Source organism: Micromonospora sp. WMMD980, from assembly GCF_029626035.1.
In the GTDB taxonomy this organism is placed as follows: domain Bacteria; phylum Actinomycetota; class Actinomycetes; order Mycobacteriales; family Micromonosporaceae; genus Micromonospora.
Genome location: NZ_JARUBE010000003.1, coordinates 5,194,077 through 5,309,419 on the forward strand (window position 1 = coordinate 5,194,077; position 115,343 = coordinate 5,309,419).

The 115,343-nt window shown below is 69.7% G+C and carries 100 protein-coding genes, 1 tRNA gene and 2 pseudogenes (1 of these 103 only partly in view); 60 read left to right on the top strand and 43 right to left on the bottom strand.

Translation table 11 applies throughout. From position 1 onward, the window contains the following. Positions 1–205: 205 nt before the first annotated feature. From O7618_RS24430 to O7618_RS24495, 14 genes are all read right to left on the bottom strand, one after another. Positions 206–589, bottom strand: a complete 384-nt coding sequence (locus O7618_RS24430) for a hypothetical protein (protein ID WP_278108461.1) — start codon at positions 587–589, stop codon at positions 206–208. A 147-nt stretch (positions 590–736) separates the two neighbouring features. Next, positions 737–1,309 (bottom strand): hypothetical protein, encoded by a 573-nt coding sequence (locus O7618_RS24435; protein WP_278108462.1) that lies wholly within the window; start codon positions 1,307–1,309, stop codon positions 737–739. 132 nt (positions 1,310–1,441) lie between these two features. Then, positions 1,442–1,855 (bottom strand): hypothetical protein, encoded by a 414-nt coding sequence (locus O7618_RS24440; protein ID WP_278108463.1) that lies wholly within the window; start codon positions 1,853–1,855, stop codon positions 1,442–1,444. A 162-nt stretch (positions 1,856–2,017) separates the two neighbouring features. Next, positions 2,018–2,815, bottom strand: coding sequence for a hypothetical protein (locus O7618_RS24445; RefSeq protein ID WP_278108464.1), 798 nt, complete (start codon positions 2,813–2,815; stop codon positions 2,018–2,020). A gap of 543 nt (positions 2,816–3,358) precedes the next feature. Then, a complete protein-coding gene (locus O7618_RS24450) occupies positions 3,359–4,282 on the bottom strand; it encodes a replication-relaxation family protein (RefSeq protein ID WP_278108465.1) in 924 nt (307 codons plus the stop codon). Positions 4,283–4,539: 257 nt separating this feature from the next. Beyond that, the gene (locus tag O7618_RS24455) at positions 4,540–7,008 is read right to left on the bottom strand and encodes a DUF87 domain-containing protein (RefSeq protein WP_278110135.1); all 2,469 of its coding nucleotides are present in this window, start codon (positions 7,006–7,008) and stop codon (positions 4,540–4,542) included. 50 nt (positions 7,009–7,058) lie between these two features. Beyond that, positions 7,059–8,846 carry a DUF87 domain-containing protein gene (locus tag O7618_RS24460; protein WP_278108466.1) on the bottom strand — a complete coding sequence of 596 codons (1,788 nt, stop codon included), beginning with the start codon at positions 8,844–8,846 and terminating at the stop codon, positions 7,059–7,061. Beyond that, positions 8,843–9,802 (bottom strand): PrgI family protein, encoded by a 960-nt coding sequence (locus tag O7618_RS24465; RefSeq protein ID WP_278108467.1) that lies wholly within the window; start codon positions 9,800–9,802, stop codon positions 8,843–8,845. Before O7618_RS24465 ends, O7618_RS24460 begins: the two co-directional genes overlap by 4 nt. Further along, the gene (locus O7618_RS24470; RefSeq protein ID WP_278108468.1) at positions 9,799–10,719 is read right to left on the bottom strand and encodes a conjugal transfer protein TrbL family protein; all 921 of its coding nucleotides are present in this window, start codon (positions 10,717–10,719) and stop codon (positions 9,799–9,801) included. Before O7618_RS24470 ends, O7618_RS24465 begins: the two co-directional genes overlap by 4 nt. Positions 10,720–10,721: 2 nt before the next feature. Then, positions 10,722–11,105, bottom strand: coding sequence for a pilin (locus O7618_RS24475; protein WP_278108470.1), 384 nt, complete (start codon positions 11,103–11,105; stop codon positions 10,722–10,724). Positions 11,106–13,275: 2,170 nt separating this feature from the next. Next, complete coding sequence (locus O7618_RS24480) at positions 13,276–14,310, bottom strand: hypothetical protein (protein WP_278105932.1); 1,035 nt, start codon at positions 14,308–14,310, stop codon at positions 13,276–13,278. Beyond that, entirely contained in the window at positions 14,307–15,362 is a 1,056-nt protein-coding gene (locus O7618_RS24485) for an ATP-binding protein (protein ID WP_278105930.1), read from the bottom strand. Before O7618_RS24485 ends, O7618_RS24480 begins: the two co-directional genes overlap by 4 nt. Beyond that, positions 15,359–17,341, bottom strand: coding sequence for a Mu transposase C-terminal domain-containing protein (locus tag O7618_RS24490; protein WP_278105929.1), 1,983 nt, complete (start codon positions 17,339–17,341; stop codon positions 15,359–15,361). Before O7618_RS24490 ends, O7618_RS24485 begins: the two co-directional genes overlap by 4 nt. A gap of 59 nt (positions 17,342–17,400) precedes the next feature. Next, complete coding sequence (locus O7618_RS24495; RefSeq protein WP_278105928.1) at positions 17,401–18,144, bottom strand: TnsA-like heteromeric transposase endonuclease subunit; 744 nt, start codon at positions 18,142–18,144, stop codon at positions 17,401–17,403. 247 nt (positions 18,145–18,391) lie between these two features. On the opposite strand from O7618_RS24495, the gene O7618_RS24500 reads away from it, so the two are divergent. From O7618_RS24500 to O7618_RS24565, 14 genes are all read left to right on the top strand, one after another. Continuing rightward, positions 18,392–19,282 (top strand): hypothetical protein, encoded by an 891-nt coding sequence (locus O7618_RS24500; protein ID WP_278108471.1) that lies wholly within the window; start codon positions 18,392–18,394, stop codon positions 19,280–19,282. Between the two features lie 355 nt (positions 19,283–19,637). After that, on the top strand, positions 19,638–20,498 hold the full coding sequence (locus O7618_RS24505; RefSeq protein ID WP_278108472.1) for a hypothetical protein: 861 nt from the start codon (positions 19,638–19,640) through the stop codon (positions 20,496–20,498). 40 nt (positions 20,499–20,538) lie between these two features. Further along, positions 20,539–21,456, top strand: coding sequence for a DNA methyltransferase (locus O7618_RS24510; protein WP_278110136.1), 918 nt, complete (start codon positions 20,539–20,541; stop codon positions 21,454–21,456). Then, positions 21,453–22,343 carry a hypothetical protein gene (locus O7618_RS24515; protein WP_278108473.1) on the top strand — a complete coding sequence of 297 codons (891 nt, stop codon included), beginning with the start codon at positions 21,453–21,455 and terminating at the stop codon, positions 22,341–22,343. The genes O7618_RS24510 and O7618_RS24515 overlap by 4 nt, the downstream gene beginning before the upstream one ends. A 28-nt stretch (positions 22,344–22,371) precedes the next feature. Next, positions 22,372–22,884, top strand: coding sequence for a DNA cytosine methyltransferase (locus tag O7618_RS24520; protein WP_278110137.1), 513 nt, complete (start codon positions 22,372–22,374; stop codon positions 22,882–22,884). A gap of 481 nt (positions 22,885–23,365) precedes the next feature. Continuing rightward, a complete protein-coding gene (locus O7618_RS24525) occupies positions 23,366–23,764 on the top strand; it encodes a hypothetical protein (RefSeq protein WP_278108474.1) in 399 nt (132 codons plus the stop codon). Then, positions 23,761–24,924 carry a site-specific DNA-methyltransferase gene (locus O7618_RS24530; RefSeq protein ID WP_278108475.1) on the top strand — a complete coding sequence of 388 codons (1,164 nt, stop codon included), beginning with the start codon at positions 23,761–23,763 and terminating at the stop codon, positions 24,922–24,924. Before O7618_RS24525 ends, O7618_RS24530 begins: the two co-directional genes overlap by 4 nt. Then, positions 24,921–25,373, top strand: a complete 453-nt coding sequence (locus O7618_RS24535) for an XF1762 family protein (protein ID WP_278108477.1) — start codon at positions 24,921–24,923, stop codon at positions 25,371–25,373. The genes O7618_RS24530 and O7618_RS24535 overlap by 4 nt, the downstream gene beginning before the upstream one ends. A 126-nt stretch (positions 25,374–25,499) precedes the next feature. Continuing rightward, on the top strand, positions 25,500–25,670 hold the full coding sequence (locus O7618_RS24540; RefSeq protein WP_278108478.1) for a hypothetical protein: 171 nt from the start codon (positions 25,500–25,502) through the stop codon (positions 25,668–25,670). A gap of 139 nt (positions 25,671–25,809) precedes the next feature. Beyond that, on the top strand, positions 25,810–26,052 hold the full coding sequence (locus tag O7618_RS24545) for a hypothetical protein (RefSeq protein WP_278108479.1): 243 nt from the start codon (positions 25,810–25,812) through the stop codon (positions 26,050–26,052). Positions 26,053–26,077: 25 nt separating this feature from the next. Next, positions 26,078–26,317: a hypothetical protein gene (locus tag O7618_RS24550; RefSeq protein WP_278108480.1), complete on the top strand. Its 240-nt coding sequence runs from the start codon at positions 26,078–26,080 to the stop codon at positions 26,315–26,317. Between the two features lie 42 nt (positions 26,318–26,359). After that, on the top strand, positions 26,360–27,109 hold the full coding sequence (locus O7618_RS24555) for a hypothetical protein (protein WP_278108481.1): 750 nt from the start codon (positions 26,360–26,362) through the stop codon (positions 27,107–27,109). A 380-nt stretch (positions 27,110–27,489) separates the two neighbouring features. Beyond that, a complete protein-coding gene (locus tag O7618_RS24560; RefSeq protein ID WP_278108482.1) occupies positions 27,490–27,786 on the top strand; it encodes a helix-turn-helix domain-containing protein in 297 nt (98 codons plus the stop codon). Positions 27,787–27,871: 85 nt separating this feature from the next. Continuing rightward, the gene (locus tag O7618_RS24565; protein ID WP_278108483.1) at positions 27,872–29,344 is read left to right on the top strand and encodes a tyrosine-type recombinase/integrase; all 1,473 of its coding nucleotides are present in this window, start codon (positions 27,872–27,874) and stop codon (positions 29,342–29,344) included. A 498-nt stretch (positions 29,345–29,842) separates the two neighbouring features. On the opposite strand, the gene O7618_RS24570 is transcribed toward O7618_RS24565, so the two are convergent. Then, positions 29,843–29,915, bottom strand: a tRNA-Lys gene (locus O7618_RS24570). 232 nt (positions 29,916–30,147) lie between these two features. After that, positions 30,148–31,311 carry an undecaprenyldiphospho-muramoylpentapeptide beta-N-acetylglucosaminyltransferase gene (gene murG, locus O7618_RS24575; protein ID WP_278108484.1) on the bottom strand — a complete coding sequence of 388 codons (1,164 nt, stop codon included), beginning with the start codon at positions 31,309–31,311 and terminating at the stop codon, positions 30,148–30,150. Positions 31,312–31,733: 422 nt separating this feature from the next. Here murG and O7618_RS24580 point away from each other — a divergent pair, with 422 nt between their 5' ends. Continuing rightward, on the top strand, positions 31,734–32,657 hold the full coding sequence (locus O7618_RS24580; RefSeq protein WP_278108485.1) for a DUF2797 domain-containing protein: 924 nt from the start codon (positions 31,734–31,736) through the stop codon (positions 32,655–32,657). 458 nt (positions 32,658–33,115) lie between these two features. On the opposite strand, the gene O7618_RS24585 is transcribed toward O7618_RS24580, so the two are convergent. From O7618_RS24585 to O7618_RS24595, 3 genes are read right to left on the bottom strand one after another with little or no spacing between them, the layout of a single operon-like run. Then, positions 33,116–33,904 carry a phosphotransferase gene (locus tag O7618_RS24585; protein ID WP_278108486.1) on the bottom strand — a complete coding sequence of 263 codons (789 nt, stop codon included), beginning with the start codon at positions 33,902–33,904 and terminating at the stop codon, positions 33,116–33,118. A gap of 15 nt (positions 33,905–33,919) precedes the next feature. Beyond that, entirely contained in the window at positions 33,920–34,396 is a 477-nt protein-coding gene (locus O7618_RS24590) for a hypothetical protein (RefSeq protein WP_278108487.1), read from the bottom strand. 56 nt (positions 34,397–34,452) lie between these two features. Continuing rightward, positions 34,453–35,409, bottom strand: a complete 957-nt coding sequence (locus tag O7618_RS24595) for a cupin domain-containing protein (RefSeq protein ID WP_278108488.1) — start codon at positions 35,407–35,409, stop codon at positions 34,453–34,455. 123 nt (positions 35,410–35,532) lie between these two features. Between O7618_RS24595 and O7618_RS24600 the strand changes: the two genes are divergently transcribed. Further along, positions 35,533–36,936, top strand: coding sequence for a helix-turn-helix transcriptional regulator (locus tag O7618_RS24600; protein WP_278108489.1), 1,404 nt, complete (start codon positions 35,533–35,535; stop codon positions 36,934–36,936). On the opposite strand, the gene O7618_RS24605 is transcribed toward O7618_RS24600, so the two are convergent. From O7618_RS24605 to O7618_RS24615, 3 genes are all read right to left on the bottom strand, one after another. Continuing rightward, positions 36,886–38,280, bottom strand: a complete 1,395-nt coding sequence (locus O7618_RS24605) for an MFS transporter (RefSeq protein ID WP_278108490.1) — start codon at positions 38,278–38,280, stop codon at positions 36,886–36,888. The two genes, O7618_RS24600 and O7618_RS24605, sit on opposite strands and share 51 nt — an antisense overlap. Before the next feature lie 380 nt (positions 38,281–38,660). After that, on the bottom strand, positions 38,661–39,215 hold the full coding sequence (locus O7618_RS24610) for a GCN5 family acetyltransferase (protein ID WP_278108491.1): 555 nt from the start codon (positions 39,213–39,215) through the stop codon (positions 38,661–38,663). Then, positions 39,212–40,003 (bottom strand): GntR family transcriptional regulator, encoded by a 792-nt coding sequence (locus O7618_RS24615; RefSeq protein WP_278108492.1) that lies wholly within the window; start codon positions 40,001–40,003, stop codon positions 39,212–39,214. The genes O7618_RS24610 and O7618_RS24615 overlap by 4 nt, the downstream gene beginning before the upstream one ends. 129 nt (positions 40,004–40,132) lie before the next feature. Here O7618_RS24615 and O7618_RS24620 point away from each other — a divergent pair, with 129 nt between their 5' ends. The 15 genes from O7618_RS24620 to fxlM (O7618_RS24690) all read left to right on the top strand — a co-directional run bounded on the left by O7618_RS24620 (position 40,133) and on the right by fxlM (O7618_RS24690) (position 59,101). Then, the gene (locus O7618_RS24620; protein ID WP_278108493.1) at positions 40,133–40,348 is read left to right on the top strand and encodes a hypothetical protein; all 216 of its coding nucleotides are present in this window, start codon (positions 40,133–40,135) and stop codon (positions 40,346–40,348) included. Positions 40,349–40,678: 330 nt separating this feature from the next. Continuing rightward, entirely contained in the window at positions 40,679–40,939 is a 261-nt protein-coding gene (locus O7618_RS24625) for a hypothetical protein (RefSeq protein WP_278108494.1), read from the top strand. Positions 40,940–40,986: 47 nt separating this feature from the next. Continuing rightward, a complete protein-coding gene (locus O7618_RS24630; RefSeq protein WP_278110138.1) occupies positions 40,987–42,399 on the top strand; it encodes an APC family permease in 1,413 nt (470 codons plus the stop codon). Positions 42,400–42,757: 358 nt separating this feature from the next. Continuing rightward, the gene (locus O7618_RS24635; RefSeq protein ID WP_278108496.1) at positions 42,758–43,525 is read left to right on the top strand and encodes a hypothetical protein; all 768 of its coding nucleotides are present in this window, start codon (positions 42,758–42,760) and stop codon (positions 43,523–43,525) included. 14 nt (positions 43,526–43,539) lie between these two features. Then, positions 43,540–44,736: a histidine decarboxylase gene (locus O7618_RS24640; protein WP_278110139.1), complete on the top strand. Its 1,197-nt coding sequence runs from the start codon at positions 43,540–43,542 to the stop codon at positions 44,734–44,736. A 16-nt stretch (positions 44,737–44,752) separates the two neighbouring features. After that, positions 44,753–45,883, top strand: coding sequence for a class II histone deacetylase (locus O7618_RS24645; protein ID WP_278108497.1), 1,131 nt, complete (start codon positions 44,753–44,755; stop codon positions 45,881–45,883). A gap of 36 nt (positions 45,884–45,919) precedes the next feature. Then, entirely contained in the window at positions 45,920–46,843 is a 924-nt protein-coding gene (locus tag O7618_RS24650) for a hypothetical protein (RefSeq protein WP_278108498.1), read from the top strand. Positions 46,844–46,884: 41 nt separating this feature from the next. Then, positions 46,885–47,634 (top strand): methyltransferase domain-containing protein, encoded by a 750-nt coding sequence (locus O7618_RS24655; RefSeq protein ID WP_278108500.1) that lies wholly within the window; start codon positions 46,885–46,887, stop codon positions 47,632–47,634. 318 nt (positions 47,635–47,952) lie between these two features. Beyond that, the gene (locus tag O7618_RS24660; RefSeq protein ID WP_278108501.1) at positions 47,953–49,200 is read left to right on the top strand and encodes a hypothetical protein; all 1,248 of its coding nucleotides are present in this window, start codon (positions 47,953–47,955) and stop codon (positions 49,198–49,200) included. A 506-nt stretch (positions 49,201–49,706) separates the two neighbouring features. Beyond that, positions 49,707–49,886 (top strand): FxLD family lanthipeptide, encoded by a 180-nt coding sequence (gene fxlA, locus O7618_RS24665; protein WP_278108503.1) that lies wholly within the window; start codon positions 49,707–49,709, stop codon positions 49,884–49,886. A 198-nt stretch (positions 49,887–50,084) separates the two neighbouring features. Next, complete coding sequence (locus O7618_RS24670; protein ID WP_278108505.1) at positions 50,085–53,108, top strand: lantibiotic dehydratase; 3,024 nt, start codon at positions 50,085–50,087, stop codon at positions 53,106–53,108. Then, positions 53,105–54,385 carry a lanthionine synthetase C family protein gene (locus O7618_RS24675; RefSeq protein ID WP_278108506.1) on the top strand — a complete coding sequence of 427 codons (1,281 nt, stop codon included), beginning with the start codon at positions 53,105–53,107 and terminating at the stop codon, positions 54,383–54,385. The genes O7618_RS24670 and O7618_RS24675 overlap by 4 nt, the downstream gene beginning before the upstream one ends. Before the next feature lie 39 nt (positions 54,386–54,424). Next, positions 54,425–56,518: a methyltransferase, FxLD system gene (gene fxlM / locus O7618_RS24680; protein WP_278108507.1), complete on the top strand. Its 2,094-nt coding sequence runs from the start codon at positions 54,425–54,427 to the stop codon at positions 56,516–56,518. A 3-nt stretch (positions 56,519–56,521) separates the two neighbouring features. After that, entirely contained in the window at positions 56,522–57,787 is a 1,266-nt protein-coding gene (locus O7618_RS24685; protein WP_278108508.1) for a hypothetical protein, read from the top strand. 90 nt (positions 57,788–57,877) lie between these two features. After that, positions 57,878–59,101: a methyltransferase, FxLD system gene (gene fxlM, locus O7618_RS24690; RefSeq protein WP_278108509.1), complete on the top strand. Its 1,224-nt coding sequence runs from the start codon at positions 57,878–57,880 to the stop codon at positions 59,099–59,101. A gap of 453 nt (positions 59,102–59,554) precedes the next feature. On the opposite strand, the gene O7618_RS24695 is transcribed toward fxlM (O7618_RS24690), so the two are convergent. Further along, positions 59,555–59,755, bottom strand: a complete 201-nt coding sequence (locus O7618_RS24695) for a hypothetical protein (protein ID WP_278108510.1) — start codon at positions 59,753–59,755, stop codon at positions 59,555–59,557. A gap of 299 nt (positions 59,756–60,054) precedes the next feature. Between O7618_RS24695 and O7618_RS24700 the strand changes: the two genes are divergently transcribed. Beyond that, positions 60,055–60,408, top strand: coding sequence for a TIGR02391 family protein (locus O7618_RS24700; protein ID WP_278108511.1), 354 nt, complete (start codon positions 60,055–60,057; stop codon positions 60,406–60,408). 317 nt (positions 60,409–60,725) lie between these two features. Here the strand turns inward: O7618_RS24700 and O7618_RS24705 are convergent, their stop codons facing one another. After that, positions 60,726–61,400 carry a hypothetical protein gene (locus O7618_RS24705; protein ID WP_278108512.1) on the bottom strand — a complete coding sequence of 225 codons (675 nt, stop codon included), beginning with the start codon at positions 61,398–61,400 and terminating at the stop codon, positions 60,726–60,728. Between the two features lie 430 nt (positions 61,401–61,830). Between O7618_RS24705 and O7618_RS24710 the strand changes: the two genes are divergently transcribed. After that, complete coding sequence (locus O7618_RS24710) at positions 61,831–62,361, top strand: hypothetical protein (RefSeq protein WP_278108513.1); 531 nt, start codon at positions 61,831–61,833, stop codon at positions 62,359–62,361. An 11-nt stretch (positions 62,362–62,372) separates the two neighbouring features. Here O7618_RS24710 and O7618_RS24715 read toward each other — a convergent pair whose 3' ends face one another. Beyond that, positions 62,373–62,930, bottom strand: coding sequence for an LD-carboxypeptidase (locus O7618_RS24715; protein ID WP_278108514.1), 558 nt, complete (start codon positions 62,928–62,930; stop codon positions 62,373–62,375). 99 nt (positions 62,931–63,029) lie between these two features. Here O7618_RS24715 and O7618_RS24720 point away from each other — a divergent pair, with 99 nt between their 5' ends. The 5 genes from O7618_RS24720 (at position 63,030) to O7618_RS24740 (ending at position 68,738) form a co-directional block, all read left to right on the top strand. After that, positions 63,030–63,704: a hypothetical protein gene (locus tag O7618_RS24720; protein WP_278108515.1), complete on the top strand. Its 675-nt coding sequence runs from the start codon at positions 63,030–63,032 to the stop codon at positions 63,702–63,704. After that, a complete protein-coding gene (locus O7618_RS24725) occupies positions 63,701–65,734 on the top strand; it encodes a hypothetical protein (RefSeq protein ID WP_278108516.1) in 2,034 nt (677 codons plus the stop codon). Before O7618_RS24720 ends, O7618_RS24725 begins: the two co-directional genes overlap by 4 nt. Positions 65,735–65,771: 37 nt before the next feature. Further along, the gene (locus O7618_RS24730) at positions 65,772–66,863 is read left to right on the top strand and encodes a hypothetical protein (protein ID WP_278108517.1); all 1,092 of its coding nucleotides are present in this window, start codon (positions 65,772–65,774) and stop codon (positions 66,861–66,863) included. A gap of 1 nt (position 66,864) precedes the next feature. Continuing rightward, on the top strand, positions 66,865–67,830 hold the full coding sequence (locus O7618_RS24735) for a hypothetical protein (RefSeq protein ID WP_278108518.1): 966 nt from the start codon (positions 66,865–66,867) through the stop codon (positions 67,828–67,830). Between the two features lie 140 nt (positions 67,831–67,970). Beyond that, complete coding sequence (locus tag O7618_RS24740) at positions 67,971–68,738, top strand: NYN domain-containing protein (RefSeq protein WP_278108519.1); 768 nt, start codon at positions 67,971–67,973, stop codon at positions 68,736–68,738. 692 nt (positions 68,739–69,430) lie between these two features. On the opposite strand, the gene O7618_RS24745 is transcribed toward O7618_RS24740, so the two are convergent. From O7618_RS24745 to O7618_RS24770, 6 genes are all read right to left on the bottom strand, one after another. Beyond that, complete coding sequence (locus tag O7618_RS24745) at positions 69,431–70,531, bottom strand: hypothetical protein (protein WP_278108521.1); 1,101 nt, start codon at positions 70,529–70,531, stop codon at positions 69,431–69,433. Between the two features lie 37 nt (positions 70,532–70,568). After that, on the bottom strand, positions 70,569–71,219 hold the full coding sequence (locus O7618_RS24750; protein WP_278108522.1) for a GNAT family N-acetyltransferase: 651 nt from the start codon (positions 71,217–71,219) through the stop codon (positions 70,569–70,571). Positions 71,220–71,271: 52 nt separating this feature from the next. Then, positions 71,272–72,168 (bottom strand): hypothetical protein, encoded by an 897-nt coding sequence (locus O7618_RS24755; protein WP_278108523.1) that lies wholly within the window; start codon positions 72,166–72,168, stop codon positions 71,272–71,274. 100 nt (positions 72,169–72,268) lie between these two features. Then, complete coding sequence (locus O7618_RS24760; RefSeq protein ID WP_278108525.1) at positions 72,269–72,952, bottom strand: GPP34 family phosphoprotein; 684 nt, start codon at positions 72,950–72,952, stop codon at positions 72,269–72,271. Continuing rightward, a complete protein-coding gene (locus O7618_RS24765) occupies positions 72,949–73,977 on the bottom strand; it encodes an acetamidase/formamidase family protein (protein ID WP_278108526.1) in 1,029 nt (342 codons plus the stop codon). Before O7618_RS24765 ends, O7618_RS24760 begins: the two co-directional genes overlap by 4 nt. Continuing rightward, positions 73,974–75,380, bottom strand: coding sequence for an APC family permease (locus O7618_RS24770; RefSeq protein ID WP_278108527.1), 1,407 nt, complete (start codon positions 75,378–75,380; stop codon positions 73,974–73,976). The genes O7618_RS24765 and O7618_RS24770 overlap by 4 nt, the downstream gene beginning before the upstream one ends. A 286-nt stretch (positions 75,381–75,666) precedes the next feature. Here O7618_RS24770 and O7618_RS24775 point away from each other — a divergent pair, with 286 nt between their 5' ends. The 6 genes from O7618_RS24775 to O7618_RS24800 are packed head-to-tail and all read left to right on the top strand — an operon-like array spanning position 75,667 to position 81,279. Further along, positions 75,667–76,584 carry a radical SAM protein gene (locus tag O7618_RS24775; RefSeq protein ID WP_278108528.1) on the top strand — a complete coding sequence of 306 codons (918 nt, stop codon included), beginning with the start codon at positions 75,667–75,669 and terminating at the stop codon, positions 76,582–76,584. Positions 76,585–76,601: 17 nt separating this feature from the next. Continuing rightward, positions 76,602–77,828 (top strand): methionine adenosyltransferase, encoded by a 1,227-nt coding sequence (locus tag O7618_RS24780; protein ID WP_278108529.1) that lies wholly within the window; start codon positions 76,602–76,604, stop codon positions 77,826–77,828. Further along, entirely contained in the window at positions 77,828–78,481 is a 654-nt protein-coding gene (locus O7618_RS24785) for a methyltransferase domain-containing protein (RefSeq protein WP_278108530.1), read from the top strand. Before O7618_RS24780 ends, O7618_RS24785 begins: the two co-directional genes overlap by 1 nt. Further along, positions 78,478–79,206: a phytanoyl-CoA dioxygenase family protein gene (locus O7618_RS24790; protein WP_278108531.1), complete on the top strand. Its 729-nt coding sequence runs from the start codon at positions 78,478–78,480 to the stop codon at positions 79,204–79,206. The genes O7618_RS24785 and O7618_RS24790 overlap by 4 nt, the downstream gene beginning before the upstream one ends. After that, a complete protein-coding gene (locus O7618_RS24795; RefSeq protein ID WP_278108532.1) occupies positions 79,203–79,907 on the top strand; it encodes an FkbM family methyltransferase in 705 nt (234 codons plus the stop codon). The genes O7618_RS24790 and O7618_RS24795 overlap by 4 nt, the downstream gene beginning before the upstream one ends. Further along, entirely contained in the window at positions 79,897–81,279 is a 1,383-nt protein-coding gene (locus tag O7618_RS24800; protein WP_278108533.1) for a hypothetical protein, read from the top strand. Before O7618_RS24795 ends, O7618_RS24800 begins: the two co-directional genes overlap by 11 nt. A 2-nt stretch (positions 81,280–81,281) precedes the next feature. Here O7618_RS24800 and gltX read toward each other — a convergent pair whose 3' ends face one another. From gltX to O7618_RS24820, 4 genes are all read right to left on the bottom strand, one after another. Beyond that, positions 81,282–82,691, bottom strand: a complete 1,410-nt coding sequence (gene gltX / locus O7618_RS24805) for a glutamate--tRNA ligase (protein WP_278108535.1) — start codon at positions 82,689–82,691, stop codon at positions 81,282–81,284. A 97-nt stretch (positions 82,692–82,788) separates the two neighbouring features. Continuing rightward, complete coding sequence (locus O7618_RS24810; protein ID WP_278108536.1) at positions 82,789–83,676, bottom strand: phosphotransferase; 888 nt, start codon at positions 83,674–83,676, stop codon at positions 82,789–82,791. A 465-nt stretch (positions 83,677–84,141) separates the two neighbouring features. After that, positions 84,142–85,842, bottom strand: coding sequence for an IS1634 family transposase (locus tag O7618_RS24815; RefSeq protein WP_278106846.1), 1,701 nt, complete (start codon positions 85,840–85,842; stop codon positions 84,142–84,144). 78 nt (positions 85,843–85,920) lie between these two features. After that, positions 85,921–87,063 carry a hypothetical protein gene (locus O7618_RS24820; protein ID WP_278108537.1) on the bottom strand — a complete coding sequence of 381 codons (1,143 nt, stop codon included), beginning with the start codon at positions 87,061–87,063 and terminating at the stop codon, positions 85,921–85,923. Between the two features lie 241 nt (positions 87,064–87,304). Here O7618_RS24820 and O7618_RS24825 point away from each other — a divergent pair, with 241 nt between their 5' ends. From O7618_RS24825 to O7618_RS24845, 5 genes are all read left to right on the top strand, one after another. Next, positions 87,305–88,327, top strand: a complete 1,023-nt coding sequence (locus O7618_RS24825) for a hypothetical protein (protein ID WP_278108538.1) — start codon at positions 87,305–87,307, stop codon at positions 88,325–88,327. 70 nt (positions 88,328–88,397) lie between these two features. Further along, on the top strand, positions 88,398–89,522 hold the full coding sequence (locus O7618_RS24830; protein ID WP_278108539.1) for a hypothetical protein: 1,125 nt from the start codon (positions 88,398–88,400) through the stop codon (positions 89,520–89,522). 78 nt (positions 89,523–89,600) lie between these two features. Next, positions 89,601–91,301, top strand: coding sequence for an IS1634 family transposase (locus O7618_RS24835; protein ID WP_278106846.1), 1,701 nt, complete (start codon positions 89,601–89,603; stop codon positions 91,299–91,301). 1,392 nt (positions 91,302–92,693) lie between these two features. Next, the gene (locus O7618_RS24840) at positions 92,694–93,347 is read left to right on the top strand and encodes a type II toxin-antitoxin system antitoxin SocA domain-containing protein (protein ID WP_278108540.1); all 654 of its coding nucleotides are present in this window, start codon (positions 92,694–92,696) and stop codon (positions 93,345–93,347) included. Next, positions 93,337–93,729, top strand: coding sequence for a type II toxin-antitoxin system PemK/MazF family toxin (locus O7618_RS24845; RefSeq protein WP_175441341.1), 393 nt, complete (start codon positions 93,337–93,339; stop codon positions 93,727–93,729). The genes O7618_RS24840 and O7618_RS24845 overlap by 11 nt, the downstream gene beginning before the upstream one ends. A 1,320-nt stretch (positions 93,730–95,049) precedes the next feature. Here O7618_RS24845 and O7618_RS24850 read toward each other — a convergent pair. Both O7618_RS24850 and O7618_RS24855 read right to left on the bottom strand, forming a co-directional pair. Next, the gene (locus tag O7618_RS24850) at positions 95,050–95,433 is read right to left on the bottom strand and encodes a hypothetical protein (RefSeq protein WP_278110254.1); all 384 of its coding nucleotides are present in this window, start codon (positions 95,431–95,433) and stop codon (positions 95,050–95,052) included. Between the two features lie 27 nt (positions 95,434–95,460). Beyond that, positions 95,461–96,164, bottom strand: a pseudogene (locus tag O7618_RS24855) (cation transporter); the annotation flags it as partial. Positions 96,165–96,252: 88 nt separating this feature from the next. On the opposite strand from O7618_RS24855, the gene O7618_RS24860 reads away from it, so the two are divergent. Further along, the gene (locus tag O7618_RS24860) at positions 96,253–97,464 is read left to right on the top strand and encodes an amidohydrolase family protein (protein ID WP_278108542.1); all 1,212 of its coding nucleotides are present in this window, start codon (positions 96,253–96,255) and stop codon (positions 97,462–97,464) included. On the opposite strand, the gene O7618_RS24865 is transcribed toward O7618_RS24860, so the two are convergent. Together O7618_RS24865 and O7618_RS24870 are read right to left on the bottom strand one after the other, a co-directional pair. Next, a complete protein-coding gene (locus O7618_RS24865; RefSeq protein WP_278108543.1) occupies positions 97,433–98,287 on the bottom strand; it encodes a nicotianamine synthase family protein in 855 nt (284 codons plus the stop codon). The genes O7618_RS24860 and O7618_RS24865 overlap by 32 nt on opposite strands. Continuing rightward, positions 98,281–98,856, bottom strand: coding sequence for a GNAT family N-acetyltransferase (locus tag O7618_RS24870; protein ID WP_278108544.1), 576 nt, complete (start codon positions 98,854–98,856; stop codon positions 98,281–98,283). The genes O7618_RS24865 and O7618_RS24870 overlap by 7 nt, the downstream gene beginning before the upstream one ends. A gap of 86 nt (positions 98,857–98,942) precedes the next feature. On the opposite strand from O7618_RS24870, the gene O7618_RS24875 reads away from it, so the two are divergent. After that, positions 98,943–99,146, top strand: coding sequence for a hypothetical protein (locus tag O7618_RS24875; protein WP_278108546.1), 204 nt, complete (start codon positions 98,943–98,945; stop codon positions 99,144–99,146). Positions 99,147–99,522: 376 nt separating this feature from the next. On the opposite strand, the gene O7618_RS24880 is transcribed toward O7618_RS24875, so the two are convergent. Continuing rightward, positions 99,523–99,720, bottom strand: coding sequence for a transposase family protein (locus O7618_RS24880; protein ID WP_278108547.1), 198 nt, complete (start codon positions 99,718–99,720; stop codon positions 99,523–99,525). Between the two features lie 561 nt (positions 99,721–100,281). On the opposite strand from O7618_RS24880, the pseudogene O7618_RS24885 reads away from it, so the two are divergent. Next, positions 100,282–100,547, top strand: a pseudogene (locus O7618_RS24885) (SCO5389 family protein); the annotation flags it as partial. Between the two features lie 218 nt (positions 100,548–100,765). Here the strand turns inward: O7618_RS24885 and O7618_RS24890 are convergent. After that, positions 100,766–101,149, bottom strand: a complete 384-nt coding sequence (locus O7618_RS24890) for a transcriptional repressor (RefSeq protein ID WP_278110140.1) — start codon at positions 101,147–101,149, stop codon at positions 100,766–100,768. Positions 101,150–101,515: 366 nt separating this feature from the next. On the opposite strand from O7618_RS24890, the gene O7618_RS24895 reads away from it, so the two are divergent. The 5 genes from O7618_RS24895 to O7618_RS24915 all read left to right on the top strand — a co-directional run bounded on the left by O7618_RS24895 (position 101,516) and on the right by O7618_RS24915 (position 108,095). Beyond that, entirely contained in the window at positions 101,516–104,788 is a 3,273-nt protein-coding gene (locus O7618_RS24895; RefSeq protein ID WP_278108548.1) for a S8 family serine peptidase, read from the top strand. A 145-nt stretch (positions 104,789–104,933) separates the two neighbouring features. Beyond that, entirely contained in the window at positions 104,934–105,944 is a 1,011-nt protein-coding gene (locus O7618_RS24900; protein ID WP_278108549.1) for a permease, read from the top strand. Beyond that, positions 105,941–106,663: a TIGR03943 family protein gene (locus O7618_RS24905; RefSeq protein WP_278104874.1), complete on the top strand. Its 723-nt coding sequence runs from the start codon at positions 105,941–105,943 to the stop codon at positions 106,661–106,663. The genes O7618_RS24900 and O7618_RS24905 overlap by 4 nt, the downstream gene beginning before the upstream one ends. 92 nt (positions 106,664–106,755) lie before the next feature. Continuing rightward, complete coding sequence (locus O7618_RS24910) at positions 106,756–107,577, top strand: YibE/F family protein (RefSeq protein WP_278108550.1); 822 nt, start codon at positions 106,756–106,758, stop codon at positions 107,575–107,577. A 272-nt stretch (positions 107,578–107,849) separates the two neighbouring features. Next, on the top strand, positions 107,850–108,095 hold the full coding sequence (locus tag O7618_RS24915; RefSeq protein ID WP_278108551.1) for a DUF6289 family protein: 246 nt from the start codon (positions 107,850–107,852) through the stop codon (positions 108,093–108,095). A gap of 213 nt (positions 108,096–108,308) precedes the next feature. On the opposite strand, the gene O7618_RS24920 is transcribed toward O7618_RS24915, so the two are convergent. Beyond that, positions 108,309–111,206: a CBM35 domain-containing protein gene (locus tag O7618_RS24920; protein ID WP_278108552.1), complete on the bottom strand. Its 2,898-nt coding sequence runs from the start codon at positions 111,204–111,206 to the stop codon at positions 108,309–108,311. 231 nt (positions 111,207–111,437) lie between these two features. Then, positions 111,438–112,439, bottom strand: coding sequence for a LacI family DNA-binding transcriptional regulator (locus O7618_RS24925; protein ID WP_278108553.1), 1,002 nt, complete (start codon positions 112,437–112,439; stop codon positions 111,438–111,440). 342 nt (positions 112,440–112,781) lie between these two features. Between O7618_RS24925 and O7618_RS24930 the strand changes: the two genes are divergently transcribed. From O7618_RS24930 to O7618_RS24940, 3 genes are all read left to right on the top strand, one after another. Next, entirely contained in the window at positions 112,782–114,029 is a 1,248-nt protein-coding gene (locus O7618_RS24930) for an extracellular solute-binding protein (protein ID WP_278108554.1), read from the top strand. 61 nt (positions 114,030–114,090) lie between these two features. Then, positions 114,091–115,035 (top strand): sugar ABC transporter permease, encoded by a 945-nt coding sequence (locus O7618_RS24935; protein WP_278108555.1) that lies wholly within the window; start codon positions 114,091–114,093, stop codon positions 115,033–115,035. Continuing rightward, positions 115,035–115,343: the 5' end (the start) of a carbohydrate ABC transporter permease gene (locus O7618_RS24940; protein ID WP_278108556.1), read on the top strand. 570 nt of this gene lie beyond the right edge of the window; the window shows 309 of its 879 coding nt (coding positions 1–309); the start codon lies at positions 115,035–115,037; its stop codon lies beyond the right edge, outside the window. The genes O7618_RS24935 and O7618_RS24940 overlap by 1 nt, the downstream gene beginning before the upstream one ends.

The window sequence follows — 115,343 nt, forward strand, 5'->3', positions numbered from 1 at the left end:
GAGGGCCAGGTCGAGCGCTGGAGGCTGCGCTTGATGCCGGGACGGCACGACAGCTGCGTCCGACGCGCCGTCCGGGTTGGTGACGACGTCACAGTGCTTGCGTGCAGGCGGTGTCGCCGGCCCGGGCGGCAGCACCTGGTCTCGCGGTTGCTCGGGGGTAGGTGACGTGGCCTCGACCAGGTGAGGTCGTTGCCGGCTTGGGTGGTCAGCCCCGGTGCGGACGGGCGAGCTTGCGGACGCCGATGATGCAGCCGTTCAGGTCGCGGACGGTGTCGTGGCAGACCAGCAGGTCCTCGCGGCTGGTCGCGGCAAGTCCGACGACCAGGGACACCAGGTAGTAGGTGCCCGGGAGCGGCGGTGGCAGTGGCGGAAAGTCGTGGTGGGCCGCGCCGTAGGCGACGCGCTCGACGGGGACGTCGAGGTCGAGGTGCTCGGGTCCGAGGACGTGTTGTCCCAACCGGGCCGGCTGGTGTGCCGTGCTGGTGGGGACCACGCGTAGTGGGGTGACGCTGCCCGGCTCGATGCGATCCGGGGTGTCCTCGGGGAAGACGCGCACCGGGTGCGGCGTCAGGTTGACGATCTCCGTCATGGGCAGGTGCCTCCTGTCGTGGTTGCGGTTGGCTGACGAGGTCCCATGGTGGGCAGGATCGCGTCAGTGCAGCGGGGTCGGCGGCAGGTCGCGAGAAACCCTTCGCGGCCTCGGCTTGTGCGCTCGTGGCGGGCGGCGACCCTGCGCTCAGGTGCGGGCCGCGGTGAGCAGGCGTCGTAGGTTCACCGCGATGGAGCCGGCCGATGCCCGGACGTGGGGATCATCGGCCGTGGTGTGGACGGTCTGCGCTCCGCGTAGGCGCAGCAGTTGGTAGAAGCGGCCGTCGATGTCGTAGGCGCTGATCGCCCGTACCGGGACGCCGTCGGGGTCGACGGGCAGGCCGCGGGCGGTGGCGGTGCGGTGGGCGGCGTCGCTGGTGTCGAATCCTTCGGCGAGGAACGCCATCGCGATCACGGGGCCGATCTGCGCGCGGGTCCAGTCCCGCAGTTGTGGGGCTCTGACGGTGGTCAGGGTGTCGGTGACGGCTTCCAACCCGATCCAGTACGGCAGGGTGATGCGGCTGCCGGGGACGGCGAGCAGCCGCCACACGTCCTCGTCGATCGGAAGTTCCTCGACGTCGACGCTGCCGACGTTGGTGTGGGCGGTGGCGTCGATGAGGGCGAGCACCTCGGGGAAGTTGCCCCAGCCGCGTGTTTCGGCGAGGGCTTCGACGGCGGTGAGCGCCTTGACGACGAGGGTGCCGCGGTGCTCGGGCTGCATGGGCTTCCTCCAGGTCTGTTCAGGGATGGGTGGGAGACTGCTTGCGCTGGCATGCGTTGGCGCCGCAGCGGCACGCCCGTTGTCCCTCGGGATGGAGAGGGGTGGGCGTGCCGTGCGATCGCGGGGGTGGTGTCAGGTGCGGGAGCGCAGGTGACGCTGGCGGCCGACGCCGGCGGTGAGCGTGTGCGGGTCGACCACGAACACGGTGGCGCCGTCGGTGTGGCCGGCTCTGATGAGGTCGATCAGCTGCGCCTCGCTGTCGTGCAGCAGCGGCAGGCCCCACGCATCCGCTCTGTCGGGCAGGCGGACGCCGGGCGCGGTCAGTGACCTGCGCGCCAGGGCCATCGAGGGCATCGGGTCGTGCAGGGCGTCGCCGCCGTTGCTGGCCAGCCACGCCATGCCGCGGAGGCGGAACAGTCGCAGCGCCGGTTCGGCGCTGCCGTTGTCGCTGGCCCCGTGGCGGGTGTGAATGTTCCAGTCGCAGAGGACGGCGTGTTGGGCGTGGGCGGCGACGGCGGGCAGGTCGAAGTACAGGAAGCGGGACATGCTGCTCCTTCCACTAGGTGCGGGGTGGGCCGGCGGGCAGCACACCTGCCTCAGGTATCGAGGTGAGGTGTGCTGACCCGTCCGGTTGATCTGCCGCGGGGTGCGGGCAGATCGTGTGGTCCCCCGGGGTTGCCGGGGGTTGGTGGCCGTGCGAGGTTGCGGCTACGGCGTTTGCAGGTCGATGGCGAAGATCTGCTGGGTGTGGTGCAGGTTCTGCAGGTGCCGGTACGCCTGGTGCAGGTAGGTGATCCGGTCGGCGAGGTACGCGCTGGCCGGGGTCAGCTGGGTGCCGTCCTCGGTGAGGAGGGCGTCGGTGCACAGCGCCCAGAGGGCGCGGTAGTTGGCGTAGGCGGCGGCGCCGGCCTGGAACATCTCCAGGTCGTCGGTGGTGAGCTGCCCGGCGGTGGTGGCCGCGGCGTTGTGCAGGCGCATGGCGTGCACGCGCGGCTGGCGGTGGAACTCGGCGCTGGCGACGTCGAGTGGGTAGTCCGACGGGTCGCTGAGGTGTCGTTGCAGGAACACCGGCCACGGCGTGGCGGGGCGGGTGCCGGCGACGACGTGGTTCCACTGTTGGTGGCGCAGCATGGCGCTGACGTGCGCGCCTTCGCGCATGCCGGTGAGGTCGAGCAGGCGGATGGGGCCGCCGGCGCAGCACTGCGGGCCGGTCTTGGCCTTCTGCGCGTCGATGAGCTGGCGGCGTTGCCACGCCCAGATAGCCGGGGACGCCCAGAGGCGGCGGCAGCTGGTGCCGGAGACGCCGAAGTGGCGCTCCAGGTTGCGCACGCCGGTGTGCAGGGTCGCGGCGAGGTCGTCGCTGACGCAGACGATCATCTGGCGGATGAGAGCCTGCGGCACGACCTGGGGCCGCGGGGTGCTCTGCTGGGGCGTGTTGGCCCGGGCGGTGAGTCGTTGCACGCGGCTGCCGTGGCGGGTCAGCGCGGTGCCGTTGTTGTTGGACATGGAGCCTCCTTCAGGGTTGGCGTCGTGGGGGCACGACGGTGGCCCGGCCCACCGGGTACGTGGGTCGGGTGATCGACGGAGCAGGGATGTGCGGGATTGACCGTGTCCACCGGGTGCGTGGAGCGGGTCGGGAGGTGGTGCGGTGGCGCGGGGTGGTTGGTGCGACCTCGGGGGTCGCCGCGCGGTGTGCTGCCGACCGGCGTGAGCGGGTGGGCGGGGCGCACCGGGTGGGTGCGGCGATGATCCTGGGAGGTGGGACCGAACCGGGTGAAGCGATATATGGGGTTGTGTTAGTGCCGAAACGGTAGCCCTTCGCACTCACAACGCCAGCAGGCGCCGTTCACGCCGGATTTGCGGGTTGACCTGCGGTGTGAGAGATCAACTGTCGGTGAGGGCGGCGCGGTGTGGGTCGGTGTGAGTCGTTGTGAGTGGCGGGCCCGCCCACACCCGCCCGGCCTGCGGCCGTCCCCGCCCTGGCCGTGGTGGTGGCGGGCGGGCGGGGTGACCTGCGGTGTGAGCGGTTGTGAGCGAGCCGGCGGGCGGTCAGCCGTCGTCGGGGTCGGTGAAGTGGTGGGGGTTGGTGGCGGTGTCGGGGCCGTGGTCGCTGGGCAGCTCGTGCAGCCAGCGGCGTGAGCCGGGGTCGGAGGCGAGGGTCCAGGCGGGCCCGGCGGGGTGTTCGTGGTGCAGGCCGGTGGCTACCGGCATGACGGTGGGCACGCCGGCGAGGGCGTCGAGGAGGTTGGCTTCGCGTCGGCGGTTGGGCACGCGCAGCAGGACCGGGTAGCGGGGTCCGAACTGGGCGAGGCGTTCGTAGGCGCGCAGCTTGCCCAGCACGGTGCGCAGCGGCTCGGTGTTGTTGTCGTGTTCGAGGAAGAAGCCGACGGTGCGGCCGGCGGCGCGCCAGATGCCGTGGCCGTCGGGTCGCACGCCGGCGATGGCGTAGGCGGCGGAGGCGTGCTGCTCGGACCACCAGCGCAGGAGTGTGGCGTCGGGGTCGGCGCGGGTGTAGGCGTGCAGGTCGATGAAGAGTTGGTTGGTACCGAGCAGGTGGTTCATTCGGCCGCTGCCGATGATGCGGTGGGCGCGTTCCACGCTGGTGCGGGGGGCGGGGGCATCAGGCCGCAGCGGGTCACTGTAGGCGCGGGGGTGCACGTCGACGCCGAGCGGGCCGAGGGTGTAGAGGTACTGGTCGGTGCCGGTTCGGAGGTCCCCGAAGCGGTGCACGGCCTCGTAGCGGTGTAGGGCGGCCAGGCGCAGCAGCGCGGAGCGTTTCGAGGGGAACAGGGCGGCGGCGATCTGGTCGGCGGAGAGCAGGTAGTGCTCGGCGAGCCAGTCCAGCAGGTCGTGGTCGCGCAGGGTCAGCAGCCGCAGGCGGGCCAGCCGCTCGTCCTTGCTGAGCCGGCGAGGAGGTGGGGTGGGTCGAGGGTCGGACGGGTCGGGTTCGGGAGTGGGTGAGTGGCGGGACATGGGAGTTCTCCTCAGGGAGAGTAGAGAGGAATCCCCCTCCTTTCAGGAGGGAGTCTGGAACTGTCACCGCCGCTGAGCGGCGGTGGTCACCGGCGGCGTGCTGCGGTGACGGGCCGACCGGCTGGCGCGATCAGCGGCGACGGCGGTTAGGGGTGGTGAAGGCGCGGCGAAGACCGCAGCGAAGGTGCTACCGAAGCCCTCACCTGGGCGAGGGTGTCGCCGGAGCGAGGGTGTGACTCGGTCGAGTGGTAGCAGGGTCAGCGGCGTTGCCGGCGAGCCCGCTCCGCGTCGGACGCACCGCCCCCACGGGCGTCGGCGGCGTCTTTCTTCGGACGGGAGTACTGCTCGACGAGGGCGTCGATGGCACTCTTGTCCTGGGGCAGGACCTTCTCCGCGGCCACCTCCCGAATAGCGGTGGCCTCGCCGACGACGGGCTTCGGGGCGCGGGTACGCATGGTGAATGCGGGTGTCTGGCGGCCGTCGGCGACCAGGCGGGTCGCGGTGGTGTAGGCGTCGAGGTGGGTGAGGTCGTGCTCGTCGAGTTCGGGAAGGGTGTGCCGGGACAGGACGCGGGCGTCCTCGGGAGCGCAGGAGAAGTACACCTTGTTGCGGGCGTTGGCCGACGCGGCGGCGAGGAGGTCTTTCGGGAACTGGGCGAGGTCCTGGTGCGACAGGACCAGTGATAGCCGGTACTTGCGGGCCTCGGCGAGCATCGTGTCGAGGCTGTTGGCGAGGGTGAGGAAGTTCTGCGCCTCGTCGATGATCAGGGTGGCGTCGCGGCGCTGATCGGGGTTGAGGCGGGCGCGGGCGGTGGCAGCCTGCCACACCTGCGCCAGGATCAGCGACCCGAGCAGTTTGCTGGTGTCCTCCCCGAGTTGACCTTTGGGGATGCGCACGAGCAGGGCGCCGCCGTCGAGGACATTGCCCATGTCGAAGCTCGACTTGGGGTATTGCATGGTGCGTTTGACGAAGTCGCGCAGCAGGAAGGAGCGCAGCCGGGCGAGGACCGGGCCGATGACCTGGGAGCGCAGGGCGGGGTTGAGCTCGTCATACCACTGCCAGAAGCCGTGCAGGCCGGCCGGGTCGTCGAGGTTGACGGTCATCGCGGAGCGGAACTGCGCCGAGTTGAGCAGCGGCGGGATGTGTTGCAGGGTGACGTTGGCGTGGCGCAGCAGGGTCAGGCAGGCCACCCGCATGACGTCGTCCATGCGGGGCCCCCACGCCTTGGCGAAGATGTTGCCGAAGATCGACACGAGGTTGTCGACGACGAGGTCGTGGTCGTCGCCCTCGAGGGGGTTGATGGTGGGCGGGTTGGGCTGGTCGGGGTCGAACAGCACGACCCGGTCGGCGACGTCGGCGGGTAGCCGGTCGAGGATGTCCAGGACGAGGTCGCCGTGCGGGTCGATGACGACGGTGCCGCGGCGGGCTTTGATGTCGTCGACGGCCATGTTCACCAACAGGGTCGTCTTGCCGGAGCCGGTGGAGCCGATCACATGCAGGTGATACCTCGAATCCGGCACGGACAGGCCGACGGTGTGCCCGCCCATCTGCGCGTCGCCGAGGACCTTCGCTGCGCGTCCGCCGGTGGTGACGGCGACCGGGGCGGGCATGGACTTGGCGCGTGCCCGGTCCAGGCCCGGCACCGCGAGGTCTTGGGGTAGCGCGGCGAGCGCGGCCAGCTCGGGGGCGCTGGTGAGGAACCCGGCGCCGAGGTGCCGCTGTGCCAGCACCGCGACCGGGTGGGGCATGCGGGCGCGGTGGGTGAGTCGGTTGCGGGCGGAGTACACGGCGAACGCGGAGGCAATCGTGTCGGCGAGGCCGCGCAGCCGGGGCCGCTGGTCGGTGTTGGCGCGGCCGGTGTCCTTGGCGACGGCGTAGCGCACGGCGGTCTCCCACAGCGGGTGGGCGCTCTTGTCGAGGATGGCGCGCACATCGCGTTCCACGCTCGGGTCCCGCCGTGCCGCCGGCGTTGCGCGACTGGTGCCGGAGGGGCGCCCGGGTAGGAACGCCTCGATGAGCCACAGCAGCGGCGCGGCCGGATTGATGGTGGGCAGGGGGGTCTTGCCGTCGCGTAGCCGTCTGGCGGCGCGGCGGGCCCGTGCGGCGCGGCGTGCGGCGGCGGGGCGGGCGAGGATCTGCACGCAGGCGTGCTCGTCGGCGCGTAGGCTCGACCCGGCCGACATCAGCGCGCGCAGCGGGTCGGTGTCGTGGTCGTCGCGCAGCGGCAGCCACTCGGCGGCGACGGGCAGCAGGTGCCCGCCCACGGCGGCCGTGTCGGCGGAGATCGGCGGGCCGGGGTCGTCATCGGTGGTGCAGGCCGCGCCGGGCCACGCGGCGCGCACGGCGGCCTCCACGGCGCCGGGTGGCACGGTGCCGGGCACCCACACGCTGATCAGCAGCCGCCGCCCGGTCCACGTGTACTGCCACACCACGTGCGGGCAGCCGTACAGGATTCGGCGGCGCCGCGAGGGTGTGAGGGTGCCGGCGAGGTTGGCCCATAGGGCGGCGCTGCTGCGCGGGTCGACCTCTGGGGGCGGTGCGATGGTGATCAGGCGGGCGCCGTCGGCGTGACGGCGGTGCCGCCATGACGCGTGCAGGTTGCGGGCGGCGATGGAGCCGATGAGCGCGCCGGCGGCGACGGCGAGCAGCCACGGCCGCGCCGCCGCCCATCCGGCGGCGTCGAGGACCCATCGGGTGAGCCCGGCGGGCGGCGCGATGCCGGGCACGCTCGGCGTCGGGCCGGAGCTGGGGGTGGGCAGGTGCGTGAGGGACGGGGTCACAGCTCCTCCTCGTCGGTGAGCGCGGCGAGGTCCTGCGGACGGGTGGTCGCCAGGCGGTGTTCGGTGTCGGAGGCGATCGCCTCGAAACGTGTCCGGTTCGCGCCGGCGATGAGCAGGCCGGTGCCGACGCGGGCGGCGAGGAGCAGCCGCCGTTCCCCGGCGGTGAGTCCGAACGCGTCGCCGACGGCGTCGATGGCCTGGGGGGCTTGTTTGAGCAGCACCTGGGTGGCGGCATTGGCGACGACGGCCTGCCCGAGGTCGGTGCCCAGGACGTCGGCGACGTCCTGGGTGACCACCGCGAGCCCGGCGTGGCGTTTACGGGCGGCCTTCGACATGCGGAACAGGAACTTCGCGCCTTCGCCGTCGCGCATGAGCAGCCACGCCTCGTCGACCACGACCAGCCGGCGCGTCGCCGCCTGGCCGGGGGCGTCGACGCGCCGCCAGATCGCGTCGAGGGCCAGCAGGGTGCCGACGGTGCGCAGCTCGTCGGGAAGCTGCCGCAGTGACCACACGACCAGGTGCCCGTCGAGGCGGATGGTGGAGGGTGCGTCGAACAGCTGAGAGAACGAGCCGTGCACCCACGGGGCGAGGCGGGCGGCGAGCTGCCCCGACGCCGGGTCGGTGTCGGCGTCGAGGCAGGCGGTGAGGTCGCGTAGCAGCGGGGCGGGCCGGTGGTGGGTGGCGGGGTCCGCGGTGATTCCGGCGTTGCGGTAGACGGCCAGGATCGCCCGGTCCAGGGCGGCGCGTTCGGCCGGCGGTGGCTGCTGGCCGAGCAGCACACCGATGAGGGTGTGTAGGAACAGCCCGCGGCGGGTCAGCACGTCGGGACGGCGGTCCCCGGCCGGCAGGTCGAGGGGGTTGATCTTCACGCCGGGTGCGCCGAGGCGTACGACGGAGCCGCCGACGGCGTCGGCCAACCGGAGGTATTCGTCTTCGGGGTCGATGACGGCGACCTGCACCTGCTGGTAGAGGTTGCGCAGGATCTCCAGCTTCACGAAGTAGGACTTCCCGGCGCCGGAGCGGGCGAGCACGATGCTGTTGTGGTTCTCCTGCGCCCAGCGGTCCCACCACACGATGCCCTGGGAGTCGGGGTTGACGCCGTAGAGCACGCCGCCTTCGGCAGCTGGGTCGCCGGGCAGGGGCGCGGGTAGGTCGGCAGAGGCGAGGGGAAACGCGGCGGCCAGTGCCTGGGTGTCCATTGTGCGGCGCATCTGCAGGCTATCGGTCGCCAGCGGCAGGGTGGTGGTCCAGCCGGCGAGGTGCCGCCAGGTCGCGGGTTGCACCTCGATCAGCGTGGACGCGGCGGCTGCTTTCACCTGGGCGCAGGCGGTGAGGAGTTCGTCTTCGGTGCGGGCGTGCACGGTCAGGTACAGGCCGACGCGGAACAGTTTGGCCTGCCCGCGGGCGAGGCGCCCGGCGAGGTCGGCGGCGTCTTCGGCTGCGGCGTCGGTGCTCGGGTCGGTGAGTTTGCCGGCGGCGTGGTCAGAGCGGCGGCTGGACTCGAAGCGGGCACGCTGATTGCGTAGCCGGGTCGCTGCGATCGGGGCGGGTAGCGGGTCGATGTGCAGCGCCAGGTCGAGGCGGCCCGGCCACGACAGCAGCGGCTCCAGCCAGGCGTGGCCCACCTCGGCGGGGTAGCCGGTGACCACGAGGGTCGCGGCGTAGCCGTCGCCGACGCGCAGCATCCGCGGCGTCACCTCCACGGCGGCGGGAGCGACGGTGCCCGCCAGCGACGAACGCTGGCGGGCACCGGTGTCGGCGCGGGATCGGCTGCGGAGTCTCATCGGGAGCCCTTCCCTGGTCGTGGCGTGGTGGGGCCGGTGATAACGGCGTCCGGGGCGGCGAGGCCGCCGGGGCGCGAGGGCCGGTAGGGGTCGGCCGCGGCGGCGATCGCCGCGGTGACCGCCGCCGCATCCAGCGCGCGGGTGGTGACCCCGAGACCGGACAGGGTGCGGGCGGTGTCGTCCGCGCTCCGCCGGGCCGCGTGCTCGCCCCGCTCGCCGGCGGTGGCGCGCGAGACGATGAGGACCTGGCGGCGCAGCGGGTCGCGGCGGGTGGCCAGGTCGTCGAGGAAGCGGGCGTGGTCGGCCGCGGCGTCTGCCAGAGCTGGATGCGCCATCTGCTCCACGGCCTGCGTGACAGCGTGGGCGGCGGAGCGTAGATCGACCGGCTGCGCCGACACGACGATCTGCGTCGGGGTGGACAGGCTGTTGAGCCAGCGGCCGAACACCTCGACCAGCGCTGCCTGCTCACCGGCGGTGCGCAGCGCCAGGTTGACGCTAGTCGCGGCGACCACCGCCGCTCGCGTGCCGCCCAGGTGGATCTCCCCGCCGTCGTCGATGGCGTCCGCGGGCAGCCTCAGCGGCGCCGGCACCATCACCCGGCTCGCCGGCGTCTGCACCCAGTCCGGCGTCATCGACGCCGTGTCCGTCGTTGACAGGGCGCGAGGGGCGCGGGCGTGCCGGACGGCTGCGAGCAGCCACACGTCCAGCGGCAGGCCGTCACGGCGGCCGACGGCGACGCCGAACACGAGACCGCCGACGATCACCGCGGCACCGAGGAGCACCGGCGCCGGCACGATGGTGTGCAGGCCCCGCCACGCGCCGTAGAGGCCGAGGGCGGCGACGGCGAGGATCGCGAGCTGACGGAAGGTCAACCCGTAAGCGACCTTGTCGGGCGCGTCGACGTCGGCGGGCATCCGCGCCCGCCCCGCCTCGTTCGCTTGGGTGTCGGCGTTCATCGGGTCACCGCCCGCACACCGCGTCGGAGGCCGGGCACCGCCCGGGTGGCCTGCTGCACGACGATCACCCGCACCGCGGCGCCGATCATGCTGGCCCCGCCGCCGCTGTTGCCGGCGCTGACGTAGCGGCGCATCATGTGCGGCACCCGCAGGGTGGTCCAGAGCATGACCATGACGACGAACAGGTTCAGCACTCCGCCGGGCTCGACGGGCAGGCCGAGAACGGGCAGCAGGTGCGCCGGGTCGGTGAGCATCCACTGCCCGGCGTAGAGGGTGAAGCCCTGCACCACCGGCACCGCCAGGACACCGGCGTAGGAGCGCCACCACATTCGCGCCAGCGGGTCGGTCTGCGGCAATGCGTGGCAGGCGAGCGCCAGGGGCGCGGCGGCGGTCAGGACCAGCACGACGGCGAAGCGGACGATCATGCTGAACGCGGTGCCGGCGAGCAGCACGGCGATGATCGCCACGCAGATCACGAACAGCAGCGCCGCGGTCTTGTCCTGCCCCGCGGCGATGTGGGTTTTGACCGCCCGCAGCGCGCCGTCGTGGTCGCCGCTGCCGGTGGTCAGCGCCGCGGTGAGAGCGTTGGCCAGCTCGATGAGCATGCCGCACCACAGTTGGGAGAAGTGGGCGGCGACGAACGCCACGATCAGGCGGGGCAGCAGGTCTTTGATCGTGTAGCGGGAGCGTTCGTCGCCGCCGGAGGTCATGGTGAGCACGCCGGCGGCGACGAAGGCCAGGACGAACACGGTGTCCACGACCCACACGGAACGTCCGGTGAGGGCCTGCACCTGCGGCAGGCCGGTGACGTTCGGGGTGATCAGCAGCGCGCTGCTGATCACCCCGAGCAGGGCGTCGAAGGTCGCGAGGATCGCGGTGGTGAGCCAGTCGAGGATCTGGCCGAGGACGAAGCTCACGGTCAGCCTCCGACGATGCCCTGGACGACTTCCAGCAGGACCGGGGCGAGCACGGCGAGGCCGTACCCGATCAGCGCGTTGCGCAGGGCGCCTCGGGCGCGGTCGACCTGCGCCGGGTCCCCGCCGGCGGTGGCCCAGTAGACGCCGGCGAGAACGAGAAACAGGGTGGCGAGCGCGGCGAGGATGCCGACCAGCCACAGCCGCAGGTTGGCGATCACCACCGGTAGGGAGTTCACTGCCAACGCGGGCACGCCCGTGTCGGCGTTCGCGGCGGTGGGCACGGACAGGAATAGCAGCGCCGAACCGGTCACCGCGGCGACGCGGCCGACCCGACGCAGGCTCAGACAGTGGATGAGGGCACGCGCGTGTGCCAGGACGCGGAACATGAAACGGTCACCTCCGGCCCCGCGGAGTGCGGGGCGGTCATCGGGTGGACGGGGTGGACCGCCGCCGCAGAACGGGTGTGGACGACGTCACGACGCACCGGTCGTCCCCAGGAGGAGCACGTCCTCCCTTGTCGGGTAGCGGTGTAGTCGATGAGGTGTCAGCGCACCGATCTGCGCGGCACCCGGGAACGTCCGTAGCGTCAGGCGCGACCGACCCATCGAAGGGCCCCCGTCCTGCGGCGGCGGGCGGAACCCTCCGCCGACGCCGGTCGGCGTGCGCAAAGGTCTCGCACTTATAAAGCCGCATTTGTGTGCTCCAGCGAACACCTGCCCCACTCACGGCAACTCACGTCCGCTCACGGCTCGCGCCGGCCGTCCAATTCTTTACCGCCGATGACCTGCGGATACGCGCTCACACGGGCACGGGCGGTGGCCTTACTAACGGCGGCAGGCCCGCGCGAGCCGACGCCACCCGCCGCGGCGGGGCCAGCGCCGTCGGCGGGGTACTCCCACGACCGTCCGCTGCACTCCTGGCAACTCACCACGCCGCCCCGCCCCGGCTTTCACACACCCGCTGAGCTGAGCATCTGCGCTCACAAGCACGCAGGCGGCGGCCGTTGCTGGTGGCATCGCGGCGCCTGAAGAGGGCGCTGACCTCGCCTGATCGCTGGGACGACGGATCCACCCTCATCGGTGAGAGGCCACCCTCGCCGTCGCGGTCGTGTCAGGCCAGACAATCGAACTCGGCCGGCCTGCGCGGGCGAAGGCGTCGAGACCCGCCCAGGTGTCCCCGGCCGGACCGCCGGGGTGCGAGGATCCGCGCGACTGCCCGGCGCCGTGACGATCAAGGGCCGATGCGAGCGGCGCCACGACCGCCAGCGGCGGGCTCCCGCACGAGTGTCACTGGCACGCCGTGCCCGGCATCATCGGCACCTGCCGCGACGGCCATCCCCGTGCACCCGGCATCCACATCCCGGACCCGCCGCACCCTGTCACAGGCATCCGTCATTTTCGATGTCATGGGATGGTGGCGCCGTGTCCAGGTCGCGTCGGCGACGGCAGTCCGGACACCGTCCACTGGCGCGTCCGGGCGGACGTGGTGCGCCCGTCCGGACGGCGTGACCGGCGCGCCGCCGTCGGGCTCCGTGGACACGTCGTGACGCCACCGCCTCGGCGGGGAGGGCACGCGGCCAAGAATGTCAAAGCCCAACTCAGGTGCCCTGCCGCGAAGAAACGTCATCAATGTGCGCGGATGCGGCGCTGTCGCTGCGTGACGTGCCGGCCTGACCGGCGAAGGTCAGCACGCGGGCAGCGCGGCGCCGCCGCCGCGCGACCGGTGAAAGTGGGCAGCGGCATGCACGCCCGTCATCGCCTGTGACACGGTGAGCAGGCCCTGGTGTCAGTCGACCGATGGCCACCTTCGCCGGCCGACCGCACACCACCGGCATCGACGTGTCTCGCTGACATGGACATCGGGTCACGGACGTGGCTTGCCGACTGGCGGCGGGATCTACGGCGGGTGCGACCGCGGCGAGCTGAGCGCCATCGGCGGGAGGCAGCCCGCTCAGGCGGCTGTCTGGTCGTGATGTCGCTCGGCGCGGCGAGGCGGGCGGTGCGCTGGTCGATCGGCTGCCGGTGACGCGAACCATTCCCGGCTGCCCCGCGTGCCCCTCATGGTCCTTATCAGGGCGCAGCCGTCGACATACGTCGGCAGCGGGCGAGGCGGCTGGGCGCACGCGGATCGTGGGTGGCCGCCGACGCGCTCGACGCCGGCCGCTGTGCGCGACGTGCGGTCGCGCGTGAGTCATTGTGAGTCGGTGTGAGTGTCGGTGAGTGGCGCGGCAACGGACGGCGGCCCAGGGGTGGCGGCTTGCGCGCAGCGGACACAACCAGCGACGGCGTGGCGCTCACATCCCTGCTCAGATGCTCTGTCGAGGTCGTCGAGGGCCGTGTCGTGACCGTCGGTCGGCGGTAGCGAGCCGCGCCTTTCGGTCGAAGCCTGCTGTCCGTTGACAGCGAAGTTGAACCGTGTTGGTCGTCGTGACCAGGGACGGTTCATCTTCGATGGCAAAGAAGTTGGTTCGCGTGCTCAGATGTGGCCGTCGGGCTTGAGATCTGTGCCACCGAATCTGAACCTGATCGTGGTGTTGGCCGTCGCGCTGCGACCGGGTTAGGGAGCGTTCGGGTTCGGTCGTTGACGGGTTCGGCTGCCGATGGAGTGCTGGCGGTGTTCGCGGGAGACGTAGTCACGGACGGTGTGATACGAGGTCTCGGCGTGGTGGTCGTCGACGAGGCGCTGCCAGATGGACACGATCGTGATGTCTGGTTCGGTGGTGATCATCTGGTCGATGTGGGGGCGGAGCCGATCCAGGATGGGGTTGCTGTAGGTGCTCTGCGCTTTTGGTGTGGCTGGTTCCGGTGCCCGGCCGGTGAGGGCTTGCTCGACGACTGCGGGGTCGGTGAGGAACTGGCTGGCCAGTGCGGTGATGAGGTCGTGGCCGGCTGCGTGTGCGCGAATCGCGGTGAACAGTTCGGCTCTGCTGAGTAGGAATTGGGCGGATGCGGTGTCGGCGGGGTCAGCGCGGGCGCGGTTGACGTAGTTGCGGACGGTCCAGTAGGAGACCGTCAGGGCCTGCTCGGCTTGCAGCTGCTGCCAGATCGACCAGATCGTCGCCGTCGGGTTCTGGGCGATGAGGTGGTCGAGGTGGCCGGCGACGTGGTTCAGCACGGGGTTGTTCCATGGGCTGCGGTTGTGGTGGCGGGGCCCGGTCTGGTTCGTTAGCGCTCGGATGATCGTGCGTCGCGGGACCGCGAATTGCCTGCTCAGTCGGTTGACGGTTTCGTCTGCGCCGGCTGCGCGGCGCAGGGCCGAGGGCAGGCCCGCCGGATCGTGGGGTTCCCGCGTGACGGGCGTCGCGTCGGTTGGCCGCGGTGTGCGCAGTGGGGGGCCGGGCGCTGCCGGTCGGAGGGCGGGCATCACCCGGGTGAGCTCGTCGGTCGTGCGGCCTGTCACGGCCGCCAGGCGTGAGACCTGGAGACCACCAACGGTTCCCGGCGTGGAACTGAGATAGGTGCGCAGGTAGCTGGGGCGCAGGTGGTTGGCGGTGGCTAGACGCCGCAGGAACGACTCTGGGCTTTCCCCTGGGCTCAGCGCAACGTGCCGGGGTAGCCGCTGCGGACGGTCGGGCGTGGTGTCGCGGCTCATGGGATCGGGGCGGTTTGCCTGCTCGCGGGCTGGCGGGGTCTGCGGGTGGCCCTGCTGGCGGCGGTCTGCGCGGCGATGTCGATCTGGATGGAGTCCAGGCTGCGGCGGGTGATGCGTTCGGTGCCGTCGAGGACGGCTTGGACCGCGGCGCCGCGGATGAGCCTCAGCAGGCTGCCGATCATGCCGCTTGTGCGTTGGTGCAGGTAGTCGCCCAGGCCGGTGAGGGTGTCGGGGTGGTGGCGGTGCAGGCGGAGGCTGTCTTCCAGGACGGCGATGAGCCCGGTCCAGTGCTCGCCGGGTGCGAACGCCTCGGTGCGGATCATGCTGAAGCGTCCGGCGATCTGCTCGCCGCGGGTGCCGGCCAGCAGACCGGCGCGTTCGACGTCGATGCCGGCGTAGACGAATGTGGCGGGGATGCGTTCGGAGAAGTACTTGAGCATGTCGGAGGCCTCGGCGCCGGTGCGGGTGGCCAGGGCGAGGTTGTGTATCTCGTCGACGGCCATCAGAGCGGTGCGCGCGTCGATGCAGACCCCGCAGACGGCCTCGATGATGTCGGTGATGTTCGCTCGTGGGGCCGTGGGCAGGCCGAGGAACCGGGCGAACTCGATCGCGATCATCTTCGCCGTCGCGGCCGGTGGGACGGTGATGTAGACGGTCGGAATGTCACCGGCGGATTCAGGGCGGCGTCCCCGGTGGATGACGTCGAGGGTTTTGCCCAGTTGCGTCAGGGCGGTGGTCTTGCCGGTGCGGGCGGCCCCGGACAGGATCAGTCCGCTGCGGCCGGAGTGGGCGTTGCGGTTGAGGTAGGTAAGGCGGCGTCCCTCGGTGATGACCTGCCGGATCGTGGGTGTGGCCACCACCAGCAGGTAGGCGTGATAGTTCAGGCGCCGCTCGTCGTAAGTCAGGCGATCGTGGTCGGACAGCTGGTTCCAGTCCCGCTCAGGGAGCAACTTCGACGCGACCGGGGCCTCCTGCACGAACGCCCGCCAGCCGGCCAGGGTGGTCAGCTGCCGGTGCGTGCCGTCGTCGGAGTTTTGGGGCCGGGCGGTCACCAGCGTTTCTTCGCTTCCTCGTGAGCGTCGAACACTCCCAGCGGGATCACCGGGGCGATCGGGCCGGTGTCCTCGCCGTCCGCCTCGTCCTGAGCGCCGTCGAAGGGCGGCGACGGCAGAGGGACGGCAGGGGTCGCGGCGCGGGTGCGGGCGACGACCCGCCTGTCTCGCCGCGAGGGCGCGGCAGCAGCGGAAGACTCAGGCGGTCCGCGATGCGCGCGTTGCAGCAGGGCGTTGACCGCGTCGGCGAGCTCGGCCTCGGTGGCCTCCGGCAGGCCCTTGCGGACGTGGTCCCAGGCGAGTTCCCCGAACGGACTGATGACCCTGTCCAGGTGTTTCCAGCCCGCCCGGATCCAGCCGCCGGCCGGGTCACGCACCCAGACCCGGGACACGTCGTAAGGGTCGTAGTGAATCTCCCACCGGTCGTTCTTGGCCGTCACCCCGGAGGGCTGCCCGCGCAGCGGGTTGAGCGCCTCGGCGTCGTAGGTGCGGTAGTTGATTCGGATGCCGTAGGCGTTGATCGCCTGCCAGCGGGCCGGTAGCAGCTCGATGTAGTCGGCGCCGGACAGCGCCACCGGGACGTAGCCGGCCGCTTCGATCAGCGCCGCGTACTTCTCGTTCGGGGTGAACGCCCGCCCCGGGCTGACCGGATCCCGCAGGCCGTCATGCGGCCGGTTCTGCCATGCCGCGACGATCCACTCGTCGAGTAGTTCCTGCAGCTCAAGCAGCGACCACAACGGTCCGTCCTCGACCTTGCGTCCGCGACGTTCGGCGTTCGCGCCCGTGTAACCGGCGACGAACTGCGTGAACCCGGTCGCGACCGACGCCAGCATCCGCTCGATGTGGGGTTTGTCGGTCGGCGTTGCCTTATGCGCCGGCTGGAAGTTGATCCCCAGGAACCGGCAGGACGCCCGGAAGTTGTGCGACACGAACACCTTGCCGTGATCACACACGATCGTCTCCGGAACGATCACCGGACGGGCAGCGGCGTGTTCCAGCCGCTCATCGATGCTCAGCAGCCGCTGGTGCGGCAGCACCGAACGGGACATCCGCAGCGCGTCGACCCACCCCGGACGCATCGGCTCGGGCGTCACCGTGCGCGCCAGCAGCACCGACGCGTCCACCGCCTTCGTCGTCGGACGCAACACCGCGGCGGTGACCGTGCGGGTCGCGACATCGATCATGCCGGTCAGCTCCACCCGGCCGACCACCCCGTCATCGAGCAGGACCAGCACGTCCAGTGGGGTCGAGTCGATCTGCATCAGCTCACCCGGTGCGGAAACCGTCACCTGCCCGAACGGCCCGTCCGGGCGGTTGGCCAACGACCGGCGGGTGCGCGCAGCCCCGGTCACGTGCTTGCCCGCGGCGAGCTTGTCGAACAGCCGGTAGAGCGTGCGCTGCGACGGCACCACCACCGCATCACCGCGGGCGGCGAGCAGCTGCTCGGTGCGCCAGAGCACGAAACCGGCCGTGCGTGAGGACGCGTCCGTGGTCTCGGCGATCGCCGCGCGCATCGCTTCCACCACCGCCTCGTCCACCCGCCCGAACACCGGCGTGCGCCGCGCCGCCCGCTGATCAACCAGCCCGAACAACCCCTGCGCCTGATAACGCAGCCGATACCGACGCACCGTACTAATCGCCGCCGGGCAACCAGCGGCGTTCAGCTCGGCCACCTTCGCCCGCTCCCTGCGGGCCAGCGACTGCACCACCGGGTCATACTCCGGACGCGGCCCCTCGCCGACGTCACCGTCACGACGGCGGCCATGCAGCACTTCCAGAATGTGCTGCTCCCACCAGAGCGCCTGCTCGAGCACGGCAGCCGGGACATCCTCCAACTGGCCAGCCGCCGGCACCACCGCCGGCGCTCCCGCGCCGACCACGGCGAAACCCGGTGACGCCTGCAACACCGCCAACGGCACCGTGCTGACCACGCCCATCGCATCGGCCAGCCGGACCGCCGGCCCCGCGACACCGACCACCGTCAACACCGCCCCGTCGACCCGGACCCGATCACCAGGCCCCAACCTTCCCCGCCCGGTCACCGCAGGGCCCCGCCCTGGGCGGCGACGCTCACCAGGCTGCCCGGATGCAACAACTCGATCTCCAGATCAACCCGAAGCACCCGCCACCACAGCAGGTGGAACAGCACCGGCAGCACCGCGAGCCGGTCACCGACCTCCGCGGCGGCCTCGAACAACGGCCTCGGCCGCTGACACACCTCACCCAACCGGTCCGCCAGATCGATGTCCTGGCCGCACCGGGGATGCCGATACCGCGACAACCACCGCACGTTACTCAGCAACACACCAGGTAGCACCCCAACCCGGCGGAACTCCCACCCCACCTGCGCGCAAGCCCACGCCGTCACGGCGAACGCCTCTTCGTCAGCAGGTGCGACTCGCTCGTCCGGCCGCACATCGATCACCACGCCGGTCCCGTCCACGCTCCGCGCGAAGTAGTCGGGCGCGTGCCGACGCGACCGCGTCCCGTCCGACCAGTGCAACCAGAACGGCTGCGACGCGACACCCACCACCTCCTGGTCGAAGTCCAGCAACATCACATGGTCACGTTCGAGCCAGGACTCGTAGCCCACGTGCCGGCCCGTCGTGGCCGACCACCACCACCCGGCGAAATCCCGCCGACCCCTCGACCAGCGGAAACGCCGCACCGGCTCAACGTCCTCGAACGCCATCGCCCGGCACGCCAGCAACGGCTCACGCTGCCGCCCGGCGGCACCGACGAACTCCAGCACCACCTCCTGCTGGCCGGGCTCCACCGCCACAGACCGAGCCAATCCCACCATCCACTCCAGACTCGATCACCGGGGTGGGCCAACTGTAGTGGCAGAAAATCCATCCGAACCAGATTCGATGGCAAGGAGTTCAACTTCGCTGGCAACGGACACCTGCGCAGGGGGTATTCGGGGGCTGAGCTGCGGTGTGAGCCGGTGTGAGCGGTCGGGGGGCTAATGGGTGCCTCGCCGTCGCCGAAAGCGGCGGCGGTCACCGACTCGTGAGGAGTACCTCGTCATGACCGCGACCCCTACCGATTGGCCGGACTCGCCGTTGAACGCCGCTCAGGTGGCGTTCGAGGCGCTGACCGGCGACCCCGACCCGCTGACCATCGACTGCGACCTGGTCAATCCCGACGGCGACCTCAACGTGCCGGCGGGTGTGCTACCGCTGACGCAGGTGCGGGATTGGCTGCTGGAGCACCCGCGCGACGTGCAGGCACGCGACGCCGTGTGGGCGGAGCTCATCCGCCAGGCCCGCCTGGACGGTCCCGAGTGGGTCATCGCCGCGGTCGGCATGGCGATGCCCGTGCTGCGCCGCTACACCCGCCAGCTCGCCGCCAGCTACGGCGGTGACCTCGACGACCTCGAGGCGGAGATCCTCGCGGGATTCCTGGCCGCGCTACGCGACCGGGTGGACCTCGCCCAACCTGCTCCCTACGCGGCGTTGTGCCGGTTCGGGTGGCGGGCCGGGTTCACGCTGCGCCAGCAGGCCTCGGAGTACACCACGGTCGACGACGTCGAGCACGTCACCGGCCCGCGCACACCGCGGATGCCCTACGGGCATCCGGACGTGCTGGTCAACCGGGCGGTGCGGCTTGGGGTGATCGACGCCGAGGACGAATTCCCGTGGATTGAGGTGCGCCTGGGCCGCAAATCGGTCGAGAAGGTTGCCGCTGGTCTGGGTATTACCGCTGCGGCGATGCGGATGCGGCACGGTCGCATCGACACCCGCATCGCCGAGGCCCTCGCCAGCGGCGTGCTCACCGGCGTGGCATCCCCGCAAGCAGCCCAGAACCTCGCCGCGCAGGCCAGCCGGCGCGCGAACCTGCGCGCGGCCCGGCAGCACCGCCGCAACCCGGGCCGCCCGACGAGCGGGGCTGCCGGGCAGGGGGCAGCCGCCGCCTGAGCGCGCCATGGTAGCGCCCGATGGCGCCCGCACCGGCCAGTCCGGTGCGGGCGCCGCTGCCGCTCCGCCACCCCGCCAAAGCCCGACCGGCGGGCGGCGCGAGGGGGCGGCCCGCAGCCGCGATCCTTGCCGGGCATCAGCGAGCCGCGACACCTCGCACGCGACTGGAGCCTCCCGCCGTCGGGCGGACGCTGTGAGCGCGTACCCGCAGGTCGGATGCGGTGGCGGGTGAACTGTCGGCGGTGGCGGTGAGTGCGTGTGAGTCGCGGTGAGCGGGTCAGGCGTTCGCTGGAGCACACAAACGCGGCTTTATAAGAGTCAGCGCACTGCATGCGCGGCGCGGAGCCGACACCTGATGAGCGAGCACACGCCGCAGCACCACACCGTCCCCGTCCACCCGCTCGGCCCGCCCGTGGCCGACCCGACCCTGATCGACGTAGTCGCCGGCGAACCGCCGGTACCGGTCACCGTGTGGCGCACCGCCGAGGACCCGACCGACACCGGCCGCAGCGTCGGCGCACGACTGGCCTACCGGCTCGTGGCCGCCTACACCCGTCCCGGTGAGGCCGTCGTCGACCTCACCACCGACCACGCACTCACCGACGTCAGCGCGGCCGGAGGGCGCCGCCACCACCCGGCCTGGTTCACCGAGGTGTCGAGCGTGATCATCGGACCGGTCACCCCAACCGCCCCCCGCGACCCCGCCGCGGTCGACGACGACGGCGACGCGGTGCCCGACATCGCCGCGTGGTTCGGTGACGACCTCACCGACGCCCCGCCCACCGACCTCGTCGAGGCGGGACGCACGTCCGTGGCGGGGAGGACGAGCCTGGTCGTGGCGACCTGGCCGCTGGACCACGACGACGCGGTCAACCGGGTCCGCCTGGCATGGCTCCTGACCGTCTGCGCGCGGCTGCTGCGCCCCGGCGGCTGCCTCGTCCTCGTCGTCACCGGCCCCACCACGACGCCCGCTCCGGAAGACTTCAGCCCCGTCGCCACCGCCGCCGCCCAGGCCGGGCTGGGCTACCTGCAGCACATCGTCGCCGTCACCGCCGACACCGACAGCGACCAGTTCGCCTACTACGCCACCGACGAGGAACTGCTCACCCTCACCCACCCGCGGTGGTTGGCGCACCTGCGGGTCCACGCGGACCTGCTCGTGTTCTCCCCCGTACCGGGCGCACGTCGCCGCGACGGAGGTGAACAGCGTGACTGACCACCCCACCCGCGACCCGGACCAGCCGGACCCCGACGGCGTGCCGCAGGACCGGCAGAGCCACCCCACACCGCCGGAAGGGCTGTCGGTGTGGGCGACCGCGCAGCGCACCGGACCGGTGCAGCGACGAGGCCGCTACGTGCCCGAGTCGGTCAAGCACCCCGCGCGGATGCTCCCGGCAATCGCCGCGCACGCGGTGCACGCCTACACCCAGCCCGGGGACCTCGTCCTGGACCCGATGTGCGGGATCGGCACCACCCTCGTCGAGGCCATCCACGCCGGCCGCGACGCCATCGGCGTCGAGTACGAGCCGCGCTGGTCCAACATCGCCGACGCCAACATCACCCACGCCCACCACCACGGCGCCACCGGCCGCGCATCGGTCATCCGCGGCGACGCCACCCGCCTGTCCGCGCTCCTGCCCGCCGCCCTCACCGGCCAGGTCACGCTGGTGGTCACCTCCCCGCCGTACGGGCCGACCGTGCACGGCCTGGTCCGACCCGGCGAGCACGGGGTGGGCAAGTTCGACAACGCCTACAACGACGGCGCCGACCGCGGCAACCTCGCCTACCGCGACCTCACCGGACTCACCGACGGCTTCGAGCAGATCCTGCGCGGCTGCGCCACGCTGCTGCGACCCGGCGGCACCGTCGTGGTCACCGCCCGACCGTGGCGCAAACAGGGACAGTTGATCGACCTACCCTCGGCCGTCATCGCCGCCGGCATCCGCGCCGGCCTGACCCCCACCGAGCGGTGCGTCGCGCTGCTCGCGGCGGTCCGCGACGGACAACTCATCGCCCGCCCGTCCTTCTTCCAACTGCAGCAAATCCGCAAGGCCCGCTCGCGAGGCACCCCGCTGCACCTGATCACGCACGAGGACGTGCTGATCTTCCGCCAGCCGCCGGACCACTCGGGTTCAGAAATCCTGAACCCCGGCGATGGCGGGGTGATCGCGTGAGCGCACCCATCCACCGCTACCTGAGCCTCGGAGCCGGCGTGCAGAGCTCCACCCTGCTGCTGCTCGCAGCCCGCGGACAGGTCCCGACCTTCGACGCGGCGATCTTCGCCGACACCGGATGGGAACCCGCTCCCGTCTACGCCCACCTGCGTCGCCTGGAGCAACTCGCTGCCGGGGCAGGCATCCCGGTCGTGCGGGTGGCGGCAGGCGACATCCGCCGCGACGCCCTCGACCCGGCCCACCGGTTCGCCAGCATGCCGCTGTTCACCCTCGGTCCCAACGGTGAAAGAGGGGTGGCCCGGCGCCAATGCACGGGCGAGTACAAGATCAAACCGATCAAGGCGGAGGTGCGGCGCCGCCTCGGCTACCCACACCCCGCCCGAGTTCCCGCCGGTGTGATCGCCGAGATGGCGATCGGGATCAGCCTCGACGAGATCGGGCGTGCCCGTGACTCCGACGTCGCCTACATGCGCAACACCTTCCCCCTCCTCGACCTCAGATGGCGGCGCAAGGACTGCCTCGCCTACCTCACCGATCACGGGTTGGCGGACACCCCGCGCAGCGCCTGCGTCGGATGCCCGTTTCGCACCGACGCCGAATGGGCACGGCTGCGCCGCGACGACCCAGCCGGGTGGGACGACGCCATCGCGTTCGACGCCGCGATCCGACACGGCTCGGCGCGTGCCAACGCCGCCGGGCAGACGCTGCGCGGCCAGTTCTTCCTGCACCGCCAGCGCGTCCCCCTCGACCAGGTCACCCTCCGCCCGCGCACCGAGACCGCAACGGACGTGCCGGGCTGCGGGCCGTGGACCTGCCCGCAGCTCGACCCGCCGACGCAGGCGGGCAACGACGCGGTGGCCACGCCGGGACCGGAGGTGCGCCATTGAGCAGCACCTCCCACCCCGGATCGGATCACTGTGCACCGGCTACGGCGGCCTCGACATGGCCGTCGAGCTGGTGCTCGGCGGCCAGCTCACCTGGTACGCCGAAACCGACCGACACGCCGCCGCCGTCTGCGCCCACCACCGGCCCGGCGTGCCCAACCTCGGCGACATCCGCGCCGTCGACTGGAGCGGCGTCGAGCCCATCGACATCCTCACCGCCGGATTCCCCTGCCAGGACATCTCCAACGCCGGCAAACGCGCCGGGATCTCCGGAGAGCACTCCAGCCTGTGGAGCGCCGTCGCCGACGCCATTCGCGCGCTTCGACCGCCGCTCGTGTTCGTGGAAAACGTCGCCGCGCTCCTGCGGCGGGGATTCGACGTCGTCGAAGCCGACCTGGCCGCGATCGGGTACGACACGAGCTGGACGTGCCTACGCGCATCCGACATCGGCGCCGCCCACCGCCGCGACCGGCTGTTCCTGCTCGCCGTACCCGCCGACCAGCTTCGAGGGGGTGCGGACGCTGCCAACACCATGCGCCCGTGACGGCAAAGGACCCGGCCACCAACACGGCCTACCCGACCTGATCGAACCGTCCGGCTCCACCCACGGACTCCTGCCCACACCCACCGCAGCGGGAAGCGGGTCCAACAGATCGCTGTCCGCCGGCGCGACCCGCCGACCGGGCCTGGCCGGCATCGCTCGGCAGCTACTGCCCACGCCAACCGCGGGAGGCGGCACCGGCTACATGAGCGGAACCAACCGCGACACCTGGCGACCGACGCTCGAATCAGCCGTCCGCGGCTACCAACCACACCCCGGAGGCAAGCCATCTGAGCCGCGCCTTCTGCTCCCCACCCCGCGAGCCAGCGACACCGGCACCCCCGGACGCAAAGCGGGAGCCGGGTTCCGGCCGCCGCTGTCACAGGTTCTGCTACCCACGCCCCGCGCCACCGACGGAACGAAAGGCTGCCCCGGGCAGCGCGGCTCGCACGGCGACCTCACGCTGCCCTCGGCGGCGGTGCGGGTGCCCGCGCGTACCCTGCCGACCCCGCGCGCGTCCGACGCCCGAGGGCCTGGCCGGCATGGCGACGGCGGCGCGGACCTGCGCACCACCGTCGCAGGCCTCGGCGATCTCGACACCAACCGGTGGGGCGACTACGCCGCCGCCGTCGCCCGCTGGGAACTGCTCGTCGGCCGCCCAGCCCCCGACGCGACCCAGGCCGGACAACACGGCAAACCCGTGCTCGCCCCACCGTTCGTGGAGTGGCTCATGGGCCTCAACCAGCACTGGGTGACCGCACCGGAACTGGCGTTGCCGCGTACCGGCGCGCTGCGGGTCCTGGGCAACGGCGTCGTCCCGCAACAGGCCGCAGCCGCGCTGCGGCTGCTGCTGTGCCCGCACCGCTGGCAGGTGCCCTCATGACCGAAGAGCGATTCCGTACGGCCGAGGGCCTGCGCCGCTACGAGTACCACCAGGAAGGGCCGGTCACCCTCTACCTCGGCGACACCCAGAGGGTGCTGGCCACGATGCCCGATGCGTCCGTGGACTGCGTCGTCACGTCACCGCCGTTCTGGGGCCTACGCGACTACGGCACCGGCCGCTGGAGCGGCGGCAACCCCGATTGCCCGCACAACGCCCGCCGTCGGGTAGATGGCGCAACCTGCCGGCGATGCCCCGCCCGATGGTCCGACCCGCAGTACGGACTCGAACCCACCCTCGACGAATACGTCGACCGACTGGTCGACGTATTCCGCCAGGTGCGGCGCGTGCTCATACCTACCAGCACGTGCTGGCTCAACCTCGGCGACAGCTACAGCAGCGCCTCCGGCGGAGCACCCCAAGCAGGCAGGCCACAACCCGGAGGCCGGCGCCCACCACGCCCCCGCGCGCAGGACAGCATCGCGTCCAAGAACCTCCTCGGCGTGCCCTGGCGGGTCGCGTTCGCATTACAAGCCGACGGCTGGTGGCTGCGCAACGCGATCATCTGGTCCAAGACCAACCCGATGCCCGAGTCCGTCCGTGACCGCCTGTCCACCACCTACGAACTGCTGTTCCTGCTCACCCCGTCACCCACCTACTTCTTCGACCTCGACCCCATCCGGATACCCCTGATCCACCCGACGGCAGCCGACGGATCCCGAGTCATCGGCGGTGCCCGCAAGGGCTCCACCGGTGGGATCGGCGCGACCGCCCGCCGCCGAGGCGCCACCGCCTACGGCAGCAAGTACACCGCCACCGACACCACCGAGCCGCGCGCCGCGGCGGGCAACCTCAAACCGCTCGGACACGCCCACACCGCCACGCACGTCCGGGGCCGCAACCCCGGGGACGTGTGGCGCATCGCCACCCGCCCCTACCGCGGCTCCCACATCGCCCCATTCCCCATCGACCTACCACTACGGGCGATCGCCGCCGGCTGCCCCGCCGGCGGCGTGGTCCTCGACCCGTTCTCCGGCGCCGCCAGCACCGGCCTGGCCGCGATGCACCTCGGCCGGCGCTACCTCGGCATCGACATCGCCGAGCAGTTCCACCGCGAGGCCATCACCCGCCTCCGCCCGTATCTGGCCCAGGACACGAGGTGAGTCTGCGCCTCGTGCCGGTCACCTTCGCCCAGGCCGGCCAGTTCATCACCGACTGGCACCGCCACCACCGCCCGCCCCGAGGACACAAATTCTCGATCGGCATCGCCCAGGACGACGTTCTCGTCGGGGTGGCGGTGGTCGGCCGGCCCGTCGCGCGGATGCTCGACGACGGCCACACCCTCGAAGTCACCCGCGTCGCCGTCGCCGACAGCTTTCCCAACGGGTGCAGCATGCTCTACGGCGCCGCTTGGAGAGCCGCGAAAGCCCTCGGCTACCGACGCCTGGTCACCTACACCCAGCAGGGCGAGTCCGGGGCCAGCCTGCGGGCGGCTGGGTGGCGTGTCATCGCCGCCCGGCCGCCCACGCCCGGCTGGTCCCGCGCTGCCCGACCCCGCAGCGACCACGGCGTCGACCACATCGCCCGACTCCGCTGGCAGCCGCCGCCCTGACCTCGCCACCAGCCGCCCCAACGCCTCGACGGGCGCCCACCCGGGGTGGGCGCCCGTCGAGTTTGCGACGAGGCGCCCACCCGCTGCTGCCACGCAACCCCACCTCCACCATCGAAGGAACGTCCGTTGTCATCCTTGATCTCTGCCATTTCCACTCATCACCTGCTGACGCGGCGTGGTCCCGCCGTGGGAGCGGCGATCGCCACGATCGTCACCGCGAACCTGCTGACCGCCCGCTACGGTCTGGTGCCCGTAGGTTTCGGTTTCACCGCGACCGCCGGCACCGCCAGCGCCTGACTGACCCTGCTGCTGCGCGACGCGGTCCACCAGATCGCCGGCCGCGCGGTCACGCTGCTGTGCATCGCCGCCGGAGCGGCTCTGTGCGCGCAGCTCGCCTCCCCTTGTCTCGCGCTGGCCTCAGCCTGCGTGTTCCTCGATGACGGACCTGTTGGTCTACCAGCGGCTGCGCGCCTACGGCTGGATGTGGGCCGCCCTCGCCTCCACCTGCGTCGGCGCGCCCGTCGACTCCGTGCCGTTCCTCGCCCTCGCCGGACTGCCGATATGGGTCGCGATGCCCGGGCAGGTCTGGGTCAAGACCGTCGCCTGCGCCACCAGCCTCGCCGCCGTCGCCGCCACTCGTCCGCTACTACGCCACCGCCCCCGGCCCTCGTGTCGGTGAGGCCATCCACGCCTGCCACCCCGCGATGATCGCCGCCCCCTCCTCGGGAAACGTCCTGCATGCAGAGCTGGGTTGGTGCACCGACAACGGATGCTTCAACCCCGACCGCTACCCCGGAGACGCCGCGTACCTGCGGTGGCTGTCCCGACGGGCCGACCGCGCCAACCGCTGCGCGTTCGTGTCCGCGCCCGATGTCGTCGCAGACGCCGCCTCCACGCTCCGCTGCAGCGAACCGATGCTCGGCAAGATTCGCGCGGCCGGCTAACCGGCAGCGCTCGTCGCCGAAGACGGCCTAAAGGCACACGCGGTGCCCTGGCACGCCATCGACGCCTTGTTCATCGGCGGTACCACCGCCTGGAAGCTCGGCCCCGACGCCGCGCATCTAGCCGGGCAGGCCCGCCGACGCGGCTTGTGGGTGCACATGGGCCGAGTCAACAGCCTGTGGCGCCTACGCCACGCCACCGCCATCGATGCTCACCGAGGAGAACAAGTGTCTGACTCCTATCGACCCGACAGCCTGCCGCCGACGACCGGTGCGTCGGCGCGTCGCGCCTCGCACAACCCGCGCCAGCAGGACAACCTCACCTGGCCAGTCGTCACCGTACGACCGGCGACGACCCACCTTGCCACCACGACGGTCGCCCAACGACAACGACGGCGGGCAGCGAGTCAACTCGCCGCCGGGCTGACCAACGCCGCCCGGGCCGACCGCCCAGGTTTCTTCCCAGTGCTGGTCCTGACCGCACCGGTAGACGAGATTCCCCAGGCAGCCACGATCATCGACGAGGCCGTACAACTTGTCGCCGCGCCACCGCCCGCTGCTCTACAGGTAGGCCGGAACCTGCGCGGCGACCCCGTTGCTGTCGCACTTCACAGCGACCGGTGGAGCCTCGTCATAGAGACCCACCCAGCGGCGGCGCGCCAACCGGCGGTCAGCTACGCCTTCATCGACGGCTCCGGCGGGCAGGTTCTCGCACTCTGCTTCGACGACCAATGCACCGCACTCGGTGTCGCCTGGGACGAGATGACCCACCACGTCCTGGCGATGACAACCTAACCACCCCGGCCGGCCACACCGAAACCTGTCCGTCCTGCCCGCCACCGGCTACAGCGCAGACCCACGGACAGACCCCCGCGAAGCCGGGCGCGCGGAGCGGGCGCCACGGACACCCGCGCTCTAGGGCGCACCGAGCATCCTGGCCGTGAAGGGGACGCATTCCCGGCATTCTCGGCGTCACCCGAAGCTCCACCCTGCCATTAACTGCCGCGACCCCTGTGCCGGCCCGAGCAGCCCAACCATCTCGGCGCCACCCGCCTCAATGGGTAGGCCCATCACCCACGCGGGCCTACCGCACATCCGCGCACCATGCCACACCGCAGCCGCCCAATTCAGGTCGGCGGCGAGCTTCACCCCTCGTCCTTGAAAGGAAGCATGCCATGACCACGCCCGATCACATCGGCGCCGACCACTCCAGCACGGAAAGCAGGCGACCCGACGGCGCCCTCTGGACCGTCGAACGGATCCACGACCTAGGGCTGATCACCGACATCGCCACTGCGGCGCAAATCTTTGGTCTGTCCCGCGCCACCGCCTATGAACTCGCCAAGCACGACCGGTTCCCGGTCGCGGTGCTGCGGTTCGGCAGCCGGTACCGCGTACCGGTCGCGGCGATCTTGCACGCTCTGCAGCTACCCGCGAGCGATGACCAACCGCCCGATCCGCCTGCGACTTGACCGACCGCCGAAGTCACGCGTCGATCACCCGTACGGAAGTCCGCAGCCACCGGCTGCCCCACAACCCCCAAGGAGCCACAGCACCATGGCGGAAGGATCCATCCACAAGATCTGCACCTGCCGCGACCTCAACGGCAAGAAACTCGGCACACGATGCCCGCAGCTCCGCCGTGCCGGCGGCAATTGGAACTCGCACCACGGCAAGTGGGGATACCAACTCGAACTGCCGAAAAGGACCGACGGGACCCGTCGGTCCCCGCTCCGCCGCCACACCTTCGACGGCCGCGACGACGCCGCGCGAGACCGCAGTCAGGCCATCGCTCTGCTGGCTCTCGCCGGCGACGATACCGCTCTCGCGACCGAGATCGCCGACCTCCTCCAGCAGGTCAAAGCCGGAGCCCCGATGCCTGACCGCGACACCATCACCAAGCGGGTCAACGCCGGCCTTCCCGCCAGCGTCGACATGACCGTCGGCGAATACCTGCGACAGTGGCTGGAATCGCGGCGCAGAATCGAGCCGAGCACGAAGCGCGCCTACGACTGCCAGATCCGAGTGCACCTGATCCCGCACCTCGGCGCGGTCCCCCTGGTGAAGCTACGGGTCGAACACATCTCAGCGATGTTCACCGCGATCACCGACCGCAACACAGCCATAGAGATCGCCCGGCACAGCGAAGACCCGCAGATCCGCGCAACCGTCCGAGGGGTACGGACCACCGGACCGGCGACCATGCAACGCATCCGCGCCGTCCTGCGCAAGGCACTCAACGACGCGATGGCGCGGTCCAACAACCGGCTCATCGGCTTCAACCCAGCCAAGCACGTCGAACTGCCCTCGGGAAAGCAACCCAAACCCCGCGTCTGGACCGCCAAAGCCGTCGCACGGTGGCGCGAGACCGGGGAAAAACCCAGCCCCGTCATGGTGTGGACCCCCGAGCAAGCCGGCATCTTCCTCGACTACGCCCAAGATCACGACATCGCCCTCTATCCGGTGTTCGTGGGCATCATGCACCGAGGGATGCGCCGCGGCGAGGCACTCGGCCTGCGTGACACCACCGTCGACCTGGACGACGCGTTGGTAACCGTCGACCTGCAGCGCACGACCGTCGGCTACGAAGCGGTCGACAAGAAAGTCAAGTCCGAGTCCGGCAACCGCACGTTCGCGCTCGATAGCTTCACCGCCGCCGCGTGGCGCGCCTACCTCGCCCGCCGAGCCCGCTGGCGGCTCGTCTCGGGCAGCAAGTGGCCGGACACCGGATTCTTCTTTGTGCAGCCAAACGGCGAGAAGTGGCACCCGGACACCGTCAGCAAGCGCTTCGACAGCCTGGTACGCGATGCCGGCCTGCCACCGGTCCGACTGCACGACCTGCGGCACTGCGCCGCGACCTACCTGAAAGCCTCCGGCGCCGACCTCACCGACGTCAAAGAACTACTCGGGCACTCCACCATCACGATCACCAGCGACACCTACACCTCCGTCATCGTCGAACTCGAAGTCGAACGCGATAAAGCCGAAGCCGCCGCCGCGCTGGTTCCCCGCCGCCCACGGGCCGCCTGACCGATACGACCAACCCAGACAGGACATCCCGCTCCGCGACACGGTCACCGCACATCTAACGGCGGGGCCCGCCCGCACCACACCACGCGGCCAGACTGGGTTGACCAAGGACAGCGTCGGATGCGGCCGGCCACCCTAGGGCCGGCCGCATCCGGATCGCCACCTTCGCGGAAGCTGGGCCATACCTACCGCCAACCCACGATCACCCGCCTCATCCCGTGCAGCCCACAAGATTGGCTCAGGGCCGTCCTTGGGTTACGGCTGGTGACAAGACCGACACTGCTCATCCGGCCACGCTCCTGCGCCTGCGCGGCGAGCACCAGCAGCCCGCAAGTGATCACTCATATTCGTCAGGCTAGGCGATACCCACGGAGGGATCGAAGTTCTCACGGCTGACAGACGGTGACTTAGCGCGATCCGCCGCGACGCAAAGCGACTACATCTACACTCATCAAGAAGATGTCTGGCTATATGCGCAGGTAAAAGGCGCTTTTTGGGTGGGCCGCCGGGGGCTCGAACCCCGAACCTACTGATTAAAAGTCAGCAGCTCTACCGATTGAGCTAGCGGCCCCTCACGCCACAAGGCTACCTGAGGCTCTGCCAGGAAGGCGCACGGCTTATCCGGGGGACGTCGAGCAGGTCGGGGTGGCTGTACCACTGGCGCATCTGCTCGGCGGTGATCGGGATGTTCAAGGCCGGGCGAGGTGGCGGCGGACGGTTTCGTCGTCGGACACCTCGAGGTAGAGCACGGCGGTCGCCCGGGGTGGTTGTCGATGAGGTGGTGCAGGGCGTCGGCCCCTGGGTTATGCGGCGGCGCGCAGGATTTCGGTGACGACTTGGCCGGCGGCGTCTGGGCGGCCTTGCGCGGCTGCGGCGTGGGCCATGGCGGTGCGGTGTTCGGGGTTGGTTAGGAGGTGGGTGAGGGTGTGGGTGAGGTGTTCGGGGGTGGCTTGGTCGCCGTCGAGCATGACTGCGGCACCGGTGTTGGTGAGGTGTCGGGCGGTGATGCGTTGCTCGTCGCCTGCGGAGTGGGGGTAGGGGATGAGGATGCTGGGTTTGCCGAGGGCGGTGAGTTCGGCGACGGTGCCGGCGCCGCTGCGGGCGACGACGACGGTGGCGGCGGCGAGGAGGTCGGGCATGTCGTCGTGGATGAAGTCGATGACGCGGTAGCGGGATGCGAGTGGTGGAGGTAGGTCGCGGGCGGCCTGCTGCATCTCGGCGTGGTTGAGGCTGCCGCATTGGTGCACGATCTGGCAGTGGGCGAGGAGGTGCGGTAGCGCCTGGGCGACCAGTCTGTTGATCTGTTGGGCGCCGGAAGCGCCGCCGGTGACCAGGACGAGGGGTACGTCGGGGTTCAGGTCGTAGGCGGTGAGGGCCTTCGCGGGATTGCCGCGGAGGACGGCGGGCCGGATGGGGTTACCGGTGACGACGGCGCGTTGGCGGGCGCGGGGGGCCAGGTGGTCTAGGGATGCTTCGTGGCTGAGCAGGATGCGGGTGGCGACGCGGGCGAGGATGCGGTTGGCCAGGCCGAGGATGAGTGTTTGTTCGTGTAGTAGGTAGGGGACGCCGAAGAGCCTCGCGGCGAGGCCGATGGGGACGGAGACGTAGCCGCCGGTGCTGAGGATGACGGCGGGGCGGGTGCGGGCGACGGTGAGGGCGGCTTGCGCGATGCCGATGGGGATGCGGAAGGCGTCGACGATGTTGCGGCCGAGTTCGCGGGGGTTGGGTGAGCGTCGCAGTTTCCCGGTGGTGATCGCCTTGAACGGGATGTGGTGGCGTTGGGCGATGGTGGCTTCGAGACCGTCGGCGACGCCGACCCAGAGGAGTTCGGGGGTCGCGTGGGCTTCGGCGAGCCGTTCTTGGAGTGTGACGATGGCGGTCAGCGCCGGGTAGGTGTGTCCGCCGGTGCCGCCGCCGGTGACGAGCAGGCGTAGGCGGCGTAGGCGTTGGGCGCTGTAGAGGGCCATGCGGGTTACCACTCCGGGGGTTCGGTGCCGGACGCGATCGAGGCAGTTTAGCGGGTGGTATGCGCGTGTTGCGGGTGTCTCGTGGCTATCGGAGGTGGTAGTCGGCCGCCTGCTCGATCATGGCGGCGCAGGCGGTGAACTCGGCGGAGGATGCTCCCCAGGGGTCGGGTACTTCGGCGCCGGGTACGTCGCCGGCAGGACGCGTACCTCACTAGCACGCCGGTGACGGTGTACGCGCTGCTGCTCGGCAGCGACGCAGCCCGGAATCCAAAGGACTTGAAGATGGGCGTCCGGGGGCGACTCGCCGGCGGCGACATGTTGCGCAACCACCTGCACGTGCCGGACTCTCCGGGTGACGCGCTCTGTGACGTCGTGCACCTGATCAGGAAGAACTTGCGACTACCTGTACGGGAGGTAGGACCGTGCCGCAGCCGAACAATGCATTGCTCAATACCGGGATCGTCTGGACATCGGGTAGCGCCAACCTGGCGCTCGCGGCCGCGGACGGCACGACCCGCCACCAGCCGCTCGCGGTCGGGCAGCTCGTCGGCTGGCACCTGCACGGACCTCGCCGATGCATCGGCATCTGGAACCGCGAGACCCGCCGACAGCAGCTGTGCCCGCATCGTCACCACATCGAGTTGGATGCCGCCGGTAGCCAGTGCCCGCCGTGCCAGGCCGCGGACCCGGGCCGCCGGTTCGCCCGCGGAGATGAGCTCACCGACCCTCGCACGTTCGGGCTGTACCTCGCCTGGTTCGCACCCGGGCTGATCAAGGTGGGGCTCACTGCCCTGGAGCGCGGCAACGACCGGCTCACCGAACAGGCTGCCATCACCTTCGCCTGGCTCGCCGAGGGACCGCTACCAGCGGTGCGGCGCGCGGAACGGCTGATCAGTGGGCTCGGCGAGTGCAGAGAGTCGATCCGCCGAGACCGCAAGGTCAGCGCGTGGTGGCACCTCGGCGACCCAGAGCAGCGCGTGGAGCAGCTCCGCGACGCGTGGCACCGCGCCGTTTCGCACATCGGCGGAGATGCCCGGCTCACCATTCGGCAGCCGCGCATCCACGACCTCGCCGCGACCTACGGCCTGACCACGCCGCCACTTGCGTCCGCTCGGGAGATCGCGGCGCTGCGCGACGGCGTCACGCTTGTCGGTCGGATCAGCGTCGTGGCCGGCAGCGACCTGATCCTCGACACGATCACCGGGCCGGGCCTGCTGAACACGCGCACCCTCGCCGGCTGGATCCTCACCCGCGCGGACGTCCGCGGCGCCGCTGCGCCTCCGATGCGCCCCCTCAACCCGGCAGCAGCCCATGACCAGCAGCACGTCCCCGAAGCGCTCTTCTAGCCCTCACCTCCGGGCGGGCAGACTCGTCGTCCTGGAAGGCATGCCCGGCTCCGGGAAGACCACCACGGCGGACACTCTCGCCTACGGCCGCTGGTGTACGGCTGGGACGGCCACTGGAAGCAGGCGCCGGAGCGGCGGGCAGCGCCCGCACCGTGACCCGGGCCCGACGCCCAACCAGCCCAGCACACCCCGCCACGACGACCAGGAACACTCCGGCTGCAGCGAACGCACCCGCAGGGGCCGCGTCGATCGCGAAAGGCAGCACGAGCATCCCCGCGGTGCCCGCCGTACGGATCACGGTCTGGTCCACCGTCAGCAACCGCAGCCGCACTGCTAGCGCGATCCGGGACAGCCGGGTCCCCAGCGTCACCGCCATCTTCGGGAGCTGCTAAAACGTTAGATCAGGCGAGTGCGGCTGGAGGACCAGCGGCGGGGCGGCGCCCTGCTTTGTGTGCCAGTCAACCAGTCGTGCCGGTCTGGCAGCGGTAGGCCGCCCACTGCGACGTCCAAGCTGCGAGGTCGTGCATCCAAGCCGTGGTCGATCCCGCCGATTTCGACGCCCATTTCTGCGCGTTCTTCGTCGCGAAGTAGTCCAACGCGTCTGAATCGGTCAGCCTCCAGGAGGGGTGTCGCGCTAGCCACCGTTCAGCCTGGTGCGGCGTGTGCCCGGCGCTGATCAACCATTGGGTGAGCATGGCCAGCTCAACCCATGGTGCGGCCTTGGTCGCCATCGCCCAATCGACGATCTGCAGGCCGCGTGGGGCCACGATCAGGTTGGCCGGGCCGAGGTCGGTGTGAACGAGGGTGTGGCCGTGCATGGCTGGGTGTGCGAACCCGAGCCGTGCGGTCGGACTGAAAAGCGGCACATCGGGTGCTTGTGTCTTGCCGAGAATCGTCAGCGCGTCACTGAGAAGATCCAGATCGGCGCTTCCGGGCGACAGGTCGGCGTGTCGGCCGTCGCAGTGCTCGAAGCCCACCACCAACCAGCCAGCCGTCTCGAAGTGCCACTCGACGGCGGGTGAGTGAGACCAGCTGACGGCCTCACTCACCCGCAGTTCGAAGCGCAGTGAACGGACACCGAAGTCGGTGTGGGCGGCTTTGACGAACACCGTCCCGTTCGTTCCGGTGACGGTCGCGGCGATCTCCGCGTGGTCACCGGTCGTAGCGGGGGTGATGTGCGTGTCGCCGACCCGGTCGGCTATCCCTTTCGTGACGGCCTCGGGTAGCACACTCCAGTCACTGCGCATCGGTTAGTAGCCCTCTCAGATCCCCGGGTTCGGCGGGCAGCACGACTTCGCCTCGCCGTCCCAGAACTCCGGGTCGATGTGGTAGCCGGTCGCCGCCAGGGCTTGGCGGGTGTACGCGATGGAGGAGCCGTCCGCCATGCCCTCGGTCAGGATCGGCACGTGGTGTACGAAGTTACCCGCGATCTGCTGGCAGGCGGCGGCGTACGGCTCGGTGTGTTGCAACGACACGTGCCAGGCCGCGTCGACGGGCTCGGTCGGGACGACGCGGTACGACCGGCCGTCGGGCAGCAGCCGGCCGAAGTCCGGGTCGTGCTGCGAGTCGGCGTGCGCCCTCAGCATGAGCAGCATCTGCCCGATCGCCCGCCGGGCATAGGCATTGGTGACCTGTTGCACGGCGGCGAAGTGCACGGCGAGCTTGTCGAAGGTCTCCGGGTCGACGAGGGTCTGGGGGTCCTGGTCGGCCTGGACCGGCAGTGCGGTCGTGACGGTCACGACTCCTCCTTGGGTGTATGGATCGCCGGCGCCCGGTGCGCCGGAGAAGTCCCGAATCAACGGGCCGATGGGTGGCGGCCGGTGGAGCGAGGTGGCGGTGCGTCAGAGACGTAGTCCGCGTTCGGCTCGGTGCGTGCCGCCTGCAGCAGAGCGGCGGCCAGGGCGTCGACATCGGCGCCGGCCAGCCACTGCGTGAGCAAGTCTCGTGCTCTGGCGACCTGAACGGCGAAGGCGGCGGCGTCTACAACACCGGCGGGTGGGATTGCCTGCCGCAGCGGCGTCGAAGTGAGCGCGGCCTGGGTCAGCTTCCCGGCGATCCAAAAGCCGGTGAGTTCGCGGGCCACGAACGTCACGTGGACGCTGTCCTGCGTCTGGCCCCGAGCGTGCGGGTTGTGCATCCAGCCGCGCGGCAGCACCAAGACCTGACCGGGGCCGAGGTCGAACTCGAAGTCGGGACGCCTCGATTTCAAGCGGTCGATGACATCGCTGCCCGGTGAGGTGTTGGACGCGAAGTGCGTATCGTGAGGTTCCTCGACCTCGGGCTGCCAGATCTGCCAGGTCTTGTGACCGGCCATCTGGTAAATCAGGCCCAGGTTCTGGTCCCAGTGGTGATACAACCCCTGCCCCCCGCCGGGGGTAACGAAGCCGCTCGCGTAGCAGCCGTACCCCGTCTCGTCCTGGATCGCCCAGCAGATCGCATGCACCGCTGGACACCAGCGGTTCAGGTTGCGCAGCTGGACGGTGTAACCGCGGCCGCGCCACTTCGCGATCTTGTCCGGGTCGGCGTAGCCGTTCGTGGTGTACGCCCGGGTGTGCAGCGCCGCCCCGCCCTTGATCACGATGAGCTGTTCTGCTGGCGCCGTGCCGGTGTGGAGGTAGCCGTTGATCAGGTCTGCGTTGATGGTGCGAAGGACGCAGCTGTCGTCGGGCAACTGATGAAGCGCCGGCGTGGTCGGCCAGGTGGTCATCATCTCGCCAACCGTGACCTTGTCGAAGAACATCGTGAGGGACATTTCGCTCCTCCGGAACGAGCCGGTCGTCTGTCCGATGCACCCAGCGTCGTCGCCGGGCCGGCGGTTGAGAAGTGGACCAGTGTTGCGGCAACATCGGCGGCACTGGATCGGAGGCTCCCCTGCATGGAGGCAGACAGCGACGCCGTACGCCACGTATTCGGCGTGGTCCTGCACCACCTGCGCACGGAGGCGGGCATGAGTTTGCGGGCCCTCGCCGCGCGGGCCCGCTACGACTACAGCCGACTGTGCCGCGTCGAGCACGGCGAGCATCTGCCCGCCACCGAGTGGGTCGAAGGCATCGACACCGCACTGAATGCCGGCGGCCTGCTGATGCTGTTGCGCTCCCTGGCCCCGGCCGGCGCAGCGTCGGCGAGAAGACGCACGACCATTCCGCTGGCCGGCCTGCACCCCGATGACGGTCAAGGCGATAGCGTGACCTTGCAGTTGCGGACGCCGGACGGGAGGACGGTTTTGGTGAAGCTGTCTCGACGCCAGCTCGGCGAGCTCATGGCCAGCGGCCTGCTCCGCACAATCCTGCCAGCCGGCGTCACCGACCCCGATCAAGCCGACCGCGTCGCGAAGGTACTCGCCGGCGACAAGGCGGTGGATCCACAGGCGCTCGACTACTTCGGGCGGCTGCTGACCGAGCACTTCACCGCGGACAAGATGCTCGGTCCCCGCCAGTTGATCGGAACCACCGTTGCCCAGATCAGAGTCCTCGACCAGCTCCGACGTACCGCCCCACCCGGCAGCACCGCGCCCGTGCTGCGGCTGCTCGCACAGTACGGCGAGTTCGCCGGCTGGCTGCACCAAGACCTCGGCGACACCACCGCAGCCCGATACTGGTCCGACCGCGCCGGACAGTGGGCCCAGGCCACCGGCGACTACGCCACGGTGGCATACCTAATGATCCGCAAAGCGAACATCGCGCTGCTCGACAACGATGCCCGCGACGTCATTGAACTCGCTGCCGCCGCAGGCAAGGTACCCGGCGCGACGAGCCCTCGCCTGCAGGCGCTGGCTACGCAGCAGGAAGCCCGCGGTTGGGCCCTCTACGGCGACGCCACCCGATTCCAGCGGAAACTCGAACACGCGCGCACGCTACTGCGCGACTACCCCACCGAAGTCGAGCCCGACGCGCCGGTCTACCTGCACCAATACAGCCTGGGCGAGCTGGATGAACAATCCGCTGTCGGCTACCGGGCCTGCGGGCAGGCAGCCACGGCCGTCCGCATCCTCGAAGCCAAGATCAAGGCAACAGGCGAGCACCTCCGTCGGGATCGAGGCCACCTGCTGGCCAAACTCGCCAACACCGTCCTGGCAACGACAGACCCAGAACCCGAGCGGGCCATCGCACTCGGAATGCGCAGCGCCTCAGCAGCACAGCTCACAGGCTCCGCCCGCATCTGTGAGGAACTTCGCGCACTCGACAGCGCCCTAACAGCGCGTTTCCCGACCACACCAGGGTGCCGCGAGCTACACGAGGTGATCGCCACGCTCGGTCGCAACGTCGAGGGGCAGCGGTGACCAGCCGCCAGCGGCAGGGGTGAGTCCCGCATGACCAGGTCGCCGAGATGGAGCAGCTCTACGCGGAGCTTTCGCAGTCCCAGTGCAATGGCCCGGCACCCGCACCGCAGCGGCGGGCAGCGCCCGCACCGTCACCCGGGCCCGACGCCCAACCAGCCCAGCACACCCCGCCATGACGACCAGGAACACTCCGGCCCCAGCGAACGCACCCGCCGGGGCCGCGTCGATCGCGAAAGGCAGCACGAGCATCCCCGCGGTGCCCGCCGTACGGATCAAGGTCTGGTCCACCGTCAGCAACCGCAGCCGCACCGCTGGTGTGAACCGGGACAGCCGGGTCCGCAACGTCACCGCGGCGAACGGCGACGCCAGCCCAGACAGCACCCCACATGCCATGACCAGCGGCAGCGACCGAGCAACGCTGATCCCGACCAGCGCCACTCCGGTCACCGCCCAAGCCCCGCAGTAAACCCGAAGCCACCGCCGCGCGCGCAGATTCCCCACTACGACGTTGCCGGCCAGAGCGCCCGCACCAATCGCTGCCAGGACCAACCCGTAACCGCCGGCCCCCTGTCCCAGCCGAGCCACCAGGACCGCCGGGATCCCGAGCGCCGTCACCGCCGCCACGAAAAACCCGGCGCCGTGCAGGGCAATAGCCACCGCGACACCCGGATACGCGCGCAGCACCGGCCACGCCGCCGGAGCCTCCGCCCGTGCCCGCCCGGCCCCCGACGGACCGACGACCGCACGCGTCGAGGTCGCGCGGCGCGTGTGCGCCCCGAGCCAGCACAGCGCCAACGCCGACACGGCGAAGGTGACCCCATCGAGCACGAACAGCTGCGGCTCAGAGACGACCAGGAGGATCAGACCCACACAACCCGGCCCGACGATCGCCGCGAGCCGCGTGGTCAAATCAACGAGCGCAGTGACCTGCCGGACCTGCCCCTCCCCAACGATCTCCGGCGTCAACGCCCCGAGCGCCGGGTCGAACAGGGCACCCAGCGCGCCGAGAACCGCGACCAGGGCGAGCAGCACGACCATCCCGCCACGGTCTGATGTCGAGAGCAGCGGGATCGCGCAGGTAACCAGCGCCCGGCCAGCATCCAAGACCGCCAGGCGCCCGAACGAGGCACACCGGGCCACCAACCGCCGACCCACCGTGCCGAGCACGATGTAGGGCACCGACTCAACCACCGCAACCAGGCCCATCAGCGAAGCCGAACCGGTCGCCGCATAGACCACCCACATCACGGCAAGCCCGTACAACCGATTACCCAGCGCGCTCAGCGCACCCGAACTCCACAGGACCAGAACACGCCGATCCCCGAGCAGTCGCAGATAGCCCACCGCTCCACCCCCGAAAGATCAGGAATCGGTCCATCGACCAGAAGCCCGCAGCCCAGACCCAAGAGCCGACCGGAGGCCACCGCGGCACCCTAAACCTGGTCAGCACCGCCTGCGGGGACACCACGCCCTCCGACCGGTGGCGCCCACGAGGTTGGCACAAATGACGACACAGATCCGCACCTGCGACCACCATCATGCTGGGCCCCCGCCCTACCCTGATTAGGGGCGCCGTCAACCCGCTCGGGACTGCCGCCCGGGAGCCCGGGGTGTCCTGCACGATCGATCGCTATGGGAGTGTGATGGGTATGGCGGGAGGCCAAAGGGTGGCTCATCACAGCGCGGAGGGGCACGCCGGGGCGGTTGCGGAACCGGCGAGGCGGTCAGATTCCCTCGGTCTTGAGCCGGCCGCTGGCGTACGGCTGGGACGGCCGCTGGAAGCAGGCGCCCGACACCCGTGACTCCACAGTGCGGACATGACGGAAGCCTTGCCGCCGGTAGTAATCGTGCAACCGGTGGTTCGTCGTCCACGAGTCCAGCCGCAGCCATGTCAGGCCGGCCTCGTAGGCCCGGCCGCCGGCCCAGTCCAGCATCTCGCCGCCCAGGTTCTCGCCGGCGTAGCGCAGCGGGATCATCATTTTCGCTGCGTACAGGGCGTCGGCTGGATCGTCCTCTGGGTACCACAGGGCCTCGGGGTCGCGGTCGGGCTTCCACAGGTTGTCGACGTCCACGTACGCGGTCAGGGTGATCGTGGCGATTGGGTCATCGTTCTCCCAGACCATCCACGTCTGTCCGGCCGAGACTGTCGATGCCACGGCGGAGCGCGGCAGCGGGATTGACCACTGCTCCTCGCCCCTGGCGGCGAGCCAGGCGACGCGCTCGCGCCGCCAGCTCATGATGATGTCGACGTCGCTCAGCCGGGCGGGCGTGATGATCATTGTGTGGATTCCTCCGGCCGGAACGAGGCGATGACGCTGGCGTCGCCGTGGGTGCTGACGATCCGGTTCCGGTCACCGGCGAACACATTGATGGACACCCGGACCGGCCGCTTCACGGTGTAGCCGGTGCGGATGTGCAGCAGGACCGTCGTGCCGGGCTGCAACCCGAGCAGCGTCGCTTCCTCGGGCGTCGGCATGCGCGAGACGTACTCGTCGTAGTAGCCGGTCTGCGAGTAGCCGCGCTCGGCGAGCAGGCGGGTGGTCCCCTGTGGGATGTCCTTTGGTGAGAGCAGCTCCTGCACCTCGTTGGCCAGGTCCATCGGGTAGTAGGTGTCCTGCACCGAGGACGGCTCGCCGTTGACGTAGCGGACGCATCGGCGCAGCACTGCCGACGACTCGGGCGCGACGTGTAGGCGTTCGGCCAGCTCCGCTGGAAGCACCTCGATCGTGAGCCGGAAGTCCTGCGAGGCCTTGTAGCCCTGGTGTTCGACCTCGGAGCGCCAGGCGTCGGTCTCGGCAGTTGGACCGGGCATCTCCGCGCGGTGGGCGTGGAAGGTCAGGGTGACCTTCTTGCGCACCACCATGCCGCCGCTGCGACCCGGCACGGACTCGACCAGGCCCTCGTTGACGAGCAGCGCGGTGGCGTCACGGACGGTGTTGCGCGACACACCGTACTGCTCCTGGAGCTGCGGCTCGGTCGGAAGCCGGTCCCCCACACGAAGAGCGCCCGAGACGATCTGCTCCCGGAGTTCGGCGGCGATTTGGCGGTACTTCGGCTGCTGGGCCACGCCCACACCTTCCCTCATGTCGTCCCAACCAATTTAACGGGATGGGCTTGACTGTGTCGCACTCCACTGCAATGGTTGGTATGAATCCAACGTTACCGAGCGTCGGGCATTGACCACCAGGGGGCGCCGATGAGTGTTGAGGCAGGCGAGGCGGCGCGGGAGATGGAGCGCGTCAACCGCGCCTTGGACGCCGCCCGCATCCACCTAGCCGCTCTAGACCGAGCTGCCGATCTACATGAGTTGCGCGAGAAACAGACCAACTCGCCCCTGCTCACTCTCATCGAGCACGCCGGGAATTCAGCTGCCCGGGTGACGCAGTTCCTGCGGGAGCAGTCAGGCACATGAGCTGGGTGCAGGGCTCGCCTAGGCCCCCAGCCCGGGCGGTTCCTGCACCCATCGGACCCAGGAGCGCGGTGGGCGTCGGGGAAGGATCCGGCCGCGCTACCTGCACACGAATGTGGTGGCTGTCCGCACTACTTCCAACCCGTCGGTGGGATCACACCACCGGGCGGGTCGCCCCCTCACATCCTCGATCAGTTGGAGGCATCCCTCATGCTGTCCGCGATTCCCCGCTTCCGCGCAAGGGCGTCCTTACGGCGTCGTCGTGCACGGCCGTGGCTGAGAACTCGGCGTCGGTCTCGTGGGTTTGGCGCTGCCGTCACGGTCGCGGGAGACGTGACGTCGGCCGGGCTCGGTCTGGGCGTCGCGGTGCGCCTGCAGTGGCCCGACGGACGGCACGACCTGTTCGGCCACACCCACGACGTCGAGGCCGCCATAAGAGCTCTGGAGGGTCAGCGCCGCTACTGGCGGCGCGGCCCGGTCAGGCCGACGGCGCTGTACCTGGTGGCGGTGTCGGAGCAGGCGGTCAAGGATCACCCGACGTCCGGCTGCCGCTCCGCGTCGTGCCCCGGCTATCCGATCGGGGAAATCCGGTGAGGTCGGCGTACGCGCCGGTGGCGTTGCAGCGTGGTACGGCGACCCCGATGGGGTTGCGGGTGGTGGGCGCCGCGGCGTCGGCGCCGTTGGTGGTGCTCGTCGGCGGCATCGTGACCACGTTCGCGGCCACGGGTGTGGTGGCCTTGCCGCTGGTGTTCGTGGCGGTGACCGTCGTCGTCGGCTTGCTCGCGGTGGGGTACGCGGCGATGGCCGTGCGGGTGGGGCATCCGGCTGCGTACTACGGGATCCTCGCGGCAGGGTTGGGCCGGCGGTGGGGTGTGGCAGGCGGCCTAGTCGCTCTGTTGGCGTACAACGGGATCCAGATCAGCTTGTACGGCCTGCTCGGGTCGGTGGCCGCCGCCACCGTGGGCGGGGTGTGGTGGGTGTGGGCGCTGGCCGCGCTGGTCGTGGTGGGGTGGCTCGGGGTCCACACGATCGTGACGTCTACCCGGGTGGTGGCGGCGGTGCTGCTGCTGTCGCTGCTGGTGGTGGTTGCGTTCGTGGTGGCGGGCCTCGGTGCGCCGGCGTCGGGCGGCGGGTCGCCGTGGGCGGGGTTCTCGGTGTCGCAGCTGACGGTGGGTGGTGTCGGCGGTGCGTGCGCGTTGTGTGTGGCGGCGCTGATGGGTGTAGATGTTCCGGGGTCGCTGGGTGAGGAGGCCACCGATCGCGGCGCGATCTACCGGGCAACGGTCGGTGGGGTGTTCCTGCTGGGCGGGGTGTACGTGGTGGTGTCGTGGGCGATGGGCGTGGCTGTCGGCCCCCAGGTGGTCGCCGCGGTCGCGGCGGACCCCGACGGTGGTCTGCCGTTCTCGGTGCTCGGCCGCCTCGGCGGGTGGTGCGTGTTGCTGGCGGAGGTGCTGCTGATCGCGGCGATCGTCACCTCGATGCTGGTGTTCCACCACACGGTCGCGAGGTATGCGTTCGCGATGGGCCGCGAGCAGGTGCTGCCCGCATGGTTGGCGCAGTCCTCGACCGGCCGGCAGGTAGCAGCGCCGCGGGAGGCGTCACTGGCCCAGTCGACCCTCGCCGCTGTGGTGGTCGCCAGCTTCGCCCTCGCGGGGCTGGACCCGGTGCGGGTGATGTTCTCGTGGTTGTCGGCGTTGGGCGCGATGGGGCTGCTGTGCCTGCTGCTGGCCGCGTCGATGGCCGCACTGAAGGCCCCGGCCCGGGTGCGTGGCGAGGGCTGGAGTTGGTGGCGGTGGCGGATCGCGCCGACACTCGGCGTGCTCGGCGGCCTGGTGGTGCTGGCGGTCATGGTCGTCAACGCGGACTCCCTGTTGGGCGCCGCCCCCGGGTCGCTGTATCCGCTGCTGCTGCCGGCGTCCCTGGCGGTCACCGCTGCGGTGGGCGCGGCGTGGGGCGCCCGGTTGCAGCGGTCGAGGCCGGAGATCTCGGCCGGGATCGGCCAGGGCCAGCCCCGCCGCAACCAGGTGCCGGACAACATCTCCGAGTCGATCTGAGGCCCCGGCGATGCGACCGAACCCCGACACCGTGCACGCCTACGATCGTCAGGGCGGCCACTACGGCGAGCCCGTCCGAGACGCACCGTCCTACGGGCCGCCGCCGCAGCGGCAGCACCCGGTGCACCGACACCCCGCCGCGCCGTACGCGGCCCCGCAATCCCCGGCGCGTCACCATCCCACGCCGGCTGACCCATCACCGGCGGGCCCGCCGCCGGTGGGCGCAGGCGGGCCGCCCGATGCCGGATGGCCGGGGCACTACGGTCAACCGCCTGCGGCTCATCTGACAGCGCCACCGTTGCCACCGGCCCAGGAACGCGCCCCGGTGTTCGAGCCGCATGAAGCAAACGGTCCGGTCGTGGCGGACGACCAGCAGTCCGCCAAGCCGCGCTTCGGATACGAGACGGTGGACGCGAGGACGCTGGCGTCACTGCGGTGGCAGGTCGGATCTCGGCTCAAGATCGCCAACACCAAGCACCTCTCGTCCGCGAGTCGGCGCTTCGGCACCCGGGCGGCGCTGGGCCCGCACGCGGTCCTGCTCCTCTTCGTCGCTGACGCGCCCCACGAGCCGGGCGGCCTGCGGCTGCATACGGCGAGTCGCCTGTTCCCGGCCGGTCCGGACGCCGGGCATCTGCCGACCGTGCTCGACGACCTGATCATCGCCGCCCAGGGGCACATCGCCAACGCCGGACCGCAGTGGCACCCGCTGGACGGGGTCCGCTCACTGGTCAACGGGGAGCAGGTGCACCTGCCGGTCGGGGCGCGGTATCTGGGTGTGGGTGTGAGCACGCTCGACACCGACCAGGGCCGCTGGTCCGACATCGCCGCGTCCCTGCACGAGACCCTAGCTGCGGGCATCTTCGGGGCGTCGCAGCAGATCTCTGGCCGCTGTTACGCCCGGCTGGTGGACCACACCGCGATGCAGGTCGACCGCGACGCGTATCCCGCGCTCGGGGACAACGGCATCCGCTGCACCCAACCGGTCGACATCGATCACTACGACTCCTACCGGCGGTACGCGGACCTGACCAGCCGCGGGGATCACGACCACCAGCAGATGTGGCAGCGACTCACCGCCCTGCACGATCTGCTGACCGCTCACCTGAACCCCGGACGTGACGTGTGACGGCGGCCGAGGTGATGGACCTAGCCGCCGCCGCCGACCTCAGCCAGGACCACATCGATGTCACAGCCGTCCTCGATCAGCTCGTAAGCGGTGCGGACGCGTCGGCGGCGACCACGATCGGCTACCCGGGCGCCGTCGACGTGAATTACGACGCGGTGTTGAGCCGGCTTGGGAGCCGGCTCTGGAACAACATCGGGGATCCGAGTGATGCCGGCGGCATCGCCCACACCCGGGTTCTGGAGCGGGCCGTGGTCGCCTGGATGGCGGACCTGTTCGCCATGCCACCCGGCGACCGGTGGGGGTACGTGACCACCGGCGGCACCGAAGGTAACCTCGCCGCGCTCTACGCCGCCGGACGCCGCTACGCCACCGCCCGCATCTTCTATTCCAGGGCCGCGCACTACTCGATCCCCAAGCTCGTGCGCGTCCTCGGCGCTCACGGCGTGCCGGTGGCGGCCGACGAGCGCGGGGAAATGGACTACCACGACCTGGCCACGCAGCTGCACCGCCGTAAGCGCTACCCCGCGATCGTGGTCGCCACCGCCGGCACGACGCTGACCGAGGCCGTCGACGACACCGCCCGGATACGGGATCTCCTGGCGGCGCACCCGGGCGGGGGGCACCTGCACGTCGACGCCGCCCTGTCCGGCATTCCGCTGGGGTTGGACGGGCGGTTGCGTCTTGATGATGCCGCCGGCATCGGCAGCATCGCCGTCTCGGGTCACAAGGTCTTCGGCACGCCGGTGCCGTGCGGGGTGGTCCTGGTCGGGGACACCGTCCGCGCCCCCGGCCAGCCGGTCGCCTACACCGGCACGTCCGACACGACGATCAGCGGCTCCCGGTGCGGGCTGGCCGCGGCGCTGCTGTGGCATGCCATCGCGGTGCAGGGACGGGAGGGGCACCGCTGGCGGGTCGTGCACGCCCGCGAGCTGGCTACCTACGCCGTCGCGCGGATCACTGCGATCGGCTGGCATGCGTGGCGGCACGACCACGCGATGACCGTGGTCCTCGACACCCCGCCCGCCGAGGTGCGGACGCGGTGGGTGTTGGCCACGGAGGGTCCCGTGAGTCACCTGATCTGCATGCCCGGCATCACCCGCACGCAGATCGATGCGTTCGTCGCCGATCTGGCCGCCGCCATACCTCGCCCGACCGCACCGCGGCCCCGCACACCCGCCGACAGCATCGGCCTGATCACCACCACCCACTGATGAAGGAGAGGCCACCATGGCGACCGGCTTCATGACCCACACGTTGTTCTTCTGGCACGACACCGGCACCGCCGCTCTCATGCTGCCGGCCGACCCGATGGCGGGCATCCAGCCCGACGCGCACGTCGAGAGCGGCCACACCAAACGGCGAGGCTACGAACTGCTCGACGTCACCGGTCTGCTGGACACGATGCACAGGGTGCCCGCTCGCCCCGCCAGGATCGGCGAGCTGCTGCGCGTGCACACCGACGCGTACGTGCAGCGGGTCGCGGACGCGAGCGCCCGACCGCGGGGAGGCGACGCCGGGGACGGTTTCACCCCGCTGGGCCACGGCAGCGCCGAGATCGCCCGCCTCGCCGCCGGCGGGGTCCTGGAACTCGTCAGCGCCGTCGCGTCCGGCAACCTCACCAACGGCTACGCCCTGGTGAGACCCCCCGGCCATCACGCCACCGCCGACACGGGCATGGGCTTCTGCGTGTTCAACAACGGGGCGCTCGCCGCCCGACACGCCCAGATCCAGCTCGGACTGCGCCGGGTCGCGATCGTCGACCTGGACACACACCACGGCAACGGCGGGCAGTCCATCTTCTGGACCGATCCAAACGTCCTGCACGTCAGCATCCACGAGGCCGGGTCCTTCCCACCCGACTCCGGATGGATCGAAGAGACCGGCGCCGACGCCGGCGAGGGATACACCATCAACGTTCCGCTACCCCTGGGCAGCGGCCACGCCGCCTGGATCTACGCCATGCGCCAGGTCGTGCTCCCCGCACTGCACCGCTTCCAACCCGAACTGATCATCGTCCCGATCGGGTACGACGGCGGCTGCTTCGAACCGCTGGCCCGCCAAGCCCTGGTCGTGGACTCGTACCGGCAGATGGCCTCGCTGCTGACCCGCGCGGCCGACCGGCTGTGCGACGGCCGGCTGGTCGCGATCAGCGAGGGCGGCTACAGCTCCGGCATGGCCCCCTGGTGCGGGGTCGGCTTCGTCGAGGGACTGACCGGACGCAACGGCAACCTCAGCGATCCCTACGCCGGTATCACCGCCGGATACGCCGCCGCGCCGATGCTGCCGCACCAGCAAGACGTGATCGAGCGAGCCGCCCGCCTGGTACCCCGCATCCCCGCGACCGTCTCGGCCGGCTGACCGACGCGCATGATCCCGCACTCGTCCATCGCTGCCGTGACCGCTGCGACCCTGATCGGCGCCGTTGCCGCGGTGAGTAGCCTGCCGCCGCCACCCGCGCTGCCGGCCGCCGTGTACGTCGGCGCCGCAGACGACTGCGCAGTGCCTTCGCCGTCACCGCACCGCCGTGCCGCACCCGGGTCCGCGGGGGTGCGGCTGCGTCCCGGCGGCCCGGCGCGCACCGTGCTGCTGAACCTGGCCGGGCGTATTGCCGCCGAGGCATGCGACGCGACGACCGGCAAGTTCGCCGTGGTGCGCCATCACCTGTGGCGCTACGACGCGGGCGGCGTGCAGGAGAGCGATGTGGTGCGCTGGTACGCCGCCGACGAATCCGGCGCGGAGCTGGCAGTGCGACACCCCCGTCAGCAGGTGGCACCCGACTGGTGGGGCCCGGGAGGCAGCCGGGCGCCGCGACTGGCGGACTCCTACGCCAGCGGTGAGTCGCTGATTAGCGGGGCGCAGTTCGACGGGTGGCGGGTCGACCCGCCGGCGCTGGTGGACGTCCTGGCGAGGCTGGCGATGTGGCACAGCCCCGGCCGGGCGCAGCGGCAACTCGCGGCGCAGGTTCTGGCCGACGCCGCTGGCCTCACCGCGCACCCCGCGACGACGGACCGCGCCGGCCGGGTCGGCGTCGGCATCGCCGCGTTCAGCGAGCGCGGCCGTACCCGACACCTGCTCATCCTGGACGCCCACAGCGGGCAGGTCCTCGCCTACGAAGCCGCGACGCTCACCGCGTCCGGGTGGCGTTCCCAGGTGTACCTACTTCTCCTCACCCGCACCCACGCCCCACGACGCTGGTGGGAGCCGCCGACCGGACGCGAGCCCGTCGCCGCCCTGTCGGCATACCTGGAGCCCCACCGCAGCGCCGCTTGGTTCATCCACTCAGACCAGCCCTGCAACACCGACCGCGACCGCGCCTGAACGCTGGAGGGAAGACGATGGCAATCACACACGCCGCTGGGATGTCCGCACCGTTGCGGGAACTGCTCGATCCGACCATCACTCACCAGATCAACCAGCTCGACCTCAACCCCGGGTCCCGGGTGTTGGAGATCGGCGCCGGAACCGGTCACGTCACCGCCCTCCTCGCCCGCGCCGTCGGACCGCTGGGTCGTGTCGTCGCGGTCGATGACGACACCACCTACCTGAAGCCGAGCGCCGTGGTGGACGTCTACGGCCGCGACGTCGCCGTCAACCCCGACGCGGTACCCGGCGACGCGGAGAGCATCGACCTGGTCGTCGCGCGGTGGCCGCACCACCGGCTGGTCGACCCGGCCGCGCTGATCGACCGCATGCTCGCCCGCCTGCGCCCGGGTGGATGGCTCGTCCTCGCCGATGTCACCGACACCCGCCCGCGTGTGCACCGCGCTGACACCTCGGGCGACGAGGACCTGATCAATCGGGTCGTACGCAGGCTTTACGACACGACCCTCGGCGCCGGTGGCACCGGCCGCTGGCCCGGCGACGTCGAAGGACTGCTGCACGGCCGGGGCATGGAACGGGTGTGCCTGAGCGCCGCGTCGGAGACGTGGACCGGCGGCGGTCCCGGCTGCGGCGTCCTCGCCGGCATCGTCGACCACGCCCGGACCACCCTCCGGGCCCTCGGCGTCCACGTCGACGACATCGACTACTTCCAGACGGTCATGGCTGATCCTCACGTTCTACTGCGGTCGATCGAGCGCCGCGGCCTGCACGCTCGCAAACCCGCCTAACGGCCCGAGCGGTGCCGCTGGGGGATCGGCAACCTCCAGCGTCACGTCCGGTGATCATCGCGATGTGGTCACCGGAAGGCAGTGACCGGCTCCCAGGGCCCGGCACTGTCAGGACGACCACGCCGGGATGAGGGCCCGACGGGTCGGCCAGGCCGGCGGCAGAACACCCCGAACCTGCCGCCGGCCACCCACCACCACACCCAGTAGCCGGCACGCGAAGTGATGCCGCCGGCATCACCACCACCCGCAACCTCGCCGCCTGACATCACTGCACCTGCATCAGCGAACGGACATTCCCATGCATCTGGACGCGTCCCCGTGACCCGACGCCCCGTCACCGTCCACCGGACGCCAGCGTTCATCGCCGGCGTGATCGCGCAGGTGACCGCCGCACACGACCGCCCCGGACCAGGTCGCCTCACCGCAGTCGTCGACCGGGTCGCCCGCGCGCACGGGCTGTCCGCCGCCACCGTCCGCGCGTGGCTGACCGAGGCACGGTACTCACCGCAGACACCGCTGCCCTACGGTCTGCTGCACTGCGGCCTGTGCGGCGCACCGTTCGCGAGCATCGCCCGCGCCGAGGAGCCGCCAGTGTTCCTGTGCACCCCGCCGTGCGGGCGTGAGCCCATCGCCGCCGACGCGGTGTCACAGGCGGTCGGCGTGATCGTGCTTCGACGCGCGCCCCGGCTGGTCCCTGCGGGATTCGCGGCCGACGCGGCCTCCTACGCCGCAGCGGTGATCCTGCGCATCATCGTCGGTGCCACCCTCAACGACCTGAGGGTCACCTGGCGCACCGCCCCACCACACACCCACATCGCCCAACGTCTGCACACCGCACGCCGCCACGCCTACCGCCGCGACTACCGCCAAGCCGTGCGGCTGCTGCGCGGCGCCCTGCACCACATCGACCCGCTGCGCCACCTACCCACCACTGACCTGATCACCGCCCGCGCCGCCGCCCTGCTCGCCGACACGGCCCTCACCGCCCGCGCCGTCGGCGCCCGCGAGTGGGCTGCCTTCGCCCACCGCAGCCTGGCCCGGCGCTACGACGACCCCACGCACCCGGAGGTCCGCGACGCCCTCGCGGTCCTCGCCGCCGCCACCTCCACCGCCGGCGACCACGCCAACGCGTGTCACCTCTACCGCGACTTGGTCCGCCACCACAGCGACGCCGAAGGACCCGCCGCGCTGCCCACTCTCACCGCTCAGGCGCTGCTCACGGTCGCCCTGCACGCCACCGGCCAGTTCGAACAGGCCGCGTCCCTCCTGCGCCGCACCGCCGCCGCAATGAACTCCAGCCCACGCCATGACCAGGCCGCCGTGCGGCTGGCCAAGCAACTCGCCACCATGCACGACACCGCCCGCCCCACGCTCCCAGCGGGGACGATCGCGCGCAGCTCCCACGGCCACCTGCCCGGCCACCTCGAACCGCCACCGTCCCCACGCCCGTACATGGGGAGCGCTGGCGGTGGGCCCGGAGCAGGTTCGCGGACACCAGCACGGGGTCCGCAGTCCGTCCCATTACCGCCGGCCACGGAGCAGCGGGCATGCCGCCCCGGCCGCTGACGGCCAATCGTCGGCGCATCATCATCGCCCTGCTGCGTCATCCGGACCGGACGTGGACGGTGCGCGAGTTGGCCGACACCGTGCCGGATGTGCCAGCGAGCGCGGTCCGCGACACGATCAACCAGTTCCTCGCCGAGAACATCCTGCGGCAGGTCTCTGGCCGTGGTGCGCTGACCGTCGCGCTCACCGAGCCGGGACATCACCTGCTCCGTCGTCGCGTCCCGCGCTCGGCCGGGGCGCCACGGGGCCCGCCGCCCGCGACGCGACCCCGGCCATCACCCCGCAACGCAATGACAGGAATCGAAGCCCGCCTTCACTCCTGGCCGTTATCCATCCCTACGCGATCCGACCCGGTCACTGCGACTCCAAAGTGGTGCCCCCACCGTGGAGTTCCGGGGCCGCGGCCGGCTCGACTGTAGTGATGACCATCAGTGCCACTGGGCTGCGCCGGCCCCGGGGCGACGAGCCCCGGCGACGCGCGATCCACCACCCGAAGGAGTACCAACATGCTCACGTCACCTGCGCCGCTCGACGTCACCGACGGATCCGCGACCGGGCCCATGGGCGACCTGGCCATGGCCTTCGCCCTGGACGTCTCGGTCATCGAGCAGGGCGACCTCGGCGGACTCGTCCAGCTGACCGACGACGGGTGCGGCAGCACCTGCACGGCCTGCACCACCGGCTGATCTATCCGCTGTAGCCGGGGCCGGCCAGCGACACCTGCGTCGCTGGCCGGCACCCGGTCGGTCGAACTGGAGGTTCACGTGCGGATGTCAGTGCCGTCTACGGAGTTCGCCGTGGCGGGTCCCGCCATGGTCAGGGCCTGCGCTCATCCGCAGGTGCCGCTGCCGCCATGGCCAACGGCTGGACCGCCTGGGCAGGAGGTGGCGTCCGGGCGGACCTGGCTGCGTCGGGTGTGGTCGCTGCCGGCGGTCGCTGAGGCCATCAGCCACGCCAGCCCCGCCCTGGCGCAGGTGGTCCGCGACTGCTGCGGCGACGGGTGCGACGACGCGCGCAAGGTGCGCCGCGCGATGCTGGCGGTGCTGCGCTACGTGCTGCGGATGACCGGCCGGCCGACACCGTTCGGGCTGCTCGCCGGCGTGGCGCCCGCGAGGTTCGCCGATCAACCCGCGGTGACGTGGGGACCGGCGCACCGGGCGGTAGCGGCGCCCGCCGCCGGATGGCTCGCTGCACTCATCGCCGCTCTCGAAGGTGATCCGCTGGTGTCGCGCCGCATGCGCGTGGTGTCCAACTCCGCGGCGGCTGTGCGCGGGGAGCAGCTTGTGGTTCCGCACCAGCCGGTGGCGGATCAGCGCGGCGTGCTGCCCACTGAGGTCACCATCCGGCTGACCCCGGCGCTGCGGCTGGTCCTCGACGCCGCGCAGACGCCCGTGCCCGTCGCCGACCTGGTGGCGAAGCTGCACGCCGAGTTCCCCGACGCGCCGGTGGCGCCGATCGAGGCGATGGTTTCGACCCTGGTGTCCCGGAGGGCGCTGCTCACCAACCTGCACGCGCCGTCCACGGACCCCGACGCCCTCGGCCACCTCATCCGGGCTCTCACCGATGCCGCCGGCATCGGAGTGACCGACGACCGCGACGACGCCGCGCGTGTCAGCCTGATCGGGCGGCTGCGCGCGGTCGCGGCGTTGCTGGCCGAGCACAACGACGCTGCGGCGGCCGGACAGCCGGCGATCCGCGACCGTCTCACCGCGGCGATGCTTCGGATACAGCCATGGGTGGGGCATCCCCTCGCGCTTGACCTGCGCCTCGATGCCGCATTCGTACTGCCGGCGTCCGTGGGTGACGAGGTGCGGCGCGCGGCGCTGGTCTTCGCAAGGCTGAGCGAGTACCCCTACGGCACCCCGGCCTGGCGGGACTATCACCGGCTGTTCTACGAGCGCTACGGCCTCGGGTCGCTGGTGCCGCTGCTGGAGCTCGTCGATCCAGACAGCGGGATCGGGTTTCCCGCCGGCTATCCGGGCACGCTGGTGGACCCGCCGCCGGCGAGGTTGAAGCCGCGCGACGAGCTGCTGCTGGCGCTGGTGCAGGACGCGGTGCTCGACGGCCGCGACGAGATCGTGCTCGACGAGGCGCTGATCAACCGGCTCGACGCCGGTCCCGCGCCCGCGCGGCTGCCGTCACACCTGGAGATGGCGGTGCGGGTCAACGCCCCCAGCCCGCAGGACCTGCGCCAGGGCAGCTACACCCTGGAAGCGGTGCAGATCTCCCGCAACGTCGGCGGGTTGACCGGCCGGTTCCTGCCCGTGCTCGAACCCGAACACGCGCACGGGCACCGGGAAGCGTTGGCCGCGCTGCCCGGCAGCGACGCGGACACCATCGCAGTGCAGGTGTCCTACCCGCCGCTGGATCCCGCGACCGCGCACGTGACCCGGGCGCCGCAGGCCCTGCCGATGGTGCTCAGCATCGCCGAGCACCGGCCGGCGACCGAGCAGGCGCTCACGGTGCGCGACATCGCGGTCGGATGCGACGGGCGGAGGCTGTTTTTGGCCGTGCCCCGGCTGGGCCGCCGCATCGAGGTGAGCGCCCTACACAGCTTGAACCTGCGCACCCACACCCCAGGGTTGGCCCGGTTCCTGATCGAGGTCACCCGGGCGCAGTGCGCGCAGGTCACCGGGTTCCGCTGGGGCGCGGCGGCGCACCTGCCCTACCGGCCCCGTCTGTGCTACGGCCGCGTCGTCCTGTCCCCGGCGGCGTGGCGCATCGACGCGGACGAGCTTCCCGAGCGGCGCAGCCCGGAGGCGGTATGGGAGGCCGGGCTGGTGGCGTGGCGGCAGCGGCGGCGGATGCCGAACCAGGTGCGGCTTGTCGTGGACGACAAGCGGCTGCTGCTGGATCTCGCCGAGCCAGGCCATCGGGCGGTGCTGCGCCGGCACCTGGACGTCACGGGCCACGCGGTGCTCACCGAAGTGGTGGACCCGGCCGGGACCGACTGGTGCGACGGCCGGCCACACGAGGTCATCGTGCCGTTGCGGGCCAGTGCGCCGCCGCCGTGGCCACGGCTTCCCGTTCCCACGGCGACGCGCCTGCTCGGCCGCGATCACGGGGACGTGCCGGGAGCCTCCACGATCCTGTACGCACAGCTGTTCGGTGACCTGCGCCGCCAGGACGTGATCCTCGCCGAGCACCTTCCGCGGCTGCTGGGCGCCTTCGACGCCGAGCCGGACTGGTGGTTCATCCGCTACCGCGACGCGGACCGCTTCGACCCGCACCTGCGCCTGCGGATCCGCCTTCCCCACGCCGAGGCGTTCGGGGACGCCGTGACCCGGGTCAGCAGGTGGGCGGCGGCGCTGCACCGCGACGGGCTGCTGCGCGAGATCCGCTATCCGACGTCGTACTCGGAGCCCGGCCGGTGGGGCGCGGGACCGGTGCTCCGCGCTGCCGAGCAGGTGTTCACCGCTGACTCGCGCGCCGTGCTCGCCCAGCTCCAACAGCCGAACCGGCCGCCCCGCCAGGCGCTGATCGCCGCCCACACCGTCGCCATCGCCAGCGCCTACCTCGGCAACACCTCGGCGGGCATGCGGTGGCTGGTCGAGCGTCTGCCCGCCACCGCCCCGAGCCAGTCGACGCCTCGGCCGGTCTACCGCGCGGCCGTGCGCCTCGCCGACCCGACTGGCGACTGGGCGGCGCTGCGCGACACCTCCGTCGGCCCGGCGATTATCGACGCGTGGGCCGCCCGCGACGTCGCCCTCACCGACTGGCGGCGACAGCTCCTCAGCGGCGGCCCGGACACCGACGGCGTCGACGCCGACGACGCGCTGCGGCACATCCTGCACGGCCACTACATTCGCGCCCACGGCATCGACTTCGATGACGAACCGCATTGCCTGCACCTCGCCCGGGCCGCCGCGCTCGCCTGGTTGGCCCGACACCGCGAGCAGTGCCCATGACCGACAACCAGCAGCAGTTCCTGGCTGTCGCCGAGGCGGTCGCGGCGCAGCTGGCCGATCCTGCCATCGCGTCCGCCCTGGCAGCCGGACGGACGTGGTGGCCGCACCACCTGGCCCACGGCGCACCCGGCATCGTGCTCCTGCACGCCGAACTCGCCGCCGCCGGCACCGCGCCGTGGAGCCGCGTGCAGCACTGGCTCGCCTACGCCGCCGGCCACACCGTGACCTCGGGGGCGGACAGCCACCTCAACTACGGCGCTCCCGCTCTCGCCGTGGCGATGGCCACCGTCGCCGAGCAGATCCCCGGCGCCTACCAGACGAGCTTGAACGTCCTGGACGCCACCATCGCCGACGACACCCTTCGTCGAGTCGCCGTGATCACCGGCCGGCTGGAACCCGGCCAGCGGCCCCTGCTGGCCGACTTCGACGTGGTCCGCGGGGTCACCGGCGTCGGTGGATACCTGCTGCGCCGCCGGCCCGGCGATCCCGCCGTCACCGCGGTGCTGTCCTACCTGGTCCGGCTGACCCGCCCCGTCATCCACCGGGGGCAGCGGGTGCCGGGGTGGTGGACGCCCGTCAGCCCGCACGGCGACCGCGACGACCGCTATCCGGGCGGGCACGCCAACCTCGGCGTGGCCCACGGCATCGCCGGCCCACTCACCCTGCTCGCCCTGGCCACCCGCGCCGGCGTGACCGTGCCCGGCCAGAGCGAGGCCATCGCCACCATCTGCGCCTGGCTCGACCAATGGCGCACCGGCACCGACACCACCCCGACCTGGCCGTACTGGATCACCTGGGACGAGCACCGCGCCGGCCGCCCAAGCGAACCGGCGCACCCCCGCCGCCCGTCGTGGTGCTACGGCACCGCCGGGCTGGCCCGCGCCCAGCAACTCGCCGCGCTCGCCCTGCACGACCCCGGCCGCCAGCACGCCTCCGAGCAGGCCCTGCTGTTCGCCCTGACCGACCCCGGCCACCGCGCCGCCGTCACCGACGCGTCGCTGTGCCACGGCTGGGCCGGCATGGCCCACATCGCCGCCCGCGCCGCCACCGACGCCACACCGGCCACCGCCGCCGCGCTGCGGGACACCGCCGCGCGCCTCCTCGACGTCGTGCACCAACCGGGCACCGACCCGCGCGACACCGCAGCCGCCCTGCTCGCGCCCGACGGCGGCGGACCCGGCCTGCTCGACGGCGCGGCCGGCACCGCCCTAGCCAGCCTCACCGCCGCCGGCCTGACACCGCGCACGCGCTGGGACGCGTGCCTGCTCATCACCTGACCGAAGCCGTCTGACAACCCCCGGGAGAGATCCACGTCCATGACCGCACCCACCTGGCACCAGAGGACCATCAACGCCGACACCCACCGGCAGGCCGTCGCCGCGCACGTCGCCCCCGAACTGGACCGCCTCACCCGCCTCGGCGTGCTGACCGGCTGGTGGTACATCCGCAAGCACCAGTGGCGGCTACGGCTGCACACCGATGCCGCCGGCATCACGCAGGTCACCGAGCTGCTCGACAACCTGACCGCCGACGAGCAGATCACCGGCTGGCGCCCCGGGGTATATGAGCCGGAAACCCTCGCCTTCGGCGGCGCTGACGGCATGGCGAGCGCGCATCGGCTCTTCCACGCCGACAGCAGCAACCAACTCGCCTGGGACCGGGCCACCGCACACACGCCACCGGCGCTCGGCCAACGGGAAATGACCGCCCTGCTGTGCGGAGTCCTGCTGCGCAGCGCCGGCCTCGACCGCTACGAGCAGGCCGACACCTGGGCGAAGGTCGCCGTCGAACGACCCCTCAGCCACGCCGACCCGGCGCTGCACGACGCCCAGCAACGCGCCCCGCTGGTGCAGGCCATGACGAAGCTGCTCACCGTCAACCCGGCCAGCCTCAGCGCTCCGCCGGACGGCCCGCTCACCGCCTGGACGCCCTGGATCGCCGCGTTCGAGACCGCCGGCCAGGAACTACTGACCCTCGCCCGCGACGGCCGACTGCGCCGCGGCCTACGCGCGGCGCTCGCCCACCACATCATCTTCCACGCCAACCGAGCCGCGATCAGCGTCCCGGACCTGTCCACCATGGCGGCGCTGGCGATGACCGACACCCTCGGCTTCACCGCCGTGGTGTCGTTCGCCGCCGACCCGTCACTGAACCCTAGGGTTGACCAAGTGACCACTGTCAGCGATCACGACTCCGATACGCCCGACGACCTGCGCGCCATCATGACCCAGCGGCTGACCGACGAGAAGGTCATCCGCACCCCCGCCGTCCGCGACGCGTTCGACACCGTCCCCCGGCACCTGTTCGTCCCCGGCGTCACCCCGAAGGCCGCCTACCTCGACGACGCGGTCTACACCAAGTACGCCGCCGACGGCACCAAGATCAGCGCCGCGAGTCAACCCCGCATCGTCGCCATGATGCTCGAACAACTCGACCTGCACCCCGGCCACAACGTCCTGGAAGCCGGCGCCGGCACCGGCTACAACGCCGCCCTCATGGGCCACATCGTCGGGCGGAACGGGGACGTTCACACCATCGACGTCGACGCGGACCTCGTCGAAGGCGCCGTCGCCCACCTCGCCGCCGCCGGCGCCGACAACGTGGGCGTGCTCCTCGGTGACGGCGCGCGGGGGCACGGCGAGTGCGCCCCCTACGACCGGATCATCGCCACCGTCGGCGTGTGGGACGTCCCCGCGGCCTGGCTCCGGCAGCTTGCCCCGACCGGGCGGATGGTGGTGCCGCTGCGCCTGCGCGGCGCGACGTCGCGCTCCATCGCCTTCACCCGCACCCCCGACGGCCTCGTCAGCGTCGACAGTCAGCTCGCCGTGTTCATGCCCCTGCGCGGCAGCCTCGACGACGCCCGCCGCATTGTCGCGATCAACGAGGAGCGCGACGTCACCCTGGCCGTCAACAAGGACCAGACCGTCGATGCCGCGCTGCTCACCGGCGTCCTCGACACGCCCGCGCATACCCGCTGGACCGGTGTGATCTTCCCGCCGATGGTGCCGTACGAGTGGATCGAGCTGTGGCTCGCCCTGCGGTTGCCGAACTCGATCCTGCGGATGAACACCGACCGCCTCGCCGTCGACCGCGGCCAGGTCACCCCGATGCACCCGCAGTGGGGCGCCATGGCCACCGTCGAAGGACCCGACCTCGCCTACCTCACCCTGCGCCCCACCGAACCCGTGGACGGGCGCAAGCGCTACGAAATCGGCGTCATCGGCCACGGCCCCGACGGCGCCACCCTGGCCGACATCGTCGCGGCCGAGGCCGCACAGTGGGACCGCGAGTACCGCTCCCGCAGCGTGCGCTTCGAAATCCCGACCGGCCACGCCGGCGAGCACGCGCCGGACAAGGGCCGATTCGTCATCGACCGCCCACACCACCCAGTCACCGTCATCTGGGAATAGACGATGATCGCCGGGACGACAGCTCGCCGCTTTCCCCTCGTCGCCCGGTCACGGCCGCTGTGCACCGCCCTGCCCGCGAGGATCGGCGCCCTCGCCGACCTCGCGGCCAAGGCGCACCACCACAGCGACCTGACCGCCGCCGCACGCGTCTACAACCAGGCCGCTCTCATCGCCTCCGACTGCGGCCAACCCGACCTCGCTCGCCAGTGGTGCCACCGCCACGCCCGAGCATGGCTCAACCGCCGAAACCTCAGCACCACCCCGGGCCGCCACGTCATCGAACCCCTGGTCAACCTCGCCCGCCTGCACATTCGAGCCGGCGAACACGACGATGGCCTCGCGCTCCTCACCGAGCTCTACCACGCCGTCGCCCACCGCACCGACACCACCATCGACGGCATCCACCTTCCCACCGCCGCGCTGACCCCCACCCACGAGACCCACCGCAACCTCACTCAATGGCTTTGGACGGTCCACCTGGCAGAGGGCGCCCGCGTGCTCACCAGCGCCGGCCGCTGGGACGAAGCCGAAGCACACCTCCAGCACCACCACGGCATCGGCAACCGCATGCTCGACGGCCGCCAAGTCGCCATCATCGCCCGCATCCAGCGCGGTCAACACGAGGGCGCTCTGCGGATTATCGATCAGACCCAGAATGGCGAGGCATGGGAAGCCGCCGTAGGGGCCTGCCTCACAGCGATGTGCCGCGTGGGCGGACCACGAGCAGTGGATATCGGTCTGATGGCGGCGCGCTATCAGGAGATGAGCGCGGACCCTCCGCTGATCGTGTTCCGCACCCGCCTCGCGCTGTCCATGATCGAACTAGCCGGCGGCCCTTCCGGCCATGGTGTGAAGGTTCTCGCACGCCGCACCATCGACGCAGCGGTCACGGCCATGGACGGGTACGCCGCCCGGGACATACTAAGCTGCTCCGGGTGGGCAACGACTGAGCCCGACGCACGGCAAGCGCTCCTTAACGTGCTCGCCGAGAGCGGACTCGACCGTCCTCTGCCAGCACCGCTGCTGGGGCGGCTGACGGCCGTGCTCGCGCAAACTGATGCCGTAATCTCTAACGCCGAGCCTATTTCAGCTAGCGAGTCCGATAGGGCGACTCCCTCTCCTGATGCCGGCGGCATCACGCGGCTCCGTCAATGGCAACATCCTGCGGCCGAACCTCAACGGCGTAACGCTGAGAAACCAGACGATCGTCTTCTGCCTGTACTTCCGAAATTGATGCCGCCGCCTGCCGCCGGCCCACCCCACGCGTGACTTACCCGGCCGCGCCGGTGATACCGCCTCGGCCGTTGCCATCGGCAACAGCGCTTCATCCGTTCTGACCCGAGGAAGAGGAAGCAGCGAATGAGCCAGACCGACACGGACGTCGCCGACCGCGCTGCCGAGCTGCGCGCCGCGCTCGTGAGCGACCTGCGAGCCCGAGGCAACATCACCTCGGAGGCGGTGGAGGCGGCGGTGCGCAGGGTGCCACGCGAGCGGTTCATGCCCGCCGGCACCGACCTGAACGTCGCCTACGCCGTCGACAACTCGGTGGTGACCAAGCGCAACGAACACGGGGTGGCGATCTCGTCGGTGTCCGCGGCCTACATCCAGGCGCGGATGCTGGAGCAGGCCGAACTCGCGCCGGGTATGACGGTGTTGGAGGTCGGCTCCGGTGGTCTGAACGCCGCGTACCTCGCCGAGATCGTCGGCCCCGGTGGTCGCGTCGTGAGCGTGGACATCGACCCCGACGTCACCGACCGGGCCGCGGCGCTGCTCGAAGTCAACGGCTACGGCAGCCGCGTGCGGGTCCTCGTCGCCGACGCGGAGCACGGTGTGCCCGACGAGGGGCCGTTCGACGCGATCATCGTCACCGTCGGGGCCTGGGACATCGCCCCCGCGTTGCTCGACCAACTGGCCGAAGGCGGCGTGATCGTCCTGCCGCTGATCATGAACGCGGTCACGAGGACGGTCGGCTTTCGCCGCGATGGCGACCACCTGATCAGCAACTCGGTGGAGGTCGCCGGGTTCGTGCCGATGCAGGGCGACGGCGCGCACCCCGACCGGGTGTTCCTCCTGCCCGACGGCAACGGCCGGCACGTGCGGCTGCTGTTCGACTCCGACGTGCCCGATCACCTGGACCGTCTCGACGGCGTCCTCGCCGGCGAACGCTGCGAGGTGTGGTCCGGCGTGACCGTCGCGAGCGGGGTGTCGTTCGCCGACCTGCATCTGTGGTTCGCGTGGTTCCTGCCCGGCTTCTGCCGCGTCGCCGCCGACGACGGAACCGACCTGGCCGCCGAGCGCCTCTGGTTCCCGTACGGCGTCGTCTACGGCGCGGGCTTCGCCTATCTGGCGTTGCAGCCCGTACCCGAGGGGGAGGGTTTCGAGTTCGGGGCCCGCGCCTTCGGCCCGGACGGCGAACGCGCCGCCGCCGCGATGGTCGAGCAGATCCGGGCCTGGGACCGCGCCGGGCGGGACGTCGAGCCCCGCTTTTGCTACTGGCCCGCCGACAGCGACCACGCCCGCATTCCCGCCGACGCCGCCGTCATGGACAAGACCCACGGCGTCATCTCAATTTCCTGGTCCTGATCCCGCCGCAGATTTGGCGAGGTTGCGGCTCGGCAGTGAGCCGGCCGCCGGTGCTTCCGCAGTCGGTGCGGGCCGTACGCGCAGACTTGACAGGGTGAGGCCGTCAGCACCAGCGACACCGTCGGCGGACGGAGCAGGCGAGACGCCTGGAGCCGGCGCCGGCCGACGCACCCCGGGGTGCGACTCCGGTGCCCATTGGAACGTCTCACTAGCTGCGGCCGGCGCTGGGTGCTCACCCGACAACCCACCGGAGCCCGAGCTAACGAGTGGTGTCATGACGGTGCTCACGTCCGACGCATCGAAGAACTATCCCGACACGCGACCGTGCCTACAGGTCGGGGGACCATGGCGTGTCGTACCGTCACCTCCATGCATCATTCATTTAGGCGATGCATGCGCCCATAATGGGCATGAAGGAGGGGCGGGAAGCAACGCCTCCCGCCCCGGTGGACGTCAGCGACGCTCGCGTCCGCAAAACATGACCGTCGCCAACTGTCCCAACACCGCGAGGACCTTTGCCACCACGGCGAGGTCCTCGCGCTGTAGACAGGCCGCGACGAGCGTGGCCAGCTCCAGCGTGGACCTCACAACCGGCCAGACCTGCGCTGAACGCGAGTCAGGCCGTGATGGCTCCGGCTCCTGCTTCTTGACCACCAAACCCTCCAATCCGGTGCCCACATCCGGAGCACCCGGGTGGCGCCGGCAAGGCGTTAAGCCCGGCCTGGAGGTCGTGCGGTTGCAGCAGTGCTAGGCAGTGACGGTACGGATTGACGCGGGTAAGCTCCGGACGACACGCCCGAGCCGGGATCGCCGACCTACGTTGGCCGGCCCAGCCTCCAGGACGGCAGGCGGGTCACCGTCGCTGCCGTCGATGATCTGGTTGAACAGAGGCCACGATCGAGTCCGTCGCGACGAAGCCGGCCACCGCTCCGCGCCGCGTCGAGATCGCCGGCATGCACCCTTCGATCTCGGCGGCCTCCGGAGCTTTGTTCGCCGACCAGCACTACAGCCGGGCCGTATTCGCCGCCTTCCAGGCTGTCGAGCACCGCGTTCGACAGAACAGCGGCCTGCAAGAATCCGGCGTTCTCCTGATGAACCGCGCCTTTGGCACGAACCCGAGAATCGACCTCGCCCGACACTCCGGTCGCAACGCCGAGGACGAACGCATGGGCTTCCGCTTCCTGTTCGCCAGCGCCATGCAGGCCATCCGTAACCCCCGCGTCGACTTCACCGACGCCACCGAGGCCGTCGAAGTCGTTCTGCTCGCAGATCTCCTGCTCCGGCTCATCAAGAAGATCCCCGAGTAACAATCGTCGTCGTGAAGTAGGCGGTGGTTACTTGACGGAATTGCCGTCGTCGACGCTGCGGACCGGGCCGACCCGGCCGACCGGTGCGGCCGGGTCGGGTGGGCCAGTAAGTGCCGCTGCGCGATGCCGTAGCGGTACCGACTGTCGACGACGACGGCGTCCGGTACGCCCGCTGGCACCCAGGGTGCCTACACAGCGAACAACGCGAACGGAGGATCCGGCGGTAGTCCTGTCTGGCATACGGATCCCACCTGACTCTCTGCGCCGGAGGTAGGACTGGTCGGCGAGGCTGATGATCTTTGAAGTTCGGCGGGCTTTCAGGTATTGATGACCTCGGTGGGGAGCCAACGGTGGCCGCCCCAGAGTCGGCGACCGTCGTAGACGATTCGGCCATCGGCGACCAGGCGGTGAACCGCAGCCTGGACGTCGTCCTTGGAAAAGCCGGTGGCGGCGGCCATGGCGGTAATGGTGGCCGCGCCCCCGCGAACGGCGGATAGCACCCGGTTGGTTACGACGATCACCTGCGCCGCTCGCTGCTCCCGCGCCGCCGTCTCCCGCTGGGCCTGTCGCTCGGCGTCAGCGGCTCTGGCGGTAAGAACTCTCTTCCACGCTATCGACCCGGCTGGTGTGGTGATGTACCGCAACACCATCGGGCGCTCGCCGAACTGAAATGGTGAACTGGTGCGCGGGTAGTGGTGCCCCTGCGTGATGTGATACTCAGGGTCCTCGGCTGGGTCCGTGTTCTTGCAGATCACCAGCCGGCCTGCGTCGACGTGCTCGCTGATGACATCGCCGAACTTCTCCCACGCGACTCCCTGGGTGGGCCACCAGGCTGCGACGCGGGACCTGGTCGACTGAAACGACAGGCCGTGGTTCACCTGTACATCCCAGTCCACGTACAGCTCCTCGACGAGAACAGGCCTGTCCGCGCCATCGGCGAAGCGTAGGGCGCGGCGCGAAAGCGCGGCTTGGGGGGAATCAGGAGTTGTCACGCCCTGCATGATGACGTATGGCTGCCGTCTGACAACAGTGGGTAGTTGGGCTGAATGTGGCGGATACAGGGCTACGCCGCCCGGAGACGTCCTGGCCTGCCCCGCATGGGTATCCCTAGGCTAGGATCGAGGCACCGCAAGCGCTGCTCGATGCTGGCGGACTCGGTCGCCCTGCGCCATCAACGCTGCTGGGACGGCTCACGGCCGCGCTCGCACGATGTGATGCGATGATCTTTAACGCCGACGCTGCTTCAGTAAAGGCAATCGGGTAGCGCGACGCCGGCATCAGATAGCACCTCTAGCGGCAACGTAGTGCTGCCCAACGACAACGGTCGAGCGCTGAGGAACCATCCCAGCAGGCCATGATGAAACACAGTCGAATCCGCGCACAGGTGGATCCCAGCTGCGGGCGAAAGGATGGATGGCGGCCGTGACTTACGAGCAACTGCCGGAAGTGCTTCGACGATTCGACCGCAAGCCCAGCGCGATCGTCGCCGAAGCGATCCCGACCCAGGTCCTGTGGATCTGTCTACTGTATCTGCCCAGCCTGGGCGGCCGGCTGGGACTGATCGGCGTCAACGAATGGCGCTTGGGGGGCCACGGCATGGGTGACATCAGCGGACGTGACGCCGACGACAAGATCGTCGCTCACATAGAGTTAAAGTCTGCCACCGCCAAGGCGAACGTGGGATCCAGGTGCTTCGACGGATGCGGACAAGAGCTGTATCAGCTTGAACACATGGCCCACCGACCCTACGCGCAGATCGCCCTGGTCACGCACACCGCCCGCTTTCACGTGGCGCAGAAGATGGCTCAGCGGGCTGGACTCGGGGAGCGGGTGCAGATCAAGTCGTTCGCTGAGGTCGCAGACGCGATCGACCTCTCGCTGGCCCAGGATGGCACGCCACGTGACGACTTGCTTGAGAGCCTCTTCGACGTGGAGACTGCGCCGCCGTCGTAGAGGCGCACCGGTCAGGCGGATTGAGCCGGCGTCGCATGTCGTGGGCGGCGTTCGACTCGAGCATGCCGCTGAGTTTGCCAGAGCGGAATTGCGCTTTGATGCTGCCAGCCATTCACCCAGCGAGGGATCGTCGGCGGTGTCCTCGAAGCCGAGAAACTGCCCGAGAACGACGGCGTGCAACCCGTCGAGCGCCTTCGAGCGGGTGAGTTCGCGAACGGTCCGTGCAAGCTGGCCAACCCGGCTCGCGTCCAGAGGGCGAGGTGGAGATGGCTGATATCGCTGAAGCCGACCAGCGGCTTGGGGTCTTGCCGAGCTGCCACGAAGTCCAGGTCATCAACAATGCGGTAGGCGCCCTTGCCGCCGCGGGCGGTGACGATCGCGCGGACTCCCGGATCGTGGAAGGCATCATTCAGGTCGGCGGCGCGGTCCTCGTCGCGTCCGGCCATGTAGCCCCACCGGTCGAACACGTGGGCTCCGACCTCGACCTGGAGACCCCACGACGTCAACAGTTGCACGCCGCGGGCCACGTCCTCGCGGATCGGAGGGCTGGCCGGAGCGACGACGCGCACCCGATCGCCTTGGCACAGGCGGGGCGCACGAGCACCGATAGGCAGGTCGCGGTCGGGCGGGGCTAGGCAGGAATCGCTCGGTCCTTTACCTTCTGAGTCATGGTGGCTACTCCTGGTGATGGAGATCCGTTCTTCGATGCCGTCCGGCTGTTACTACTCCTGGAGGTCGCCGCCACGGAGCCGGAATCGCGGACGTTGGAGGTGGTGCCCGCGGGCGCGGTAGGCGTCGTCCGTGGCCAGATGTTGTTGCAAAAGCTGGACTTCTGGCTGCGTTACCCGGACTACCTCGCTGATGAGCTCCTCACCGAGTACGAACGCAGCGGCGAGGCGGTCCTGCTGGACATCGCCGCCGAGATTCTCGACTCGGACGAGCCTGAGCTGCGTCAGATTCCGATGCTCCGGTACAAGTTCGGCGCCTACGAGCCGTTGGACATGCCCATGAGTGTGCTGTCGGTCGCCGGGCTGGCGGTGGTTCGGTGGTCACGAACCGAGCAGCGGGTCCGGCACTACGACTACTACCTGACCGCGCAGGGCCGCGCCACCGCGCGATCCTGTGTGGCGGACTTCCCGGAGTTGGCGTGGTACGGAGAACGAACTCGTTTGGTGGTGGCGCTGGCGCAGGGCACCGGGATGACCGGCACCGCCCTGGGTAAGCGGCAGTACCTGCAGCGTGATTACGCCGGCACGGGTCTGAACGAGGAGATCGCCTCTATCGCCAAACGGGCTCGTCGGCGCTTACACGTGTTGAGGGCGGCGGAAGTGAGCGCGTCATGACTGACCGCTTGCCGAACGAGGGCGAACTGATGGCTCGTATCGCTGCCGAGGCGGGTGTGTCGGACGAGACGGTGAAGGCGGTGCTGGTAGAGGCGGGGATCAGTCTCAGCCGTCCACTGCCGGCCCAGCGCAGCCTGCTTGCCCACCGTCTGTATGTGCGCGGTGTGAAGGCCGGCACGACGGCCGGCAGCGACGGCCCGTTCGAAGTGGACGTGGTCCTCGGGCCGGGAGCCTGGGCGATCGCCAGCAACATCAACTTCGCTGGGAAGTCGACGATGTTGTGGGCCTTGACCTGGCCGCTGCGTGGAGAGCCCGACGACACTTACCAGCGCTCCGACACGCGCCGATGGTTCGAGTACATCCGGGTGGATGCTGAGGTCGCCGGGGTGCCGGTGTCGATGCGGATCCGGTTGGTCGGCGGGGTGGTGCGTCAGGGTGTCCTATTAACGGCTGATTCGGTCGAACAGCTCACCGCGTTGGTGGCTGATGCCGAAGCCGGTCCTGGGATTCGCGTGGTAGACACCGCGGACACTCAGGACGCATTCGCTGCCCTGGTCGGCCGGTTCATGCTGCAGCGCCTGGCGCTGCCGCCGCTGCAGGTGTTCACGGCGCACGCCGGTGCGCCGGATGAGGAGGGTGGCGCTCGCGACGGTGCCGTCACCACACATGGTTGGCCGGCGTACTTCTCGGTCATCGCAGTTGCCTCGGGCAGCGATTCGGTCCTGTTCGGAAGCACCGCGGTGGGGCAACTGCCGACCCGGTACATGCAGGTGTTCCTCGACGTGCCGTTCGCGGCTGACATCATGGGCGCCGATGCCTCGGCGAAGGACGCCAAGCAGGTCAGCCGGCACTCCGCGCGCCGGGCAAGCGCCGATGCGGCGGCGCGGGCACAGCAGTGGCAGCCGTTGCACGACGAATTGGCTCGGGCAAAGGACCGGCTGGCGGCAGTACGCGCAGCACGGCCCGATCTGCCCGCGCGGCTGCTTCAGGCGCAGGATGCCACGCGGGCGCTGTTACCGCTGCAGTCACAGATGGCCCGGGCCCAAGCCGCGTACGAGCGGGCACGGCATGCTCGCATCCAGGACGATCGCGCCGTGCGCCGGGCGTCGGAATCAACAGCGGCACGAACTCTGTTCGCCGCGCTGGACCCGCACGCATGTCCCCGCTGTGAGACGGGCATCAGCCAGGATCGGCGTGAGCGGGAAGCCCAGCAGCACCAGTGCGCCGTGTGCGCAGCCCCACTGGCCGTCGCCGATGTCGATGACGAAGACCGCGAGGCGCTACTCGACGGACTCAGGCACCGGCTGGCCGCGTCACGAGCCGCTGAACGCGCTGCCGATGACGCAGTGAAAGCGACCGAACGGAGCCTTGCTCAGGCCAAATCGGCTGCTGACCGAGCAGTACAGGCCGCTGAACACGAACAGGGGCACGCTGACTACCTCGCCGACCTTCGAACCGCCGAGACCGAGGTAGCCCGGCTTGAGGGCGCGCTGGAAGTCGTTTCCAAACTGGGCAGCGCTGACCCGGTCGACGACCAGACCGAGCGGATCCTCACCGCCGCCAAGCAGATCCTCGGCGCGCTGGCCGCCGATGTCACCCGGGAGCTGTTCGCCGAACTCAACGCCGAGATCGTCACATTGGCTCAGCAGCTGGGCATCACCAACCTGAAATCCGTATCGCTGGACCTGGCCGGCCGAGTCAACGCGCTCAAGTCTGACAACACCCGACCCACACCGTTCAAGAAACTCGGCCCGGGCGAGCGGCTGCGGTTGCGTATCGCCGTCGTGGTCAGCCTCATCCGTGTGGGCCGCCGGCGAGGAATCCACTCCCACCCGGGGATGGTGGTCATCGACTCCCCGGCCGATGTCGAGATCGTGCCCGGCGATGTAAAGATCCTCATGGACCACCTTCGCCGACTCGGTGACGACGAAGGGCTCCAAGTCGTTATCGCCACGGCACATCCGGAGGTCTGGGCAGCGTTCCCCGAAGAGCGAATACTGGCAGGACCCGACGGGCAACACCTGTTCTGAGGTAATCCGGGCAAGCGGGCACTGAGGGGGATGCGGCATGAAGGAACTTTTCGCCGCGACGCTTCAGACTTGGGCCCAACAGGCAAGCCCCGAGCAGCTACGCGCGGGGCCTCGCCCAGCAGACTTGGGCGGCAGAAACGTCGTGGCAGCCGCCGCTGATGACCTCGCGTCAAGCCCGCTCTTCGCCTATCTCATCGACCTCGCCGGCACCGATGAGACCGACCCCAGCGACCCGCAACGCGCCCAGCTCGACCAAGCGGTTCTGCGCGGCATCGCCGAACACGACAGATATACCTCCTACACCAGCGCCGTCTCCCGCCTGCTGACCTATCCGACGCTCACCAAACGCCTTGGCCGGGCTCTCGAACGCGCACTGCAGAAGCGCGCCGAAGCCGGCATCAATGCCCACGCCACACCCGCGGTCGCCGCGATTGGTGCCACGGCCACCGAAGCATGGCTGCACCTCTGCGCCACTGGCGTCCTGCGAGAACATCGTCTCCTTGGTTTCCTCACCGACCTTCCCGAGAGCGCCGCGGACGTGGCGCTGGAGATGGCTAAACGGCTGCCCCGCATCGTCGGGCTGGTACACGAACACTTCCACGACGACGACCTCCTCACGCTGCTGCAACGCCTCGCCGACATCCCCGAAGCCGAAGCCGACGCCGGCTTCGAACTCGCATTGGCTGATCTCCGTCGAGCACTCGACGCCGACAACCAAGACGAGCTGATACCCGCGCTCGCGCAAGCCCGTAGCGGCTTCGCCGCCGTCGAGGCGTGTGACGAGGCCCGACACGATGCCCAGGCGTACGCCGCCGCCCTCGACGCCATCATGGCATTCGGATGGTCCGACCCGACTCCGTTGCACGATGCGGTCACCCGCCTTGAGGCTGCCGTCCATCAGCACCGGGCATGGCTTTCCGGTGGCTACCAGCCACCATGGAACTGGGCACGCGTCCACGCTGAAACAGCCTGGCTGCAGCTGTCGATGACCTTGACCGCTGCTGCCGAGCCGTTACACGACGCCTGCTGGTACCACCCCAGCCAGGCCCTCGCCGCACTCCTCGACGCCTACCAGGCTGGCCGGTCCTTCGCCGCTCACACGAACGGCGGCGGCCCCGCGCGGCGTTGAGGTGCTGATCCGGCCAGCGATCGAAGGGACCTTCCTGCGCGACGCCAACCGACTCGCCCTGCTCGACCGCGCCCTCGCCCACGATCCTTCCCTCGCCGACGACGACGCCGCGCAGCAGCTCCACGCCGCCATCCACGCTGCAATCAACACCGTCAACACAGCCAGCCGCGCCACCACCCCGCCTAGCGCCGGCGGTGACCGCCTGGGAAAAGAGCTCAGCCGCCTCACGGCGGTGCTGCACCACTTCGGCATTGAGGACGCAGCGAGCCTCGTCAAGCGCGCACCACCTCATCTGCAAGAGGTTATGGAGTCGCTGCTGTGGAACGACGAGATTGCACAAGCCGAGACCGGCAATATCAAGGTCGAACGTAAGCTTAAGGAACTACAACGCGAACTGGCCGGATCCCCCGACTGGTCCGGGCCGATGGGTGGACCATTCACGATCTTGCTGCGCCAGACCATGCTCTTCCTGGCCAGTCGCTACAACATTGGCGCGACCATGGGCGGCCAACGCACCGCCTATCTACGCAGCAGTGGTGGCACCGCGCCCTTGGAGAAGCCCCTCCACCAAGACTATTTCGAGTGGCTCAGTCAGGGCCCGCTCTACAACACCCTGCAGGCCGAGCCGATCAATCGCGGTCGTGGACGGGCCGATGTCCTCGTCCGCTTCCGTAACGCCAGCTTTTGTGTCGAGTGCAAACGAGAACAGGCCGACGCGACCCGCGACGGACTGCGAACCTACGCCGGGCAAGCGGCTGTCTACACAGACACCGACGCCGCCTTCGGAATCCTCCTCGCACTGGACCTAACCACCCCCACATCGGGTAGCCCGGACTTGTTCTCCAGCATCTGGGTAGAGCGCGTACAGCGAGAACGCGAAGACGACCCCCGCTACATCGTGATCGCACGACTCCCCGGCAACAAGCCCCACCCATCAGCAACCACAACCCCGCCGAGGCGGCCGTAGCGGTGCCCCACAACAGGTCGCGGAGGGCCCCGCCGCCGATCTACGCCTCCACCAGTCCCGAATCACCACACTGCGGACGCTTCGGCTCGAGACCCTCTACGCGATTCCGGCCATCGACGTAGCTGACAGGAGAAGCTTCAATGACTCTCGACCAGCACAGCGTCCGGCTGGCGGTCCTCATCGACGCCGACAACGCACAGCCGGCGCTTATCGCACCACTGCTGGCCGAGGTCGCTAAGTACGGCACCGCGCACGTCAAACGCGCATACGGCGACTGGACCGGCACCGGTCTCCGCGGCTGGAAGGAACGCCTGCTGTCCCAATCCATTCAGCCTATACAGCAGTTCGCCTACACCAATGGCAAGAATGCTACCGATGCCGCCCTGATCATCGACGCGATGGACCTGCTTTACACGGACCGGTTCGACGGCTTCTGCATCGTCTCCAGTGACAGCGACTTCACCCGCCTCGCGTCGCGCATCCGCGAATCCGGACTCACCGTCTACGGCTTCGGCGAACGCAAGACTCCCCAACCGTTCGTCCACGCCTGCGACAAGTTCGTCTACACCGAAAACCTTGCCCGCGAGCATCCCGGGAGACCGACGCAGGTAGTCGCCAGCATGAAGTCCATGGCGCATGCCCCCCTCGCTCAACTCGTCCAAGACACCGCGCTCGTGGACCTGCTACAGCGCACTGTCGATGCGGCCTCCGGTGACGACGGCTGGGCCCACCTCGCCGCGGTCGGGAACATTTTGACCAAGCAGCGCCCAGACTTCGACTCCCGCACCTACGGATATGCCAAGCTCACCGATCTCGTCACCGCCACCGAACTGTTCGACGTCGACCGCCGTCTCCCTGGCGGTGGTAGGCCCGCTGTCGTCTACGTCCGCGACCGTCGACACCCATGACTCTGAGCCCTCTACATCAACCGCCAAATTGCTCAAGGACTACTAATCGGCATCGCCGCCATGCCGCCTCGCTGGCAACCCGGGGACACACGTCGCCTCAGCTAACTTCTACGTCCGCACCACCGACCTCCCGGTTGGCGATGAGTCGGGCCACGTCAGCCCCGCGACCTCGCCATTGCCAAGCAGCCGCAGGTTACGATCCAACCCGGCGCGCGCCAGTCGGGTTAGTGGCGCACCGGACGTGGGTGTTCCGTGGGTGGTCGGATGCCAACGACCGTGGACGGATTCCACGCCTAGAGCCTGGATTTCGGTCACAGAGAATTTGCAGCCGGCCGACCACTGCGCGTAAACGCCGCCCTGACCTGCCGATACTGTGCCGTCTTTATCCGGACCAACGGGCGCGAAGCTGGACGCGTAGCCTTCAGGTTAACTAGCCCAAGGCATTCAGCATGACTGATGATTAAAAGTCCTCAGCTCTGCCAATTGAGCTAACGGCCCGTCGGGCCATCAGGCTACCCGATCACCGGCCGCGGGGTTGAGGTCCGCCCAGCCTGCGCGGGCGGCCGGCACCGGGAGAACTGCCGGCCGCGCGGCGGCCCGCCGCATCATCGTCTCGACGCTTAGTCGGAGCGGGAACCCCAGGCCCGAGCAGCGGATAATCCTCGCCAGGTTTGGCCCTGTTCGGGTGATTGTCAGGCGTCGTGCTGATGGCCCCTGGCGACGCAGTCGTCGTGGATGCGGGTCAGGTGCCGGGTCATGCGGGTGGCTGTGGGATGGCCGGGGTGCTGCTGGCGGTGGGTGGCGATGGTGTCGGTAAGCAGGGTCCGGGCGGCGTGGCAGTGGCCGAGGTCGTGCAGGACGAGGGCGGTCGTGGCGTGGATGGCGAGGGTCCGGGGACTCTGCGGGCCGTCGCTGACAGCGAGGTGCTCGCCGAACTGCCGGTAGAGGTGGTAGGCGCGTTGGTGGTGCCCGGCGTGCCGTTGGGCGGCGGCGTGCAGGTGCAGGGCGCGCAGGCTGTCGGCGTGGCTGTGTCCATGGAGGTGGACCGAGCTTCGGTGGGCGTAGGCGGCCCAGATGGTGGCGTCGGCGGCGCGGCCGTGGCGTAGGTGCAGTTCGGCGAGGAAGGCTGCGGCGTCGGCGTGTAGGGGGTGGGCTGGTGCGGTGATCGGGTCGACGCCGGCGAGGATCTGATGGAGAAGTTGCCGGGCGCGGAGCGGTTGGCGTCGAGCGATGTCGCGGGCACCGGTGACGCGTCGGGCGGGGTTCTCGTCGGTGTGGTCCGGTGGGAGGGCTGGTCGCCAGGTCAGGGCGATGTCGCTGGCGGTGGCGCCGACGGTCACGCGGGCGAGGACGCGGTGGGCGTGGGCGGCGGCGAGGCACGGCGGTAGTGGCGCGTTGGTGGTGGGCAGGATCCGTGCGGCGTGGCGGAGGATGACCCGGCCGACGGTGTCGGTGATGGCTGCGGAGTCGAGGGGCTGTCGGCGGCATCCGGGTTGGCAGTGGTAGGTCGCTGGGGCGCCGGGTGGGGTGGTGCGGTTCATCGGCTGTCGGCACCTCCCGCAGTGCAGCAGCCCTGGTGCCAGCGGGACCTCCCGGCCGTCGGTGAGATCCCGGTTCTGCGGCTGGGGTGGGGTGGTGGCTCGGGTGACCCATTTCTGCACGCGGCGGGGGTCGAGGTTCAGCTGGCGGGCGACGGTGGTGACCGCGCCGTACGCCTTGACAGTGCGGGTGTCGGCCACGCGTCGGACGGTGGCGTCGATGAATTCGGGCGGATAGGTGCGAGGGAAGGCCATCAGATGGAGTCCGTCGGGGCAGCGCTGCGGGCGAGGGTTAGGAATTCAGGACCTGCCACCGCCCTTCGGCGGGATGGGCCGCGTTCGTGGGAACGGTGCCGCGCTGGTCGGGGTTGCGGCGCATGGGTTGCAGGGTCGGTCCGTTGGGCAGCGTGATTGCCGGCCGGGGGGTGTAGCCGTGGCGGGTGTAGAGGGTGTGGGCGGCGGTGGTGGTGTCGCTCCAGGAGGGCAGGTCGATGCGGTCGAGGCGGGCGCGGTGGTGGGCGAGCATCGCCGTGCCGAGGCCTCGCCGTTGGGCGGTGGGGGCGACGGCGAGGAACGCCAGGTGGTAGTGCGGTTCGGTGGGCCGGCGGGCGGTGAGGAGCCGGTCGAGGGTGTCGAAGCGTTGCGTGTGTTCGCCGGCGGCGTCGGTGAGCCGGTGGTGGTAGTTGGCCGGTGGTGGGATGGGTCGGTAGCGGTGGAAGCCGACGGTGGCGGCGTTGAGGTCGTGGGTGAGGTGGATGTCGCCGTAGAACATGGCGTGCTCGACCCAGATCGCGGCCACCTGGGTGAGGACGCGGCGCCGGTGGGGTGGCTCGGGGATCAGCCAGGCGACGAGGGGGTCGGGGTGCAGGGCGTCGGCGATGAGTGCGGCGACGTGGTCCTTGTCGGTCCAGCGGGCGGCGCGGACACGAGCGGCGGCCTCCATGAGGTTCCTTTCGGCTTGACGGGAGCGGGTGATGGTGCCGGACGGGGCGGTGTCAGGGCGTGTGGGTGGCGCTGGTGGTGCGGGTGTGGGCGATGAACAGCAGGTAGTCCTCGACCTGGCCGGTGGGCCTGCGGTCGCCCTGCGATGGTGGGAAGTGGGCGCGTTCGTAGGCGAGGATCTCGCCGGTGGCGGGGTGCAGGATGAGCAGTCCGCGTAGCGCGCCGTGGTCGCTGGTGGCGCTGATGCCGACGCCGACGCGTCCGGCGCGGTCGCGTACGGCGGGGTGGTAGGTGAGTCGTGGGGTGTGGCGCAGGAGGGTGAGGATCGCGGTGCGGGCGTCGCGGTCGGGGGTGCGCCATCGGGTGAGGCTGGCGATGGCGTCCAGGACCGCGGGCGTGCCGAGGAACGGCGGGCTGATGCTGGTGATCTGCGCGGTGAGGGCGGCAGGGGTGCCGGCGATCGGGCCGATCGGGCCGTCGAGGGTGCCGGGCGGGTACGTGTCGTCGGTGGTGGGGTGCGGGTCGGGCGGGTAGCGCAGGCTGGTCTCGCGGCCGGAGCCGTCGTCGGCGCGCCAGTGCCGCTGCTCGAACACCACGATGCGGCGGGTGCCGTGCCCGCCCTGGATGCGGGTGTCGGCGGCCCACTGCCGTAGCCGCACGAACGCGAACCGGCCCGGCACGTCGCAGCCCGCCTCGGCGGCGACGGTGGGAAGCACCTGGGCGGCGGGCCGCGGCGCGGGCAGGACGGTCGGCGGTGTCGCGGCGGTCCGGGCGGCGAGAACCCGCAACTGGGCTGCGGTCAGCGGCGCCGGGATGTCGCACGGCGCGGTTCTCGCGTGAACCGGCGGCATGACGTTGCGGCCACTGCCCGTGTCGGGCGTCGCGGTGTGGGTGGCGGCCCAGGCGGGAGCGAGGGCAGCCATGCCGAGCAGGCCCAGCACGGCCAACACCGCGGCGATCCTGACGGCAGGCCGTTGATGTCGGGTGGGCGAATCCGTGGGTGGGTGGGGTGGGTGGGTCACGGTCGTTGGCTCCGGGAGTGTGATCGGGTCAGCGGTAGGTGGCGGTGGCGAGGTCACCGACGGCGGCGTCGACGGCGGCGGTGATGTCGCGTACCGGTCGGTGGTGCTGGGCGGCGATGGCGCGTAGGTGGGCGGTCAGGGTGGTGATGTCCTCGCCGAGGTAGAGGTGCTCGGTGAGGCCGAGCACGGCGACGAGGCCGGCGAGGGCGGCGGTGTGGTTGTCGGGCTGGTCGCGGCCGGCGGCGAGGTAGCGCAGGCGGGCGCGGGCGACGACGGCCCACTTGGTGTCGGTGGCGAGGTAGGTCTCGGTGCGGGCGAGGCCGGCGAGGCGGCGGCGGGTGGCGCGGTGCAGGATCCCGCCGGCGTGCAGGCCGGCGCGGGTGCGCTCGTACAGGTCGTCGGCGAACCAGGCCAGCCACCCCCGCACCGTCGGAACCGGGTCGGCGTAGCGGAGCGAGGTGAGGGCGGCGTCGGCGATCAGGTCACCGACCGGCCGGTCGAGGTGTGGCCGGATCCGCTGCCCACCCGCCGGCCCGGCGTCCCCGGTGGTGTCGGTGAGGGCGATCCGCCCGGCCAGGAACAGGTCGATCAGGACCGCCCCGGCTAGCCCGAGCGCGAGAGCCCGCCGATGGATGTGGGGTTGCCCGGTGTCGTCGTTGTGGCCGAGCAGGAACAACTCGTCGCGCAACGGCAGCAGCGGAACCGTGTTCATCGCGGCGGCTCCTCCCGCAGCCCGGCCACCTGCTGCCGCAGCCGGGCGTGCACCCCCGCGTAGGCGGCGGCCGGGGCAGGAAGCAGCGCCTTGTCCACGGCGGCCAGGACCGTGTAGTTCGGGTCGCAAACGTTGCCGATCGGCGCCCTGGCGGCCTGCGACACGAGTTGGTAGGCGTCGAGCTCGTTCAGCCCGGTCAGGGCGCTGGCCCAGGCAACCAGATCACGGTGGGCGATGCGGTAGGCGTCCTCCAGCGGCCGGGCGCAGCCGACCGACATCACCTCACCGTCGGTCTCCAGCCGAGGCCACACCGTGGGGACAGCCTTGATGACCTCGATGGCCATGGTGGTGGTCGTGGCGATCTCCACCCCGACCCCGCAGGCCTCGCCCTCGCCCTGGCGGGCGTGTCCGTCGCCGAGGGCGAGCATCGCTCCGTGCACGTTCACCCCCAGAAACAGGGTCGATCCGGCGCGCAGCCGTGGGGTGTCGAGGTTCCCGCCATGGGAGTCGGGGACGATCGTGGAGCGGGCCTCGAACCCGCCGGGAGCGACCCCGATAGTGCCAATCATCGGCTCCAGCGGCAGGTCGACGGTGTGTTCGCTGCCGGTGGCGTGGAAGCGGACCGTGCCGGCCCGCCGGTCGATGTCGTACACCCACACCCGCTCCTCAAGCGGCGGCTGCAGCGTCGCGGTGTGCGCCGTGCCGGTCAACGCGCCGAAGTGCGGGAACGTCGACGACACACCCCAGTCCCGGGCCGGGACGATCGACGCGAGGTGGACGGCGAGGGTGTCGCCGGGCTCGGCGTCCTCGACGAAGAACGGCCCGGACACCGGGTTCAGGTACGGCATCGCACACACCCGCGACGGCAGATCCGCCGGCCCGCGGACCAGGCCGCCGAAGCAGTCCTCGGTGTGCACCCGCAGCACGTCGCCGGAGCGGACGTGAGCCACCGGCATCCGACCACCGAACGTGTAGGCCAGTTCGTCGCGCGCCGGCCGGTAGGTGATCACGTCCATGCCAGTCACACCCGCTCCACGTGGCGAGCCTGCGGCTGCGCCGGCGCCAGTCCCGACAGGGCGGGCCGGCGACCGGACAGGTACAGGCCGGCGAGCACGACCATGCCCAGGGCGAGCCAGGCCAGGCCGAGGCGCTGCGCGGCGATGTTCGCGTTCACCACCACGTAGGCGAGGATCACGAACCCGATCCCCGGCATGACCAGATGCGCCCACCAGTTCCCGCTACGCCGCCGGATCAGGTGGTGCACGACCACGGAGACGTGCAGGACCAGGAACGCCACCATCGCCCCGAAGTTGATCAGCGACGACAGCAGCGTGATCCCGTCCGCCCGGGTCGCCATGTAAAGACCCAGCGCGAGGGACACCGCGCCGGTGAGCAGGGTCGCGTTGATCGGCACGTTCCGGCGTACCGACACCTTCGCCAGAAAGCCCGGGAGCTGCCGGTCGCGGGCCATCGCATACAGCAGCCGGGACGTCGCGACCTGCGCGACCATCGAGTTCGGCAGACCCCACGCGATCGCCGTTGCCACCGCGCACAGCGTCGCCAGCCAGCCGCCGCCGGCCACCGCGGCGGCGTCGTAGAAGGCGGTGCCGTTCGGATCACCCTGCGCCAGGAGCGCGCCCGGGTTGGGCAGGAGCATCGCGGCCAGCCACGTCTGCGCGATGAACAGCACCCCGGCCAGGACGAGGACGGCGGCCATCGCCCGGCCGATCTGCCGGGAACCGCCCCGGGTCTCCTCGGCCAGCATGCTGATGCCGTCGAAGCCCAGGAAGCTGAGGACGGCGATCGACACCGCTCCCGCGACCACCGCCCAGGTGAAGGTGTCGGCGTTGTAGAACGCGTCCCAGCTGAACCGGCCCCTACCCGAGGCGAGGGCCCAGCCGGCGACGGCCAGGAAGATCGCCAGCACGATCAGCTCGCTGACGAGCATCACCCGGGTCACCACGGCGGTCATCCGGATCCCGACCGAGTTGACGATCGTGTTAACCGCGACGAACCCCAGCAGCCACAACCACACCGGCACCGCCGGCACGCTCGCGTGCATCGCCACCGACGCCACCAGATACAGCAGCCCCGGCACCAGCACGTAGTCCAGCAGGATCACCCAACCGGCCAGAAAACCGACCGGCGCGCTGATCCCCCGACCCGCGTAGTTGTAGACACTGCCCGACATCGGGAACGCCTGCACCATCTGCGCGTACGAGAACGCGGTGAACACCAGGGCCACCACACCGACCGCGTACGCCAGGGCCACCATCCCGCCGGAGCCGGCGTACACGCTGCCGAAAATCGCCATCGGCGCGATCGGCACCATGTACACCAGGCCGTAGGCCAAGAGGTCCCGGAACCGCAGCCTCCGAGCCAACTCCTGGCGATAGCCGTAACGGGCCAAGTCGTTCTGTTCAAACATTCGACGCCCTCCTCCTGCATCGGCACTTGGATGAGGGCGCATGCGGAGGATTGCCTCTCGTAACTCACGCGCCCTACGAGTGCCTGCGCCCCGGTGATCCGTTCTGCACCCCTGGCAGCGCAGGACGAATGAACGATTACGTTATCACGGCAGGTGGGACAGCCCACGGTGAGGGGCCACCGTGGGACCCCACCGTGAGGTGTCCCGGTCAACACCCTCAACGCCAGAGTTGACATCGGTATCCGTCGAAATGATGTCGGCGGCCGAGCGTGGGGAGGTGGGACCGGTGCGTGTGTCAGCGATGACGTCGGACCCGGCGCCGTGGGAGTGGGAGTTCGACTGGCACCTGACGAACCGCTGCAACTTCTTCTGCGAGTACTGCCATCCGCAGATTCGTCACGTGTTGAACAAGAAGCACCTGAACGAGCCCGACGCCGACCTGGTGGTGCGGCGCTTCGAGGATCTCGACCGCACGAGTCTCGTGCACATGTCGGGCGGAGAGCCGTTCCTGTTTCCCGGGTTCGTCGAACTTTGCGCCGGGCTGACCCGCCGCAACTGGATCAGCATCAACACCAACCTGGCGTCGCCCGAGCTGGTCACCCGCTTCGCCAACGAGGTGGACCCGACGCGGGTGGCCAAGATCGTGGCGGCCCTGCACGTACCGGAGCGGGAACGCCTCGGGTTGCCGATGACGGAGTACGCCGAGTCGTTCCGGATCCTGCGCGGGGCCGGCTTCGACGTGGTGGCACTCTACGTGCTCTTCCCGCCGCTGCTCCCGCGGCTACGCGACGACTTGGCGTCGCTGGCGGCTCTCGGAGTGGATCCGCTGCGGGCCAAGGTGTTCAAGGGCGTCTACGACGGTCGCCGGTACCCCGAGGCGTACACCGACGCGCAGCGTGAGCTGATCCTGGAGAACTCCGGCGAGTACACCTTCAACCGGCCGTACCTCGACGGGATGCTCGCCTTCCGCGGCCAGCCCTGCACGGCGGGGATGACCTCCTTCAAGGTGACCGTGACCGGTGAGGTTCGGCGGTGTGCTTCTGTGCCGACCAGCTACGGGAACCTCTACGACGGGACCTTCCGGCCCGCCTCCGCACCGGAGCCGTGCCCGGCGAAGCGTGTCCTGGTCCTGTCGCAGTGCATGGCGTACCTCGTCGATCCGCCACAGCCCGCATCCGCCGTCGCTGCCCCGTCGCGTTCGTGAGGAGAGGAGAAAGCGCCATGCAGGTCATCACCAGCCTCGGAGCGGTACACCCCGACCAGTCACCGTTCGATGTCGCGGAGCGCAAGGGCATCGGCCACCCTGACAGCCTCGCGGACCTGGTCGCCGATAGCTTCTCCCGCCGCTACTCCGCAACCTGCCAGGAGCGCTTCGGTGCGGTGCCGAACCACTGGGTCGACAAGGTGACGCTGGTGGGCGCAGCCGCTGACGTCCGGTTCGGCGGGTACGACATCCGCAAGCCGGTCGACTGCTACCTCTTCGGCAAGGTCACCGAGCGGATCGACGGCAACGATGTATCCGTCGCCAAACTGTTCGACGACACGGTCCGCGCTGTTCTCACCAGCACGTTGGACGACCCGGCAATCCTTGGGCACCTGCGCATTCACGTGAACAACACCGCCGGCACCGGGGTCGATCACGACAGGGAGTTCTACCAGCCTCGGACGGCTGCCGGGATCACGAAGGTGCTCGCCAGTGAGTCCGTCGCCAACGACACCGTCGTGTGCGCCGGGACGAGCCTTCGTGGCATCGCGGCGCGGACGGCGGTCCGACTGGAGACGCTGCTGACCGGCGCCGCCTTCCGAACTCGCTACCAAACCGGCACCGACGTCAAGGTCATGGTGGTCCGCGACCGTGGCCAACTGGACGTGACCGCGGCAGTGCCCTTCCATCCCGCCAGCGTTCACGGCTGGTCGGAGTATCGGACGGCGCTGGACGCCATCCGCGACGAGATCGAGGGTGAGCTCAAGCGGGTGCTCGACGAGACACCGACGGCAGCTGGGGCACGGCTGTCGCTGAACACCAAGGACGTGCCCGGTCGTGGCTACCTCGCGCCCTTCGGCACCTCACTGGGCAAGGGAGACTGTGGCGCTGTCGGGCGGGGCAACCGGTACAACGGGGCGATCGAGCCCCTTCGTCCGGCGAGCGGCGAGGCGCCCGCAGGCAAGAACCCGCTTCACCACGTCGGGAAGATCTACACGGCCGTAGCCGACGAACTCGCACGACGCATCATGGCCGAGCTCGAGACGTACGCCGAGGTGGTCATCGCGGCACGCAACGGCGGCCAGTTGGACGATCCCGCGTACGTGCTCATCCGGTCCGAGGCGCCCATCGGGGCCGCCGGCGAGGCACTCGCTCGGGCAGCGATGCGGACGGCACCGGGGTACATCCAGCGGTTCCTGGAGACCGACCCGGTGAGTCGCTTCCGCGCGCAGGAGCCGTGCTGATGCCGCCGGCGTTGGACGAGGTTCATCTCCGTCATCTCCGCGAGTTGTGCGCCCGCCCGGCCATGATCGACGACGAAGGCCTCCGCCTCGGAGGCACGTACGTGATGTTCTTCGCCGAGTCCGTCCTGATGGCTGAGCACGCCGCCGCGCTACTCGCAGATCAACACGGAGCGCATGTGCTGGAAATCGGCCTCGGCCTGGGTGTCTTCGCCCAGCAGATCGCGCCGCTGCGACCCGCCCGTTACACCGCCGTCGAACCGCATCCGAAGGTCGTGGACCTGGTCGCGCCGAGAGTCCGCGAGCAGCTGTCCTGCCCCGTCGTGGTTGTCGTCGAACCATGGCAGGTGCTCGACCTTGAGCCGGACAGCATCGACGCGATCATGTACGACACCTGGCCGCCCGACGGGCACGCCGACGCCGATTTCGCCAGCTTCGTGGAACGGGTAGCGATCCCTGTCCTGCGGCCCGGAGGTCGCTTCAGCTTCTTCCACAGCGGCACACAGTTGCCCGAAGCGCGCGTCGAAGTGCTGGACCACTTCTTCCCGGGCTGGAGCGCAACGAAAGTGACCATCCCTGCGAATCAACTGCCGAGCGGCTGGACGAAGCCCACGGGTGACTTCCTCGTGTCGTGCGCCCGGAAAGGGGTCCAATGATGCGAGCGACCGGCGACGACCTCCGGCGCCGCTTCCGTCAGGACGGCTACCTCGCCATCGAGGGATTCCTGGAGCGCGAGACGTTGTCCCAGTTGCGCGTCGCCGCCGACCTGGCATTCGAGCAGATCATCGGCCAGACCATGTCCCTGCGGACGGCGCATCCTCGCCTCACCTGGTGGCGCCTGCCGGATGGCCGACCGTACGTCTTCAAGATCAAACCTGTCGTCGATCTCGCACCGGCCTTCGTGGGCATGGCGGCGAGCGAAGATATCGGATTCCTCGCCTCGTCGATGCTCTCCGCCAAGGCGACATTGATGGAGGACAAGGTCACCTACAAGGCGGCACTCGCCGACCCCGCCGATTGGGCCGACCTGCCGGTTCTCGGCGAGGACGTCCGCAAACACTCCGACGCCTCGTACTTCGCGGCGCGCGGCTACGACCGGGTGATCACGGTGGCGCTGTGTCTCGATGACTGCCCCGCAGCCGCAGGGGCGCTGCAGGTCTGGCCCGGCAGTCACCGACGCCCTGTGCGACACGAGCCGACACCAGCCCAGGGGCCGGTCGTCCCGGACGATGACGCGCCCGACGATCAGGCGGTGACGCTGGAGGCATCAGCGGGATCACTGCTGGCCTGGGATGCCGCGCTCGTGCACGCCAGCGGGCCGAACAGCACCGACAGACCGCGGCGACTGCTGGTTCTCGGTTACTCGGCGAGCGGCTCATGACCGCCGCACCGAATCCGCCGGACCGAGCGACCATCGGCGCCTCTCAGCCTCCCAACAGCGCCTTCGACCCGCCGTACACCCAACCGCACCCGTACTTCGGTCAGTGGGGCGAGGACCGCTGGCTCGTCGAACACCTGGCCGTTCCGGCGCGGGGAGTCTTCGTCGATGTCGGGGCAGGCGACGGGGTACGGGGTAGCAACACCCTCTACTTCGAGAGGCGGGGATGGACGGGGTTGTGCGTCGATCCTGATCCGCGGAACCGCGCACCCTTGACGAGACGCCACTGCGTGGTACGCCACTGCGCCATCTCGAACACCGCCGGCGAGCAGACCTTCAGCCAGTACGACGCCAAGCCCTCCTGGTCCGGCCTGGGTGACCGGGGCCGCGGCTACACCGTGGGTACCGTTTCCTGTCTTCGGCTCGGAGACCTGCTCCACGATCTCCGAATCGAGCGGGTCGACCTCCTGAATATCGATGTCGAAGGCACAGAGCTGGACGTCTGGTCGTCCTTCGACCCGGCCGAGCACTGCCCGGGGATCGTCATCATCGAGTACGACTCCCGAGACTCTGACCGCGGTGAGGAGCGGATCATCCGCGCTCTCGGGGCTGATCGCTTCGAGCTCATACATCGAACTCCAGCCAACCTCGTCCTGCGAGGGCTGGATCCGGTGAGCCAGCGACGGTGGCGCCATGCGAGATGATTCTCTCCTCGAAGCGCTCGCCACCGCGATCTGGCCAGAGGTGACCGGTGAGAGGGCGGTGGTCTTCTGTTCCCACAGCGCGGACGAGCCTCACTGGCGAAATCTGCTGGCGGCTGCGGGCGCGGCCGACGTCCTGGTCCTGGCCTTCGACGGCAATCTCCTCGCCTCCTTGCCCAGCCCGCCCGGCACCCGCAGCGCAGCCCAACTGCTCGCGGACCGGCACGCTCTCCTCGCCACCCTCGCGACGGACTCGCCGCTGAGCGCACTCGTGGATCGTTTCGATCCCGACAGGCGAGCAGCGCTTTTCGTCACCGACCCTCTGGAGCCGCTGGTGACAGGCAGCCGGCCGCTCATCGGCGCCAAGCACCCGAGCTGGAGCCTCTTCGAACACAAGAGCGTGGTGGATGTGCTGTGGGACTCCATCGGCCTGCCGCGCGCGGAATCAGTGGTGTACGACGAGCCAGCATCGCTGTGGCAGCCTGTCAGCCCGCCGGGGACCGAAATCGTCACCGCGAGGCAGACGTGCGGGGCCGAGCCCTCGGCCGGCGGTGGAGACATCCGATGGTCGAGCGCGGGCACACCCAGCCCGCGGGTGGAGTCGGCAGCGCAACGGCGGATCCGCGTCATGCCGATGCTCCCCGGCGTGCCCTGCCGCCTGCACGGATTGGTGCTCGTCGAGTCGACTGTCGCGTTCACCCCATTGGAGCTTCTCGTACCGCGGCGGCCCGCCGACGGGACCTTCCTCTGCGCGGGCACCGCACCCATGCCCGTGGCCCGACAGCGAGGCCTGATCGAGCTGACCCGGTGGATGGGCGAGGCCCTGCGCCGCCGGCTGGGCTACCGCGGCGGGTTCTCCGTCGACGGAATCCTCACCCGGAGCGGGTTCCGCCCCACCGACCTCAACACCAGGGTGACCTCGGCCTTCGAGGCCGCACCACCACCTCTGCGGGTTGGCGTCCACGCGAGCGCGCTCCTCGCCAGGGAGGGCCTGCACGGCGTCGACGCGGCCGGACCCGGGCTTACGGAGAGCGTGCATCGCGCCCTGAACGACACCACCGACCTCAACCTGCTCGCGATGATCGGGCAACCGGTCCCGTTGGCGAGGCGACACGTTCGCTGGCGCGATCGCGGGCTTGAAGCGTGCCGGCCCGACGAGGCGCACGGCTCGCTCGAGGTCATCAACGGACCGCGGGGGACAGCGCTTCGGGCTCAACTCGCGCGGAAGCACCTGCCCGTGGGCGTCTCGCCGCAGGAGAGCGTCGTGGTAGCTCTCCGAATGGCTGACGAGCTCCTCGGCACCGGAATCGGCGACCTGCAACTGCCACCCGTAGGGAGCGGCGCCGCCCCCACTCAGAGAAGCGGCACCACCTAGACCTACGAGAGCCGGTCGATCGCACTCCTGATCCTCGTGGCAGTGAGGCTCCGGCCGAGCACCTCCAACGACTCGAACAGGGGCAGCCCGACGGTACGGCCGGTCACGGCAACCCGGACCGGTGCCTGGGCCTTACCCAGCTTCAGCCCGCGAGCTGCCCCCAACTCCTCGACCGTGCGCTTGAGCGACTCGGCATTCCACTCCACCTTTTCGAAAGCGGTAGCCACCTCGGTGAGTAGCGCCAGAGCCTCCCCGGTCATGGCCTTCTTCCAAGCCGCCTCGTCGATCGACGGGAACGGCAGGAACAGGAAGTCGACCATGGCGACGATCTCGCTGAGCACCGCGACCCGGGTCTGCGCCAAGGGCGCGACAGCGGCGAAGGCGACGTCGTCGTAGTGCTCAGCCCGCCACGGGGCGTACTCACCGCGCAGCCACGGCTGACACGCCGAGATGAACTGCTCTGTGCTCAACGCGCGGATGTAGTCGCCGTTGAAGGCCCGCAGCTTCTTGACGTCGAAGAACGCCGGCGACGGATTGACGTCGGCCATCCGGAACTCCGTCACGATGTCGTCCCAGGGGACGATCTCCCGGTCACCGGAGGGGGCCCAGCCGAGCAGCATCAGGTAGTTGCGCATCGCATCGGGCAGGTACCCCTCGGCCCGGAAGTCCTCCAGCGCGACCCGATCCCGGCGCTTGGACAGTTTCTGCCGCTTCTCGTTGACCAGGATCGGCGCGTGGGCCCACACCGGCGGTTCGTGCCCGAGCGCCACCCACAACAACTGCTGCTTGGGCGTGTTCGGCAGGTGCTCCTCGGCGCGGATGACATGGGTAATGCCCATGACCATGTCGTCGACGACATTCGCGAGAAGGAACACCGGGGAGCCGTCACCACGTGCGATGACGAAATCCTCGATCGTGGCGTTGTCGAACGTGGGCTCGCCGCGCACCAGATCCCGCACGACTGTCTGACCTTCGTCCGGCGTCCGGAAACGCACCGCGCTGCCGGGGGCCGCGGCTAGCCCGCGGTCGCGGCAGTAACCGTCGTAACCCTTGTGTTCGCTGCCGGTTCGCTCCACGACCTGCGTACGCACGCAGTCGCAGTAGTAGGCCTGACCTGCCGCGAGCAGCTTCGCGATGGCGTCGCGGTGGTGCTGGACGTAGGCGGACTGGAACAGGGGGCCCTCGTACTCATCGGGGCCGGCGCCGAGCCACGCCATGGCGTCGATGGTGCCCTGCACCCACTCCGGCTTACTGCGTTCGGCGTCCGTGTCCTCGATCCGCAGCACCATCGTGCCGCCGGACTGCTTGGCCAGCACCCAGTTGTAGAGCAGCGAGCGGGCGTTACCCACGTGGAACATGCCTGTCGGCGATGGGGCAAATCGAACGCGCACGGGGGAGTTTGGCGATGCCATGCACGCAGCGTACCGATATGAGGCGGTCGCTTAACCGCATATCCCGGCCCGGAGTTAGACGTTTACTGCGCACCAGGTTGGAGCGCCGGTCGGCCTGTCAGAGGATCTGCCAGCGACGCAGCTCGGTGCTCTTCTCGTTGCGAAGGCCGTCAAGCCGGCGATGCACCTCGGCGGCTGCCGACGTGCCGGGTCGGGACTTGCGCGCGTTGGTGGCGATCATCTGGAGTTCACGCAATCGGCAGAGCTCTTCGAAGCCCGACCAGGTGGTGGCGTCCCAGCCGTACCTGGCGGTGAAGTCCGCGAAGGCCTGCCGGCCGCCGCCGAATCGCCGACAGTGAACCGCGACGGTGGCGATGTCCCACTCTCGCGGCCCGATCGCGATACCGTCCCAGTCAGCCAGGACCGGGGTGCCGTCGAACCGCCGTAGAGCGTTGCGGGTCTGGGGGTCGGATTGGATCAGGCTGTCTCCCAGCGGGGACGCCATCGACGACCAGGCCGCCCTGAGAACCTCGAGCCGGTTCAGCAACAGGTCGCGGTCCAAATCGTCGATGAGGTGGGCGTTGTCCACGGATCTGCGGACGCTCTCGGCTGGTTGAAGCCTTGGCAGCTCCACCGGCGGCATCGGAAAGCCGTGCAGTTCCCGAAGGAGTTGCCCGAGCTCTGCGGTGGTGACAGGGTTGTCGTCCGCCGGGTCCAAACGCTGCCACACCGTGACGGCGTGTCCGTCGACCACGAGCGGTTGATCCGGCACCTGGGCGCACAGACCCACGGTCGGGAAGCCCTTGGCTGACAGCCAGTCAACGACCGCCACCACCGTCCGTGAGCGGTCTAGTCCGAACTCCAGCGGCGCGATCTTGATTACTACGTCGCCCACGGCGTACACCGCGTTGGTGTGATGCCGAAGCAACTGCGCCTCGGCAGTTGAGCAGCCCAGCTTCCGACACACCTCGGCGAGCATCGGACGCGTTCGTGCCTCGACGAACATGTGGCCCCTAGGGTTCGAGCACAGCAGTTCCGGCTGCAAGGGTACGGCTCCGCTCGCGGCACGCCCGCACGTACTCCGCCAACTCGATCACCTCCCTGCCCTGTGCGGGTTGCGGGATCGCCGATACGACCTGAGCCGCCTTGGACAGGACGATCTCCGTGCGCTGTAGCTCGGGCAGCCCGGCGACGGCGGCGCAAGCGGCTACTGCCGCCTCAGCGAACCGAAGGTCGCGTACAAGGCAGAGGGCACGGTCCAGGGCGATAAGAGCAGGATCAATCGGCACCCTCGGCCTGGGGCCGTACAAGCTCAGCGCTTCGTCCTGGATCCGGTACGCCTCTTTCGTGTCGCCAAGCCTGCGTTCCGCAGCTCGGCGTCGATATAGGCGGCGGATCTGGGCTGTGAGCTGGGCAAACACCGGTAGGCCCGGTGACATGGCGTGTCACTAGGCGGCTGTGTTGTTGCAGGTCAGGCGGTTGCGGGTGTGGCGTGGAAGATCCGGGGCGGTTCGGTGATCTTCAGCTTGGTGAGCAGGGCCTTCTGGGGTTGGGACAGTTCGGTGCGCTGGGCGAAGGTGCCGGCGGGGCCGGTGAACACGCCCAGGTGTAGCCGGTCGATCTCGGTGTGGATCGCGGTCCAGGTGCGGCCGGTCTCGGTTTCGGCGACCCGGATGAGCAGCAGGGCCAGCCAGCAGAGCAGGATGTGGGCGCGGATGCGGTCCTCGCGGCGGTGGAACACCGGGCGCAGGTCGAGGGTGGTCTTCATGTCGCGCCAGCCGCGTTCGACTTCGAGGAGCTGCTTGTAGCCCAGGGCGATGTCCTCGGCTGACAGTGTCGGGTCGGAGCAGCGCAGCAGGTACTTGCCGTCGAGGCGCTGTTCGGCCTTGACCTTGCCTTGGTCGAGGCGTAGCAGGCCCTTGGGGGTGACGCGCAGGAACCGGTTCAGGCCGGGTTTGGTGGAGATCACGCCGCGTAGCTCGGCGCGTTTGGTGGCCGGCAGCCGGTCGGTGTCGTCGATCAGGTCGGTGAGCTGGGCGATCAGCCGTTGGCGCACGGCGGCGTCGCGGTCGGCGGCTTCTGGGTTGTAGCAGATGACGAACCGGTCGTCGGTGTCGATGTTGACTTCCTTGACCTGCAGGTTGCCCGCGACGGTCGCGTAGCGGCCCTGTCTGGCGAGGGCGGCGTCGGCTTCGCTGGTGCCGGCGCGTAGCTTCTCGCCGAGGATGTAGTGCCCGCCGCCCTGTTGCAGGAAGCGGCGGTTCTCGGCGGAGGCGAACCCGCGGTCGGCGACCCAGACCACCCGGGCCAGGCTCCACTCGCGCATGTCGGTCTTGACCTGCCGGATCAGGGCGGAGTCGCTGGTGTTGCCGGGCCAGCACCACACCCGCACGGGAATGCCGGTGCGAGTGACGGCCATCCCGACCACGACCTGAGGCAGGTCGTCGCGGGAGTCCTTGCTCTTGCCATGGGTGCGGAACCCGGCCTGCTTGACCGCCGCCGGATCGTCCTCGGACACGACCCGGCCCTGCTGGTCACGCCACAGCGGTTCGTCGGCCTCGTCGAGTTCGAAGTAGGTGCTGGTGGTGTCGAAGAACAGCAGGTCGACCTCAAGGTTGAGCAGGTCGGCGATCTGGTCGTAGACCCCGCGGGTCAACGCGGGCTCGACCTCGATCAACTGGTCCATCGCCCGGTAGCAGGCGTCGTCGGTGACATGCGGCAGGCCGGGCAGGTGCACGTCCTGGCAGACCCAGTCGGCGGCGGCCAGCTTGCTCGACGGGGCCAGGGCCCGGTTGGCGACCAGCGCGAACAGCACCCGCTCGACGTCGACCTCCCGGCGGGACGAGCCGACCAGCGGCCGCAGGACCGTGTCGACGCGCAGCCGGCGCCACAACCCGTCGAGCAACCACGCCCCACCCAGCGGACGGGACTCCAGGAACGACAAGCCTGCCGGCGCCGCCGCGGCCAGGGCGTCAGCCGGGCCGAGCAACCGCGACAACGCGTCGACCAGGCGGCGGATACCGGCCACGTCGAGCTGATCCTCGCGGCCGAACGAGTACAACACCCGCGTCTTGGACGCCTTCGCGGCCGGGTCCCACTCGTTGTGGGCCAACTGCAGGTAGCGGATCCTCTGCCCGTCACGGGTCTTGCGGGTCGACGCTTTCACGTACACGAGGCACGACCGTACACCGACTATGGATCAACGCATAGATCGGCAGCTCAGCAAAGTCATCCACAGGCAGGCGTGTCACTAGGAGTTTTCGCCGTTCCCGCCAGACCGCAACACCCTGACCTGCACCTCCACACCACGACGCCGACTATATCGACACCGAGCTGCGGAACGCAGGCCAAGCCATGTCCTTGCCCCGGACAGGTAGAACAGCAGTCGCTTTGCGGGAAAGCGGAACGCCGCGTCGCTGTCGTCGTCACCTGCCTCGTCGAACATGCGGTGCGCCTGCTCAATCCCCGCTCTCGCCTGGTCAGCAGCCCCGAGCCGGGCCAATGCCCTCGCGCGTCCGGCGGCTGCCAGCGCGCCGGACGGCGACGCCGAAGCCGTGATGGCGAGCGCTTGATCCGCCATCGCCACCGTCTGGTGCGGGTCACCGAAGTAGTAGGGCAGCATCGCCGCCTGGGCGCGCGCCAACACCTGGAGCCGCGGGTCCGCGCTGTCGTCCGCGGCGTGGATCGCCGTCCGGTACCACAACCGCGCCTCACTGGCGTTGCCCAGTCGCATGAGCGCGTCGGCACACATCGTCGCCAGCAGAGCTGCGGCGCCCGACAGGCGGGCCTGAACCGTCGCGGGTTGCCGCCGGCGCGACAGTACCTGCACCTCGGCACACTCACCCGCAAGTCTCGACAGCATGACGGTCGGGGCCGCCGAGGGATAGACCCGCATGTGCTCGCTCGTCGACTCTTCCACCAACTCGAGGTGCCGAGGCGACACGGTGGAGGACGACAGTGCCTCGTCCAGCTCCGCGCGTAGGCGCGCGAGACCGCCCACGTCAGCGGATGGAGGCTCGTTCATCACTTGCGGTAGATGCTGGACGCCCGAGGGTACCTGCGCGCGTACTGACTGAACACTTCCAACGGCTGGTACGTCCTGCTCACGGCCGAGACCCATGGCAGCTCGCGGGATGTTCAGACCTAGGGTGATCCGTTCCAGCACCTCGTAAGCCGTTACCTGCCGCGTTCCCTTGGCGATTTCGGCGGCGCGGTTGGCGGAGACATCGACAAGCGCGGCGATCGCCCCGTATGACACGCCGCGAGCATGCAGGAACCTGAAGATCACCGCGACGTCCCGCTTTTCCAGGAACTCCCTGATCGGCCGCCCTTCCCAGGTGCCCGACGTCCACCAAGCCGGGTCGATCCGGGCAACCATGATCACCTCCAGCATCCGCACACGACCGATAAGCATCCCGCCACGACGAGGCGTTACACGGCTCGTGGTGCGACCAAGCTACCCGCTGTCCCGCCAAGACTCCATAGCGTAAACATGCACGCTCACCGATCCCATCGGCACCGCAGGCGCACACTGTACGTTCATCTATCCAGATCACCTCAAAGCGGAGCGCGTCCCGCAGGAGGCATGACAAACCCGGGAGCGCTTCGGGCAAGCTTCTGCGAGCATCTCGATTGTGCGCGTCATGCTGGACACCAATCTTTGGTCCTCGATTGGCGACGAGGGCACCGCCCGCTCCTTCGATGCCTTGATGAAGGCGCGCGACCTTGAGGTCGTCGTGGCACCGAGCACGCTGATGGAAGTCGTTCGGCTTCCAGCGCCCGAGGCCCGGCAGCGAATCATCAGCGCCATGGGAACCGGCCCACGTCGGCGCTTAGCGACGGAAGCGGAGTCGGAGTCGGCGGAGGTCGTCGCGGAGATCCGCCGAGTCAGGCCGCAGTGGTTGCGCTCGATGCCCGACACCGCCCGAGTGGCATCCCTGAACACCTTCTGGACCAAGCAGGTGTGGCGGCAGGCGCTGCACGATCCGCAACCGTTCCACGACTACGAGATGCGTCACCGGGCGCAGTCCGACCACCTCGTGCGGCTCCAGCAAAGTCAGCGCCGGGCGATGCTACAGATCAACTTTGAGATCCGACCTCTCACCGCCATGACCGCGGCGCCTCTGCCTGAGGCACCCGAGTGGTATCGCGCCGGCTGGTCGGGTGAACCGGTAGAAATGTGGCGCGTCGAGTGTCGCGACCTCTACTGGCACCAACTCAAGGTGATCGCGGGTCGGGCGGTCCTGAGCGGCGAGGATTCGACCTTGGCTGACTGGATCGGCGCCTACGTAGACCTGTCCAGGTTGCGGTCCAGCCGCGATGCCTTTACCCGCTTCTGGTTCTCCGAGGTCACCGTTGGGGCGATGCGGCGCAACTGGGTCCGATGGGCAGCCCGCCTCGCCCAGAGCACCTTCAAGGTCACCAGCGGGAATCCCTCGGACGAGCAGCACAGCTCGTATCTACTCGACTGTGACCTTTTCCTGTCCGCCGACGCCCGGTTCGTGTCCGTCCTCGAACTCGTACGCGCCGAGGCGCCCTTCCCAATCGCCGAATCACTCCTGGTCAACGGAGACCGCACTCTGCCTGTCCTGGACCGGATTTCTGCGGCCCTGCAAGAACGACGAGGCTCTGCGCCACGCCCCTCAGCAGTCAGGTGAGACGACCTGCACCAGCCACCGCCGGCGTTCCATGGTTGCGCGGGGTTGTCTCCACCGGCACGGTTATCTGATGCAGCGCTGGGATCGGCTTAACGAGCGCCAGGTGGCCCTACTGCGTCAGATTGCGGACGGGGACAACCTCAGCACACCCGAGGGCGCCCCACATCGAACGTCCGCGCGGGCGCTGCAGACCCGGCGCTTGATAGACATCACGCGCAAGGGCGGATTGTGGCGAGCGACCGTCACGGAAGCGGGCCGCTATTACCTCGAGCACGGTTCTCACCCCGAGGACCCCGCCCACCTGGCCAGACCGACGCCGAGCAGGCCGAAAGCGGAAAGCGTCCCACCAAAGCGATCGGCAGCGGCCAGCACCGATGGCACGGGCTCGGCCACCCTTGCCTTGGCCCAGCAACTCGTCGACCAGCTGAAACGCGGCGACGGTGTCCTCCGCGTCGAGGAACCCGATGAGCAGACCCGGGCACGATACCGGCGGGCCATCCATGCTGCGAAGCAGCAGAACCTCCTCCCGGACGGATACGAGCTTCGGCACACCGGCCGGGACCGTGGCGACATCGTGGTCAGGCTCTACAACAAGGCGAATGGCGCCAGCAGGGGGTGGGACCCCTTCCGGATCGCCTCGCGCCACCAAACCACGATCGATGAGGAAATCATCGCGTTGCAGAAGAACCCCTCAGCGCTCACCGTCTCGACGGAGCTCCTGCCTCGGGCGTTGGAGTTGGTGCGCCTGCTCGCCGCAGCGGCCCGCAGCCGCGGGCACCGTCTGGTCGTCAACACCAAGGGTGCCCGGCCCACTCTGTCGCTACGGCTGGAGAAGGCAAAACGCGCGGTCAGGATGACCGAGGAGTACGACAAGGTTCCGCATGTACTTACCGACGACGAACGGTGGCGCCAGAGGAGGCAGCCCTGGATCTCCTTGCCCGAGTTCGACCGGGTGCCGAGCGGCCGTCTTGTCCTTGAGGTAAACCGCGCCGACTACGGCAAGTCGGACACCTGGACCGACGACAAGCGCACCATGCTGGAAACCCGCGTCCACAAGATCATAAGAGGGGTAGAGACGGGGTACCTCGCCGACCAACGCCTGCGTTCCGCAGCTCGGTGTCGATATAGTCGGCGTCGTGGTGTGGAGGTGCAGGTCAGGGTGTTGCGGTCTGGCGGGAACGGCGAAAACTCCTAGTGACACGCCTGCCTGTGGATGACTTTGCTGAGCTGCCGATCTATGCGTTGATCCATAGTCGGTGTACGGTCGTGCCTCGTGTACGTGAAAGCGTCGACCCGCAAGACCCGTGACGGGCAGAGGATCCGCTACCTGCAGTTGGCCCACAACGAGTGGGACCCGGCCGCGAAGGCGTCCAAGACGCGGGTGTTGTACTCGTTCGGCCGCGAGGATCAGCTCGACGTGGCCGGTATCCGCCGCCTGGTCGACGCGTTGTCGCGGTTGCTCGGCCCGGCTGACGCCCTGGCCGCGGCGGCGCCGGCAGGCTTGTCGTTCCTGGAGTCCCGTCCGCTGGGTGGGGCGTGGTTGCTCGACGGGTTGTGGCGCCGGCTGCGCGTCGACACGGTCCTGCGGCCGCTGGTCGGCTCGTCCCGCCGGGAGGTCGACGTCGAGCGGGTGCTGTTCGCGCTGGTCGCCAACCGGGCCCTGGCCCCGTCGAGCAAGCTGGCCGCCGCCGACTGGGTCTGCCAGGACGTGCACCTGCCCGGCCTGCCGCATGTCACCGACGACGCCTGCTACCGGGCGATGGACCAGTTGATCGAGGTCGAGCCCGCGTTGACCCGCGGGGTCTACGACCAGATCGCCGACCTGCTCAACCTTGAGGTCGACCTGCTGTTCTTCGACACCACCAGCACCTACTTCGAACTCGACGAGGCCGACGAACCGCTGTGGCGTGACCAGCAGGGCCGGGTCGTGTCCGAGGACGATCCGGCGGCGGTCAAGCAGGCCGGGTTCCGCACCCATGGCAAGAGCAAGGACTCCCGCGACGACCTGCCTCAGGTCGTGGTCGGGATGGCCGTCACTCGCACCGGCATTCCCGTGCGGGTGTGGTGCTGGCCCGGCAACACCAGCGACTCCGCCCTGATCCGGCAGGTCAAGACCGACATGCGCGAGTGGAGCCTGGCCCGGGTGGTCTGGGTCGCCGACCGCGGGTTCGCCTCCGCCGAGAACCGCCGCTTCCTGCAACAGGGCGGCGGGCACTACATCCTCGGCGAGAAGCTACGCGCCGGCACCAGCGAAGCCGACGCCGCCCTCGCCAGACAGGGCCGCTACGCGACCGTCGCGGGCAACCTGCAGGTCAAGGAAGTCAACATCGACACCGACGACCGGTTCGTCATCTGCTACAACCCAGAAGCCGCCGACCGCGACGCCGCCGTGCGCCAACGGCTGATCGCCCAGCTCACCGACCTGATCGACGACACCGACCGGCTGCCGGCCACCAAACGCGCCGAGCTACGCGGCGTGATCTCCACCAAACCCGGCCTGAACCGGTTCCTGCGCGTCACCCCCAAGGGCCTGCTACGCCTCGACCAAGGCAAGGTCAAGGCCGAACAGCGCCTCGACGGCAAGTACCTGCTGCGCTGCTCCGACCCGACACTGTCAGCCGAGGACATCGCCCTGGGCTACAAGCAGCTCCTCGAAGTCGAACGCGGCTGGCGCGACATGAAGACCACCCTCGACCTGCGCCCGGTGTTCCACCGCCGCGAGGACCGCATCCGCGCCCACATCCTGCTCTGCTGGCTGGCCCTGCTGCTCATCCGGGTCGCCGAAACCGAGACCGGCCGCACCTGGACCGCGATCCACACCGAGATCGACCGGCTACACCTGGGCGTGTTCACCGGCCCCGCCGGCACCTTCGCCCAGCGCACCGAACTGTCCCAACCCCAGAAGGCCCTGCTCACCAAGCTGAAGATCACCGAACCGCCCCGGATCTTCCACGCCACACCCGCAACCGCCTGACCTGCAACAACACAGCCGCCTAGTGACACGCCATGTCACCGGGCCTACCGGTGTTTGCCCAGCTCACAGCCCAGATCCGCCGCCTATATCGACGCCGAGCTGCGGAACGCAGGCAACGCGAGCACGAGGAGTGGGAACGCGCCCGCCGGGAGCAGGAAGAGCGCTGGGAGCGGCGAAAGGCCGAAGAACGAGCGCAGTGGGAGCAAGTCAAAGCCAGCGCCACCGTCCAGGCCACAGACAAGCTGCGCACAGACCGGTTCCGGGCCGCTTTCGACAGCTAAGTGGCTGCGGACTCCATCCGGAGCTTCTGCACAGCCCTCGAAGCCTCCGCCTCATCGAACGATGCCGCAGGCCAGAACCTTGAACAATGGGTGGCCTGGGCGAGAGAGAAGGCTGATGGACTCGATCCCACCGTCAACCTGACGGTGCTCGCGGAGGTGGACTTCGACATCAAACCGCGCCCCAGGGATCTGGAGCCGTTCATAGGCGAGTGGAGCGCGGGGGCGCAGGTTCCATTGGCGGGAGGCGGAGCCAGCGGAACGGCAGGCGGCGGTTGCGGCGGTCGCCGAACTCGAGGCTGTCCACCACGTTGTGCTGGGAGCAGGTCTGGACAACCAGCGCCAGGAGCGTGGCCGGCGCGAGTGCCTGCAGCGGTTGCTCTGGGAGCTAGGCGCCCTTGGTGTCGTAGAGGCTTGGCTCGACGCACGCCGTGAGGCCCAAAACAAGCTAGACGTCCGGCTCGTTGACACCATGCGCGTTCGCGGCGTCATGCCGGATTCACTACGGGTCGATCCCGTGTCGTCCCGCGCCGAGCCGCTGATCTGTCTGGCTGACATTGTCGCGGGCGCGGTCACTGCCGAGTGGGCCAAGGGCGCCGAGGAGTACGTAGCACCGCTTGCGAAGGTGCTGCAGAGGCACAAGATCAATCTGTCGTAGCCCCAAAATGCGCTGAGCCGAGGGCCGGGTCTGCCCCCGGAGCCTCGGCTCTACGACTTCCAGCCCATGGGCCATGGGTGGCAGGTGTTGCTGAATACAGCTTACCCCGACCGGCCAGGGAACACCGAGCACTGGTTGATCCACGGCACCGTGGGTGGAGGGACCGGGGCTTGCTCACGACCTCTATGGGTCCCCATGCAGCCGTGTGACGTCACGCCCGTACCCGACAAGATGCTCACCGCCGAGATCACCAAGCGGGCCAGACAAGCCATGGAACGGGAGTTCTTTCGGCTGGTCTCTCCGACCTCGACTCCGGCCGTGTGGCGCGCCCACTAGAGGGGTATTTGTGAGTTATGGCACTCTTTGGGGAAACGCCCTCCACGCGTGAGACTGTGCTCGAACAAGCGTTCGACCATCCTCTGTTCCTATACCTGCCGCGCTACTAGACTGGAAGCAATGACTAAGCCCGTGCACCCGAAGAACGCCTCGGCACGTACCGCCGCGGCGTACCTCGCTGTTCTCGGACTGGCCCGCACTCTGGGTTACGTCATCACACGCCTCAAGATCGCCAAGCTGCTGTACCTGGCAGACCTGCGAGCCATCGAGGCTGGTGACGACCCAGTATCCGGCATTCAGTGGAAGTGGCTCAACTACGGACCGTACAACAACAGTCTCCTCTTCCTGGAAGACGAGCTAGTAGAGGCCGGCGTAGTCCGCCGGGAGCCTGAGCCGTACTACGGCGGGCAGTGGCTACGCCTGATCGACGAAGCGAGCGTCGGCTACGACATGGAGCCTGAGGAGATGGCGGTCCTCTCCTCGGTGGTGGCAGAGTTCGGCGACCTGCTAGCCACGAGCTTGAAGGACCTTAGCTACCAGACAGCACCAATGCGAGACGCCCAGGGGCGTGGTCGCGGCACCACACTTGACCTCTCCCTCGCACGGCCGCGGCCGCGGCTCACTGGCCTGGCTGCCAGGATGCAAGGGATCATCAATCGACTGCCTGAGCAGGAGAATGATCCGGGCGTATTCGAGGATATGATCATCGAGTCAGCCGCCTTGGCCGCCCCGCGCAGGCGTGCAACGAGGGAACTGCTGGGTGATGACGAGTAGTCCCGTCGTCCAGGGCGGGATCTACTGGGTCACCGACACCGACATCAGCCTGCCCCCGAACCATGACCGCAAGACCCACCCACGACGTCCAGTGGTGGTTCTGACAGGGCCCGACACCAACAGCCACGCGGGCTGGCGGTTCGTGCTGGTGGCCCCGATATCGTCCGAGTCCACTCGCAAAACCGTGTACTGCGTCAAGTTGAGCGCAGGCGAGGGCAACGTCGCCAGCAAATGCTGGGTCCGGGTGCCAGCCGTTCAGCCGCTCATGAAGGACCAGTTGACGGACATGATCGGGATCCTGCCCGCGCAGCGGCTTGAGGAAATTCAGGCTCGGCTGTGGCAGTACCTCGGCCTAGTCGACCTGGATGAGCCCACACAGTAGGTGTCGCGGCCGACCACCGAGCCCAATCAGTACCCAGAAGCCAGGGTCGACAGCCCGCGTCAACGCCGGCGCACGGCGGGTGCTCCACGGATGCTCCGATGTTCCGATGCCGGGCGGACTCACGGCGCGACCCCTGGATTCGCGCCCCCGCCGACCACTCATCCCCGTGCCAGCCAACGGAGGCATCGCGCGGACCAGCACCAACGCGGCCGGACGATGCGTCCAGAATTCGGACGGCGGACAAATGGTGGCACTCCGTCTACTTCTGGCCACTTTTAATCCTTAGGTTCTGGGTTCGAGTCCCAGGCGGCCCACAACCTGCTGACCTGTGAATCCGTGCAGGTCAGATGGAGCATTGCACGAACTGTTTGTTGTTTAGCGCGAGCGCCGCGCCGCGGGCGGCGCCAGCGGGTTCCTGCTCACGTAGGTCGCCCCGGCTGACCTGCTGCGCGCCGTCACTGTCGTCGCCCGCGGCAAGGCGCTGCTTCCCCCGGTGGTCATCCCACGCTGATCAGCGAGTTCGTCACCGCGCCCGCCCCGCCCAACCTGGCGGTCGACCGGGACCTTCTGGCCGTCCGCGAGTAGGAGATCGTCCGAGCTGGCGGCCCGAGGGCTGAGCAACGACGAGATCGTCGCGAGCATGTCATCAGCTCGCTGACCGCCATGACTCACGGCAAAACCGCGCGATGACCAGGCTGCACTGCCGTGACCCTGCCCAGCTGATGGTGTGGGCCTACGAGCCCAGGGCCCCGGAGTAGTCCGCGAATGTCCTCTTTGGCCTGACGTTGTCCTGAGGGCCGTGCCCGGATGAGGAGCGAGCACGACACCTGTGGATCATGAAGTTGTCTACGCTTCAAGACTCACCAAGGGTGTCGTGCTCGCTGTGTCATCATCGCTCATCGCCGGGGCGGGTCACGCCGCGGCTGCTGCTATCGGTGCCGATTCACCGTCTGCGGGCTTGCTGGACCGGTTGGGGCAGGTCGCCGACCCTCGTGATCCTCGTGGTGTGCGGTACCGGTTGGCTACCTTGCTGGCGATCGGGGTGTGCGCGATGAGCGCGGCCGGCCACAACTCGCTGACCGCGATCGCGGAGTGGGTCCGACGCTGTGGACAGCGGGAACTGGCCCGGCTGGGTTGCCCGTTCAACCCGGTGACCGGCCGGTACCGGGTTCCTGACGAGCGGACCCTGCGTGACGCCTACGCCAGGGTTGATCCGGGCGTGCTGACCGGCGTCGGGTACGGGCACCTGGCCGCGCTGGCCCGGTCCGCGACCGACGTGGTGACTCCGGATGGTGTGCCCGAGCGGGAACAGCGTCGCGCTCACCGTGCCGCCCCCGCTGACCGGCCGCGCCGCGAAGCCGTCGCGGTCGACGGTAAATGTCTCCGCGGGGCCATACGCCCCGACGGCAGTCGCGCGTTCATCCTTCCGCCGTGCGTCATGCCGACGCGGTCACCCTCGCCGCCCGCGAGATCGCCGCGAAGACCAACGAAATCGGTGAGTTCGCGCCCGTGCTGGACCAGATCGCCGCGGCGGACCTGACCGACACGGTGATCACCGCCGATGCCATGCACGCGCAACGCGCCCACGCCGTCTACCTCGTGCAACAGCGCCACGCCCACTACCTGTTCACCGTCAAAGACAATCAGCCCACGCTCGCCGCGCAGCTGCGGCGCCTGCCCTGGAAGCAGGTGCCGGTCCTGCATCGCCAGAGCAGTCGCGGCCACGGCCGCGCCTTCGAAGCCAAGGCGGCCCCAGCCGCAGGTTTGGGGCGGATGAGTAGACCGCCGAGGAGGGCGGCGGTCATGAACAGACTGGTGGTGGTCGCGAGCAGTTCTTGATCTCCGTCGGTGTGGTAGATCGATCTCTGGCGGTAGGCGATGTCCCCGGCGGCGAGGGTGAGCACGTCGAGGATGTTGCCGCCGAGGACGGTGGCGATGGCGAGGGTGACCGCGCCGCGGCGTACGGCGGCGATGGCGGTGACGGTTTCCGGAAGCGCGTTGACCACGCCCATCAGGACGGCGCCGACGAATCCGGCGGAGAGTCCGGTGGTCTCGACGACGCTATCGGCGGCGAGGGCGACGAGCCAACCGCCGGCGGCGACGAGGAAGCCGACGACGGCGAAGTTGGTCCACAGCCACGCCGGTGGGCGCTGGTTGAGCGCGTTGTCGTTGTGCGGGACATCGGGGCGGGTTTCGGCGGTGGCGATGGCCTGCCACATCGGTTGCGCGCCGGCGCGGCGGATGAGCACGAGCCCACCGATGTAGGTGGCGACGAGCACGGCGGACATCGGGTTGACGCCGGCGATGCTCGTTTCGGGGATGTAGCTGGCGAGCAGGGCCAGGGCGAGCAGGGCGATGAGCAGGCAGCCCGACAGCAGGTTCGACAGCGATGCGGCGGTGTGTTCGAGGTTGGCGCGGCGGTGGAAGGCGACGGCACGGCGGCGGCGCCCACCTGCGATCCCGGGGCATCCGCGCGTGCATCCTGCAATGGTTGTGAACCTTCGGAGACTGTACGTTCAAGGCGTGGTCGCATCCTATGTGGTCCGAACGGCACACGCATTTGATGGCGAGCGTTTTCTTCCCGGTGGGGCGCAGGTCCAGGTCGATGGCGGTCGGATCGTCGCGGTTCGACCGGCGCACGCGCCGATTGACGCCGGCCAGCGGGTGTTCGACCGCGCCGATGCGACGGTGCTGCCCGGGTTGATCGATACTCATGTCCATCTGGTGGCTGGTGGTGAGCCGAACGCCCTGGGGTTGGACGCGGGGCGCAGCGCCGCGGAGCGTGAGCAGGTCATCCGCCGATCTTTGGTGGCACAGGTCGGTGCGGGTGTGACGACGGTGCGGGATCTGGGCGATAACCGGTTCGTCGTGGTGGAGCGGGCGGTACGCGATGACGAGCCGTCGGTTGTCGGGGCGGGACCGCCGATCACGTCGGTGAATGGGCACTGCGCCGCACTCGGTGGACAGGCCAGCGGCAGCAAGGCGCTGCGGTCGGCAGTCGCCGAACGGCACGATCGCGGGGCCAAGATCGTAAAGATCGTTGTCAGCGGTGGCGCCATGACAGCCGGTTCGGACCTGCTGCGACTGCAGTTCGAGCTGGCCGACGTCCGGGTCGTGGTGGAGGAGGCCCACCGTCGTGGGCTGCCGGTCACGGCGCATGCCCACCCGGTGGTCGCCGTCGAGTTATGTCTGGCCGCCGGCGTCGACGGCATCGAGCATTGCACCTGCCTGACCCCGACGGGGATTCACACTCCGGCCTCGGTGGTTGACGGGCTGGCCGCGCACCAGGTCCAGGTGTGCCCGACGTTCGGGCGGCTGCCCGCACTTCCACCATCGCCGGAGGCGGTCGAGGTCATGCGGCGCACGGGAATGACGCTGACGGCCCGCTTCGCTCAGGTCAGCCGCCTGCACGCCGCCGGGGTGCCGCTGCTGGCCGGTTCAGACGCCGGTATTCACCCGGCAAAACCACACGGCGTCCTCGCCTATGCGGTGGCCGAGCTGGTCCGGTCCGGCCTGCCAGTCGACGCGGCACTGCGAGCGGCGACATCCGGTGCCGCCGAGGCGTGCGGGCTGGGCGCCACGGTCGGCAGGCTGCGGCCAGGCACGGTCGCCGACCTGCTCATCGTCGAGGGTGACCTGGCACATGACGTTCTTGCCCTGACCCGCGTGCGCGGAGTGATACTGCGCGGACGGCCGGTCATCGTCAATGACGCCGGGCCACGATCACCGAGTTGACCACCTCGCCGTAGGGATGCAGGACGACGTCGAGGACCAGCCCGGCATCGTGCACGTCACCGAGGTCAACCGTCGGGTAGAGCAGCGCCCGCAACCGGTCCGCGGTACGAATGACCACGTACGTTCCCGGTGCGATCGAGGTACCGATGGCCCGTAACGCGGCCAGCTTCTCCGCCCGCGTCGTACCCACCAGGGCCGCGACGACAACGACGTCGCAACCGGCGGTGACGCGGGCCATGTCCGGCGCCGACGTCGCGTCGGACACGACAACCGTGATCTGTTCCGCTTCGGCGAGCCGGTCGACGAATCGGCGGGAGAGCTTCACGGCTTCGACGTCGCGATCCACCACCGTGGTGTGGGCTCTGGTCGCCTGGCTCAGCAGCATGGCGCTCAGGGGTAACGAACCTCCGCCGATGAAACAGACTCCGCGGGTGGCCTCCAGCCGATGACCGGCTGCCGCCAAGGCGTGCAACTCCAGTCGAGTCAACTGCTCATAGTTGCCAAGATAGGGAAACGCGGCCGCCTGGGCATGCGGGTCGGCGGCGGTGAGCACCTGGTGCGCCCACGCGTTCTCCAGCAGCGACTCGCCCTCCGCGCATAGCCGGATCAGGTCCGATCGCACCCTGATGATCCGCGGATCCGCCAGGGCCGACTCGACGTCACGCGCATCGGCGTGGACACAGACCCGCACCAGATCGGCGAACAACGCGTTGACTTCCGGTGACGGGGCACGACTGTGCTGGGCGCGTAGCTGCTCATACAGGCTGATGATGTGATCGGCTCGACCGACACCCTGCACTGGCGCAGCGGCCACGCTCAGCATTGCGATGTTCGCAGCATGATGTCGGCGTCGATCTCGAAGTGCACTGTGCTGAACGGATCAGGCCGTTCATCGTAGATCTCGCGTGTCGGCAGGGATCGCCAGAACGCCTCCGCGCCTGAGACGCTCGCGTCGGTGTGCAGGTACACGCGCCGGTAGCCGCCGGGGCCGACACTCCAGGCCACCGCCCGCTCGGTAAGGGCCCGACCGACGCCACAGCGCCGTGCCCGGGAGACCACCCACACGCGCACCAGTTGGCAGACGTCGGGCTGGTTGTACTCCTGCGCCAGCCAATCCGGATTCGGAGGACTCGCCAACCGACACGGCCGTACGGCCGCCGTGCCGACGACGCCGGTCACGTCTCGGGCCACCAGCAGCACACTTCCCGGTGTACGCAGGTAGGTCGCTTCGAGGTCGTCAATGTCGTGGTGCCACTGCGGGAGGTATCCCCCCAGGTCGGTGTGCAGCACCTCACGCATGATCGCCTCCGCCGCCTGCAGATCAGCTGGGGCGGCAGGCGTGACGACCAGGTCAGAGACTTTGCTTTGACCTGTTTTCTGATGGCTTGGCATGTTACTACTCTCCCGCCCTGCGTCTAAGGAGATCTTGGAGTGTCGCGGCGTTCGGACGTTGACCCGCACGACGGCGCCACCGGCAGGTGGCGATCCCGTCCGGCGACATCGGCCCAACCTATCTGCTAATGACAACCGTTTCTAACTCGATTGGTGACGGCTTCGACGACGAAGGGGCGGATCACCAGCCGCCGTGGATCGTCTCGGACGAGTTGTGGGCCAAGGTTGCGCCGATGCCGCCAGCCCGCCCGCCGCGCAATTTACCGCTATCCCAGACGCAAGCCCTTTGAGGGACTGCACAAATCCTACGTCCGGTCTGGTCGTTCAGTGCCGCGGTCATCACGGCACCCTCCTCACCAGGCACAACGCCCGGCAGGTCAGGCCGGAAACACCAACTTGTTGGATTGGTGGCATGCAGCCGTTTGCCGTCCGGAGCCAGCCCGACCGCGTGGTAACCCTTTTTCCGACGTCCAAGCCGAGGTAGACGCCGTATCCGTCGTTCGCCGCAGCCGCCTCCACGCATCGATCGGTGGCCTCGGCCGCTGGCCTGAGCGTCGGACTGCCGGCAGCCACGTTACGAAGAGACCTACCCCGAACACGGGTGGCCGTGTCCCTATCAGCGGTCCGCCGACGCCACCCGACCCGGCGACAACACCCCCCGGATCATCACAACGACAGGGGCAGGAAGTCATACCGGGCCGGGCGACCGAGGGTCCCCGGCTGGGGACGATCAAAAAGGTAACGGGGGCTGATCTCGGCGATGCTGCGGCTGATCGTCGAGCGGTGCACAGCGAACCAGGCCGCGATCACGTCGTGGGTGAGCCCGTGACGGAGATGGACCAGCATGGCCAGCCGCCGATCCACGGCCCCGAACCGGTGCCTGGCGCCTGCTCCGATCCGGCGACGGCGTATCCGCGAGGCGAGCCGGTCACGGTGCCGTGCCCGCCACCGCGGCCTCAACTCGCTGACCAGGTCCTCAATCACCGAGCGGGACAGGCCCGTCATACCCCGGTTGGTCATGATCGCAGCGCCCACCACGACGCAAAAAACGATCATCGATGCTCAAGGATTCGCTACCGTGCACGGGGCCGTGAGTGGCGCGACAGCAATGGTGAGAAGGCTGTCGCGCCACCACAGGGAGCGCCGTCGCCGGAGGTACCAGCACCGACCAACGTTCCGATGCGATGTTAACGGACTTGATTTCTGTTTGCACCAAAGGCAGGTAGCCCGCTCCGCCGCATGGCGCCGCCGCAAGAGGCCGGCCGACGTCCGACCCTTACAGGACGACGCGCCGGCCGGGTCCGCCTCACCTGAGGTACCCCCTACCTCGCGGACAGCTTCACGATAATGAATTCCGCTTCGGATGTCACCGATCATTTGATCCGTTGCGAGGACCTCAGCGGGAGCTCAGCGGCAGCGGTCGAGGAGTTGGGGTCCTCCACCGCCGACTTCGCCGACAATCTCATGCAACCGCCCACCGAGACCGATCGTGGTCAGCTGTTGCGGGCGCTGGCCAGCGGTGCGCTCCGCTCCGGTCTGGAGCGCCACTTCGGCCTTAAGCTGGCCTTGAGAAGGACTCTCACCGGATGGCGGCGTTCCGGTCGAGCGCCGTCGACTCCGACTTCTACCGCAGGTTCGTCTCGACCCGCGGGCAGTTGCTCAAACAGTCACCCGAGCTGCCTGACTGTTGACCACCACACTGCAGGACGTCCCGGCGGGCAGGTTCAGGCTCACCTGTTCCTGCGCGCCGGGCATCGGTCTGGCGGAGTAGGACGCCGGCCGCCGAGCGGCCCACGCTTTCCGAGCCGGCTGGCGCAAATAGCGGCCCGGCTCAGACGACCCGTCCGAGCTGGTCGGCATCCGGGCCGGCCTTGCGGTGGGGGCGAGCGCATCCATCGCAGGACGGTGTTCAGGCGGCGCAGGCGCCGCAGACTCCGAAGATCTCCATGGTGTGACCGACGTCGGTGAAGCCGTGCTGGCTGGCGACCTGGTCGGCCCACCGCTCCACGGCCGGCCCGGCGACCTCGACCGTCCGACCGCACCCACGGCACACCAGGTGGTGGTGGTGGCGGCTCTGGCTGCACCTCCGATACAGCTGCTCTCCGCCCGGCAGCTTGGTGGAGTCGAGTTCACCGGTGTCGACCAGCAGCTGTAGTGTCCGGTAGACGGTGGTCAGGCCGACCCGCGCCTGGCGATCCAGCAGCATCTGGTGCAGCTGTTGCGCGCTGTGGAAGCCGTCAACTTCGCGCAGCAGCGCCAGCACCTCGGCACGCTGGCGGGTGTTGCGGGTCATGCCGGTCGGCGCCTCGCTCACCGTTCGCTGTCTCCCTTCGCTCCGTGGCCGGCCCGCTGCAGGTTGGTCGGCGGCGTGGTCTCGAGTTTTCGACATCAGCACCCATTATGCGTTGCGCATATGTGCAATGGTCTGGCCGACTGTATCAGTGCCGCATCGATGCGAGCCGAGCCTCCACCGAGGCTTGGGCTGGCATCCCGCTTACCTGCCGCGCCGTTATTCCAGCGCCTTTGTGACGCCGGAACGCAGCTTGGTCACAGACTGGTCACAACGTCTTGTGCACTTAGTGACAATGGCTTTCGTTGAGCGGATGATCCCCTTCAGTCGCGCCCGTCACCGGGCGCTCGCTCTGGGAGGAATCCGCCCGTGAGACATCCATCCCTGTGGGGTAGGCGGGGCTTCGCCGCCCTGCTCGCCTCCACCGTCGCCACCAGCGCGGTCGCGCTGACTGGTGCAAACCCGGCGGCGGCCGAGCCGGCGGCACCGCCGGCACCTGCGCCGGAGGTGCCGAAGGAAGCGCCGGCCGAGGCGCTGGGCAGCCACGACGCCGGGCTGCTCGCCGATGCACAGGCGCAGCGCAAGCCGGCGGTCACGGTCATCGTCGCCACCGACAAGGGCAAGGCCGGCGAGGTCACCGCCGAGATCCGCAAGCTCGGTGGCACGGTCACCCACCGGGTCGACCAGGTCGGTTATGTGTTGGCACAGGTCCCGACGGACAAGGTCGTCAAGGCCGCCAAGCTACCCGGTGTCTCGGCGCTGGATCTGAACGAGTCGATCACGCTGCCCGACCCGCGCGCGGAGTCGCTGCCTGGCCGGCGGGTCGCCGCGCAGGCCGCTCCGTCGGGTCCGGGAGCGGCGACTCCGGCGGACAACCCCTACATGCCGACCGGGGAGACCGGCGCGGTGGCGTTCAAGAAGGCGCACCCGACGTGGGACGGCCGCGGCGTGACCATCGGCATCATGGACTCCGGCGTCGACCTGGACAATCCCGCTCTGCAGACCACCTCGACGGGCGAGCGGAAGATCGTCGACTGGGTGACCGCCACCGACCCGCTGCTGGAGGGTGACCTGACCTGGCGGGCCATGCGCACGCAGGTCACCGGCCCGTCGTTCACCGCGGCCGGGCGCCAGTGGACCGCGCCGGCGGGCACCTGGCTGTTCAACGTGTTCAACGAGAAGATCACCGAGGGCAGTGAGCCCGGTGGTGACGTCAACCGCGACGGCGACACCTCGGACAGCTTCGGCATCCTCTACGACCCGTCCAGCCACGACATCCGGGTGGACTCCGACCAGGACGGTGACTTCACCGACAACCCGGTGATGCGCCCCTACAAGGAGCGCTTCGACGTCGGGCACTTCGGCGCCGACGATCCCGCCACCGCGGTGCGTGAGCAGATGCCGTTCGTGGTCGAGTACCGCGAGGACGTCGACCTCGCACCGGCGGGCCTGCCCGGTCAGACCGCGGACTTCGTCAACATCGGCATCATCGAGGACGCGCACGGGTCGCACGTCGCGGGCATCACCGCGGCCAACGACATGCTCGGCAACACCCGCTTCGACGGGGCCGCGCCGGGCGCGAAGCTGGTCTCCTCCCGGGCCTGCACCTGGGGCGGAGGCTGCACCGCGGCGGCGTTGACCACCGGCATGGTGGACCTCGTGGTCAACCGCAAGGTGGATGTGGTGAACATGTCCATCGGCGGCCTGCCGGCGCTCAACGACGCCAACAATGCCCGCGCCGAATTGTACGACCGGCTGATCACCGACTACGGCGTGCAGATGTTCATCTCCGCCGGCAACTCCGGCCCGGGCGTGAACACCGTGGGTGACCCGTCCGTCGCCGACAATGTGGTCAGCGTCGCCTCGAGCATCAGCCGGGAGACCTGGCTGGCGAACTACGGCTCGGTCACCCGCCGGCCGTACCAGCTGCACCCGTTCTCCTCGCGTGGGCCGCGTGAGGACGGTGGCTTCAAGCCGACCATCAGCGCGCCCGGCTCGGCGATCTCCACCATCCCGCTGTGGCAGGCCGGCTCGCCTGCCGCTGAGGCCGGTTACTCGCTGCCGCCGGGCTACGCCATGTTCAACGGCACCTCGATGGCCTCTCCGCAGGCCACCGGCGGCGCGGCGTTGCTGCTGTCGGCCGCGAGGGCGACCGACATCGGGGTCACCCCGGCGGCGTTGCGTCGGGCCGTGGTCAGCTCGGCCTCGTGGATCAGGGGCGAGCCGGCGTACGCGCAGGGTAACGGCCTGCTCGACGTGCCGGGTGCCTGGAAGCTGCTGGCCAAGCCCGTCACCCCGCGCGGCTACACCGCGAGCGCGCCGGTGTGCACGCCGATCTCCGACTTCCTCGCCACCCCCGACCGGGGCACCGGCGTCTACAACCGCTGCGCCCCCGGGCAGGGCGGCCAGAAGGCCGGTCAGGCGCGCACCTACCAGGTCAAGGTCACCCGCACCAGCGGTCCGGCCGGCGTGATCCGCCACAAGCTGCAGTGGCGGGGCAACGACGGGACGTTCCGCGCCCCGACGTCGGTGGACCTGCCGCTGAACAAGGCCGTCTCCATCCCGGTGACGGCCACCCCGAAGGCCGGCGCTCACGGAGCCATCCTGCGCATCGACGACCCGAGGACCAAGGTGGTCGACTTCGAGGTCCTGAACACCGTCGTCGCCGCCACCCGGCCCACCAGGCCGGCGTACGCGTTCTCCGGCTCGGGCAGCGTGGACCGTAACTCGACGACCAGCTTCTTCGTCTCGGTCCCCGAGGGGGCGGCGGCACTGCAGGTGAACCTGTCCGGCATCGCCACCGGTTCGCAGACCCGGTTCATCGCCGTCAACCCCTGGGGTGTGCCGGTGGAGAGCACCGCCAGCACCGCCTGCTACACCAACTACTCCGACGCGGCGGCGTGCAAGCCGCAGGAGCGGGACTACGCCAACCCGATGCCCGGAATCTGGGAGATCGAGGTGGAGGCACGGCGCACCTCGCCGTCGCTGAACAACCCGTTCCAGCTCACCGCGCGGGTGCAGGGCGTCAAGGTGGAGCCGGCCGTGGTGACGCTGCCGAGCGTGACCGCCGGTGAGTCCACGCCGGTCACCTGGACGGTCACGAACATGTTCGGCCCGGTGGTGATCACGGGTCAGGGCGGTCCGTTGGGCAGCTCGGCCTCCTCCCGCGACAGCATCGCCGACGGTGCGCGCAAGACCTACACCGTCGAGGTGCCCGCGGGCGCCACCCGGCTGGACGTCGCCATCGGCAACACCAGCGACCTGGCCGCCGACCTGGACCTGACCGTCCTGCGCGACGGCGTCGAGGTCGGCCAGTCCGCCGACGGCGACTCCGAGGAGTCGGTCTCGATCCCGAACCCCCAGCCCGGCACCTACACGGTGCAGGTCGACGGGTACGCGGTGCCGGCCGGCACCACGCAATTCGACTACCGGGACGTGTTCTACTCCCCCGCCCTGGGCCAGGTCACCGCACCCGGCACCACGGTGTCCCTGCCCAACGGCGCCAGCGCCACCATCACCGGCGCCGTGACCGTCAACGCGGCTCCGGCCGAGGGTCGGCAGCTGTTCGGTGAGCTGAACCTGGTCACCGACGAGGGCGCGGTCGTCGGCCGCGGCGCGGTGTCCATCGGCACCGTGAACTGACCGATGCGCGCGATGCCCGTCCCCGTCGCCGACGAGGGCGGGCATCGCCGCACCATAAGCGCAATGCAATCGGGCGATCACTGTAGGATACGGCCGTTGAAACTGGGAGGTGATTCGCCTGAGCACCACCGATCCTGCCGCGCCCGTGCGGTCCGAGCCGCAGGCTCCCACCGCGCCGGCCGCCGAACCGGCGGCGCCCGACCGCGAGCGGTGGGTCGGCTCGACCGAGGTGCTGTGCTTCCTGCTCATCCTCGTCGGCGTGCTGCACCGGCAGATCGGGACGCTGGTCACCGATCCGCGCTTGCAGACCTGGCTGACCGTCTTCGTGTCGGTGATGGTGCAGGCGGCGCCGTTCCTCGTCTTCGGCGTGGTGCTCTCCGCCGTCATCGCGGTGTTCGTGCCCCGCTCCTTCTGGGCGCGGGCCCTGCCCCGTCACCCCGCGCTCGCGGTGCCGGTGGCCGGCATGGCCGGAGTGGTGCTGCCGGGCTGCGAATGCGGGTCGGTGCCGATCGCCGGGTCGCTGATCCGCCGCGGCGTCACCCCCGCCGCGGCGCTGGCGTTCCTGCTCGCCGCGCCGGCGATCAACCCGATCGTGCTCACCGCCACCGCCGTCGCGTTCCCGCGCAACCCGGAGATGGTCGCCGCCCGCGGCGGCGCCAGCCTCCTGGTCGCCCTGCTGATGGGCTGGATGTGGCTGCGACTGGGCCGCACCGACTGGATCCGCCTGCCGCACCGCGCCCACCTCGACGGGCTGCCCCGGATGGCCGCGTTCTGGACCGCCTGCCGACACGACGTCATCCACGCCGGCGGGTTCCTCGTCGTCGGGGCAATGGCCGCGGCGACGATCAACGTAGTCGTACCTCAACAGTTCCTGCACGACCTCGCGGCCCGGCCGGTGCTGTCGGTCCTCGCCCTCGCCACTTTGGCGGTGCTGCTGTCCATCTGCTCCGAGGCCGACGCGTTCGTCGCCGCCTCGCTGTCCCAGTTCTCCCTGACCGCCCGACTGGCCTTCCTCGTGGTCGGTCCGATGGTCGACCTCAAGCTGATATCCATGCAGGCCGGCATCTTCGGCCGGCGGTTCGCCGTCCGGTTCGCCCCGGCCACCTTCGCCCTCGCCGTGCTCGTCGCGGCCGGACTCGGGACGGTGATCTGGTGAGTCGCGGAACGCAGGCGGTGGTGCTGGTCTTCCTCGGCGGCGCGATCCTGCGCGCCAGCCTCACCGACCTCTACCTGCGCTACGTCAAACAGGGACTGCGCCCGTTCCTCATCGCCGCCGGCCTGCTGCTGGTCATCACCGCGCTGGTGGCGCTCGTGCAGGAGCTACGCCACCTCAACCGGCCCGAGGACCAGCCGGACGACGACGGACACGACCACGGCCGTTCCGGTCCCGCCGTCGGCTGGTTGCTGCTGCTCCCCGCGCTCGCCCTGCTCTTCGTCGTCCCGCCGGCGCTCGGCGCCGACACCGCGGCCCGCGCCGGCTCCGCCCTCACCGACAACCGGGACGTCGCCTACCCACCCCTGCCACCCGGCGACCCGACCGAACTGACCCTCCTCGAGTACGGCTACCGCGCCGTCTACGACCACGGCCGCACGTTGCAGGGCCGACGCATCCAGCTCACCGGCTTCCTCGCCCCCGGCCCAGACGGCGAACCGATGCTCGCCCGCATCATGCTGTCCTGCTGCGCCGCCGACGGCATCCCCGTCAAGGTCGGCCTGCGCGGCGACGTTCCCGAAGGCCCGGCGAACACCTGGGTACGCTCCACCGGCCGGTGGATCCCGCACACCGCCAAGGACCCCGTCAACGACGCCGACCTCCCCTACTTCCAGGTGGAGACCTGGGAGAAGATCCCCGCGCCCGCCGAGCCGTACGAGTAGGACGCGGGTCGGCCCGCCGGCCTCCGGCCGGGTTCCCTGCGGACCCACCGTCGCGCGCGGCCGGTAGTTTCCCGATCCGTCGAGGAGTGTCCGTGTCCCACGTCCACGCCGGCCGAGCGGCATCCCCGGTGCGGCACCGGCTGACCTTGCTGTTCCTGATCCCCGCGGTGCTGCTGACCGCCCTGGGCATGCTGCTGCTCTGGCCGCACCAGGCGGCGCCGGTAGAGGCCACCGACGAGCCACCCCGGGTTTTTGGACAGGTCCGTGCGGTCACGCAGCGACCCTGCGCACAGGCAGCGGGAGAAAGCGACGAAGCCGCGGGGCCGACCACCAGCTGCGGATCGGTCAGCGCCACCCTCACCAGCGGTCGGGATGCCGGGACCACCGTCAGCACCGACATTCCCACCGGTCCCGGCGCGCCCCGACTGCGCATCGGAGACGAGGTCACCCTTCTCCTGCTCGACGATCCGACCGGCGACGGCAAGAGCTACGTCGTCGTCGACTTCCAACGTTCCCGACAACTGTGGCTGCTCGGCGCCGCCTTCGCCCTCGCCGTCATCGCGTTCGCCCGTTGGCGCGGGGTAACCGCGTTGGCCGGCCTCGCCGTGACCTTCGCCGTCCTGCTGCTGTTCATCATCCCCGCCATTCTCGACGGCCGGTCACCGGTGCTGGTCGCCGTCGTCGGCTCTGCCGCCATCGTGCTCACCGTGCTCTACCTGACCCACGGCTTCGCCACGACCACCTCCGTGGCCGTCGCCGGGACCCTGGTCAGCCTCACCATCACCGCCGTGTTGTCCGCGGTGGCGGCTCTCGGGCTTACCTCGGGGGGATGTGGCAACTGCCGCAGCGGCGGCACCACCTATTTCCAACCCGTCGTCGAGGCACTGAACCGGTACAACGTCAGCGTCTACTGACCACACCGGGACCCCCGCCGGATCACGCGGACCACCCCGCCCGCCCCAGGGTGGCGACCACGATGCCGGCGTGTGCTGTGCGCCTGCGCCTGCGCCTGCGCCTGCGCCTGCGCCTGACTGTGCCGAGCCCTGACCTGGGTGTGGTCGTCGGGCGGCAGACGCGGTGCGGTGCTCTGGACATTAGATCCACAGACTTGTCCGCAGCCACGAGTTCGATGCACTAGCATCGATATGCTGAACCGCTTCCGGTCCGTTTCGATACGAGGGGTGTCATGATTCGTCGTGCGATCGTCGTAGCTGCCATTGCCGTGTTCGTCTCCGTTGTCGTGCCGGGATCGCCGGCTCAGGCGCGGGCCTGCAAGATCGACCACCAATGTACGACCTACTACTATTCGGACTCATCGCACAGCACGCAGGTGGGCAGCCTCTACGAGGAGTGCGACGGATCCCGCTACAGCTCGGGCCGTCGGACGGGCTACCTCACCTTCTCGGAGATCCCGTGCCGGAGCAGCCGGTGAGCTGAGGCGCACGAGTTCGGCCGCCGAACGGCGGTGGCCGTCGGTCGCCGACGTCGGTCGACGTCCGGGACGGCGAGATTGCCGATGCTGTGCGCGAGATGCGACCACGAGGGCCGCACGCGTCGACGGCCGCTCCGCCTGCCGACGTTCAGCGCGGATGTGAGGTGATCGGGGAACCATCCGCAAAGGATGGTTCCCCGATCGGTCTCCGCGTCAGAAGCCGGAGTTGCCGGCCCCGCGGTAGATGGTGAAGGTGCTGCCGGGGTTGCTGAGACCGCCGGACGGTGTGCCGGAGACCCTCGTGTTGCTGAAGGTCGCGCTGCCGGTGACATTGTCGATGACAATGCCGTACGTGCCGGTGTTCTCGATGGTGACCCGGTCGAACGTGGTGCCGGTGATGGTTCTACCCCAGCTCATCAGGACACCCGCGTACGTGCTGTCCCTGATGGTCGTGTCGGTGATCTGGATCGGGGCGGTGATGTCGGCGGTGTCGGCGTAGACCCAGAGGGCTCCGAGTTGGGCGTTCCAGTTCGGTTCGAGGCCGCCGGTGCGGGTAAGGGTGTTGCGGGCGATGACCGTGGTGCCGGAGAGCGGAACCGGCGCGAAGCGGGTGCCGACCGCGATGCCGGCGGAGGCGACCACGGTGTCGGACATCAGGTTGTCGGTGACGCGGTTGCTGGTGCCGCCGTAGACGCCCACGGTGTTGGCCAGCATCGGTAGCTGCAGCGTGTTGAAGGTGAACGCCGAGTTCGTGACCGGACTCCCCTCGGACCACATGGCCAGCGCGTCGTCGCCGGTGTTGCGGACCGAGGACTGGTCGATGCGGGTGTTCCTGACGCTGCCGTTCAGGTTGACCCCATCGGCGTAGGTGTCCCGGATCCGCATACCGATGACGTAGAGGCCGTCGGTGCCGTCGTCGGCCCACAGGCCGACCTTGGAGTGGAAGACGAGGATGTTCTGCAACATCGAGCCGGCGCCGAAGTTGCCCTCGAAGGCGGCGTCGTCCCCGCCGTCGTTGCGGACGGTAGAGTCGCCGGAGATCGCCAGGTCGAAGATCTGGACGTTGCCGCCGGTGGCGAAGAAGCCGCCCTTCCCGTTCGTGCCCATGAGGGTGGTGTGCCACGGGCCGGCGCCGCGGATCGTCACGCCCTGCACATTGATCCTTGACGAGATCCGGTAGGTGCCGGTCGGGATCCACAGGCCCTTGCCGGCGGATTTCGCCGAGTTGAGCGCGTTGGTGAGCGCGGCGGTGTCGTCGCCGCCGCCGGGCGGCGGCGCGGAGGTGTAACCGCTGGGCGCGGTTCCCGCGACGGCCTGCTCCGTGTCGATCAGGTCGATCGTGTAAGTGGAAGCGGTGTCTCCGGCGTCCTTCTGCAAGGTGAGCACGGTGCCGGCCGGCCAGTCGCCGATCAGGGTGCGGCTCTCGTCGTAGAAGCGGTGCGCGTTGCCGTCGGCGGGGTTGTTGTTGTACGGGTAGTCGCCGTAGACCCAGGCGTGTCGCGAGCTGAGGTTGAGGTCGCGCAGGTGACTGCCGTTGGCGTACAGCGAGAGGGTGGCGTTGGTGTTGTCCGGCACCGAATACCGCACGGTGAGCGCGTTCGCCGGCTTGGTCAGGGTGAACCGGACGTACTGTCCGGTGGCCCTGAGCTGCACGGCACGCCGGCCGGATGACTCCGAGGCGATGGTCTTGTAGGTGCGGTCGGCGGCCAGCACGGTGCCGTTGGTGGCACCGTTCTCGGCCTCGAACTCGGTGTAGGGCAGCGTCGCGCCCCGCTCGGCGAGCGCCTGCGCGCCGGTCACGTTGATCCGGTCGATCGCCACGTCGCCGCTGTCGCTGGCGTCGCGCCGCAGGGTGACGGTGTTGAGCCCGGCGCGGAGCGTCAGGTTCGTGGTGACGGTCTGCCACCCCGCACCCGCGGGAAGGGTGAGCTGCCCGGCCCTCACCCCGTTGGCGTAGACGGAGAGCGTACGGGTCGAGCCGGTGGTGTTGCTGAACCGGACCGTGGTGGCCCTGGTGCCGGCGGACGGCAGGTTCGGGGTGAGGACGACCCGCGCGCCGGTGGTGCTGAAACCGGTCAGGTGTCCGGCTCCGGAGTATCCGCCGACCGAGGTGGCGACGGACGGCCCACCGGAGTAGAAGCTGCTCTCGGCCTCGAAGGCCAGGCCGCCGGTGCCGGGCGGCGGCGTGGTGGGCGGGGTGGTCGGAGTGGTGGTCGTGCCGACGGCGAGGTGGTCCAGGTTGACGTTGCCGGTGTCGGCGGCGTCGAACGTGATCGCGACGGTGTTGGCGCCGCTGTTCAGAGCGGCCGTGACGGTTTGCGTGCCCCAGGTGTCCCAGTTCGCGGTGGCGGGCAGGGTGATCTGCTGGACCATGGCGCCGTTGACGTGCAGTGACAGGGTCTTGGTCGACCCGGTGCCGTTGGCGTAGCGCAGGGTCAGCGGGGTGTTGCCGGCGGTGGCCGCGGTCACCCGGAAGGTGGTGGCGGCGCTGCCCCTGTTGCCGTCGGTGTACCCGCCGACGAAACCGGCACCGGTGTAGCCGGGGTGGTCGGCCTCGATCCGGGTGCCGCCGCTGAGCGTCGCCGACTCGGCTTCCAGTCGTCCGGCCGGCGCCGCGGGGATGGGCGCGACGCTGAGTTCGTCCAGGTTGACGTTGCCGGAGTCGGAGGCGTCGAAGGCGTACGCGATGGTGTTGGTGCCGGCGACCAGCGTCGCGGTCGTGCCGGCGGTCTGCCAGCTGTCCCAGTTCGCGGTGGCGGCCAGCGAGAGCTGTTGGGCCCGGGTGCCGTTGATGTAGAGCGACAAGGTCTTCGCCGAGCCGGTGCCGTTGGCGTAGCGGATCGACAGGGTGTGCTGGCCGGCGGTGGGGTTCGCGACCGAGAAGCTGGTCCTGGCGCTGCCCTTGTTGCCGTCGGTGAAGCCGCCGACGAAGCCGGATCCGCGGTACCCGGCGTGGTCGGTCGCCACCGTCGCACCGCCGGTCAAGGTGCCGTTCTCGGCCTGTAGGGTGGCGGTGGCGGCCAGGGTGGGTGCTGCGAGCAGGGCGGCGAGGACTGTGCCTGCGAAGATCGCGGCTGCCGCGATGGGGGCGCCGCGGCGGAGATGCCTCATGAGGACTCCAATGTGGGAGGGGATTGGGGCCGGACGTTAATCCCCGTCACATCGGCGTAGCAAGAACGAAATTTTCCTCGGGTAAACCAGCGCCGGAACCCTGTCAGGAAACAACAGAAATCTGAGCGCCGCGCTGACCTGCGGATAGACGCGCGCCGCGGTGGACCTCACGCTTGCAAGATCGGCAAGTGGACGGTGCGGAGCCTCCAGAACTTTCGTGGTTTCCGCGCCTCAGGTGGTGGGTGTCGGTGCCGGTCCGGTGGAGCCGCGGACCACCAGTTCCGGCTCGTGCAGCAACTCCTTGGGTGCGGTCACCGTCGTGCGCCCGCCGATCTGGTTGACCAGCAGGGTGACCGCCGCCCGGGCCATCGACTCGATCGGCTGTCGCAGTGTGGTGAGCGGCGGGTCGGCGTAGTTCATCAACGCCGAGTCGTCGAATCCGACCACCGACACGTCGTTCGGCACGTTCTTGCCGACCCGGCGGGCGGCCCGGGTCGCGCCCAGGGCCAGCACGTCACTGCCGCAGATCAGCCCGGTGGCGCCGGCGTCGATCAGGTCGGCCGCCGCCGCCTGGCCGCCCTCGAACGAGAACATGGCGTGCGAGATGAGGCCGGACACGGTGTCGGCGGAGCGGCTGGTCAGGTCACGGAAAGCGGCCACCTTGCGGTGCGACGGCTCGTGGCCCTCGGGACCGATCAGCAGCCCGATCCGCCGGTGGCCCAGTGAGGTCAGATGCCGGTGCGCCATCTGCACCGCGGCGACATCGTCGGTGGAGACTCGCGGGAACCCGGGGTACGGGTTGGCCGCGTTCAACATCACCACCGGCACGCCGCGACTGAGCAGCTGATCGTGCTCCTTCTCGGTCAAACCCCCGCAGAACACGACGCCGGAGACCTGTTGGTCGAGCAGCATCGTGGCGTACTCGGCCTCGGTCAGGCCGCCGACGGTGCGGGTGCAGATGACCGGGGTGAAGCCGAGCTGCACCAGCGATCCGCCGACCGCCTCGGCCAGCGCCGGAAAGATCGGGTTCTGTAGCTCCGGCAGGACCATGCCGACCAGGCGGGCGCGGACCCCCCGGAGCTTGGTCGGCCGCTCGTAACCCAGCACGTCGAGCGCGGTGAGCACCGCCTGGCGGGTGGCTGCCGAGACACCGGGCTTGCCGTTGAGCACGCGGCTCACGGTGGCCTCGCTGACGCCGACTCTCACCGCGACCTCTGCGATCTTGCGAGTCATGGCCAGGAGCGTAACCACTAACGTCAGCGCAACGAAGTTTACGGTCTTTCTTGCGCTCGATTCGATGATTTTTGCAGGTGTTTGCCGCCCTATTGCGTCCGCATTGCGGCCCGCCGTACTTTGTGGCCCACACCACCCGCAGCACGGCCCACCCCACCCGCAGCACGGCGCTGACCTGCCCGACGGGTGCCACCAACCCTTCAAGAACTCGGAGCAGCGATGATCACACGGAACAGGCGCCGCCTTCTTACCTCCCTTGCGCTCACCTGCAGCGTCGCCCTCGCGCTCACCGCATGCGACGGCGGCGGCGAGCCGGATGCCGGCGGTACCGCTTCCGGGCCGGTGACGATCACGGTCAACAACATGCCGCCGGAGACCGAGCGGATCCCTCGGGAGACCTTCCTCGCGGACGTCGCCGCGTTCGAGAAAGCCAACCCGAACATCAAGATCGACCCCAGGGAAGGGAAGATGGACCCGGCCACCTTCTCCGCCAAGCTGGCCGGTGGGCAGCTGGAGAACGCCTTCTACGTCTACTTCACCGATCCCGCCGGCCTGATCGCCCGCCGTCAGGCCGCCGACATCACGCCGTACCTGAAGGACTTTCCCGACATCGAGCAGATCAAGCCGAACCTGCTGAAGGTGTTCGGCGACGGCCAGGGCAGGACCTTCGGCCTGCCCGAGGGCAACTACACGATGGGCCTCGTCTACAACCGCGTCCTGTTCGAGCGGGCCGGCCTCGATCCCAACAAGCCGCCGGCGACGTGGGACGAGCTGCGCGAGTACGCGAAGAAGATCGCCGCTCTCGGTGGTGGCATCAACGGCTACGGCGACTACAGCAAGAACAACACCGGCGGCTGGCACTTCACCGCCGAGATGTACACCCGCGGTGGAGACGTGGCGACCAAGGGCGCCGACGGCAGGTGGACCGCCTCGTTCAACAACGACACCGGGCGGGCCGTCCTGCAACTGCTGAAGGACATGCGCTTCACCGACCGGTCCATGGGCGAGCGCCAACTGCTCGAATGGGCCGACCTTCTGCAGCAGATGGGCGCGGGCAAGCTCGGCATGTACCTGGCGACCGCCGACAACATCCCGACCATCGTCTCGCAGTACAAGGGCAAGGCGGCGGACTACGGCTTCGGCCCGGTCCCCGGCGGACAGGGCGCCCTGGGCGGTGGCGGCGGCTACATGTTCAGCCCGAAGAGCACCCCCGAGCAGATCAAGGCGGCCATGGCCTGGGTGATGTTCCGGCACGCCAACCCGGACCGCATCGCCGAGGGCAAGGAACGCGACGCCAAGAACAAGCTGCCGGTCGGCCTGCCCGAGCCGAACATCTTCACCGGCCGGGCCGGCGAGGTGTACGACGAGGCCAGCAAGAAGTTCGCCAACGTGCCGACCGAGAACTTCGCTCCGTTCGTCACGGCGCAGCCGACCATCACCTTGAAGGTGGAACCGCCGGAGGCGCAGAAGATCTATGCGGTCCTCGACCCGGCGATGGCGGCCGTGCTGACCAAGCCCGACGCGAACGTCGACCAGCTCCTGGCCGACGCTGAGAAGCAGGTCAACAACATCCTGGCCACCGTCAAGTGAGTGCCGGCCCGGGGGGCGGGCACGCCTCCCGGGCCGCGCAGGAGAAAGGCGACCTCTCTCGATGGCGACGATCACCTCGGCTGCCGGCCCGACCAGCACCGCGCGACCCAGGAACCGCGCGGGCGTCCGCCGTCCCGGGCAGCTGCGCCGCCGCCTGGGCGACAACCTGATGGCGTACGCGTTCCTCGCCGCCGGCCTGGTGTGCTTCGCGTTGTTCTCCTGGTATCCGCTGATCCGCAGCATCACCCTCAGCTTCCAGCAGGACAACCTGGTTACCGAGCCGGTGTGGGTGGGATGGGACAACTACCGGGCGCTGTTCGACGATCCGCTGTTCCTGACCGCGATCAGGAACACCGTCCAGTTCACCGCCCTGGCTCTGGTGTTCGGCTACGTCGTCCCCATCGCGATGGCCATCCTGCTGAATGAGCTACGGCACTTCAGGACCTACTTCCGGCTGGCCGTCTACCTGCCGGTGATGCTGCCGCCGATCGTCTCGGCGATGCTCTGGCAGTTCTTCTACGACCCCGGGCAGGGACTGTTCAACACGCTGCTGGACGGCGCGCACCTGCCGACCTCCCAGTGGGTGCAGTCGCCGAGGACCGCGATGCTCTCGCTCGTGTTGGTCTCCACCTGGACCAACATGGGCGGCTCCGCCCTGATGTACCTGGCCGCGCTGCAGTCGACGCCGCCGGAACTCTACGAGTCCTCCGAGCTGGACGGCGCCGGGCTGTGGCGACGGATCTGGCACATCACGCTCCCGCACATGCGCTTCATCATGCTGGTGATGCTGTTGCTCCAGATCACCGCGACCATGCAGGTGTTCATCGAGCCGTTCCAGTTGACCGGCTTCACCAACCCCGACACGATCACCGTGATGACCCTGATCTACCGGTACGCGTTCGCGGTCAACCAGGACTTCGGGCTCGCCGCGGCGCTCAGCGTGCTGCTGTTCATCGTGCTCTCCGCATTCGCCGCACTGTACCTGCGGATCACGAGGGAGGCCTGATGTCCCGCACGCTGATCTCCGAGATCGCGCTCCGGCGGCCCCGGACCCGGGCGCTCTACTTCACCGTCCTCGGCCTCACCACGCTGGCCGTCGCCGCGGTGTTTCTCTACCCGGTGTACTGGATGGCCACCGCCGGGCTGAAAACTCCCGCCGAGTTCGCCGCCCAGACGGTCACCGTGCTGCCGGAGAACCCCGGTGTCTCCTCCTACGCCGACGCCTGGGACCACATGCGGATCCCGCACTTCTTTCTCAACACCGTCTACTACGCGGTGGGTGGGTGGATGGTGCAGCTCACCGTCGACGTCTGT

What these genes read in the sequence shown, in the direction of transcription:
- O7618_RS24430 (WP_278108461.1), bottom strand. Translation starts at nt 589, where the DNA reads ATGACGGAGATCGTCAACCTGACGCCGCACCCGGTGCGCGTCTTCCCC.
- O7618_RS24435 (WP_278108462.1), bottom strand. Translation starts at nt 1,309, where the DNA reads ATGCAGCCCGAGCACCGCGGCACCCTCGTCGTCAAGGCGCTCACCGCC.
- O7618_RS24440 (WP_278108463.1), bottom strand. Translation starts at nt 1,855, where the DNA reads ATGTCCCGCTTCCTGTACTTCGACCTGCCCGCCGTCGCCGCCCACGCC.
- O7618_RS24445 (WP_278108464.1), bottom strand. Translation starts at nt 2,815, where the DNA reads ATGTCCAACAACAACGGCACCGCGCTGACCCGCCACGGCAGCCGCGTG.
- O7618_RS24450 (WP_278108465.1), bottom strand. Translation starts at nt 4,282, where the DNA reads ATGTCCCGCCACTCACCCACTCCCGAACCCGACCCGTCCGACCCTCGA.
- O7618_RS24460 (WP_278108466.1), bottom strand. Translation starts at nt 8,846, where the DNA reads ATGAGACTCCGCAGCCGATCCCGCGCCGACACCGGTGCCCGCCAGCGT.
- O7618_RS24465 (WP_278108467.1), bottom strand. Translation starts at nt 9,802, where the DNA reads ATGAACGCCGACACCCAAGCGAACGAGGCGGGGCGGGCGCGGATGCCC.
- O7618_RS24475 (WP_278108470.1), bottom strand. Translation starts at nt 11,105, where the DNA reads ATGTTCCGCGTCCTGGCACACGCGCGTGCCCTCATCCACTGTCTGAGC.
- O7618_RS24480 (WP_278105932.1), bottom strand. Translation starts at nt 14,310, where the DNA reads ATGAGCCGCGACACCACGCCCGACCGTCCGCAGCGGCTACCCCGGCAC.
- O7618_RS24500 (WP_278108471.1), top strand. Translation starts at nt 18,392, where the DNA reads ATGACCGCGACCCCTACCGATTGGCCGGACTCGCCGTTGAACGCCGCT.
- O7618_RS24505 (WP_278108472.1), top strand. Translation starts at nt 19,638, where the DNA reads ATGAGCGAGCACACGCCGCAGCACCACACCGTCCCCGTCCACCCGCTC.
- O7618_RS24530 (WP_278108475.1), top strand. Translation starts at nt 23,761, where the DNA reads ATGACCGAAGAGCGATTCCGTACGGCCGAGGGCCTGCGCCGCTACGAG.
- O7618_RS24545 (WP_278108479.1), top strand. Translation starts at nt 25,810, where the DNA reads ATGACGGACCTGTTGGTCTACCAGCGGCTGCGCGCCTACGGCTGGATG.
- O7618_RS24550 (WP_278108480.1), top strand. Translation starts at nt 26,078, where the DNA reads ATGATCGCCGCCCCCTCCTCGGGAAACGTCCTGCATGCAGAGCTGGGT.
- O7618_RS24560 (WP_278108482.1), top strand. Translation starts at nt 27,490, where the DNA reads ATGACCACGCCCGATCACATCGGCGCCGACCACTCCAGCACGGAAAGC.
- O7618_RS24565 (WP_278108483.1), top strand. Translation starts at nt 27,872, where the DNA reads ATGGCGGAAGGATCCATCCACAAGATCTGCACCTGCCGCGACCTCAAC.
- murG (WP_278108484.1), bottom strand. Translation starts at nt 31,311, where the DNA reads ATGGCCCTCTACAGCGCCCAACGCCTACGCCGCCTACGCCTGCTCGTC.
- O7618_RS24585 (WP_278108486.1), bottom strand. Translation starts at nt 33,904, where the DNA reads ATGCGCAGTGACTGGAGTGTGCTACCCGAGGCCGTCACGAAAGGGATA.
- O7618_RS24595 (WP_278108488.1), bottom strand. Translation starts at nt 35,409, where the DNA reads ATGTCCCTCACGATGTTCTTCGACAAGGTCACGGTTGGCGAGATGATG.
- O7618_RS24600 (WP_278108489.1), top strand. Translation starts at nt 35,533, where the DNA reads ATGGAGGCAGACAGCGACGCCGTACGCCACGTATTCGGCGTGGTCCTG.
- O7618_RS24610 (WP_278108491.1), bottom strand. Translation starts at nt 39,215, where the DNA reads ATGATCATCACGCCCGCCCGGCTGAGCGACGTCGACATCATCATGAGC.
- O7618_RS24620 (WP_278108493.1), top strand. Translation starts at nt 40,133, where the DNA reads ATGAGTGTTGAGGCAGGCGAGGCGGCGCGGGAGATGGAGCGCGTCAAC.
- O7618_RS24630 (WP_278110138.1), top strand. Translation starts at nt 40,987, where the DNA reads ATGGGGTTGCGGGTGGTGGGCGCCGCGGCGTCGGCGCCGTTGGTGGTG.
- O7618_RS24640 (WP_278110139.1), top strand. Translation starts at nt 43,540, where the DNA reads ATGGACCTAGCCGCCGCCGCCGACCTCAGCCAGGACCACATCGATGTC.
- O7618_RS24645 (WP_278108497.1), top strand. Translation starts at nt 44,753, where the DNA reads ATGGCGACCGGCTTCATGACCCACACGTTGTTCTTCTGGCACGACACC.
- O7618_RS24655 (WP_278108500.1), top strand. Translation starts at nt 46,885, where the DNA reads ATGTCCGCACCGTTGCGGGAACTGCTCGATCCGACCATCACTCACCAG.
- fxlA (WP_278108503.1), top strand. Translation starts at nt 49,707, where the DNA reads ATGCTCACGTCACCTGCGCCGCTCGACGTCACCGACGGATCCGCGACC.
- O7618_RS24675 (WP_278108506.1), top strand. Translation starts at nt 53,105, where the DNA reads ATGACCGACAACCAGCAGCAGTTCCTGGCTGTCGCCGAGGCGGTCGCG.
- fxlM (WP_278108507.1), top strand. Translation starts at nt 54,425, where the DNA reads ATGACCGCACCCACCTGGCACCAGAGGACCATCAACGCCGACACCCAC.
- O7618_RS24685 (WP_278108508.1), top strand. Translation starts at nt 56,522, where the DNA reads ATGATCGCCGGGACGACAGCTCGCCGCTTTCCCCTCGTCGCCCGGTCA.
- fxlM (WP_278108509.1), top strand. Translation starts at nt 57,878, where the DNA reads ATGAGCCAGACCGACACGGACGTCGCCGACCGCGCTGCCGAGCTGCGC.
- O7618_RS24700 (WP_278108511.1), top strand. Translation starts at nt 60,055, where the DNA reads ATGCACCCTTCGATCTCGGCGGCCTCCGGAGCTTTGTTCGCCGACCAG.
- O7618_RS24720 (WP_278108515.1), top strand. Translation starts at nt 63,030, where the DNA reads ATGGTGGCTACTCCTGGTGATGGAGATCCGTTCTTCGATGCCGTCCGG.
- O7618_RS24725 (WP_278108516.1), top strand. Translation starts at nt 63,701, where the DNA reads ATGACTGACCGCTTGCCGAACGAGGGCGAACTGATGGCTCGTATCGCT.
- O7618_RS24730 (WP_278108517.1), top strand. Translation starts at nt 65,772, where the DNA reads ATGAAGGAACTTTTCGCCGCGACGCTTCAGACTTGGGCCCAACAGGCA.
- O7618_RS24740 (WP_278108519.1), top strand. Translation starts at nt 67,971, where the DNA reads ATGACTCTCGACCAGCACAGCGTCCGGCTGGCGGTCCTCATCGACGCC.
- O7618_RS24745 (WP_278108521.1), bottom strand. Translation starts at nt 70,531, where the DNA reads ATGGCCTTCCCTCGCACCTATCCGCCCGAATTCATCGACGCCACCGTC.
- O7618_RS24750 (WP_278108522.1), bottom strand. Translation starts at nt 71,219, where the DNA reads ATGGAGGCCGCCGCTCGTGTCCGCGCCGCCCGCTGGACCGACAAGGAC.
- O7618_RS24760 (WP_278108525.1), bottom strand. Translation starts at nt 72,952, where the DNA reads ATGAACACGGTTCCGCTGCTGCCGTTGCGCGACGAGTTGTTCCTGCTC.
- O7618_RS24770 (WP_278108527.1), bottom strand. Translation starts at nt 75,380, where the DNA reads ATGTTTGAACAGAACGACTTGGCCCGTTACGGCTATCGCCAGGAGTTG.
- O7618_RS24780 (WP_278108529.1), top strand. Translation starts at nt 76,602, where the DNA reads ATGCAGGTCATCACCAGCCTCGGAGCGGTACACCCCGACCAGTCACCG.
- O7618_RS24785 (WP_278108530.1), top strand. Translation starts at nt 77,828, where the DNA reads ATGCCGCCGGCGTTGGACGAGGTTCATCTCCGTCATCTCCGCGAGTTG.
- O7618_RS24790 (WP_278108531.1), top strand. Translation starts at nt 78,478, where the DNA reads ATGATGCGAGCGACCGGCGACGACCTCCGGCGCCGCTTCCGTCAGGAC.
- O7618_RS24795 (WP_278108532.1), top strand. Translation starts at nt 79,203, where the DNA reads ATGACCGCCGCACCGAATCCGCCGGACCGAGCGACCATCGGCGCCTCT.
- O7618_RS24800 (WP_278108533.1), top strand. Translation starts at nt 79,897, where the DNA reads ATGCGAGATGATTCTCTCCTCGAAGCGCTCGCCACCGCGATCTGGCCA.
- gltX (WP_278108535.1), bottom strand. Translation starts at nt 82,691, where the DNA reads ATGGCATCGCCAAACTCCCCCGTGCGCGTTCGATTTGCCCCATCGCCG.
- O7618_RS24810 (WP_278108536.1), bottom strand. Translation starts at nt 83,676, where the DNA reads ATGTTCGTCGAGGCACGAACGCGTCCGATGCTCGCCGAGGTGTGTCGG.
- O7618_RS24820 (WP_278108537.1), bottom strand. Translation starts at nt 87,063, where the DNA reads ATGCTGGAGGTGATCATGGTTGCCCGGATCGACCCGGCTTGGTGGACG.
- O7618_RS24830 (WP_278108539.1), top strand. Translation starts at nt 88,398, where the DNA reads ATGCAGCGCTGGGATCGGCTTAACGAGCGCCAGGTGGCCCTACTGCGT.
- O7618_RS24840 (WP_278108540.1), top strand. Translation starts at nt 92,694, where the DNA reads ATGACTAAGCCCGTGCACCCGAAGAACGCCTCGGCACGTACCGCCGCG.
- O7618_RS24845 (WP_175441341.1), top strand. Translation starts at nt 93,337, where the DNA reads ATGACGAGTAGTCCCGTCGTCCAGGGCGGGATCTACTGGGTCACCGAC.
- O7618_RS24850 (WP_278110254.1), bottom strand. Translation starts at nt 95,433, where the DNA reads ATGCAGGACCGGCACCTGCTTCCAGGGCAGGCGCCGCAGCTGCGCGGC.
- O7618_RS24865 (WP_278108543.1), bottom strand. Translation starts at nt 98,287, where the DNA reads ATGCTGAGCGTGGCCGCTGCGCCAGTGCAGGGTGTCGGTCGAGCCGAT.
- O7618_RS24870 (WP_278108544.1), bottom strand. Translation starts at nt 98,856, where the DNA reads ATGCCAAGCCATCAGAAAACAGGTCAAAGCAAAGTCTCTGACCTGGTC.
- O7618_RS24890 (WP_278110140.1), bottom strand. Translation starts at nt 101,149, where the DNA reads ATGACCCGCAACACCCGCCAGCGTGCCGAGGTGCTGGCGCTGCTGCGC.
- O7618_RS24915 (WP_278108551.1), top strand. Translation starts at nt 107,850, where the DNA reads ATGATTCGTCGTGCGATCGTCGTAGCTGCCATTGCCGTGTTCGTCTCC.
- O7618_RS24920 (WP_278108552.1), bottom strand. Translation starts at nt 111,206, where the DNA reads ATGAGGCATCTCCGCCGCGGCGCCCCCATCGCGGCAGCCGCGATCTTC.
- O7618_RS24925 (WP_278108553.1), bottom strand. Translation starts at nt 112,439, where the DNA reads ATGACTCGCAAGATCGCAGAGGTCGCGGTGAGAGTCGGCGTCAGCGAG.
- O7618_RS24935 (WP_278108555.1), top strand. Translation starts at nt 114,091, where the DNA reads ATGGCGACGATCACCTCGGCTGCCGGCCCGACCAGCACCGCGCGACCC.